Origin of the sequence: Arthrobacter mobilis (genome assembly GCF_012395835.1) — a bacterium.
In the GTDB taxonomy this organism is placed as follows: domain Bacteria; phylum Actinomycetota; class Actinomycetes; order Actinomycetales; family Micrococcaceae; genus Crystallibacter; species Crystallibacter mobilis.
Map to the genome: position 1 here is coordinate 1 of NZ_JAAZSQ010000002.1, position 91,523 is coordinate 91,523.

The 91,523-nt window shown below is 70.3% G+C and carries 88 protein-coding genes; 60 read left to right on the forward strand and 28 right to left on the reverse strand.

All coding sequences use genetic code 11. From position 1 onward, the window contains the following. Positions 1–272: acetyl-coenzyme A synthetase N-terminal domain-containing protein (locus tag HGG74_RS02365; RefSeq protein ID WP_281356049.1), on the reverse strand; the 272-nt coding region annotated here is incomplete at its 3' end. A 325-nt stretch (positions 273–597) separates the two neighbouring features. On the opposite strand from HGG74_RS02365, the gene HGG74_RS02370 reads away from it, so the two are divergent. The 4 genes from HGG74_RS02370 to HGG74_RS02385 all read left to right on the forward strand — a co-directional run bounded on the left by HGG74_RS02370 (position 598) and on the right by HGG74_RS02385 (position 4,503). After that, positions 598–2,142 carry a hypothetical protein gene (locus HGG74_RS02370; protein WP_168484759.1) on the forward strand — a complete coding sequence of 515 codons (1,545 nt, stop codon included), beginning with the start codon at positions 598–600 and terminating at the stop codon, positions 2,140–2,142. After that, positions 2,129–2,956: an endonuclease III gene (gene nth, locus HGG74_RS02375; RefSeq protein WP_168484760.1), complete on the forward strand. Its 828-nt coding sequence runs from the start codon at positions 2,129–2,131 to the stop codon at positions 2,954–2,956. Before HGG74_RS02370 ends, nth begins: the two co-directional genes overlap by 14 nt. Continuing rightward, a complete protein-coding gene (locus HGG74_RS02380; protein ID WP_168484761.1) occupies positions 2,953–3,657 on the forward strand; it encodes an NUDIX hydrolase in 705 nt (234 codons plus the stop codon). Before nth ends, HGG74_RS02380 begins: the two co-directional genes overlap by 4 nt. A 123-nt stretch (positions 3,658–3,780) precedes the next feature. Continuing rightward, positions 3,781–4,503: a hypothetical protein gene (locus HGG74_RS02385; protein WP_168484762.1), complete on the forward strand. Its 723-nt coding sequence runs from the start codon at positions 3,781–3,783 to the stop codon at positions 4,501–4,503. 711 nt (positions 4,504–5,214) lie between these two features. Here HGG74_RS02385 and HGG74_RS02390 read toward each other — a convergent pair. Then, on the reverse strand, positions 5,215–6,894 hold the full coding sequence (locus tag HGG74_RS02390) for a bifunctional 3'-5' exonuclease/DNA polymerase (protein WP_168484763.1): 1,680 nt from the start codon (positions 6,892–6,894) through the stop codon (positions 5,215–5,217). A gap of 134 nt (positions 6,895–7,028) precedes the next feature. Between HGG74_RS02390 and ssd the strand changes: the two genes are divergently transcribed. The 7 genes from ssd (at position 7,029) to HGG74_RS21870 (ending at position 12,403) form a co-directional block, all read left to right on the forward strand. After that, on the forward strand, positions 7,029–8,135 hold the full coding sequence (gene ssd / locus HGG74_RS02395; protein WP_168484764.1) for a septum site-determining protein Ssd: 1,107 nt from the start codon (positions 7,029–7,031) through the stop codon (positions 8,133–8,135). Further along, positions 8,110–9,333, forward strand: coding sequence for a TadA family conjugal transfer-associated ATPase (locus tag HGG74_RS02400; protein WP_205761239.1), 1,224 nt, complete (start codon positions 8,110–8,112; stop codon positions 9,331–9,333). Before ssd ends, HGG74_RS02400 begins: the two co-directional genes overlap by 26 nt. Continuing rightward, positions 9,330–10,136, forward strand: a complete 807-nt coding sequence (locus HGG74_RS02405) for a type II secretion system F family protein (protein WP_168484765.1) — start codon at positions 9,330–9,332, stop codon at positions 10,134–10,136. The genes HGG74_RS02400 and HGG74_RS02405 overlap by 4 nt, the downstream gene beginning before the upstream one ends. Beyond that, entirely contained in the window at positions 10,133–10,696 is a 564-nt protein-coding gene (locus tag HGG74_RS02410; RefSeq protein WP_168484766.1) for a type II secretion system F family protein, read from the forward strand. The genes HGG74_RS02405 and HGG74_RS02410 overlap by 4 nt, the downstream gene beginning before the upstream one ends. A 617-nt stretch (positions 10,697–11,313) precedes the next feature. Beyond that, on the forward strand, positions 11,314–11,448 hold the full coding sequence (locus HGG74_RS22215) for a DUF4244 domain-containing protein (RefSeq protein WP_246262598.1): 135 nt from the start codon (positions 11,314–11,316) through the stop codon (positions 11,446–11,448). 110 nt (positions 11,449–11,558) lie between these two features. Further along, complete coding sequence (locus tag HGG74_RS02420; RefSeq protein ID WP_312856713.1) at positions 11,559–11,903, forward strand: TadE family type IV pilus minor pilin; 345 nt, start codon at positions 11,559–11,561, stop codon at positions 11,901–11,903. An 83-nt stretch (positions 11,904–11,986) separates the two neighbouring features. Beyond that, positions 11,987–12,403 (forward strand): Rv3654c family TadE-like protein, encoded by a 417-nt coding sequence (locus tag HGG74_RS21870; RefSeq protein ID WP_312856742.1) that lies wholly within the window; start codon positions 11,987–11,989, stop codon positions 12,401–12,403. Positions 12,404–12,451: 48 nt separating this feature from the next. On the opposite strand, the gene HGG74_RS02430 is transcribed toward HGG74_RS21870, so the two are convergent. Together HGG74_RS02430 and HGG74_RS02435 are read right to left on the reverse strand one after the other, a co-directional pair. Beyond that, on the reverse strand, positions 12,452–14,809 hold the full coding sequence (locus HGG74_RS02430; RefSeq protein ID WP_168484770.1) for a DNA 3'-5' helicase SftH: 2,358 nt from the start codon (positions 14,807–14,809) through the stop codon (positions 12,452–12,454). Positions 14,810–14,857: 48 nt separating this feature from the next. Beyond that, complete coding sequence (locus tag HGG74_RS02435) at positions 14,858–15,535, reverse strand: GNAT family N-acetyltransferase (RefSeq protein ID WP_168484771.1); 678 nt, start codon at positions 15,533–15,535, stop codon at positions 14,858–14,860. A gap of 107 nt (positions 15,536–15,642) precedes the next feature. Here HGG74_RS02435 and trhO point away from each other — a divergent pair, with 107 nt between their 5' ends. Continuing rightward, on the forward strand, positions 15,643–16,536 hold the full coding sequence (gene trhO / locus HGG74_RS02440; protein WP_168484772.1) for an oxygen-dependent tRNA uridine(34) hydroxylase TrhO: 894 nt from the start codon (positions 15,643–15,645) through the stop codon (positions 16,534–16,536). Here the strand turns inward: trhO and HGG74_RS02445 are convergent. After that, positions 16,473–17,102: a GNAT family N-acetyltransferase gene (locus HGG74_RS02445; protein WP_168484773.1), complete on the reverse strand. Its 630-nt coding sequence runs from the start codon at positions 17,100–17,102 to the stop codon at positions 16,473–16,475. The genes trhO and HGG74_RS02445 overlap by 64 nt on opposite strands. Positions 17,103–17,214: 112 nt before the next feature. On the opposite strand from HGG74_RS02445, the gene HGG74_RS02450 reads away from it, so the two are divergent. The 6 genes from HGG74_RS02450 (at position 17,215) to proC (ending at position 25,767) form a co-directional block, all read left to right on the forward strand. Next, a complete protein-coding gene (locus HGG74_RS02450) occupies positions 17,215–18,858 on the forward strand; it encodes a DUF7059 domain-containing protein (protein WP_168484774.1) in 1,644 nt (547 codons plus the stop codon). Positions 18,859–18,903: 45 nt separating this feature from the next. Then, positions 18,904–19,554 carry an ArsR/SmtB family transcription factor gene (locus HGG74_RS02455; protein ID WP_168484775.1) on the forward strand — a complete coding sequence of 217 codons (651 nt, stop codon included), beginning with the start codon at positions 18,904–18,906 and terminating at the stop codon, positions 19,552–19,554. A gap of 145 nt (positions 19,555–19,699) precedes the next feature. Next, positions 19,700–22,408 (forward strand): type I DNA topoisomerase, encoded by a 2,709-nt coding sequence (gene topA, locus HGG74_RS02460; RefSeq protein ID WP_168484776.1) that lies wholly within the window; start codon positions 19,700–19,702, stop codon positions 22,406–22,408. Positions 22,409–22,547: 139 nt separating this feature from the next. Then, positions 22,548–23,573, forward strand: coding sequence for a Ppx/GppA phosphatase family protein (locus tag HGG74_RS02465; protein ID WP_168484777.1), 1,026 nt, complete (start codon positions 22,548–22,550; stop codon positions 23,571–23,573). Then, positions 23,570–24,412 (forward strand): sugar phosphate isomerase/epimerase family protein, encoded by an 843-nt coding sequence (locus tag HGG74_RS02470; RefSeq protein ID WP_168484778.1) that lies wholly within the window; start codon positions 23,570–23,572, stop codon positions 24,410–24,412. The genes HGG74_RS02465 and HGG74_RS02470 overlap by 4 nt, the downstream gene beginning before the upstream one ends. A 476-nt stretch (positions 24,413–24,888) precedes the next feature. Beyond that, positions 24,889–25,767, forward strand: coding sequence for a pyrroline-5-carboxylate reductase (proC, locus tag HGG74_RS02475; protein WP_168484779.1), 879 nt, complete (start codon positions 24,889–24,891; stop codon positions 25,765–25,767). A 17-nt stretch (positions 25,768–25,784) separates the two neighbouring features. On the opposite strand, the gene HGG74_RS02480 is transcribed toward proC, so the two are convergent. Then, on the reverse strand, positions 25,785–26,471 hold the full coding sequence (locus tag HGG74_RS02480; protein ID WP_168484780.1) for a potassium channel family protein: 687 nt from the start codon (positions 26,469–26,471) through the stop codon (positions 25,785–25,787). Next, entirely contained in the window at positions 26,464–27,873 is a 1,410-nt protein-coding gene (locus tag HGG74_RS02485; protein ID WP_168484781.1) for a TrkH family potassium uptake protein, read from the reverse strand. The genes HGG74_RS02480 and HGG74_RS02485 overlap by 8 nt, the downstream gene beginning before the upstream one ends. An 80-nt stretch (positions 27,874–27,953) precedes the next feature. On the opposite strand from HGG74_RS02485, the gene HGG74_RS02490 reads away from it, so the two are divergent. The 7 genes from HGG74_RS02490 to HGG74_RS02520 all read left to right on the forward strand — a co-directional run bounded on the left by HGG74_RS02490 (position 27,954) and on the right by HGG74_RS02520 (position 34,373). Then, positions 27,954–29,156, forward strand: coding sequence for an acetoin utilization protein AcuC (locus tag HGG74_RS02490; protein ID WP_246262601.1), 1,203 nt, complete (start codon positions 27,954–27,956; stop codon positions 29,154–29,156). Between the two features lie 54 nt (positions 29,157–29,210). After that, on the forward strand, positions 29,211–29,777 hold the full coding sequence (locus HGG74_RS02495) for an ArsR/SmtB family transcription factor (RefSeq protein ID WP_168484782.1): 567 nt from the start codon (positions 29,211–29,213) through the stop codon (positions 29,775–29,777). Between the two features lie 229 nt (positions 29,778–30,006). After that, complete coding sequence (gdhA, locus tag HGG74_RS02500; protein WP_168484783.1) at positions 30,007–31,347, forward strand: NADP-specific glutamate dehydrogenase; 1,341 nt, start codon at positions 30,007–30,009, stop codon at positions 31,345–31,347. Positions 31,348–31,356: 9 nt separating this feature from the next. Next, positions 31,357–32,256, forward strand: a complete 900-nt coding sequence (locus tag HGG74_RS02505; protein ID WP_168484784.1) for an N-acetylglucosamine kinase — start codon at positions 31,357–31,359, stop codon at positions 32,254–32,256. Positions 32,257–32,509: 253 nt separating this feature from the next. After that, positions 32,510–33,649 (forward strand): 3-deoxy-7-phosphoheptulonate synthase, encoded by a 1,140-nt coding sequence (locus HGG74_RS02510; protein WP_168484785.1) that lies wholly within the window; start codon positions 32,510–32,512, stop codon positions 33,647–33,649. 215 nt (positions 33,650–33,864) lie between these two features. Then, positions 33,865–34,077 (forward strand): helix-turn-helix domain-containing protein, encoded by a 213-nt coding sequence (locus tag HGG74_RS02515; RefSeq protein WP_168484786.1) that lies wholly within the window; start codon positions 33,865–33,867, stop codon positions 34,075–34,077. A gap of 197 nt (positions 34,078–34,274) precedes the next feature. Next, a complete protein-coding gene (locus tag HGG74_RS02520) occupies positions 34,275–34,373 on the forward strand; it encodes a 30S ribosomal protein bS22 (RefSeq protein ID WP_003792170.1) in 99 nt (32 codons plus the stop codon). Between the two features lie 63 nt (positions 34,374–34,436). Here the strand turns inward: HGG74_RS02520 and HGG74_RS02525 are convergent, their stop codons facing one another. Beyond that, a complete protein-coding gene (locus HGG74_RS02525; RefSeq protein WP_168484787.1) occupies positions 34,437–35,264 on the reverse strand; it encodes an HAD family hydrolase in 828 nt (275 codons plus the stop codon). Positions 35,265–35,370: 106 nt separating this feature from the next. On the opposite strand from HGG74_RS02525, the gene HGG74_RS02530 reads away from it, so the two are divergent. Both HGG74_RS02530 and HGG74_RS02535 read left to right on the forward strand, forming a co-directional pair. Beyond that, positions 35,371–35,649 carry a glutaredoxin family protein gene (locus tag HGG74_RS02530; protein ID WP_168484788.1) on the forward strand — a complete coding sequence of 93 codons (279 nt, stop codon included), beginning with the start codon at positions 35,371–35,373 and terminating at the stop codon, positions 35,647–35,649. Positions 35,650–35,735: 86 nt separating this feature from the next. Beyond that, positions 35,736–36,443, forward strand: a complete 708-nt coding sequence (locus tag HGG74_RS02535; RefSeq protein WP_168484789.1) for a redox-sensing transcriptional repressor Rex — start codon at positions 35,736–35,738, stop codon at positions 36,441–36,443. 67 nt (positions 36,444–36,510) lie between these two features. Here HGG74_RS02535 and HGG74_RS02540 read toward each other — a convergent pair whose 3' ends face one another. Then, on the reverse strand, positions 36,511–37,287 hold the full coding sequence (locus HGG74_RS02540) for a hypothetical protein (RefSeq protein WP_168484790.1): 777 nt from the start codon (positions 37,285–37,287) through the stop codon (positions 36,511–36,513). A gap of 166 nt (positions 37,288–37,453) precedes the next feature. Here HGG74_RS02540 and HGG74_RS02545 point away from each other — a divergent pair, with 166 nt between their 5' ends. From HGG74_RS02545 to ccsB, 5 genes are all read left to right on the forward strand, one after another. Further along, positions 37,454–38,116: a histidine phosphatase family protein gene (locus tag HGG74_RS02545; protein ID WP_168484791.1), complete on the forward strand. Its 663-nt coding sequence runs from the start codon at positions 37,454–37,456 to the stop codon at positions 38,114–38,116. Positions 38,117–38,166: 50 nt separating this feature from the next. Continuing rightward, positions 38,167–38,793, forward strand: coding sequence for a TlpA family protein disulfide reductase (locus HGG74_RS02550; RefSeq protein WP_312856714.1), 627 nt, complete (start codon positions 38,167–38,169; stop codon positions 38,791–38,793). A gap of 41 nt (positions 38,794–38,834) precedes the next feature. Next, the gene (locus HGG74_RS02555; RefSeq protein WP_205761280.1) at positions 38,835–39,605 is read left to right on the forward strand and encodes a cytochrome c biogenesis CcdA family protein; all 771 of its coding nucleotides are present in this window, start codon (positions 38,835–38,837) and stop codon (positions 39,603–39,605) included. Between the two features lie 149 nt (positions 39,606–39,754). Next, the gene (gene resB / locus HGG74_RS02560; protein ID WP_246262622.1) at positions 39,755–41,350 is read left to right on the forward strand and encodes a cytochrome c biogenesis protein ResB; all 1,596 of its coding nucleotides are present in this window, start codon (positions 39,755–39,757) and stop codon (positions 41,348–41,350) included. A 9-nt stretch (positions 41,351–41,359) separates the two neighbouring features. Next, entirely contained in the window at positions 41,360–42,376 is a 1,017-nt protein-coding gene (ccsB, locus tag HGG74_RS02565) for a c-type cytochrome biogenesis protein CcsB (protein WP_168484793.1), read from the forward strand. Positions 42,377–42,415: 39 nt separating this feature from the next. Here the strand turns inward: ccsB and HGG74_RS02570 are convergent, their stop codons facing one another. Next, the gene (locus HGG74_RS02570; RefSeq protein ID WP_168484794.1) at positions 42,416–42,799 is read right to left on the reverse strand and encodes a PLD nuclease N-terminal domain-containing protein; all 384 of its coding nucleotides are present in this window, start codon (positions 42,797–42,799) and stop codon (positions 42,416–42,418) included. A gap of 96 nt (positions 42,800–42,895) precedes the next feature. On the opposite strand from HGG74_RS02570, the gene HGG74_RS02575 reads away from it, so the two are divergent. Continuing rightward, positions 42,896–43,207, forward strand: a complete 312-nt coding sequence (locus HGG74_RS02575; RefSeq protein ID WP_312856715.1) for a DUF4229 domain-containing protein — start codon at positions 42,896–42,898, stop codon at positions 43,205–43,207. A gap of 30 nt (positions 43,208–43,237) precedes the next feature. On the opposite strand, the gene HGG74_RS02580 is transcribed toward HGG74_RS02575, so the two are convergent. The 4 genes from HGG74_RS02580 to HGG74_RS02595 form a co-directional block, all read right to left on the reverse strand. Beyond that, positions 43,238–44,119: a 1,4-dihydroxy-2-naphthoate polyprenyltransferase gene (locus tag HGG74_RS02580; protein ID WP_168484795.1), complete on the reverse strand. Its 882-nt coding sequence runs from the start codon at positions 44,117–44,119 to the stop codon at positions 43,238–43,240. Positions 44,120–44,227: 108 nt separating this feature from the next. Further along, positions 44,228–45,337: an AMP-binding protein gene (locus tag HGG74_RS02585; protein WP_168484796.1), complete on the reverse strand. Its 1,110-nt coding sequence runs from the start codon at positions 45,335–45,337 to the stop codon at positions 44,228–44,230. An 18-nt stretch (positions 45,338–45,355) separates the two neighbouring features. Beyond that, complete coding sequence (locus HGG74_RS02590) at positions 45,356–46,306, reverse strand: 1,4-dihydroxy-2-naphthoyl-CoA synthase (protein WP_168485168.1); 951 nt, start codon at positions 46,304–46,306, stop codon at positions 45,356–45,358. 88 nt (positions 46,307–46,394) lie between these two features. Continuing rightward, complete coding sequence (locus HGG74_RS02595) at positions 46,395–46,832, reverse strand: VOC family protein (protein WP_168484797.1); 438 nt, start codon at positions 46,830–46,832, stop codon at positions 46,395–46,397. A gap of 251 nt (positions 46,833–47,083) precedes the next feature. Between HGG74_RS02595 and HGG74_RS02600 the strand changes: the two genes are divergently transcribed. The 5 genes from HGG74_RS02600 to paaZ all read left to right on the forward strand — a co-directional run bounded on the left by HGG74_RS02600 (position 47,084) and on the right by paaZ (position 53,426). Further along, entirely contained in the window at positions 47,084–48,298 is a 1,215-nt protein-coding gene (locus HGG74_RS02600; protein WP_168484798.1) for a thiolase family protein, read from the forward strand. Next, positions 48,298–49,128 carry an enoyl-CoA hydratase/isomerase family protein gene (locus HGG74_RS02605; RefSeq protein ID WP_168484799.1) on the forward strand — a complete coding sequence of 277 codons (831 nt, stop codon included), beginning with the start codon at positions 48,298–48,300 and terminating at the stop codon, positions 49,126–49,128. The genes HGG74_RS02600 and HGG74_RS02605 overlap by 1 nt, the downstream gene beginning before the upstream one ends. Further along, positions 49,125–50,012, forward strand: coding sequence for a 3-hydroxyacyl-CoA dehydrogenase family protein (locus HGG74_RS02610; protein WP_312856716.1), 888 nt, complete (start codon positions 49,125–49,127; stop codon positions 50,010–50,012). The genes HGG74_RS02605 and HGG74_RS02610 overlap by 4 nt, the downstream gene beginning before the upstream one ends. A 177-nt stretch (positions 50,013–50,189) precedes the next feature. After that, positions 50,190–50,924, forward strand: a complete 735-nt coding sequence (locus HGG74_RS02615; RefSeq protein WP_246262602.1) for a tyrosine-protein phosphatase — start codon at positions 50,190–50,192, stop codon at positions 50,922–50,924. Positions 50,925–51,353: 429 nt separating this feature from the next. Then, a complete protein-coding gene (gene paaZ / locus HGG74_RS02620) occupies positions 51,354–53,426 on the forward strand; it encodes a phenylacetic acid degradation bifunctional protein PaaZ (RefSeq protein ID WP_168484800.1) in 2,073 nt (690 codons plus the stop codon). A 114-nt stretch (positions 53,427–53,540) separates the two neighbouring features. Here paaZ and HGG74_RS02625 read toward each other — a convergent pair whose 3' ends face one another. From HGG74_RS02625 to HGG74_RS02640, 4 genes are all read right to left on the reverse strand, one after another. Beyond that, a complete protein-coding gene (locus HGG74_RS02625) occupies positions 53,541–54,167 on the reverse strand; it encodes a TetR/AcrR family transcriptional regulator (protein WP_168484801.1) in 627 nt (208 codons plus the stop codon). 46 nt (positions 54,168–54,213) lie between these two features. Continuing rightward, on the reverse strand, positions 54,214–55,551 hold the full coding sequence (gene paaK, locus HGG74_RS02630; protein WP_168484802.1) for a phenylacetate--CoA ligase PaaK: 1,338 nt from the start codon (positions 55,549–55,551) through the stop codon (positions 54,214–54,216). Continuing rightward, entirely contained in the window at positions 55,552–56,019 is a 468-nt protein-coding gene (locus HGG74_RS02635; protein ID WP_168484803.1) for a hotdog fold thioesterase, read from the reverse strand. Between the two features lie 114 nt (positions 56,020–56,133). Next, on the reverse strand, positions 56,134–58,359 hold the full coding sequence (locus HGG74_RS02640) for a S9 family peptidase (protein ID WP_168484804.1): 2,226 nt from the start codon (positions 58,357–58,359) through the stop codon (positions 56,134–56,136). A 129-nt stretch (positions 58,360–58,488) separates the two neighbouring features. Between HGG74_RS02640 and paaA the strand changes: the two genes are divergently transcribed. The 6 genes from paaA to HGG74_RS02670 all read left to right on the forward strand — a co-directional run bounded on the left by paaA (position 58,489) and on the right by HGG74_RS02670 (position 63,374). Then, positions 58,489–59,475, forward strand: a complete 987-nt coding sequence (paaA, locus tag HGG74_RS02645) for a 1,2-phenylacetyl-CoA epoxidase subunit PaaA (protein ID WP_168484805.1) — start codon at positions 58,489–58,491, stop codon at positions 59,473–59,475. A 23-nt stretch (positions 59,476–59,498) separates the two neighbouring features. After that, positions 59,499–59,831: a 1,2-phenylacetyl-CoA epoxidase subunit PaaB gene (gene paaB, locus HGG74_RS02650; protein WP_168485171.1), complete on the forward strand. Its 333-nt coding sequence runs from the start codon at positions 59,499–59,501 to the stop codon at positions 59,829–59,831. Beyond that, entirely contained in the window at positions 59,828–60,655 is an 828-nt protein-coding gene (paaC, locus tag HGG74_RS02655) for a 1,2-phenylacetyl-CoA epoxidase subunit PaaC (protein WP_168484806.1), read from the forward strand. The genes paaB and paaC overlap by 4 nt, the downstream gene beginning before the upstream one ends. Positions 60,656–60,670: 15 nt before the next feature. After that, complete coding sequence (gene paaD / locus HGG74_RS02660; RefSeq protein WP_168484807.1) at positions 60,671–61,207, forward strand: 1,2-phenylacetyl-CoA epoxidase subunit PaaD; 537 nt, start codon at positions 60,671–60,673, stop codon at positions 61,205–61,207. Beyond that, positions 61,208–62,377, forward strand: coding sequence for a 1,2-phenylacetyl-CoA epoxidase subunit PaaE (paaE, locus tag HGG74_RS02665; protein WP_168484808.1), 1,170 nt, complete (start codon positions 61,208–61,210; stop codon positions 62,375–62,377). 211 nt (positions 62,378–62,588) lie between these two features. Beyond that, positions 62,589–63,374: an enoyl-CoA hydratase/isomerase family protein gene (locus HGG74_RS02670; protein WP_168485172.1), complete on the forward strand. Its 786-nt coding sequence runs from the start codon at positions 62,589–62,591 to the stop codon at positions 63,372–63,374. Between the two features lie 271 nt (positions 63,375–63,645). On the opposite strand, the gene HGG74_RS02675 is transcribed toward HGG74_RS02670, so the two are convergent. Further along, positions 63,646–64,098 (reverse strand): Lrp/AsnC family transcriptional regulator, encoded by a 453-nt coding sequence (locus tag HGG74_RS02675; RefSeq protein WP_168484809.1) that lies wholly within the window; start codon positions 64,096–64,098, stop codon positions 63,646–63,648. Between the two features lie 283 nt (positions 64,099–64,381). On the opposite strand from HGG74_RS02675, the gene pdhA reads away from it, so the two are divergent. From pdhA to HGG74_RS02700, 5 genes are all read left to right on the forward strand, one after another. Continuing rightward, complete coding sequence (gene pdhA / locus HGG74_RS02680) at positions 64,382–65,494, forward strand: pyruvate dehydrogenase (acetyl-transferring) E1 component subunit alpha (RefSeq protein WP_246262624.1); 1,113 nt, start codon at positions 64,382–64,384, stop codon at positions 65,492–65,494. Positions 65,495–65,519: 25 nt separating this feature from the next. Further along, the gene (locus HGG74_RS02685) at positions 65,520–66,554 is read left to right on the forward strand and encodes an alpha-ketoacid dehydrogenase subunit beta (RefSeq protein ID WP_168484811.1); all 1,035 of its coding nucleotides are present in this window, start codon (positions 65,520–65,522) and stop codon (positions 66,552–66,554) included. A 1-nt stretch (position 66,555) separates the two neighbouring features. Then, complete coding sequence (locus HGG74_RS02690) at positions 66,556–67,938, forward strand: dihydrolipoamide acetyltransferase family protein (protein ID WP_168484812.1); 1,383 nt, start codon at positions 66,556–66,558, stop codon at positions 67,936–67,938. Between the two features lie 54 nt (positions 67,939–67,992). Continuing rightward, on the forward strand, positions 67,993–68,187 hold the full coding sequence (locus tag HGG74_RS02695) for a hypothetical protein (protein WP_168484813.1): 195 nt from the start codon (positions 67,993–67,995) through the stop codon (positions 68,185–68,187). Between the two features lie 158 nt (positions 68,188–68,345). Then, the gene (locus tag HGG74_RS02700) at positions 68,346–69,209 is read left to right on the forward strand and encodes an MBL fold metallo-hydrolase (protein WP_168484814.1); all 864 of its coding nucleotides are present in this window, start codon (positions 68,346–68,348) and stop codon (positions 69,207–69,209) included. Here the strand turns inward: HGG74_RS02700 and HGG74_RS02705 are convergent. After that, positions 69,184–70,092 (reverse strand): phosphatase PAP2 family protein, encoded by a 909-nt coding sequence (locus HGG74_RS02705; protein ID WP_168484815.1) that lies wholly within the window; start codon positions 70,090–70,092, stop codon positions 69,184–69,186. The two genes, HGG74_RS02700 and HGG74_RS02705, sit on opposite strands and share 26 nt — an antisense overlap. A gap of 64 nt (positions 70,093–70,156) precedes the next feature. Between HGG74_RS02705 and HGG74_RS02710 the strand changes: the two genes are divergently transcribed. The 4 genes from HGG74_RS02710 to HGG74_RS02725 all read left to right on the forward strand — a co-directional run bounded on the left by HGG74_RS02710 (position 70,157) and on the right by HGG74_RS02725 (position 75,978). Further along, on the forward strand, positions 70,157–71,164 hold the full coding sequence (locus HGG74_RS02710; RefSeq protein ID WP_168484816.1) for an o-succinylbenzoate synthase: 1,008 nt from the start codon (positions 70,157–70,159) through the stop codon (positions 71,162–71,164). Between the two features lie 142 nt (positions 71,165–71,306). Then, positions 71,307–73,337 carry a PhoX family protein gene (locus HGG74_RS02715; protein ID WP_205761285.1) on the forward strand — a complete coding sequence of 677 codons (2,031 nt, stop codon included), beginning with the start codon at positions 71,307–71,309 and terminating at the stop codon, positions 73,335–73,337. Between the two features lie 59 nt (positions 73,338–73,396). Continuing rightward, positions 73,397–75,112 (forward strand): 2-succinyl-5-enolpyruvyl-6-hydroxy-3-cyclohexene-1-carboxylic-acid synthase, encoded by a 1,716-nt coding sequence (gene menD, locus HGG74_RS02720; RefSeq protein WP_168484818.1) that lies wholly within the window; start codon positions 73,397–73,399, stop codon positions 75,110–75,112. Further along, positions 75,109–75,978: a dioxygenase family protein gene (locus HGG74_RS02725; RefSeq protein ID WP_168484819.1), complete on the forward strand. Its 870-nt coding sequence runs from the start codon at positions 75,109–75,111 to the stop codon at positions 75,976–75,978. The genes menD and HGG74_RS02725 overlap by 4 nt, the downstream gene beginning before the upstream one ends. A 113-nt stretch (positions 75,979–76,091) precedes the next feature. Here the strand turns inward: HGG74_RS02725 and HGG74_RS02730 are convergent, their stop codons facing one another. The 4 genes from HGG74_RS02730 to HGG74_RS02745 all read right to left on the reverse strand — a co-directional run bounded on the left by HGG74_RS02730 (position 76,092) and on the right by HGG74_RS02745 (position 80,005). Further along, the gene (locus HGG74_RS02730; RefSeq protein ID WP_168484820.1) at positions 76,092–76,865 is read right to left on the reverse strand and encodes an amino acid ABC transporter ATP-binding protein; all 774 of its coding nucleotides are present in this window, start codon (positions 76,863–76,865) and stop codon (positions 76,092–76,094) included. Positions 76,866–76,874: 9 nt separating this feature from the next. Continuing rightward, positions 76,875–77,660, reverse strand: coding sequence for an amino acid ABC transporter permease (locus tag HGG74_RS02735; RefSeq protein WP_168485173.1), 786 nt, complete (start codon positions 77,658–77,660; stop codon positions 76,875–76,877). 75 nt (positions 77,661–77,735) lie between these two features. Then, on the reverse strand, positions 77,736–78,557 hold the full coding sequence (locus HGG74_RS02740; RefSeq protein ID WP_168484821.1) for a basic amino acid ABC transporter substrate-binding protein: 822 nt from the start codon (positions 78,555–78,557) through the stop codon (positions 77,736–77,738). Between the two features lie 140 nt (positions 78,558–78,697). Further along, complete coding sequence (locus HGG74_RS02745; protein WP_168485174.1) at positions 78,698–80,005, reverse strand: isochorismate synthase; 1,308 nt, start codon at positions 80,003–80,005, stop codon at positions 78,698–78,700. A gap of 198 nt (positions 80,006–80,203) precedes the next feature. On the opposite strand from HGG74_RS02745, the gene HGG74_RS02750 reads away from it, so the two are divergent. From HGG74_RS02750 to HGG74_RS02760, 3 genes are read left to right on the forward strand one after another with little or no spacing between them, the layout of a single operon-like run. Then, complete coding sequence (locus HGG74_RS02750; RefSeq protein WP_168484822.1) at positions 80,204–80,965, forward strand: demethylmenaquinone methyltransferase; 762 nt, start codon at positions 80,204–80,206, stop codon at positions 80,963–80,965. A 1-nt stretch (position 80,966) separates the two neighbouring features. Continuing rightward, positions 80,967–82,289 carry a geranylgeranyl reductase family protein gene (locus HGG74_RS02755; protein WP_168484823.1) on the forward strand — a complete coding sequence of 441 codons (1,323 nt, stop codon included), beginning with the start codon at positions 80,967–80,969 and terminating at the stop codon, positions 82,287–82,289. A 9-nt stretch (positions 82,290–82,298) separates the two neighbouring features. Further along, positions 82,299–83,399 carry a polyprenyl synthetase family protein gene (locus HGG74_RS02760; RefSeq protein WP_168484824.1) on the forward strand — a complete coding sequence of 367 codons (1,101 nt, stop codon included), beginning with the start codon at positions 82,299–82,301 and terminating at the stop codon, positions 83,397–83,399. A 190-nt stretch (positions 83,400–83,589) separates the two neighbouring features. Here HGG74_RS02760 and HGG74_RS02765 read toward each other — a convergent pair whose 3' ends face one another. The 3 genes from HGG74_RS02765 to HGG74_RS02775 all read right to left on the reverse strand — a co-directional run bounded on the left by HGG74_RS02765 (position 83,590) and on the right by HGG74_RS02775 (position 86,259). Then, complete coding sequence (locus HGG74_RS02765; protein WP_168484825.1) at positions 83,590–84,021, reverse strand: hypothetical protein; 432 nt, start codon at positions 84,019–84,021, stop codon at positions 83,590–83,592. Positions 84,022–84,105: 84 nt separating this feature from the next. Then, a complete protein-coding gene (locus tag HGG74_RS02770) occupies positions 84,106–84,747 on the reverse strand; it encodes a putative glycolipid-binding domain-containing protein (RefSeq protein ID WP_168484826.1) in 642 nt (213 codons plus the stop codon). Between the two features lie 48 nt (positions 84,748–84,795). Continuing rightward, the gene (locus HGG74_RS02775; RefSeq protein ID WP_168484827.1) at positions 84,796–86,259 is read right to left on the reverse strand and encodes a PucR family transcriptional regulator; all 1,464 of its coding nucleotides are present in this window, start codon (positions 86,257–86,259) and stop codon (positions 84,796–84,798) included. 168 nt (positions 86,260–86,427) lie between these two features. Between HGG74_RS02775 and HGG74_RS02780 the strand changes: the two genes are divergently transcribed. The 3 genes from HGG74_RS02780 (at position 86,428) to gabT (ending at position 89,743) form a co-directional block, all read left to right on the forward strand. Further along, positions 86,428–88,005 (forward strand): sodium-dependent transporter, encoded by a 1,578-nt coding sequence (locus HGG74_RS02780; protein ID WP_168484828.1) that lies wholly within the window; start codon positions 86,428–86,430, stop codon positions 88,003–88,005. Then, the gene (locus HGG74_RS02785; protein ID WP_168484829.1) at positions 88,002–88,139 is read left to right on the forward strand and encodes a methionine/alanine import family NSS transporter small subunit; all 138 of its coding nucleotides are present in this window, start codon (positions 88,002–88,004) and stop codon (positions 88,137–88,139) included. The genes HGG74_RS02780 and HGG74_RS02785 overlap by 4 nt, the downstream gene beginning before the upstream one ends. A gap of 218 nt (positions 88,140–88,357) precedes the next feature. Next, complete coding sequence (gene gabT, locus HGG74_RS02790) at positions 88,358–89,743, forward strand: 4-aminobutyrate--2-oxoglutarate transaminase (RefSeq protein ID WP_168484830.1); 1,386 nt, start codon at positions 88,358–88,360, stop codon at positions 89,741–89,743. A gap of 201 nt (positions 89,744–89,944) precedes the next feature. On the opposite strand, the gene rarD is transcribed toward gabT, so the two are convergent. Continuing rightward, positions 89,945–90,982 (reverse strand): EamA family transporter RarD, encoded by a 1,038-nt coding sequence (rarD, locus tag HGG74_RS02795; RefSeq protein WP_168484831.1) that lies wholly within the window; start codon positions 90,980–90,982, stop codon positions 89,945–89,947. 148 nt (positions 90,983–91,130) lie between these two features. Here rarD and HGG74_RS02800 point away from each other — a divergent pair. Then, positions 91,131–91,523, forward strand: a 393-nt coding sequence (locus HGG74_RS02800; protein WP_312856717.1) for an FAD-dependent oxidoreductase, incomplete at its 3' end; no start/stop codon positions are given.

Sequence of the window (91,523 nt, forward strand, 5' to 3'; positions counted from 1 at the left end):
GCGTTGAGTTCCCCGCCCACGAACCACTTCGCGAACGGGGCGTGCGTCCAGTCCAGCGCCTGCCCGAAGTCCTTCTCCCAGGACAAAAGTTCCCGCGCCTGCCTGGCCCAGAACGCCGGCCGGTCCGCGGCCGCCTCCTCGTAGACCCCCGGCCGCGCCACCGCATTGGCCGCGAATTCCGGATCCGGGGCGAACCGGCGGTTCTCGTGCAGCAGGTTCTCGAGCGCATCGCTTGTGGCAGGAGCGGGCTGGGTTCCGTTGGATTCGGACATGTGAAGTTCCCTTCATGGTGTCGCGGGCATAGCAACCCCGCCCGGGGCGGGCGCTGCCACTGGTTCTGCAAACCACCTTAGCGCCTGCCGGGGGCAATGCGTGTCCGGCATCACAATGGCGCCGCGAGCGGCCGGAATCCTGCGGTGAACGGTTGCTCCCGCACCGGATCGGCAAGGGAGGGGCTGGCCGGACCCTGGCATGGCGCCCCGGCGACACGGAAGGGCCTGCCCCACCTGCTAGTGAAGGTCCGGAACCTTTATTAGGCTAAAGACCAGCGCTAAAGCTGTGCACGGCTGACGAGGCAGCGAAGATCGGAGATGCAACATGGCAGATCAGACAGTGGCCGCCGAGGGCGGCGCCAGCACGGCCGTGGTCGGGCCGTTCACCCTCAGGGATGTCGTGGTCGCGGTTTCCGTGGCCTTGCTGTTCCTGGCCTCGGTCCTGCCGACCGCCGTGGTGGAAGGAGTCGGCCTGAACCAGTGGAACTCGGCCAGCCTGTTCCACCTGGGCCTGAGCATCCTGCTGCCGGCAGCCGTCCTGGTGCTGTTCGTCATCCGCCGCGTGGCTCCCAAGACGAAGCTGCGCATCGGCTCGCTGTCCGTGGACCAGTTTGCCTCGGTGACCGCGTCCTTTGCCACCGCGTTCTATTTCCTGATCATGGTCAACGCTTTCAGCATCGGTGCCGTGGTGGGTTTCCTGGGCAGCCTCGGGTTGCTCACGGCCACCGTCTTCGCGCCGTGGATTCCCCAACTGGCGCCGGATTTCGCCGGGCGGCATGAAATCCCCGCCCACCCGGTAGCCCGCGATGCCGTCCCCGCGCGGCCCAAGACCGTCCGGCCTGCGGCAGCCGGAACCAGGGCCGGGGAAGAAGTCTCGGAGTCGGGCAGCTACGCATCGGCCGCGCAGTACGCTGCCCCGGCCGCGGCTGCCCCGGCCGGAGCTGCAGTGCCGCAGCCCGCCGGCCCGGAAATGAAGGAAGCCCGGACCGGCGCAGGTCCGGCTGCCGCGGGGGTTAAGGCTGCGGCTTCGGCTGCCCCGGCTTCCACAGTGGCCTCCGGTTCCGCATCGGCAGCCGGTACCCGGGCACCGGCTGCCGCGAAGAAGGCGGGCGCGGCCGCCAAGAAGCCCAGTGTCCGGACAGCGCCGGCAGTTGACGCGGTGGCACCGGGCGCTGCCGACGGCGAGGCCATGGGCATTCCGGACACCGAGTACACCCTTGCCGCGGCAGCGGTGGCGGCCGAGCTCAAGGCCGGTTCCCAGGCGGGCGGCCCCGACCAGGCCCGGACAGCTGCCGGGGCCGGACAGCAGGGAACCGGTCAGCCTGGGGCGGGGAAGGCCGGACAGCCGCAGGCTCCGGTCCAGGCTGCAGTCCAGGCCGCCGGTGCGCAGCCGGCAGCAGCGGCCAGCGGCCAGGTTGCCGGGGAAGCGGACCGGCAGGTGGCAGCCAAGGAACGCGCGTCGTCGGGCCGGGAACCGGCCGCTGTCAAGGAACGGGTTTCCCAGTCCGGCCGGGAACCGGCTGCGGCCTCCGCGGGTGCGGCGCCGGCCGCCGCCCGCGCCGCAGGAGCCAACGGGGCCGCCACCGTGGCCCTCGATACCGTGTCGGCCGCACGTGCCGCCCGGGAAGAACCGATTTCCGCGACGCGGGACAACGTTCCTCAGGACGAGGAGACTGTCTACGAAGCGTTTTGGTTCGCCGTCGGACGCACCCGTCCGGTGTACGACGAGAATACCGGCGCGGCGATCTTCACCTTGGAACCGGGCGCCTGGATTTTGGCGCTGCAGGACCGCGGCGATGAGTTCCTGGTCCAGCACACGGACGGGCGCGTGGGCGTGCTCCGGGATTTGACGAACATTGAGCGCGCCTAGCGCCGGACCGGCCCGGCCGCGGAAGCGCAGGCGAGCACCGGAAACGGAGCTGGCACTCAAGCGCCGTGCACGCCGGATCCACCGGGCGCTGGCGGAGCAGTACCCCTATGCTGTGGCAGAACTGGATTTCAGGAATCCATTCGAGCTGATCGTGGCGACCGTGCTCTCGGCGCAGACCACCGACGTACGCGTCAACTCGGTCACGCCCGCGCTGTTTGCCCGGTATCCGGACGCCAAGTCGCTGGCCGAGGCGGATGAGGCGGTGCTCCAGGAACTGATCAAGCCGACCGGGTTTTACCGGGCCAAGGCGCAGAGCCTGCTGGCCCTGGCCAACCGGATCGTCGACGAGTACGACGGCGAGGTGCCGGCCAGGCAGGAGGACCTGATCACTTTGGCCGGGGTGGGCCGGAAGACTGCCAATGTGGTCCTCGGCAATGCCTTCGGCGTTCCCGGCATTTCGGTCGATACCCACTTTGCCCGGCTGGCCCGCCGCTTTGGCTGGACCGAAGCCACGGATCCGGACAAGATCGAAGCGGATGTGGCGCGGCTGTTCGAGCCAAAGGAATGGACGATGCTCTCCCACCGGGTCATCTTCCACGGCCGCCGGGTCTGCCATGCGCGCAAGCCCGCCTGCGGGGCGTGCGTCGTGGCGCAGTGGTGCCCGTCCTACGGCGAAGGGGAAGTGGACCCGGAGAAGGCCAGGAAGCTGCTTAAGTACGAGCTGGCTCCCGGGCGGGAGGACCTGCTGGCCCGGATGCTGGCCGGGCAGACCCGCGCCGAACTGCGCGCTGCCGGATTTAAGCTGGACGCATGAGCGCCAAGGCCGACCTGGAGCGCCTGGTCTCCGTCCCGCTGGGGGAGCGGCTCTCCATCCGCGAACGTGAACGGTGGCAGCTCGAGGACCTTGATCCCGCCAGTGTGAGGCATGCGGCTGTGCTGCTGCTTTTCGGGACCCTGGACGTGGTGCCGGCCCGGACCCATTCCGCTGCCGTGCCGGATGACCTGGATGTGCTGCTGATTGAGCGTGCCGGGACCCTGGCGGACCACCCGGGCCAGGTGTCCTTCCCCGGTGGGGGCATCGATCCGGAGGATGGCGGGCCCGAAGCCGCCGCGCTGCGCGAGGCCGTGGAGGAAACCGGACTTGACGCCTCCGGAGTGGACATCCTGGGCACCTTGCCGGAGGTTCCGTTGAGCGTGAGCCGGTTCATGGTGACCCCTGTGCTGGCCTGGTGGACGCTGCCCTCGCCCGTCGCGGTCATGGACTTCAACGAATCCGCCCAGGTATTCCGGGTGCCGGTCGCGGACCTGCTGCATCCGGACAACCGGTACACCGCGGTCCTCAGGCGCGCCGGGCGCATCCACCGCGGCCCCGCCTTCACCGTCAACGGCCTCGTGGTCTGGGGGTTCACCGCGGCGGTCCTGAGCCATTTGTTCGACGAGCTGGGCTGGGCCCAGGCGTGGGACCAGGCCCGGGAAATCCCCGCCCCGCTCCGGCCCGGCGCGGACCGGAGCTGAGCCGCAGCGGGTCCGGCCAGCGGATGTGCGGCGGTGTCACGGCCGGCGCCGGGCTGCGGCCGCCCGTCCCGGCCAGCCACCCGGACGGTGGCCGACCCCGCCGCGACCGGCAGCGGTTTCTGCATGTCGATCCTGCCCGTGATCCACCGGTGCGCCCCTGCGGTCTGCCGGGAGGAGGCGACGAGGGTGCCGTACGCCCGGGAGATGTGCGGCCGGGCGGCAAGTCCGACGGTCTGGGCAACGGCGGTTTCCGGGCCGGAGGCGATGGTGCCCAGGAGCCTGTCCCCGTACTTGCCGGCCAGCGTCCGGCCCGCGGAGAGCGTGCCCGGCGGCAGGACGGCCGGAAGCCGGGCCGCCACCGCGCGGATCCTCGTGGCAGCGGACCAGGCCAAGGCCCGCCCCTGGACGGCGATCACCCGGCCCTGGACCGTGGCCGTGGTTCTGGCCGCGGCAGCCATCGCCGGCACGCGGTGCAGCTGCGAGCGCCGGCCAAGGTCCGCCAGCCGGGCCGCGGTACCGCCCAGCCGTGCCTGCAGCACGGGGTGGGCCCGGGCCAATTCTCCGGCCCGGCCGCTCAGCCAGCCGGTGACGGCCTGGAAGCGTGCGGCGGCAACGGCAGCCCGGGCAGCCGCGACCCCGCCGCCTGCCAGCGCCGCCACCCCGGCGGTGACGAAGGAAGCCAGCGCCGCCGCGCCGAGGGCGGCGGCGACCGTGAGCGCGAAGTCCCGGGTCTCGGCCACCAGCTCGGCATGGGCCTGCTCGATCTCCGCCGCGAACATCCGGCAGCCGGCGGCGAGTGATTCGCAGCCTGCGGCAATATCCAGGGCGCAGGCGTGCAGGTCCTGATGATGCAGCCGCAGCAGCTCCACATCGGCTGCCACCAGGCCCACAAGGGCGGCGGCTGCCGACTGCAGGCAGCGGGCGGCGAGCCGGCGGATCCGGTCGGCAGCGTCCAGCCAGGCTGCGGCGGTCTGCCGCAGCGCCTCGGCGTCCCCGGACGGCCACATGACCCCGGCCGCATCGGCCAGGAACTGCCCGAACTCCGGCAGGAGCGGAAACCTCCCGCCCACGGCGGAGGGCGGGGCCGGGAACCCTGCCGCCGGCAGGGCCGGCCAAGGAACCTGGTGGACGCCCGGAGGCTGCCCGGCTGCCGCCGCCTCGGTCCAGCTGTACAGTCCGGCAGCGAGCCGGACCTGGTGCGCCGTGCCCGCATAGGCAGTGTGCAGGCCCTCCAGCGCCGCGCAGAGCTGCGCGGCCACGGCGTCGTACTCCCGGCCCCAGTCCATGGCCGTGCTTTCCCAGCCTGACATCCCCGCCCCGGCGGCCAGCTGCCCGGGCAGGTCGGTGCCCAGCCGCCAGACCTCGGTAGCTGCATGGTCCGCCGCGGAGGCGGCGTCGTGCAGGGCATTTGTATCGATGGTCAGCAGTGCCATCCAGGCCTCCCGCAGCGCCATGCAGGCCGGTGCGGCGCCCGGCTGCTTCCAACGTGTTCCTGCTCAGGAGGCTAGGCCGCCGCGGCACGGCGGCCAAGGGGAGGCTGCCGGCTGTGGATAAGTCCTATTTCGCGTCGGCGTAGGAGTCCACAACCGCCACCGACACCGCGAACTCCAAAGGCAGCGGCCCGAACATCAGCTGCGTGGCGGCCGCAGCCGATTCCTCGACCAGCCGGCAGGCGGTTTCCGCGTGTTCGGCGCGCACATGCAGCATCACCTCGTCGTGCAGGAAGAACACCAGCTCCCCGATGGCGGTGCCCGCGGCAGCCCGGGCACGCAGCCGCCGCCGTATTTCCGCCAGCCAGCACAGTGCCCATTCCGCCGCCGTCGACTGGACCACGAAGTTACGGGTAAAACGGCCGCGGCTGCGCGCGGCCGCATCGGCACGGCGCTGTTCCTGCGCCGTGGTGCTCCGCTGCGCCGCCGCCCAGCGCTCCGACGGCGGCGGACAGGTGCGCCCCAGGTAGCTGCTGACCACCTGGCCCGCCTCGCCGGCCCGGGCGGCGCGTTCGACGACGGCGACCGCCTGCGGGTAGGCCCGGGCCAGACGCGGCATCAGCCGCCCGGATTCCCCGGTGGTCGCCCCATACATGGCCCCGAGCATGGCTACCTTGGCCTGTGCCCGGTCGCCGCCGAACCCGGCGTCGGCGATGCCCTGGTACAGGTCCTGCCCGCGCGCGGCTGCGGCCAGGGCCGGATCCCGGCCGAGGGCGGCGAGTACCCGCGGCTCCAGCTGGGCCGCATCGGCCACCACCAGCTTCCAGCCCGGATCCGGGCGCACGGCGGCACGGACCTGCCGGGGAATCTGCAACGCGCCCCCGCCGCGCGAGGCCCAGCGGCCCGTGACCACCCCGCCGACCAGGTATTCGGGCCGGAAGCGGCCGTCCCGGACCCATGCATCCAGCCAGGCCCAGCCGTTGGCGTTATGCAGCCGGGACAGCTTCTTGTACTGCAGCAGCGTGGCGATGGCCGGATGGCGGTGCTCCTGCAGTTCCCAGGACCGGGTGGTCTTCACTTCGATCCCGGCACGGTGCAGGGCACGCAGCAGTTCCTGCGGCGAGTCGGGGTTGAACCCGGGGTTGTCCAGGTCCTCGCGCAGTTGGATGGCCAGCCGCTCAAGTTCGGGCGGGCGCCCGCCGCCGGCGGGACGCGGGCCGAGGAACCGGTCGAGGAGCTGCCGGTGGATATCCTCCCGCCAGGGCACCCCGGCGTGCTCCATCTCGGCAGCGACCAGGCAGCCGGCGGACTCGGCCGCCAGCAGCAGCCGCAGCCGCGCCGGCTGGGGTGAATCTTCCACGGCTGCCAGTTGCCGGCGCAGTTCCTCGACGAGTTCTTCCAGCGGCAGACCGGCGCGCCGTGCCTCGAACAGCACCGACTGCTCCGGCTGTCCCGGCAGTGGCAGCTCCTGCGCCGGCGGGGTATCCTGCAGCCCGAGGATGTATGGCGACTGCGGGGCGAATTCCGAGTAGGCCAGGATGGCGCGGCAGCGGGCCAGATCGTGGCACCGGCCGACCGTGGCACCGGCCCGCAGCAGTGGCAGGTAATGCTCCCGCGTCCCGTCCCAGACCCAGCGAACATGCGGCGCGTCCAGCTGCCGCACGGCGTCCGGCAGGCCGCCGGCCGGCACGACGACGGCGGGTGCGGACGGCGTTCCGTCCGCGGTGGTCTGCTGGATGTAGGCCTCCGGCTCGGTTCCGGACGACGCGGAGACCTGCCGGGCCGAGGATGCCAGCACCAGGTACATGGGTCCATTGTCACCTGCCGGCGGGCCCGGCTGCGCCGCCAGTCCTCCTCCACAGCCCGAGGCCGCCGTGCTCAGCCGCACAATGGGGGCCGGACCGCTTCCAGCGAACCCGGGCCGGAGGCCAGGCTCGCCGCATGCGGAAGGGACAACAGGGCCGGCCGGGACCGCGGCGGTGGACCCCGGCGCAGGCCCCGCCGGAGGTAGTGCTGGTCGCAGCGTCCGCGCGGCTCCAGGACGAGGTAGCCCGCATCGCGGCTGCTGCCGGCCTGGCGGTGCGGGCCGTCGAGAGGGTGCCGGAGCCCGGCGGAGCCGCCGAGGGCGCTGCGGTGCTGCTGGGCGGTGCCGCAGCCGCCGGCCTGCCGAGGGCCGCCGGAGATGTGATCGTGGTGGGCTTTCCCGAAGAATCCGCCCGGTTGTGGGAGCTGGCGGCCGCCGTCGCCGCCCAGCGGGTGGCGGTCCTGCCGGATGCTGCGGCCTGGCTGGCCGAGTACCTGGGCAGGAACCGGCACCCGGACCGGGCGGGGGTCGTTGCGGCGGTGCTCGGCAGCAGTGGGGGACTGGGGTGCACCACCCTGTCCTGCTGGCTGGCCGCACAGGCAGCGGCGGAAGGTGTCCCGACGCTGCTGGTGGACGGGGATGTACTGGGCGGTGGCCTGGACAGCCTGCTGGGCGCCGATGCGGTACCGGGGCTGCGCTGGCCGGACCTGGCCGGGGTGAAAGGCTCGATAAATCCGGGCCAGCTGCAGGCGGCGCTGCCGGTGGTCGAGGGGTTTTCGCTGCTGCCCTGGGCGCCTTCCCCGGAGCCGGGCGCGGCGGGGGCACAGGTGCCCGGTGACGTGGTCCGCGAAGTGCTCTCGGCCGCAGCGGCCGGGTTCGGCCTGGTCCTGGTCGATGCCGGCCGGGTGCAGCCCGGCCTGGACGGCTGGCTCGCCCAGGCCGGGCAGACCCTGCTCGTGACCGGTGCGGGGGAACGCGGAGTGCGCGCCGCCGCCGCAGCAGCAGCCGCACTGGATCCGGTGGTGCCGCTGGCCGTCGTCCAGGGTCCGCTTCCGGCCGGCATGGACGAAGAGCTGGTGGCGGGGCGGCTGCACCTGCCGCTGGGGACATATTTGCCGCGGGTGGGCGGCATGGCCGCCGCGGAGCTGGGCGGCCGCCTGCTGGACAAAGGCCGCACCCGGGCCGTCAGACGGCGGACCAGAACACTGCTGGGCTGCCTTGCACCCGACGGCGGGCAGCGGTGACGGACCGGGAGAATGTGCGGGACGGAGGGCGGAACAGGAAGCGGGAGCCGGCCGCCTGGGTCCGGTCCGTGCCGCAGTACTGTCCGATCCGGCACCGGTCACCGGGGCCAGGGTCGCCGAGGCGCTGCGCACCAGCGGCCGGCTGCTGGGTACCACCGGGGCCTTGGAAGCTGTCGACGCCCTCACCGCCGACCTGCGCGGCCTCGGACCGCTGCACAAGCTGGCCGCTTCGGAGCAGGTGACAGACATCCTGGTCAACGGCCCCGGCGAGGTCTGGACCGACGGCGAGGACGGACTGGTCAGAAGTCCGGTGGCTTTCGGCAGCGACGCGGAGGTGAGGGCCCTGGCTTCCCGGCTCATTGCCGCCGGCGGGCGCCGGCTGGACGAAAGCTGCCCCTGCGCGGATGTCCAGCTGGACGGATACCGCGTACATGCAGTGCTGCCGCCGGTCTCGTCCGGCGGCACCCTGCTGTCCATCCGGATCCGGCGCCCACGCGTGTTTTCGCTGGCCGAGCTGCTGGCGGATGGCCCGTGGTGGGTCGAGTACGTGGAGGCCATTGTCAGGCGTCGGCTGAATTTCCTGGTCAGCGGGGCCACGGGGTCGGGAAAGACCACACTGCTTTCGGCCATGCTCGGCCTGGCTGGAAGCCGGGAGCGGCTGGTGCTGGTCGAGGACGCGGGGGAACTGAATCCGGCACACCCGCACGTGGTGGCACTGCAGACCCGGCACAGCAACGTGGAGGGGGCCGGCACCGTCGATCTGGGCGAGCTGGTCCGGCAGGCCCTGCGGATGCGGCCCGACCGGCTGGTGGTGGGCGAATGCCGCGGCGCCGAGGTGGCGGATTTCCTGGCGGCGATGAATACCGGCCACGCCGGCGCGGGTGGCACCATCCACGCCAATTCGGCCGGGGCCGTGCCGGCACGGCTGGCGGCGATGGGAGCCTTGGCCGGCCTGAGCAGGGAGGCCGTGGTGCTGCAGGCCGGCAGTGCGCTGGACCTGGTCATCCACCTCGAACGCGGACCGGCGGGGCGCCGGGTGCAGGAGATCGCGTTGCTGCGGCCGGACGGAGCCGGAAGCTTGGAAGCGGTCACGGCACTTGTGGAGGACCGGGACGCTGTCGGCTTCGGGCCTGGCTGGCCGGCACTGGCCGCGAGGCTTTTTCCCGGCGGACCGGCGGCCCGGACCTCACGGCCATGACCGGGCTCGCGGTGTTCCTGCTGGCGGCAGCGGCCGCCGGACTGATCCTCGCCGGCAGCCGCCGGCGGCATCGGCGCCTGCGCCCGGTGGCCGGGCGCCGCCGCCGTCCTGGACCTGGGGACGCCAGCGCTGCCTGGCAACTGCCGGTTTTCGTACGGCAGCTGGCCTCGCTGCTCAAGTCGGGCCGGACGCCGGCTGCCATGTGGCAGGACATGGCCCGGGTTTACGATCCCGGACCGGTCTCCACCGGCAGGGACGATCATGCCCGCCCTGGACCGGAAAGCCACCCGGGCGCGCATCCGGAGGGCCGCAGCCTCTCCGGCAGCACGGATGCCTTGGCCGCGGCGGTCGGACCGCGGATCAGGGCAGCAGGGCGTGCGGCGGAACTGGGACTCAGCGTCGTCGACGCACTCCGGCACGATAGCGGCGGGGCGCCTGCCGGCCCGCGGTTCCAGCGTGTCTGGACGGAACTGGCGGCCTGCTGGGAAATCTCCGAACTGACCGGGGCACCCCTGGCCGTGCTGCTGGAGAACTTTGCAGACCATCTGCAGCATGAACTGGATACTGCAGCGGCCCGGCGCACGGCCCTGGCCGGGCCGCGGGCCACCTCGGTGCTGCTGACCTGGCTGCCGCTGCTCGGCCTGGGCCTGGGCATGCTCATGGGAGTGGATCCGCTGGGTATGCTGCTGGGCACTCCCGCAGGCTGGATGGTGCTGGCGGCCGGGGCCGGCCTGCTCGCCGCCGGCCGGATGTGGTCGCGGCGTCTCGTGGCCCATGCCGCAGACGGGCAGGACACCCGATGACAGCGCTGCTCACCGCGCTCTGCGTGTTCGGGGCCCTGCGGCTGCTGTTCGGCCCAGCCGCCGGAACCAGGCCTGGCCGGGTCCGGGCCCGCAAGGGGGCCGCCGGCACCGGCAGGAGCGGCTCATCGGAGGGCAGGCTGGAGACGGCCCTGATGCTGGACCTGCTCGGGGCGATGGTCCAGTCGGGAACACCGCTGCCGCACGCGGTGGCCACCTTGGCCCGGGTATGCTCCCCACCCGTGCGCGACGGGCTGGAGACGGTCGCAGGGGCACTGATGCTCGGCACCGAATGGCAGTCCGCCTGGGCGCTCGCAGGCGGCGACGGCCAGCTGCAGGAACTGCAGGAAGCGCTGCGGTTCGGCGCCGTGACCGGGGCCCCCGCGGCCGCCATCCTCTATGTGCAGGCGGAACAGATACGGCGCCGGCGCCGCCAGGAGGCCGAGCGGCGTGCGGCCGCCCTGGGCACGCGGCTGGTGCTGCCCCTCGGCCTGTGCGCCCTGCCGTCGTTCGTCTGCCTGGGCGTGGTTCCGGTGCTGGTCTCCCTGCTGCCCCGGCTCTGAAGCCTGGTTCTGCCACACCCCGGCCCCGTGTTTCGGACCCGGAGGGTGCCCGGACGCGGCTTTCCACCTTGCTGGACCCTGCTGCCCGCCGGCTGCCGGGTCACGGGCCGTCCGTGCGTCCGTACCGCATTGTTTCCCGTGCTGCTCCGGGACCGGCGTGCCGGCCCGCCGGCCGGCTGCGCGGACGGGCCGTTCCGGAGCGTGGCCTGCACGGCGGATGAGGTGTCTTTCCCTCCACACCGCCGTACGACCGCCAGTTGTCCCGTTGTCCACAGGACCCTGTTCCGGCACCGTGCGGGCACGGGCAGGCTGGGGATACCGCGAGGCAGCGGGCCGGAATACCGGCAAAGCAATCGAATGACAGACCGGAACCTGGAGGAAAAATGTTGCTGGCACTGAAGAAAGCGTGGTCCCGCAGGACGGCATCTGCGCGGGAGGAAAACCTGGAGGACAGCCCGGCTGCGGGCCGGGGCCGGGACGGCTGGCCAGTCCGGGCAGCCGGGTCCGTTCCGAACACCGGGAACGGACAGCTGGCCGAGGTGATTGAACTGCCCGGGGCATGGCAGCCGCGCCCGCGGAAGCGCAGCTGGCAAGTGCTGTCCGGCTCCGATACGGGGATGGCGACCGCAGAGTACGCCATTGCCACCCTGGCCACCGTCGGCTTCGCCGGGCTGCTGGTCCTGATCATGCGCAGCGGGGAAGTCCGTGCACTGCTCATGAACATCATCGAGCAGGCGCTGTCGGTGGTGTGACCGGGATGGAGAGCCGCGGTGCTGCCCGGAGCAAGGACCGGGCACCGGCCCGGTGCCTCACCGCCCGGTGCCCCGCCAGCGGGCCTGAACAGGGAGCAGCGACGGCCGAGGTGGCGGTCGTGCTGCCGGCACTGGTGGCCTTGCTCGGCCTGCTGCTGGCCGGCGCTACCGCCGGTGTGCTGCAGCTGCAGTTGGAAAAGGCTGCCCAAGCCGCAGTCCGGCAACTCGGCCGCGGAGAAACTGAAGGCCGTGCCGCTGCCACGGTCCGGGCGATTGCCGGGGATGCGGTACATCTGTCCGCCGGAACCGCCGGCGGCTGGGTAACCGTTCGGGTGGCCGCGCCTGTCCCCGGACCGTGGGGACTCCTGGCTGGCTGGACGCTGGCAGCCGAGGCCACCGCCCCGGCGGAACTGTCCGGTTCCGGCACTGCAATGGTGGGCGACGGCCGGCCATGACGGCCGGCCGAAACATTCGCACCGGGGAAACACCGCGGCTTCCCGGGAACCGGCGGAAGACCGCCGGACGGTCCCGGGGACGGATCCGGCCGCGCAGACCCGTCCCCGGCCGAACTGCAGTCTGTGCAGCCGGTGGCCGGCAGCAGGGTGCCGGTACCGTCCTGGCGGCCGGGCTGGCCCTGGTCCTGTGCATGATGCTGGCGGCACTGGCCGGGGTTGTCCAGGCCGGGCTTGCCTCGGCCCGGGCAGGGAAGGCGGCGGATCTGGCAGCCTTGGCAGCTGCGGATGCCGCCCGGGGCCTGGTGGAGGGGGAACCGTGCACGCTCGCAGCCCGGGTCGCCGGCGAACAGGACGCCCAGTTGCGCGGCTGCCGGCGCAGCGGTACCGGGGGCGTGGTAGTCGACGTGGACACCGCGGTGCCGCTCCCGGCAGTCTGGGGCCTGTTCACTGCCGGCCATGCCGAGGCTGCCGGCCGGGCCCGGGCAGGTCCGCCGCCGTGACCGGTGCCCGGTACCTGCCGGCCGGCGGCCGTGGCCGGACAGCCGGCGCTATCCGTCAGCGGCTTCCGGGGCCTCCCGGGCCTCCGGGGACCCGGCGTCGGCGAGCAGGGCATTAAGGAGGACGACCGCCCCGTCCTTGTCCAGCGGGTTGTTCTTGTTGCCGCATTTGGGCGACTGTACACAGGACGGGCAACCGGCCTCGCACTCGCAGGCGAGGATGGCATCCCGGGTGGCCGCCAGCCAGATGCGGGCGGCCTCGAATCCCCGCTCGGCAAAGCCTGCCCCGCCGGGGTGGCCGTCGTAGACGAAGATCGTCGGTGTGCCCGTGTCCGGGTGCAGGGCGGTGGAGACGCCGCCGATGTCCCAGCGGTCGCTGGAAGCCACCAGCGGCAGCAGCCCGATCGCCGCGTGTTCTGCTGCGTGCAGCGCACCGGGAACCCGGGCCGCGATCAGGCCGGCCCCGGCCAGCCGGCGTTCATCGATGGTGAACCATACCGCCTTGGTGAAGAGCTCGCGGGCCTCGAGTTCCAGGGGCTCCTCGCCGAGGATTTCGTTCGAGACAAAGGCCTTCCGCTGATAGGAGACGACCTTGGTGGTGACCTTGACCTCGCCGAATTCGGCCTGGGCCTGGCCCCAGTCCTCGCCGCGCAGCGGCTGCAGCACCTCGATCTGGGTGATGTCCCTGGCCTGGGTGTAGTAGTCGGGGTTGGAACGGGTGACGAGGGCGCAGCGGTCCTGCTCGTTGAGTTCCTCCACCACGTAGGTTTCGCCCTGGTGCACATACACCGCTCCGGCATGGGCCTGGTAGTGGGACTGCGGGGAGTCCATGGTGCCCAGCAGCGCGCCGGATTCGGCGTCGACGATGCTGACGGGCCCGCCGCCGCTGGCGCGCAGGTCCACCATCGCCGCGGCGCTTTCCGGATGGGTCCAGTACCAGCCGGCGGTCCTGCGCCGCAGATAGCCGCGGTCGGTCAGCTCCCGGAGCAGCCCGGCAGCGGCCGGGCCGAACAGCTCCAGCTCGTCCGGCACCAGCGGCAGCTCCTGGGCCGCCGCGCACAGATGCGGCCCGAGCACATACGGGTTCGACGGATCGAACACCGTGGCCTCGACCGGGACATCGAACACCGCCTCCGGATGGTGGACCAGGTAGGTGTCCAGCGGATCGTCGCTGGCGATGAAGGCGGCCAGGGCGTCCTGGCCGGCCCGCCCGGCCCGGCCGATCTGCTGGAACAGCGAAGCCCGGGTTCCCGGCCAGCCGGCCACCAGGACCGCGTCGAGGCCGGAAATGTCGATGCCGAGTTCGAGCGCGGAGGTGCTGGCTACCCCGAGCAGTGCCCCGGACCGCAGCCGCCTTTCCAGCTCCCGGCGTTCTTCTGGCAGGTAGCCGGACCGGTACGCGGCCACCCGGCCAGGCAGGGACGGATGGACCTCGTCCAGCAGCCGCTTGGCAATCGAGGAAATGTTCTCGGCACCGCGCCGGGACTTGATGAAGGCAATCGTGCGCACCTGGGACGCGACCAGATGGGCCATCAGGTCGGCAGTTTCGGCGATCACCGTCCTGCGCTCGCGGGCCCCGTTCTCGCCCCTGAGCTCGGTCAGCTGCGGCTCCCAGAAAGCCACGGTGGTGGAACCGTGGGGCGAGCAGTCCTCGGTGACGGCGGTCACGTCGGCGCCGATCAGACGTCCGAAAGAGGCCCCCGGCGCGGAGGAGGTGGCCGAGGCACCGATGAAGACTGGATCGGCGCCGTAGCTGGCACAGATCCGCCGGAGCCGGCGCATCAGGTTGGCCACGTGGGAGCCGAACACGCCCCGGTAGCTGTGGGCCTCGTCGACGATGACGAATTTCAGCCGTCGGAAGAAACGTGCCCACCACGGGTGGTTCGGCAGGATGCCAAAATGCAGCATGTCCGGATTGGCCAGGACGAAGTTCGCATGGTCGCGGATCCACCGCCGCGCACCGGGGTCCGTGTCGCCGTCGTAGGTTTCGGCCCGTACGGTGGGCAGCTTTAGCGCCTTGAGGGCGGCCAGCTGGTCCGCTGCCAGGGCCTTGGTCGGCGCCAGATACAGCGCGGCGGAGCCGGCAGGCTCCAGGCTGGCCGTCTGCTCGAGCCCGCTGCGGTGGATCTCGTCGAGTGCCGGCAGCTGGTAGGCCAGTGACTTGCCGGAGGCGGTGCCGGTGGCGATGATCGTGTGCCGTCCTGCATGGGCGGCGCCGGCCGCACGCACCTGGTGCCGCCAGGGCCGCTGCACGCCGAGGGCGGCATACGCGGCGACGACGTCCGGGTGGACCCAGTCCGGCCAAGGTTCATGGACCGCCGCGCGGGACGGAAGTTCGCGCACCTGCACGAGCTGCTCGGGGTCCGGGCCGGACCCGAGCAGACTGATCAGGGATTCAGCCACAGCCACCGGACAATTCTGCCATCCCGGCCGCCGCCGCAGGGGCGGCCGGCAGCGTCAGGGCGCGTCCGCCGGTTTGAGGATCAGGACGTCGCAGACGGTGTCCCAGCCCAGGTGGTTGTAGAGCATCCGTCCGTCGTGGGAGGCGATCAGCAGCCCGGTTTCCACGATGTGCTCGAACGTGGAGGCGATCAGCGCGCGCATGACGTGGGTGGCCAGTCCCCGCCGGCGGTACTTCTCGGCGGTTTCGATGTGGTCGAAGACGGCGACACTGTCCACCACGGCCACCACGCCGTGGGCTGCTTCCTCGCCCTGGTAGGTGACCCGGGCACGGTGCACATTGCCGTTGCGCACCAGTTCGGTCTTGAAGTCGGGGTCCCGGTACCAAGGGTCCTCGGCGTCCTGGTTGGACATGTCGGTGGCCATCATGGACTGGTCGCTGTGGTGCACCCGCAGCCCGTACCTGGACGCGAGTTCGCGGATCCGCGCGGGATTGCGGGTCAGCACGGTAAACATGCGTTTGGAGGACCGGACGGTCTGCGAGGCCAGATCCGCGAACTCGTCCTCTTCGGGTTCGTAGGCAAAATACTCCCAGTCACCGGTCTTGTCCGAGAGCACGATGGCCGGATGGCCGGTTTCTTCCGTGGCAGGCGTGTACCCGCGGCAGGCGGACCAGCCGGCTACCCAGGCGGGCAGCAGATTGTCGGGTACGTCGCGTGTGTAATCGATGGCCATGCTTAGACAGTACCGAACCGCTGCGGCTCTCGGCATCCCACATTCGGCAGCCGGCGCCCCGGCTGCCGGTGCGGGACGGTTTGCCCCGGCACCGTACCCTTAAATACGTGGCTTTGAACAGGATTGTGCTGTATTACGTGTTTGTTCCGCTCCCGGATCCGGAGGCGGTCCGGCTTTGGCAGCGGGCGCTGTGCGAAAAGCTCGGCCTCACCGGCAGGATCCTGATTTCCAAGGACGGCATCAACGGCACCGTGGGCGGCGAGCTCAACGCCGTCAAGCAGTACGTGAAGACCACCCGCGAATACCCGGCGTTCAGGACAATGGACGTCAAGTGGTCCGAAGGCTCGGCCGCGGACTTCCCGCGGCTGAGCGTGAAGGTCCGCGACGAGATCGTCTCCTTCGGCGCTCCCGGCGAGCTGAAGGTGGACGAAAACGGCGTCGTCGGCGGCGGCACCCACCTGCAGCCGGAGGAACTGCACGCCCTCGTGGATGCCAAGCGGCAGACGGGGCAGGAGGTGGTCTTCTTCGATGGCCGCAACGCCTTCGAGGCCCGGATCGGCAGGTTCAAGGACGCCGTCGTGCCGGAGGTGGAAACCACCCACGACTTCATCCGCGAACTGGACTCGGGCAAGTACGACGGGCTCAAGGACAAGCCTGTGGTGACCTACTGCACCGGCGGCATCCGCTGCGAGGTGCTCTCGGCGTTGATGGTCAACCGCGGCTTCCAGGAGGTCTACCAACTCGACGGCGGCATCGTCCGCTACGGCGAGACCTTCGGCGACTCCGGGCTCTGGGAAGGGTCGCTCTATGTCTTCGACCGCCGCATGCACCTGGAGTTCACCCCGGAGGCCAGGACCCTCGGCCGGTGCGAGCGCTGCGAGGCGCCTACGAGCAAGTTCGAGAACTGCTCCAATCCCAGCTGCCGCAAACTCACGCTCTACTGTGCGGACTGCGCCGCGGATCCGGAGCCAGTGCGCTGTCCGGACGGCTGCGCGGCCTGACCTTCGGGCCACAGCCCCGGCGACGCATCCTGGGGCTCGGTTTCTTCCTGCTCGGTCCTGAAGACCCGCATGCCCCGCGCCGTGTAGTTGGCCAGGGCCGCGGGCCCGTCCAGGGAACAGGTGTGCACCCAGACCCGGGACACCGGGGCGAAACCCTCCCAGCGCCGGTGCAGCTGCCAGGCCTGCCGGATGCCCTCGGTGAGCAGGCCGCCGCCCAGCCCCCGGCCGATCGTTTCGGGAAAAAGCCCGAAGTACATGATCTCCACCTCCGTGCCGGCGGCTTCGGGCCGGCCGAGCAGCTCCACATAGCCGGCAGGCGCCCCGCCGGTGTACAGCACCCAGGTTTCGGCGCCGGGAGTGCGCAGCAGCGCGTCCCACTGGTCCCGGGTCAGCCCCAGCCGGTCGGTCCAGTTCCAGCTGCTGCCCACGGAGCGGTAGAGGAATTTGCTGAACTCGGGGGTGATCGCCTCCACCTGCTCCACCCGCGCCCCGGCCGGCAGCGGGCGGGCGCCGCCGTCGAGCTGGTCCGGGAAGGTCTGTTCCAGGTACGTGGTGGTGACAAGCATGGGCCCATTCAACCACCGGCCCGCTCCTCCTGCTTAACCCCTGCCTGCTTAACCGCGGCTGCCAGCCGCCAGGGCCCGGGGACCCCGGGCCCTGCTGCTTAAACTTGGTGGCGTGACTGACTTCAACGCCGGGCAGACCCCGGACGCCCCGCAAAGCCACGACCTGCCGCTGCTGGCCGCGCTCGCGGAGGACCTGGACCGGCTCAACTACACCGTGGACGGCGTCGCGGCGCTGCTGGGGGCCGAGGCGTACGAGGCCTTGGGCCGGGACCAGCTGGTGCCGGCCCTGCTGGCGACTGCCCGCGGGCCGGCCGGCGGGCAGCCGCTGGCCGCCGCCGTGCGGCTGTGGCTGCTGGGCCGCCCGGTTGCCCCGGAGGACCTGGCGGCCGCGTTCCCCGCCACCGGCGTCGCCGGGCTGCAGGCGCTGGGCCTGGTGGGGCCGCAGGGCGGACTGCTGGCGGCCCTGGCGGACCTGCGGCCCTACGCCTCGGAGGACCTGGACCTGTGGGTGGCCAGCGACCTGGGTGCCCACCAGCGTCCGGGGGTGCTGCGGCACGACCATGTGCTCGGGATCGGCCAGGCTTCGCTGACCCTGGCCCAGCTGACCGTCCGCGCCCCGGTGGAGCGTGCCCTGGACCTGGGCACCGGCTGCGGGATCCAGATCTTCCACCTGCTCGGCCACGCCCGCCACGTCACGGCCACGGACATCTCCGTCCGGGCGCTGGCCTTCACCCGCTTCAACCTGCTGCTGAACGCCGGCCGGCTCGGCCTGGACCCCGGGCGGCTGCAGGACCGGGTGAGCCTGCGGCTGGGTTCGCTGCTGGAGCCGGTGGCGGGCGAACAGTTCGACCTGGTGGTCTCCAACCCGCCCTTCGTGATCACCCCGCGCTCGGCCGCGGACACGGAGCAGTTCACCTACCGCGACGGCGGCCTGCCGGGGGACGAGATTGTTGCCCGGCTCGTGGCCGGGCTACCGCAGGTCCTGCTGCCCGGCGGGACCGCCCAGCTGCTGGGCAACTGGGAGATCCGCCGGGACGGCAGCGGCGCCGATGAACCGTGGCAGCAGCGGATCGAGGGCTGGCTCTCCCCGGATACCGAGGCCTGGATCATCCAGCGGGAACGGCTCAGCCCGGCCCAGTATGCCGAAACCTGGCTGCGCGACGCCGCGGAGAACCGGGACGCCGGGCACTACGAACGCGCCTATGCGGCCTACCTGGAAGACTTCGCCTCCCGGCAGGTGGCAGGCATCGGCTTCGGCATGATCTGGCTGCGCCGCGCCGCGGGGAACCTGGCGCACGACGGCGGCAGCCCGGCCGGCGGGGCGGGCAGCGTTTTCCCCGGCGGGGGCCTGCTGCGCCGCTTCGAGGAAATCACCTATCCCATCGAACAGCCCATCGGCCCGCACCTGGCCGCCGCCGTCGAACGCCACGACTGGCTGCGCGCCCATGCCGCCGACTTCGGACAGCAGCACCTGCAGCCCGCCCCGGACGTGACGGAGGAGCGGCACCAGCGGCCCGGGGCCGAGCACCCCGGGGTGATCCTGCTGCGGCAGGGGGCCGGGCTGCGCCGGACCAGCCTGATGAGCTCCGAGCTGGCCGGTTTCGTCTCCGCCAGCGACGGCGAACTGGCGGTAGGCACGCTGGTGGCCGCTCTGGAAACCCTGATCGAGGAGCCCGGGGCGGATTTCGCGGCCCGGCTCACGGAGCAGGTGCGCAACCTGGTGGCGGACGGCTACCTGATCCCGGCCCCGGAATAAGCACCAGCAGGCCGCGCGGCGTGTGGCGCACTACACTTGTTGTCCATGACCATGGGAGCAGCAATGCCGGCGGATCCGTCATCCGCGGCAGCCGGACGGGCCGGTGCCGGGGACCGGGTGAACATCTCCGATGCCCGGGCCATCCGTGCCCTGGCCCATGCGGTGCGCCTGAAAGTCATCGAGGAACTGTTCGACACCCAGCAGCCGGCCACTGCCACCGAGCTGGCCCAGCGGCACGGCCTGACTCCCAGCGCCATGAGCTACCACCTGCGCGCCCTGGAGAAGTGGGGCTTCGTCAAGCGCAGCGCCAACCAGGGGGACGGCCGGGAACGCCACTGGCAGGCCGCGGCCGGCCGGCTGGACGTGACCAGCGTGGCGGACAGCCGGGCCGCCACCATGGGCGTGGTGGATGTGGAGCTGAACGACCTGCGGGCGCGCCTGGCCAAGTACGTGAAGCGGGACAAGCAGACCCCGGATCCGGACACCTGGCGCCAGGAAGGCCACCTGGCCGCGCTGAGCACCGGGCGCTTCTACCTGACGGCCGAGCAGCGCGCGGACCTGGGCCGCCGGATCGGCGAGATCCTGCTGGAGTACAGTCCCACCACGAATCCGGACAACCGCGGCGCCGGGGCGGAGAAGCTCTACTATGTCTTCTCGTTCCTGCCCGGGGACCTGGACGAGGAGGGAACCGGCTGAATCGCGGTCCCGTCGGCCGCAGGGCCCGGAGGCGGGTTTCTGCATCGGAGGGTTCTTGCGGCTAACCTTGAGCTGGTAACTGCCCTGCGCAACGGGGAGCAAGGCAGCGCAGTACCACCCCCGCCGATGTTGATGTAGGAGAAACGTGCCAGCCAAGGCCCGCGAAAAGACCGGTAAGAAGCTCGTCATCGTCGAGTCTCCGGCCAAAAGCAAGACCATTGCGGGGTACCTCGGCGAAGGGTTCGAGGTCACCGCCTCGGTCGGCCACATCCGCGACCTGCCCCAGCCCTCGGAGCTGCCGGCCGAGCTGAAGAAGACCTCGGTGGGCAAGTTCGCCGTCGACATCGAGCACGGCTTCGAGCCCTACTATGTGGTGTCGCCGGGCAAGAAGAAGACCGTGGCCGAGCTGAAGACCATGCTCAAGGACGCCGACGAGCTTTATCTGGCCACCGACGACGACCGCGAAGGCGAGGCGATCGCCTGGCACCTGCTGGAGGTGCTCAAGCCGAAGATCCCGGTGCACCGGATGACCTTCTCCGAGATCACCCCGGAGTCCCTCAAGCGCGCGCTCAGCGAGCTGCGCGACATCGACACCGACCTGGTGGATGCGCAGGAAACCCGCCGGATCGTGGACCGGCTCTTCGGCTATGAACTCTCGCCGGTGCTCTGGCGCAAGATCAAGGCCGGCCTGTCCGCAGGCCGCGTGCAGTCGGTGGCCACCCGGCTGGTGGTCGAGCGCGAACGCGAGCGGATGGCTTTCCGGTCCGCCTCCTACTGGGACCTGCTCGCCCTGGTCGAACCGCTCGAGGCGGCCAAGGGCGGCTCCTTCAAGGCCAAGCTGGTGCAGCTGGACGGCGCCCGGGTGGCCAGCGGCCGGGACTTCGATGACCGCGGTGTGCTGAAGACCTCCGGTGCGGTGCACCTGGACGAGGCCGCCGCCACAGCCCTGGCCGAGGCCCTGGGCGGCGCGGACTTCGCGGTGCGTTCGGTGGAGAACAAGCCGTACACCCGGCGCCCGGCCGCGCCGTTCACCACCTCTACGCTGCAGCAGGAGGCGGCCCGCAAGCTGGGCTTCTCGACGAAGACCACCATGCAGCTGGCCCAGCGGCTCTACGAAAACGGCTTCATCACCTATATGCGTACCGATTCGCCGGCGCTGAGCGACCAGGCGGTGGGCGCCGCCCGCCGGCAGGCCGCCGAGCTGTACGGCCCGGAGTACGTCCCCCAGGCCCCGCGCGTGTACAAGGGCAAGAACAAGAACGCGCAGGAAGCGCACGAAGCCATCCGCCCCGCCGGCGACTCGTTCCGCACCCCCGGACAGGTCCGCAGCAGGCTCAGCAACGACGAGTACCGCCTCTACGAGCTGATCTGGAAGCGCACGGTCGCTTCCCAGATGGCGGATGCGAAGGGCTCCACCTCCACCGTCCGGCTCGGCGCCACCGCCGCGGACGGACGGGACGCGGTCTTCACCGCCTCCGGCACCGTGATCACCTTCCCCGGTTTCCTGGCCGCCTACGAGGAAGGCAAGGACGCTGCCCGCAACGAGGAGGACGACGCCGAGGGCGGCCGCCTGCCGAACCTGGACGAAGGCGACCGGCTGACCCCGCAGGAGGTCACCGCCGTCGGGCACGAGACCTCCCCGCCCCCGCGCTACACTGAAGCGTCCCTGGTGGCGACCCTCGAAGAGCGCGGCATCGGCCGCCCGTCCACCTACGCGTCCACGATCTCCACGATCATGGACCGCGGTTACATCCGCAAACGCGGCTCCGCCCTGGTGCCCAGCTGGATTGCGTTTTCCGTGGTGAAGCTGCTGGAGGATCACTTCAGCGACTACGTGGACTACGACTTCACGGCCGAGCTGGAAGAGGGCCTGGACCGCATCGCCAACGGCGAGGCCCGGCGGGTGGACTGGCTGAACGACTTCTACTACGGGGACCGGAAGGAAACCGGCCTGCAGACGGTGGTCAACGACCTGGGCGAAATCGACCCGCGGGTGGTCAACTCCGTCGACATCGCCGAGGGCATCACCCTGCGGGTGGGCAAGTTCGGCCCCTACCTGGAGCGCGCCACGGGGGATGAATCCGGCGAACCGCAGCGGGCCAACGTGCCGGAGGATCTGGCCCCGGACGAGCTGACCCCGCAGAAGGCCGCGGAGCTGATGGAGTCGCAGGGACCGGGCGAGCGGGTGCTCGGCCAGGACCCGGAAACCGGGCGGACCATCGTGGCCCGGGAGGGGCGCTACGGGGCGTACGTGACCGAGATCATTCCCGAGCCCACTGCCGAGGAGCTGGCGGCGCAGCCGGTGGAGTACTACAAGAACGGCAAGCCGAAGCCGCCGAAGAAGCCTGCCAAGATCAAGCCGCGCACCGGCTCGCTGTTCAAGTCCATGTCCGTGGACACCGTGACCCTTGAGGACGCGCTGAAGCTGATGAGCCTGCCGCGCGTGCTGGGCACGGACGCCGAGGGGAACGAAATCACCGTGCAGAACGGGCGCTTCGGCCCGTACCTGAAGAAGGGCACGGATTCGCGCTCCATCGGCTCCGAGGAGGAGATCTTCACGATCACCCTCGAACAGGCGCTGGACATCTACGCGCAGCCGAAGACCCGCGGCGGGCGCACGGCTGCCGCGCCGCTGGCCGAGTTCGGGGTGGACCCGGTGTCGGAGAAGAAGATCGTGGTCAAGGAGGGCCGCTTCGGCCCCTACATTACCGACGGCGTGACGAACATTACCGTGCCCCGTTCCACCAGCATCGAGGAACTGACCCGGGAGCAGGCGATCGAGCTGCTGGCGGAAAAACGAGCCAAGGGCCCGGCCAAAAAGCCCGTCCGCCGGAAAGCCGCCGCGGCGAAATAGCCCCGGGGGACCGGCTGCGTCCGGTGCGGCCGGAGGGCCGGCGGGCACCCGCCGGCCCTCCGGTGTGTCCGGGGCGGGCCCGTTCCGGACACGCCCGGCGGTTTGCCCCCGGGCAGGCGGGTGGCCACATAATAAGAGCATGCGTCTGGGCGTTCTCGACATCGGTTCCAATACTGTCCACCTCCTGCTGGTGGATGCCCACCCTGGTGCGCGCCCGGTCCCGTTCGCCTCGCACAAGCGCCCGCTGTCGCTGGTGGCCCACCTGGACGGCGCCGGCAACATCACCGGGGAAGGCCAGCGGGAGCTGATCAGCTTCATCAACGAGGCGTGGGCCTTCGCCGGCATGCACCGGGCCGAGGACATGCTCGCCTTCTGCACCTCGGCCATCCGCGAGGCCGGCAACGGCGCCGAGGTGCTCGAGCACGTGCAGCGGGAAACCGGAGTGGAACTGGAGGAGCTGACCGGGCCGCAGGAGGCGGCCATGACCCTGGTGGCGGTGCGCCGCTGGTACGGCTGGGGCGCCGGGACCATTCTCGACCTGGACATCGGCGGGGGGTCCTTCGAAATGGCGATCGGCCATGACGAGGAGCCGGATGTGGCCACGTCCGTGCCGCTGGGCGCCGGGCGGCTGACCCGGGACTGGCTGCCGGGGGATCTGCCCAGCGCCAGGAGCGTGCGCGAGGCCCAGGACTACATCCGGGCGATGCTGGAAACCGCTGTCGCGAAGTTCGACGGCGCCGGCCGGCCGGACCTGACCGTGGGCACGTCCAAGACGTTCCGCTCCCTGGCCCGGATCACCGGTGCGGCGCCCTCGGCAGCCGGTCCGTATGTCCGCCGCGAGCTGCGCCGCCGGGACCTGTCGCTGTGGACCCAGCGGCTGGCCGCGATGCCGGTGATGGACCGGGCCAACCTGCCCGGTGTCTCCGAAATCCGGGCCCCGCAACTACTGGCCGGCGCCATGGTCGCCCATACCGCGATGGAGCTGTTCAAGGTGGAGGTCATGCAGATCTGCCCCTGGGCCCTGCGGGAGGGACTGATCCTCAAGCGCTTCGACCATCTGCTCTATGACAGCGACATCCCGGTGGGCCCGGCCGGCACCGGGCCGTTCCGGAACGCCCTGCGGCCGCCGCTGGTGCCCGAGGCCGCCGGAAGCCCGGCGCCATGACCCGGGCCGGGGACGGCGGGACGCAGGAGGATGCGGACCACCGGATCCCGGTGGCACTCTCCAGCGCGTCGGTCTACCCGCTGGCGGTCCACGATGCCTTCGCGGTGGCTGCCGACCTCGGCTACGACGGCGTCGAAGTCATGGTGACCAACAACCATGATTCGCAGAACCCGGACGCGCTGAAGACCCTGCGGGAGCGCTACCAGCAGCCGGTCGTGGCCGTCCATGCCCCGACGCTGCTGCTCACCCAGCAGGTCTGGGGCAAAGCCTGGAACAAGATCGTGATGTCGGCGGCGATGGCGGCCGAGCTGGAGGCCTCCACAGTGGTGGTCCATCCGCCGTTCCGCTGGCAGAGCGGCTATGCGGAGGACTTCGCCGCCGGCATCCGCGGGATCATGGACGATTACGGGGTCACCATCGCGGTGGAGAACATGTACCCGTGGCGGGTGCGCGGGCGGGAGGCCGCGGCCTACCTGCCGCACTGGGACCCGCGCCCGCTTGGCTACGAGCACATCGCGTGGGATTTTTCCCACGCGGCCTCGGCGGGGGTGGACTCCTACGAGGAGATCCGGCTGATCGGCGACAGGCTCCGGCACGTGCACCTCGCGGACGGCTTCGGCGGCGGCTGGGACGACCACCTGGTCCCTGGGCACGGCGGGCAGCGCTGCGCCGAATCCCTGCAGCATCTGGCCGGGGCCGGCTGGGGCGGGGTGGTGGTGGCCGAGGTGAGCACCCGCAGGGCCAAGGGCGTGGGCGAGCGCGAGGAGCTGCTGGGGGAGACGCTGGACTTCGCCCGCCGTCACCTGGGCCACAGCAATTTCGAACTCAGCGACAATTAGGGATTGGGGCGCTCCCGCAGTGTCGGCTCCGCCGCGCGTTCGCGACCTGCCCCGCACGCTTCGTGCACGGGGACCCCGGGCCGTTCCCTTGCGGGCCCCTCGCGCCCCCCTCTTTGGGCGCTCCCGCAGTGTCGGCTCCGCCGCGCGTTCGCGGCCTGCCCCGCACGCTTCGCGCACGGGGACCCCGGGCCGTTCCCTTGCGGGCCCCTCGCGCCCCACTCTTTGGGGCGCTCCCGCGGCATTGCGCTGGCGGATTAAACGAGAAAGTGCCGGCGAGCGCACGGACGGTTGGGGGGAGACATCCGCTGCTCGCCGGCACCCGGACCAGACCAGGAAGCCTGATCCGTAATCACTCGCACCTTATGAGGTACCAACCAATGTACGGACCGAGTTTGGGATAACGCCCTTAAGAACCTCAAAGAACGCTGGGAGTTCGACTCCGCGCCCGGCCGCGGCCGCGTGATTCAATGGCAGCTATGAACGAGACTCTCCCGACTGCTCCTTCCGCTGATTCTTCCCCTGCTTCGGGCCGGATTGCCTTCCTTGGCTGCGGCTCCATGAACGAGGCGATCCTGGCCGGGCTGCTGGCCGCCGGCACCCCGGCTGCCAATATGACGGCCACCGTGCGCCGGACCGAACGGGCCGGGGAACTGCGCGGCCGCTATCCGGGGCTGACGGTGCTGGCGGAGAACGAGGATCCGGAGGCCAACAGCAAGGCCGTCGCCGGTGCTTCCGTGGCCGTCCTCGGCGTCAAGCCCGCCGGCATCACCGCCCTGTGCCGGAGCATTGCGCCGGCACTGGAGGCGCAGACCGTCGTCGTCAGCGTCGCCGCGGCGGTGACCATCGCCGCCATGGAGGCGGCGCTGCCGGCCGGGCAGCCGCTGGTGCGCACTATGCCGAACACGCCGCTGCAGGTGGGCCGCGGCGCCGTCGGGCTCTCGGGCGGCAGCCACGTCTCCGAAGTCCAGCTCAAGGAGGCCTCGGCGGTCTTCGCCGGCGCCGGGACGGTGGTCATGGTTCCCGAAGAGCAGCTGGACGCGGTCGGGGCAGTGAGCGGTTCGGGACCTGCGTACGCGTTCTACCTGGCCGAGGCGATGGCCGCAGCCGGTGTCGAACTGGGACTGGAGCCGGCCGTCGCCATGACCCTGGCCCGGGAGACCGTGGCGGGGGCGGGCCTGATGCTGGCCGTGGAAGGGGCGGATCCGGCCGCCCTGCGCAAAGCCGTGACCAGCCCCAACGGCACCACCGAACGTGCGATTGCGGCCTTCGACGCGGCCGGACTGCCGGCCATCATTGCCGCCGGAGCCCGGGCGGCCAAGGAGCGGGCCGCCGAACTCTCGCGCGAGCTGGGCTGACCGCGGCTGCCGGGACTTCAGGGCCTGGCGGCGAAGCGCTCCAGCAGGTCCACGTGGCCCGAGACAATCAGCATGTCCCGGCCGGAGACCTTGGTTTCCGGCCGGGCGTAGGTGAAGTCCTCGCCCGGGGACTTCACCCCGACCACCGTGACCCCGTACTTGGACCGGACCGCGGATTCCCCGAGGGTGAAGCCCTGGGTCTCCTTCGGCGGGTACATCTTCACGATGGCGAAGCCGTCGTCGAACTCGATGAAGTCCAGCATTCGGCCGCCCACCAGGTGCGCCGCCCGGCGTCCGGCGTCCGCCTCCGGGTAGATCACGTGGTTGGCACCGATCCTGGTCAGGATCTTCCCGTGCGAGGGGGTGATGGCCTTCACCCAGAGGTGTTCGATTCCCAGGTCCACCAGGTTCACGGTGATCAGCACCGAGGACTCGATGGAGGTGCCCACCCCGACCACCGCCGAGGTGAATTCCTGCGCACCCAGCTGCTGCAGCGCGTCGATGTTCGTCGCGTCGGCCTCCACCACATGGGTCAGCACGCCGGACCACTTCTGCACCAGCCCGGGGTCCCGCTCGATCGCCAGGACTTCGCGGCCCTGCTTGACCAGCTGCTCGGCGGTGGCGGAGCCGAACCGGCCCAGGCCGATCACCAGGACCGGGGCGTTGTGGGCCGGGCGGCCGTTTAGGGCGGACTTGTCAGCCAAGGATCGGCCTTTCTTCGGGGTAGTGGAACAGCTGGCGCCGCTCCCGCAGCGCCAGGGCGGACGCAAGTGTAATGGTACCGAGGCGGCCGGCGAACATCAGCGCCGCCAGCACGTACTTGCCCTCCGGCGGGGCCTCGGCGCTGACATTGGTGCTCAGGCCCACGGTGGCGAAGGCCGAGATGACCTCGAACAGCACCCGGTCCAGGCTGGCGCCGGTCATGGCCAGCAGCAGGCCCGAACCCACCGCCACGAAGGTGGCGCCCGCGACGATCACGGAGATGGCCACCCGCATGGCCCCGGGCGGGATGGTCCGGCCGTGCACCTTAACGTCGCTGTCGCCGCGGGCCTCGGCGATGATGGCCAGGAACATGACGGCAATGGTGGTCACCTTGATGCCCCCGGCGGTGGAGGCCGAACCGCCGCCGGCGAACATGAGGGCATCGGTGAACAGCATGCTGCTGGGCTCCATGGCGTTCATGTCCACCAGGTTGAACCCGCCGGAGCGGGTCATGATGGAGGCGAACAGCGCATTGACGAGCTTTTCGGGGATGCTCATGCCGCCCAGGGTGTCGGGATTGCCCCACTCCATGGCACCCCAGCCCAGCGCGCCCACCACCACCAGGATGAGCGAGACCTCGACGGTCAGCTTGGTGTGCAGGTTCCAGTTCCGGTACCGCCAGCCCCGCTCCATCAGCACCATGACCACGGGAAAGCCCAGGCTGCCCAGGAACACGCCGACCATCAGCGGGGTCAGGATCCAGCCGTCGTTCTCGTACGGCACCAGGCCGTCGCTGTGCGGGGTGAAGCCGGCATTGTTGAAGGCCGAAATCGAATAGAAGACCCCGTGCCAGATGGCTTGCCCGAAGGGCTCGCCCAGCACAATGAACCGGGGGATCATCGCCAGGGCCAGGGCCGCTTCGATGACCACCGACGTGGTAATGACGATCCGCAGCAGCGTGCCGACTTCGCCCAGCCGGCTGGCGTTGCTCAGGGCCGACTGGGCGATGAGCTTGCCGCGCACGCCCAGCCGCTTGCTGACCGCCAGTGTCAGCAGCGACGCCAGCGTCAGCGTGCCCAGGCCGCCGATGAAGATGCCCAGCAGGATCACCGTCTGGCCGAAGCCGGTCCAGTGCTCCGCGGTGGAGACCACTGTCAGCCCGGTGACGCAGACAGCGGACACGGCGGTGAAGAAGGCATCGTGCAGCGGGGTCACCTCGCCGCTGGTCGCCGAGGCCGGCAGGGACAACAGGGCGGTGAAGACCATGACGACGCCGGCGTAGACGAACAGCGCCAGCCGGGCGGGGGAGCTGTTGGCCAGACTGTCCACGAAATTGCGCAGCGTCCCCCACAGCGACGCCCTGCCGCGCTGCTGTACCGGCCAGGCCGGCGGGTTCTTCGTCATGCGGATCAGTAAATCACTTATTACGCGCCCGGCGGACGCCGAATATATCCGGCGGCATCATATCGCGTAGCCTGAGGGGAATGTCAGCGAATGCGCACCCGGGTCCTCCCACGCAGATTGTGTGGGACGAATCGATGCTGGCTTACAACTTCGGCACGGACCATCCGATGAATCCGGCTCGGCTGGACCTGACGGCCCGGCTGGCCGGCGAGTTCGGCCTTTTCGACCGCCCGAACGTGGCGGTGGTGCCGCCCAGGACTGCCACCGATGCCGAACTGGAGACCGTGCATGAGGCCGGCTACATCGCCGCGGTGCGCCGTGTCAGCGCACAGCCGGACGTGCCCGACGAGGAGCGCGGCCTCGGCACGGAGGACGATCCGGCCTTTGCCGGCATGCACGAAGCCAGCGCCAGGCTGGCCGGTGCCAGCCTGCAGGCGGCTGAGGCCATCCTGGCGGGCACCGCCCTGCATGCGGTGAATTTCGGTGGCGGGCTGCACCATGCCGCCCGGGACCGCGCCAGCGGCTTCTGCATCTACAACGACTGCGCCCTGGCTGTCCGGCACCTGCTGGACCACGGCGTGGAGCGGGTCCTCTACCTGGACGTGGACGCCCACCATGGGGACGGGACGCAGAATATTTTCTGGGACGATCCCCGGGTGCTGACCATCTCCCTGCACGAAACCGGCAGGTACCTCTTCCCCGGGACCGGGTACGCGGACGAGACCGGGGGGCCGGGCGCGCCCGGCAGCGCGGTCAATGTTGCCCTGCCGCCGTATACCGGGGACGCGGCCTGGATGCGGGCTTTCCATGCCGTGGTTCCCCAGATCACCCGCGCCTTCAAGCCCGAAGTGATCGTCAGCCAGCACGGCTGCGACGGGCATGCCCGGGACATGCTCACCAGCCTGCGCCTGAGCGTGGACGCGCAGCGGCAGATGATGCTGGATGTGGCCGGGTTGGCGCGGGAGGTCGCCGGCGGCCGCTGGCTGGCCACCGGCGGCGGAGGCTACGACGTCTACAACGTGGTGCCGCGGTCCTGGACGCACCTTCTTGCCATCGCCTCCGGCGAGCCGATCCCGCTGACCGCCCGGGTGCCGGCTGCCTGGCTGCGCTACCTGCGCGAACGCTACGGCCAGGACGGCCCGCCGGGCATGGGTGACGGCGCGGAGCTGTGGTGGCGCTCCTGGGAGGTCGGCTACGACCCGAATGACGGCGTGGACCGGGCAGTGATGGCCACCCGCAAGGCGGTCTTCCCGCATTACGGCCTGGATCCCTGGTTCGACTGACCCGCTCTCGCTGTCCGGGATGCCTGCCGGGGTATATGCAGTTAGGGTAATGGAATGGTCGTCGATGATGTCTTTGCCGTAATTGCCGAGTCCACCCGGCGCGAGATTCTCCAATCCCTGCGCGAGAGCGACAAGGCGGTGGGCGAGCTGGTGGAGGAGCTGGAAGTCAGCCAGCCGACGGTGTCCAAGCACCTGAAGGTCCTGCGCGAGGCCGGCCTCGTCTCCATGCGCGCCCAGGGGCAAAAGCGCTTCTATTCCCTGGTGGCCGCACCCTTGGAGGATGTGGCCGAGTGGGTGTCGGCCTTCGGGCTGGGCAACGGCGCGGCGGCCGGCACTGCAGGCCGGCTGGAGGCGCCGGCCGGGTCCGTCCCGGCTGCCGAGGACGCGGTGCTGCCGGCCGCTGTGGTGCTGCCCGGTTCCGCCGCGGCGCAGACAGCGGCCGAGGCAGGACAGCTGCCGGGCGGGGACCGGCTGTCCCCGGCGGGGCGTGCCCGCACCCTCGGCCAGGCCGCCGACCGGGCGGCGAACAAGGCAGCCAATAAGGCGGCGGACTTCCTGGCGCACCTGTCGAAACCGAACCTGACCAACCTGCCGCCGCTGCGCCGGCGGAAGAAAAACTGACCATCCGGCTGCGCGATGCCGGCGGGCGGACGTGGTGCCCGCGGCCCGGCGGTGCCGGTTACGCACCGGCGTGCCGATGTTTCGTCCTTGTTTCCAACTCCTCACTAAGTGTGGTTCCCTTTTACGGGCACCAATGAAGTTGCCAGCGGCGGCAGACGGTCCGGGGGAAGTCCGGGGGGCCGCGCGTCTACCGCAATTTTCATTCGGACAACTCAGGAAGGTGCCGCACATGGATGCCCGCTTGCTCGCTATCAGGGACGAAGTGTTCCGCAGGAATCCCGGCGAAATCGAGTTCCACCAGGCCGTCAACGAGGTCTTTGAAAGCCTTGCCCCGATTACAGGCAAGCACCCTGAGTATGCCGACGCGGCCATCCTGCAGCGCATCTGCGAGCCGGAGCGCCAGATCATCTTCCGTGTCCCGTGGGTCGACGACGCCGGCAGTGTGCAGATCAACCGCGGCTTCCGCGTCGAGTTCAACTCGGCCCTCGGCCCGTACAAGGGCGGCCTGCGCTTCCACCCCTCGGTCTACCTGGGCATCATCAAGTTCCTCGGCTTCGAGCAGATCTTCAAGAACGCCCTGACGGGCATGCCCATCGGCGGCGGCAAGGGCGGTTCGGACTTCGACCCGCGCGGCAAGTCCGACGGCGAGGTCATGCGCTTTTGCCAGTCCTTCATGACCGAGCTCTACCGCCACATCGGCGAGTACACCGACGTGCCTGCCGGGGACATCGGCGTCGGCGGCCGCGAAATCGGCTACCTCTTCGGCCAGTACAAGCGGATCACCAACCGCTACGAGTCCGGCGTGCTCACGGGCAAGGGCATCGGCTGGGGCGGCTCGCTGGTCCGTCCGGAAGCCACCGGCTTCGGGGCCGTGCTGTTCGCGCAGGAAATGCTCAAGACCCGCGGACTGAGCCTCGAGGGCCAGCGCGTGGTGGTCTCCGGCTCCGGGAACGTGGCCATCAACGCGATCGCCAAGGCCCAGGCCCTCGGCGCCACCGTCGTCTCGGCCTCGGATTCCGGCGGCTACGTCGTGGACGAGGCCGGCATCGACGTCGAACTGCTGCGTCAGATCAAGGAAGTGGAGCGCGGGCGGATCTCCGAGTACGCCGAGCGCCGCGGTTCCTCGGTCAGCTATGTCGCCGGCGGCTCCGTCTGGGACGTCCATGCCACCGTGGCCCTGCCCTGCGCCACCCAGAACGAGCTGGACGACAAGCACGCCGCCAGGCTCGTCGAATCCGGCCTGATCGCTGTCGCCGAAGGCGCGAACATGCCCTGCACGGCCGAAGCCACCGCCATCCTGCAGGAAGCCGGGGTGCTCTTTGGCCCGGGCAAGGCTGCCAACGCCGGCGGCGTGGCCACCTCCGCGCTGGAAATGCAGCAGAATGCCAGCCGGGACGCCTGGAGCTTCGAGCACACCGAACAGCGCCTGACCGAAATCATGGTCGGGATCCACCACGACTGCGCGGCCACCGCCGAGGAGTACGGCATGCCCGGCAACTATGTGGCCGGCGCCAACATCAGCGGCTTCAAGAAGGTGGCGGACGCGATGCTCGCCCTGGGGGTCATCTAGAATCGCAGCATGACCAGGACCATCCTCGGGCTGGATATCGGCGGGAGCAAGACGCACGCCATCCGGCTCGAGGATGGCCTGGTTAAGGCCGAGGCCGTCACGGCCAGCGCCAACGTGCAGAACGTGTCCCGCGAAGCGGCCTCGGCGGCGCTGGCGGAGGCGGTCCGGGCGGTGGGCGCGCAGACCGTGCAGGAGGTCTATGCCGGCGCCGGCGGCATCGATACCGACGACGACGCGGCGGCGCTGCGGGCGCTGATCGCGCCGCTGGTGCCGCGGGCGTCGATCCAGGTGGTCCATGATTCCCGGCTGGTGCTGGCCGCGGGGCGGGCCCGCATGGGCATTGCCGTCATTGTCGGCACCGGTGCCGTGGCCTGGGGGACCGACGCCCGCGGCCGGCAGGCCCGCTCGGGCGGCTGGGGCTATCTGCTGGGGGACGAGGGCAGCGGCTACTGGCTGGCCCGCGAGGCCGTGCGGCACTGCCTGGGCCGCCACGACCGGGACCTGCCGCCGGACCGGCTGTCCGCGGCGCTGCTGGCCGACTGCGGTCTGGGCCGGCCGGTGGAACTCATCGCGCGGTTCCACGGCATCGGCGCCGGCAGCCGGAGCGGCCCGGACCGCGGCTACTGGTCCGCGCGGGCGGGCGTGGTAGTGGCGGCGGCCGAGGCCGGTGATCCGGCCGCACGGGCCATCCTCGACGCTGGCACGGCCGAGATCGCGGAACGCATCCTGCAGGTGGCCCGCCAGCTGGACATCACCGGCCCGGTCATCCTCGGCGGCAGCCTGGGTGCCAAGGTGCCGCTGGTCCGCGAGGGCATCCGCCAGGCACTGGCCCCGCACGGCATCACCGACGTGGCCGGCCTGGACCGGGAACCGGTCTTCGGCGTGGACGTGCTGGCAGGGCTGGCCTGAGCGGCGCCGTGGAGCCCTTTGTATCTTTCAGTCACAAAGTTGCACCCACCGGTACCGGGGCGTAGGGTCGCAGCATGACTAACCGTTGGTATGCGTATTTTGCGTTGGCTCTGGAGGGGCCTGACGTGACTGCCTGACGGCGTACGCATCCAACAAACCTTCAGAGCCAACAGGGCAGAGATTATTCTCTGCCCTTCGCCATTTCTCCGGCGGGTTCTGCTGAAGGTCCCGCCCTGACAGACGGGACCAGCCCATGACCACCATCACCCACCTGGCCGCCGGTACGCCGGACACGACCGGCGCGGAGAGCCCGCATGGCACGGACACGGCAGTGCCGCTGCCTTCCCCGGCCGCACTGCTCGAGGAGCTGCCGCTGCCGGCGGAACTGGCCGCCGCCATCGCGCGCGGCCGGGACCAGATCCGCGCGGTGCTGGCCGGCGTGGACGACCGGCTGCTGGTCATCGCCGGGCCCTGCTCCATCCACGACACGGAAGCCGGGCTGGACTACGCCCGCCGTCTGGCCGCCGTGGCGCGGCAGCACCGCGGAGACCTGCTGATCGTCATGCGCACCTACTTCGAGAAGCCCCGGACCACGGTGGGCTGGAAGGGCCTGATCAACGACCCGCACCTGGACGGCTCGCACGATATCGCCACAGGCCTGCGCACTGCCCGCCGGTTCCTGCTCGACGTCGCCCGGCTGGGCCTGCCCGTGGCCACCGAGTTCCTCGAACCGCTCACCGCCCCCTACTTGGCGGACCTGGTCGGCTGGGGGGCGATCGGTGCCCGCACCACCGAAAGCCAGGTCCACCGCCAGCTGGTCTCCGGGCTGCCGCTGCCTGCCGGCTTCAAGAACGGGACCGACGGCGGCCTGCAGGTGGCGCTCGATGCGTGCGTGGCAGCCGCTGCACCGCAGTGTTTCCTGGGCCTCGATAGCCAGGGACGGGCTAGCCTGGTGGCCACGGCCGGGAACCCGGATACGCATCTGATCCTGCGCGGCGGCAGCGCCGGGCCGAACTACGGCGCGGCCCAGGTGGCCGCGGCCGCGGAGCAGCTCGCGGCGGCGGGGCTGAACCCCCGGCTGGTGGTCGATGCCAGCCACGGCAACAGCGGCAAGAGCCATCACCGGCAGGCCGAGGTGGCGCTGGAGGTCGCCGCCCAGCTGGAAGCCGGCGGTCCCGGAGCCGAGGCGGTCGCCGGCATCATGCTGGAGAGCTTCCTGGCCGGCGGAGCGCAGAAGCTGCAGATCCCGGCCGTTCCCGCCGGGCGCCCGGCACTGGTCTACGGCAGGAGCGTCACCGACGCCTGCATGGACTGGAACGTGACCTGCGAGGTGCTCGGGCAGCTGGCCCGCAGCGTTCGTCGCATGCCCCGCACAGTTAGGACTCTTGGCTAGAGTGGGGCGCGAGGGCCCCGCCGTGGGGCGGCAGCGACCGGTCCAGGCCCGCCCGCGGCTCGCAGGCTCGCCGCGGAGCCCTTGGCCTGAACCTGGCGGGAGCACCCCAATCTTTCACATTGGTCACTTCTGGCACTAGAGTATGCAGCTAGGGCGGGTTCCCGCTCGGCAAGCCGGCACGTTGCCGGGAATGCCGTAGGTGAAGGACTGGGGAAATGGCTGATGAGGGCAATTTCTCGGATATGCGCTTTTTGACCGTGTCGGAAGTTGCCGAGGTCATGCGCGTATCCAGGATGACCGTGTACCGCCTGGTGCACGCGGGCCGCATGCCGGCCGTCCGGTTCGGGCGCTCGTTCCGGGTGCCCGAGGCCGCGGTCGAGCAGTACCTGCGCAACGCCGTCGTCGACGGCCGCACGGAGACTGCCTGACGGACCGGACGGTGCCGTCCGGTCCGGACGGTCAAAGGCAGGGGAGTTAAGGCGGTACCCTGTTAAGGAACTTCCTGCGTCGTCGCGGCGAGCTGCGGCGGTGCGGGAATTTGCGTCAGTGTAGGAATCCGACGGTCCAGGTGCGCCCGCTGCGGGCGGAGGCTGGCCGCGGGTGCAAGTAGATTTGTGAGGAACTCGTGGGTTCAGTTATCAAGAAGCGCCGCAAGCGTATGGCCAAGAAGAAGCACCGCAAGCTGCTGCGCAAGACGCGCCACCAGCGCCGCAACAAGAAGTAGGGCCGTCAGGCTCTGCCCGAGGCTTCACGGTCCGCCAGGTGCACCTGGCGGACCGTCTGCTGTTTAACGCCCGGCTGGAAAGGCACGGCGCGCCCCGCGCCAGAGGCCGTAGACGGCGCCCGCGCCGGTGGCGAGCTTCAGGCCGAGCGTGGCCGCCCGGCGGCCGCTGCGGAAATCGTAGACCGGCCAGTTGCGCTCGCGGGCATACCGGCGCAGGCGGGCATCGGGATTGATCGCCACCGGGTTGCCCACCAGGGACAGCAGCGGAACGTCGTTGAACGAGTCGCTGTAGGCCCAGCAGCCGGCCAGGTCCAGCCCTTCGCGGACCGCCAGCTCCCGCACCGCCACGGCCTTGGCGGGCCCGTGCAGGATCTCCCCGACCAGGCGCCCGGTGTAGGCGCCGTCCTCGATCTCCCCGACGGTGCCCAGCGCCCCGGTCAGGCCCAGGCGGTCGGCGATCACTGCCGCCACCTCCACCGGGGTGGCCGAGACCAGCCACACCCGGCGGCCGGCCCGCAGATGCTGGTCCGCCAGCGCCCGCGTCCCCGGCCAGATCTTGGAGGCGATGATCTCGTCGTAGACTTCCTCGCCCAGCGCCTTGATATCCGAGGCCAGCAGGCCCGTGGCCAGCGCCAGGGCCTTGTCCCGTGCGGACTGGATGTCCTTGAGGTTCTCGCCCACGAGGGTGAAGCGCAGCTGTTTGACCGCAATGCCGGCGACGTCGCGTACCCGGAAGGCGCCCCGGCGGTACATCTGGTGGGCCACATGGAACAGGCTGGCCCCGCGCATCATCGTATTGTCGATGTCGAAGAAGGCGGCCGCCGTGCCGGCGTCCCCGGAAGCTGCCGCGGCAGCGGCCCGGCTGGCTGGACCTGTGGAGGCTGTGGGCATGTAACCGAGTCTAGTGGCCGAGGGAAAGGCCGGCAGACGCTGGCTTTCCTGCTGCCGCCGGCTGCCCGGTTCCGCAGCAGGGCCGGGCCGGGGCTACTTTTAAGCCATGACGCAATCACAGGACCCGCGGCCGCCGGCACCGAAACCACGGCACGAGCTGGTGCTGCTGACGAAGCCGGGGTGCCATCTGTGTGTGGCGGCACGGGAAACCGTGGCCGCCGTCGCGGGGGAGCTGGGGCTGCCGTGGGAGGAAAAGTCCATCCTGGACGACCCTGCCCTCGAGGCCCGCTTCGCCGAGGAAATCCCGGTGGTCATGATTGACGGGGTGCAGCGGGACTTTTGGCATATCGATCCCGCCCGGCTGCGGCGGCTGCTGTCCGCCTGAGTACCCCGCCCGGCCCGGCCCAGGATCACCGGCGCACGCCGGGACGTCGAGTTGGTGGCCCGCAAGGCAGCGCATAAGGTTATGGAGTGACCACACCGGACTTTCCCGAAACCGCTTCCGGTGCGGAGGGACCCGGCCGGGAAATCCCCCCGGCGTCCCTGGCACGGCTGCCGATCTACCTCCGGGCGCTCAACGCCATGCTGGCCGATTCGGTGGAGCGTGTGTCCTCCGAGGAACTCGCCGAGGCCGCCGGGGTGAAGTCGGCCATGCTGCGCAAGGACCTTTCCTACCTGGGGTCCTTCGGCACCCGCGGGGTGGGCTACGACGTGCAGTTCGTCAGCCACAAGATCTCTGCGCTGCTGGGCCTGACCCAGGAATGGCGCGTGGCCATTGTCGGTGCCGGCAACCTCGGGCGGGCGCTGGCGCGGTACTCGGGCTTCACCACCCGCGGATTCGAGGTGGTGGCTCTTTTCGACGCCGACCAGGGCATCGTCGGCACGCAGGTCGGCTGGCTCACGGTCAGCCATGTGGACGACCTGGAAACCGAACTCAAGCGGACCGGGACGAACATGGCAGTGCTTTCGGTCCCCGCGGTGGTGGCCCAGGAACTATGCGACCGCCTGGTGGCGGCGGGCGTCACGAGCATTCTCAGCTTCGCGCCGGTGGTCCTGCAGGTGCCCGCCCATGTCCAGGTGCGCAAGGTGGACATGGGCACCGAGCTGCAGATTCTGGCCTACCACGCCCAGCGGGCGCAGGAAGCCGAGCCGGGCTCCCGCGCCCGGTCGGCACAGTAGCCCGGCAGCGAAAAGTGAGTTGCCAGGGGTCCCCGTGCGCGGAGCGTGCGGGGCAGGCAGCGAACGGTTAGCTGCCGTAATAGCCGGACCGGCGGGCGGCCGCGTCCTTGAAGTAGGCGTTGGACGCGGGCATGTACAGCAGGACGATTGCGGCCACGCCCAGCAGGATGACCACGGTGCCCAGGCCGAGCTGCGCCAGCCCGAAGAGGGAGAGCGCGGCGAATACGGTGCCCAGGATCCGTGCCCAGTTCCGCCCGGCCTTGACGTTGAAGGCCACCAGCAGATAGAGACCGAGGGTGATGAGCCCGACGATCACCAAGGTCACCGCCACGGGTCCGGAAACCATCTCCGGCGTGATGGAGCCGGGATCCTGGTCTCCGGCCGCCTGCCGGAGCTGTTCCTGGAACTGCGGGTCGTCCCACATGGCCGCGATGAACTGGCCCGCCGCCGCCGCCAGCACGAACGAGTTGATCACGTTCAAAACCGCCGCGGCGATGATCAGCCAGAAGGCGACCAGCACCTCCCTTGGGGGCGCCGGCTTCGTCGCGCCGTACGGCTGGCTGCCGGGATAGCCGTACTGGCCAGGCAGCGGCTGCTGGTAGCCGTACTGTGGCTGCGGCTGGCCGTACTGCGGAAGGTTCTGCCCGTACTGCGGCGGGTTCTGCCCGTACTGCGGCGGGTTCTGCCCGTACTGCGGGGGCTGCGGCTGGCCGTACGGCGGGTTCTGGCCGTAGGACGGCTGCTGCTGGCCATACTGGGGCGGGTTCTGTCCGTACCGAGGCTGCTCCGGTTCCCGGTGCTGTCCGTTGCCCGGTTCGCCGGGCTTGTTTTCTGGCGTGCTCATGGCCGGATCCTTCTCGTCTGCTGGAACACTCGGGTCTGAACTACGGTGCCGCAGCCAACCGGTGCAGCTGTCTCCACCCTACAACGCGGCCCTCCGGGCACCGGCCGCCGCCCTCCGCCCCGGCCGGTTTTTGGGCAATGCCCGCGGCTTTGAGACACTTAAACCCATGCTTCGTTCCACAGTCCATCTGCTCCGCCATGGAGAGGTCCATAATCCGGGCCGCGTGCTCTACGGCCGGCTGCCGAATTTCCACCTCTCGGAGCTGGGCCTGAAGATGGCAGAGCGCGCCGCGGATTATTTCGGCGACCGCGCCCGTGCCGGCGCCAGGATTGTCTACCTGGTCTCTTCCCCCCTGACCCGGGCGCAGGAAACCGCCCGGCCTACTGCCCAGGCCCTGGGCCTGGACGTGGTCACGGACGACCGGATCGTCGAGGCACTCAACCGTTTCGAGGGACTGGCCGATGTCAGGGGCCAGCTGAAGGACCCGCGGCACTGGCCCTACCTGGTCAACCCCTTCCGCCCGTCCTGGGGGGAGCCCTACAGTGCCCAGGTGCGCCGGATGATGGCCGCCGTCGGCGATGCCCGGCGCAATGCCCTGGGCATCGCCGGGGACGGCGCCGAGGCGGTCCTGGTCAGCCACCAGCTGCCCATCTGGGTGACCCGGCGCTCGGCCGAGTCCCGGGCCCTGTGGCACGATCCTCGCCGCCGCGAATGCACGCTGGCATCGGTGACGTCGCTCGAATTCGAGGGCGACCGGCTGGTGGGCGTCAGCTATGCGGAGCCCAGTGCCGACCTGCTGCCCGGGGCGGCAAACCTGCCGGGAGCGTAATAGTATTACTACGCGTTGTAGAAGCGGGCGCCCGGCCCGCGGAGAAAAGTGTGAACGTGACTGCCAAAACCTCTGAATCCCTCAAGCGCCGCTCCCTGCTCAAACTCGGTGCGGGGCTGGCCGCTGTCCTGTCGCTGACCATGCCGCTGGCCGCGTGCAGCGTCGAGGACCCGCTGGCCCGGCAGGCGAACGCAGGGGACAACAAGAACTATATTGCCGGGGACGGCTCGGTCACCGAATACGCGCCGGAGACGCGCGGGGAACCGGTGGAACTGGCCGCCGAACTGTTCGACGGCACCGCCGAGGACTCGGCCGACTGGGCCGGCAAGGTCACCGTGCTCAACTTCTGGTACGCCGCCTGCGCGCCTTGCCGGCTCGAAGCCCCGGCCCTGCAGTCCCTGAGCCGGGAATTCCAGGACCAGGCGCAGTTCTTTGGCGTCAACATCCGGGACGAAAAGCCGACAGCCCAGGCCTTCGAACGCAATTTCGGCGTCACCTACCCGAGCTTTGCCGACAAGGACGGCGACATCCTGCTGGCCATGACCCGCTACGTGCCGCCCCAGGCGGTGCCCACCACCCTGGTCCTGGACCAGCAGGGCCGGGTGGCGGCCCGGATCCTCGGCGTGGCGGACAAGGGCACCCTGAAGGCCCTGATCAAAGACGCAGTGGCCGAGTAGCCGTGGGATCCACTGCGTTCCCGACGGCGTCCGTGACGGCCATGCTTCCGCTGGGCATCGGCAGCGCCTTCGGCGACACCGTGCTCAACGGCTCCGTCCTGCTGGCCATCCCGGTGGCGATGCTCGCAGGCCTCATCTCCTTCCTGTCCCCGTGCGTGCTGCCGCTGGTGCCGGGCTACCTCGGCTATGTCACCGGCCTGACCGGCGTGGACCTTGCCCAGCAGCGGCGCGGCCGGATGCTGGCCGGGATCGGGCTGTTCGTGCTGGGCTTTTCGGCTGTCTTCGTGGCTATCGGTGCGGTCTTCGGCCAGCTCGGGGCCTGGTTGAAGGGGACCGACGCCGCCTGGGTCACCCAGCTGCTCGGCGCCGTCGTCATCCTCATGGGGATCATCTTCCTGGGCGGGCTGTCCTTCTTCCAGCGCGACCGGAAGATCCATTCCCGGCCGCCGGCCGGACTCTGGGGCGCCCCCGTGCTGGGCATGACCTTCGGCCTGGGCTGGGCCCCCTGCATCGGCCCGACCTTCTCCGCGGTGCAGGCGCTGGCCTATTCCGGTGGGGCCGACGCCGCCAAGGGCGCCTTCCTGGCCTTCGTCTACTGCCTGGGGCTCGGGCTCCCGTTCCTGCTGATCGCCCTGGGCGTGCGGCGGGGCATGGGCGCGATGGCCTTCTTCCGGCGGCACCGGCTGGCGCTGCAGCGCACCGGCGGGGCGGTTTTGGTGGTGCTGGGCGTGCTGATGGCGGCCGGGCTCTGGGGCAGCTGGGTGGCCCAACTGCAGGACTGGTTTGCGAACGAAGTGAGGCTCCCCATCTGATGAGCGAGACAGCCAAGACTTCCGGCGGCCTCGAGCAGGACCGCCCGGATGCCGACGCCGCGGCGGAGCTGGCCCGGCAGGCCGAGGCCGGCCCGGCGGGCAGGGCCGCCGCCCCGGACGTCACCCTGCCGGTGCTCGGGTTCGCGGGCATGCTGCGCTGGGCCTGGACCCAGCTGACCAGCATGCGCACGGCCCTGTTCCTGCTGCTGCTGCTGGCCGTCGCGGCGGTCCCGGGTTCGCTCTTCCCGCAGCGGCCGGCCAATCCTGCCGTCGTCACGCAGTACCTCAAGGACAACCCGGACACCGGGCCCTGGCTGGACAAGCTTCAGCTCTTCGATGTGTACTCCTCCGTCTGGTTCTCGGCGATCTACCTGCTGCTGTTCATCTCGCTGATCGGCTGCGTGCTCCCGCGGGCCGGCCACCACTGGAAGGCCATGCGGTCGCAGCCGCCGCGCACGCCCCGGCGGCTGTCCCGGCTGCCCGAATACGGCGCCCTGGCCCTGGCGGCGGATTCCCCGGTAACGGCCAGCTCGGCGGTCGAGGACGCCGCACGGCTGCTGAAACGGCGCGGCTACCGCGTCCAGGTGCGCGGCGCGGACACCGCCCTGCCCTCGGTCGGCGCCGAGCGGGGCTTTTTGAAGGAAACCGGCAACCTCATCTTCCACATCAGCCTCATCGGCGTGCTGGTCTCCGTGGCCGTCGGCGGGCTGTTCGGCTACCGCGGGCAGAAGATCATCGTCGAGGGCGATTCCTTCGTGAACACCCTCGTGGGCTATGACAATTTCTCGCCCGGGACCAACTTCTCGGAGAACCAGCTGGAGCCGTTTTCGCTGCAACTGGACAAGTTCGAGGTGGTCTTCGACCGCGAGTCCAAAACCCACTACGGCCAGCCGCTGGACTTCACCGCCGGCATGACCACCCGGGATGCGGCAGGTGCCGAGCCCAAGCAGCAGACGCTGAAGGTCAACGAGCCGCTGTCCATCGGCGGCGCCAATGTGTACCTGGTGGGCAACGGCTACGCCCCGGTGGTGACCGTCCGGGACGGCGACGGCAACATCGCCCACCAAGGGCCGGTGGTCGCGGTGCCCACCGACGGCGCGTACACCTCCACCCTGGTGCTCAAGGTGCCGGACGCCCGGCCCGAACAGCTCGGCTTCGTGGGACTGTTCCTGCCCACCGCGCTGGAGAATGAGCAGGGCGTGGCCTTCGGCAGCGACCCGGACCCGTTCAACCCGCGGCTGTACCTGAACTCCTACGCCGGGGACCTGGGCCTGGACGAGGGGGAGCCGAAGAACGTCTACGTCCTGGACACCGCCGGACTGCGGGTGCTCAACGACCGCACCCAGGAAAGCGGCGGCATCGTGCTCGGGCCCGGGGAGACCTTTACACTGCCGGACGGGCTGGGCACCATCAGCTTCGACGGCCTCAAGCGCTACGTGGCCCTGGACATCACCGCCGATCCGGGGGAGACCGGCGCCCTGGTCTTCTCCAGCCTGGCACTGGCCGGACTGTGCGCGTCCCTGTTTGTCGGCCGGCGCCGCGTCTGGGTCCGGGCCGGCACCCACCCGGACGGGCGCACCATGGTGGAGTGGGCGCTGCTGGCCCGCGGCGAGGACCACCGCCTGGCGGCCGAGGCGGCGGCCCTGCGGAAGCTGCTGGAAAAAGAATGGCTGGCCGGATCCGCCCGGCCGGCGGACAACGGCAAGAACGGCGGCGCCGGGAGCGCCGGCGCGACGAACTCCTAAGGAACCCCGATGCCCTCCATTGACGAAACCCTGGGCCAGTACAGCGAGCTGTTCATCCTGCTGGCCGCCATGACCTTCACCGTGGCGCTGATCGCCTTCTGCTGGGACCTGGCCACCGCCAGCCGGACCCTGCAGGCGGTGGAGGACCGGCTCGCCCGCCAGCAGGTCCCTGCCGAGGCGGCGGTGGGCGCGGGCCGGACCGGCGGCGGGGGCGCCGCGGAGGGCGCCGTCGAGACCGCCGACGAGTCCCTGGAGTATGCCGGGCAGCGCCGGCCGGCTGCCCGGATCGGTGTGGCGCTGAGCGCCCTGGGCACCCTCATCCTGGCCGCCGGCGTGATCTCCCGCGGCCTCGCGGCACACCGGGTGCCCTGGGGCAACATGTACGAGTTCTGCACCACCGGCGCGCTGGTGGTGGCGGCGGTCTTCCTGCTGGCCCTGACCCGGAAGGACATGCGCTTCCTGGGCTCGTTCGTGATCGGCCTCGTGGTGATCATGCTCTGCGCTGCCGCCATTGCCTTCCCGACGCCGGTGGCCCACCTGGTGCCGGCGCTGCAGAGCTACTGGCTGATCATCCACGTATCCGTGGCGGTGATTGCCTCGGCGCTGTTCACGCTGACCTTCGCGATGTCCGTGCTGCAGCTGCTGCAGGCCCGGCGCGAAGCCACGGCCATGGCCGGCCGGCCGGACCGCTTGGCCTTCCTGCGCGTGGTGCCGTCGGCGCTGACCTTGGAGAATGTCGCCTACCGGATCAACACCGTGGCCTTCGTGCTCTGGACCTTCACCGTGATGGCCGGCGCGATCTGGGCGGAGAAGGCCTGGGGCCGCTACTGGGGCTGGGACACCAAGGAAGTCTGGAGCTTCGTGATCTGGGTGGTCTACGCCGGCTACCTGCATGCCCGCGCCACCCGGGGCTGGACCGGGACCCGGGCCGCCTGGCTGTCGATTGTGGGCTACCTGTGCGTGATCTTCAACTTCACCATCGTGAACGTCTTCTTCTCCGGCCTGCACAGCTACTCCGGGCTGTAACCGCCGGGCGGTTCCCGGGGGTGCCCGGGAACCGCAGGGTCAACGGGTGCTGCCGCCGGGGTTGTCCTGGCCCTCTTCGCCCAGGCTCTGTTCCCGGTCCCGCAGTTCCTGCTCGCGCCGCTTCAGTTCCTCTTCACGCTGCTTGCTGCGCCGCTGCGCATCCAGGGCGCGCAGGAACGCGATGTCCTCGTCGGGGGCCATCGGCCGGCGGGCGGGTGCCTGCGCGGCGGCCCGGCCGGACTGCGGACGGCCGAAGAAGAACCACAGGCCGGCGCCGATCAGCGGCACCAGCAGGATGGTCAGGATCCAGCCCGGCTTGGAAATGCTCCGGACCTCGTATGGCGCCGAACGGATGCACTCGATGAGGGCATAAACAATGATTGACACTGCCAGCACAACCAGCAGGATATAGAGACGGGCCATAGTTCAATTGTAGTTGAGCGGCCGCTCCGGACCGGCGCCGCCCCGATGCTCCCTGCGGCGGCCCGGCCCGCCGCGGCCGGGGAGTAAACTTGTCTGGTGGCTTTCTGGAAATTCACTGCACTGCGGGTAGGCCTGATGGCCGCCCTGTTCGTCGTCTTCCTCTACCTGCACCTGGGCGTCATCTTCTCGGCCATCGCCGCCGCCGTTATCGCCTGGTGCATCACCTACCTGTTCTTCCGCAGCTGGCGCGACGCGGCAGCCGCCGCCGTGGCTTCGCGGTTCTCCGGCCGGGGCCGGCCGCTGCGGACCTCCACGGAAATCTCCGACGCGCTGGCCGAGGACGCCCTCACCGAGCAGGACGGTGCCCGGAGCGCGCAGCCGGACCGCCGGCAGCAGCCCGGCGCCTAGGCCGGGCCGGGGCCGCAAACAGGCGGCGCATCAGATGATCGTGCCGAGCACCAGCGCGAGCCCGTAGGCCGCGGCGAAGCCCAGATTGATCATCCCGGTCTGCTGCAGCACCGGGATCAGGCTGTTGCGCTGCTGGCCCTTGAGCATGGTCCAGCTGGGCAGCAGGCACAGCGGGACCAGCAGCAGCACCAGCAGCACCCACGGGTGCTCGTAGACCAGCACCAGCGGCAGCAGCAGGGCCACGGCCAGCATCATCACGTAGCTGACCCGGGCCGCCTCGTCCCCGATGCGCACCGCCAGCGTCAGTTTCCCCGCTTCGCGGTCCGTGGGGATGTCGCGCACATTGTTGGCCATCAGCAGGGCGGTGGCAATCAGGCCAGTGCCCACCGCGCCAATAAAGGACGGCCAGCTCACCTGCAGAGCCTGGGTGTAGGTGGTGCCCATGGTCGCCACGATCCCGAAGAACAGGAACACGAAGACCTCGCCCAGGCCCCGATAGCCGTACGGGTTGCTGCCGCCGGTATAGCCCCAGGCGGCAATCACGCAGCCGACGCCGACCAGCAGCAGCGGCCAGGTCCGGGACAGGATGATCAGCACCAGGCCGGCGAGCATCGCGAGCCCGAAGCACAGGAACGCCGCCTGCTTCACGGTCCGGGCCGGGGCCGCCCCGGATGCGGTCAGGCGCATCGGCCCCACCCGCGCATCGTCCGTGCCGCGGATGCCGTCCGAGTAGTCGTTGGCGTAGTTCACCCCGACCTGGAACAGGACGGCCACCAGGACCGCGAGCAGGGCGGGGAACGGCTTGAAGGCGCCCAGTTCGAACGCGGCCGCGCTGCCCACGGCCACCGGTGCGATCGCCATCGGCAGGGTGCGGGGACGCGCCCCGTGAATCCATTGGGCTGCTGTGGCCACGTAAGTTCCTATCCTTTGCTTCTCGTGCTTGTGCGTGCGTAGGCGGTGCGGAGTGGGGCGCGGGGCCCCGGCGTGGCGCGTCAGCGACACGGCGGGAGCGCCCAATCCCTATCCGGCGGCGTCCCGGAGCATCCTGGCCACTGCCAGCCGGTCCGGCTTGCCGTTGGCCAGCAGCGGCAGTTCCGGCAGGACCAGGATGGTCCGCGGCGCGGCGGCCGGGCCCAGCTGCGTGCGCACCGCGGCCCGGATCTGCTCCTGCGGTGCCTGGCCGACGACGGCGCAGGCCACCCGGGTGCCCCATTCCGGGTCGTCCACGCCGGCCACCAGGACGGCGTCGACACCGGGGACGGCTTCGATCGCCGCGGCCACGGCCGCGGCGGACACCTTGACGCCGCCGGTGACAAGCACGTCGTCGGCCCGTCCGGTCACCGTGAGCACGCCGGATCCGTCCAGTTCGCCCAGATCCTCGGTGCGGAACCAGGCGGTGCCGTCCGCGCCGCGGCTGAAGTGGGCGCCGGTCAGGGCGGCGTTGTCCAGGTAGCCCGAGGCCACCACCGGACCGCCGAGCACCACCCGGCCGCCGTCGAGCCGCACCTGCACGCCCTCGAGCGGCACGCCGTCGTAGACGCAGCCGCCGCAGGTTTCACTCATGCCGTAGGTGCGCACCACCTTCAGCCCGTGCCGCCGGGAGGCCTCGCGCAGCCCCCCCGGGGCCCGGGCGCCGCCGAGCAGGATCGCGTCGAAGCGGCGCAGGGCCTTGACGGTCTCCTCCGCCGGATCGGTGAGCAGCCGGTGCAGCTGCGTGGGGACCAGCGAGGCGATGCGCCTGCGGTGGGTCAGCCCGGATGCCGCCTCGGTGAAGGCTTCGGCGGTGAACCGGGCGGCCAGGTCCATCACCACCGGCACAGTGCCGGCGTGGATGGACCGGACCAGCACCTGCAGGCCGGCCACGTAGTTGGGGCTCAGTGCGAGCAGCCACTGGCCTTCGCCGCCCAGCCGGGCGGCGGTCGCCGCGGCGGAGGCGGCCAGGGCCTGCCGGCCGAGCATGGTGGCCTTGGGCGTGCCGGTGGAGCCGGAGGTGCGCACCACTGCGGCGGTCCCGGGGGCCAGTCCGGCGGAGCGGACCGGTGAGGGCACGCCATCGGGGGCGATTTCCACGGCCGGGCCGGTACCGGCCAGGGCGGCGGCGAGGGCGGTGCGGGCAGCGTCGATATCCATCGGGGCTGGCGGGGCGGGCTAGAAGTAGTAGGGGAAGCGGGACCAGTCGGGGTCGCGTTTTTCCAGGAACGCTTCCTTGCCCTCCACCGCTTCGTCGGTCATGTAGGCCAGCCGGGTCGCCTCTCCGGCGAACACCTGCTGGCCGGCGAGGCCGTCGTCGGCCAGGTTGAAGGCGAACTTGAGCATCCGGATGGCCTGCGGGGACTGCCGGGCAATGTCCGCGGCGTACTCCAGGGCCACCTCCTCGAGGCGCTCGTGGTCCACCGCCTCGTTCACCGCACCCATCCGGACCATGTCCTCGGCGGAGTATTCACGGGCGAGGAAGAAGATTTCCCGGGCGGCTTTCTGCCCCACCTGGCGGGCCAGCAGGGCCGAGCCGTAGCCGGCGTCGAAGCTGCCCACGGTGGCGTCGGTCTGCTTGAACCTGCCGTGCTGGCGGGAGGCGATGGTCAGGTCGGCGACCACGTGCAGGCTGTGCCCGCCGCCGGCGGCCCAGCCGTTGACGACGGCGATGACCACCTTGGGGCTGGTGCGGATCAGGCGCTGGACTTCGAGGATGTGCAGCCGGCCGGCGCGGGCTGGATCGATGCTCTCCTTGGTCTCGCCTTCTGTGTTTTCTACTACGTACCTGTATCCGTCCCGGCCGCGGATGCGCTGGTCCCCGCCGGAGCAGAAGGAGTGGCCGCCGTCCCTGGGGGAGGGGCCGTTGCCGGTCAGCAGCACGGTGGCCACGTCCGGCGTCATCCGCGCGTGGTCGATGGCCCGGTAAAGTTCGTCCACCGTGTTGGGACGGAACGCGTTGCGCACCTCCGGACGGTTGAACGCGATGCGTACGGCGGGCAGGTCGCGCACGATGTTGCCCCCGGCGTCCCGTTCGACCTGGCGGTGGTAGGTCAGGTCCTGGAAGTCGAAGCCCTGCACCTCGCGCCACCGGGACGGATCGAATATGTCCGAAACCTTCTCCGGCATTTTCTGCGGAGGGACGGCGGCGGGCAGCGGGGCGGATTGCTCTGAACTCACATAGCGAGTCTATCCGGCCACCGCAGCCGCCCTCCCGTTATGAGATGCAGAACTCGTTGCCTTCCGGATCGGCCATGGTGTACCAGTCAAACGGGCCCTGCGATGCGGCGTACAGGAACGTGGCACCGCGGGCCTCCAGCCGGGCCCGCACTTCGTCCTTGTCCTCGTCGCCCACATGCACGTCCCAATGCACCCTGTTCTTGACGGTCTTGCCCTCGGGAACCGGCTGGAACAGGATCCGGCGCCGGGTCCGGTCCCCGACTTCCTCCGCCGGACAGATGGCAGCTCCCGTCTTCCACACACGTTTGCCGTTGTGGATGATGGTGTCCTCCTCCCTGGCCAGGCCTTGCTCGATCAGGCCGGCGATGAAGTCCTGGTCCGTCGGCTCCACCACCCAGCCCAAGGTTTCGGCCCACCAGTCGGCCTGGGTATGGGCATCGGCGCTGTCGACCACTACCTGAATGCTGTAAGCCATGCAGCGACTCTAGGGCGGGTTCCGCCGGCGGGACAGCCCCGGCCGGCACCGGCCGCGGCGGCATGCGCGTTCCGGCTGCGGAAGTGTCATACTCGCCACAGTGCGGTTGACCCCGGCCGCCGCGGCGTGGGATTCTCAATAGAACGGTCGGTCGGTAATTGTTCCGGGCCCCCGCGGTTCCGGGGTGCCGGGCAGGTCTTGGTTCCTGCCGCCGGCGGTTCATTAATCTCATTGAGGCTGAGGAAAATCCAATGGTTGAGGCATTCCTGGTGGGCGGGGCACGCACCCCGGTTGGACGCTACGGCGGGGCACTGTCCTCGGTGCGTCCGGACGATCTGGCCGCGCTGGTGGTCAAGGAAGCAGTGGTGCGGGCCGGGGTCGACCCCGACGCCGTCGAGGAAGTCATCCTCGGCAATGCCAACGGTGCCGGCGAGGAGAACCGCAATGTGGCGCGCATGGCCTGGCTGCTGGCCGGCTACCCGGACCACGTGCCGGGCATCACCGTCAATCGGCTGTGCGCCTCCGGCCTGAGCGCCATCATTATGGCCTCCCATATGGTCAAGTCCGGCGCCGCCGACATCGTGGTGGCCGGCGGCACGGAGTCGATGAGCCGCGCCCCCTGGGTGATGGAGAAGCCGGCCAAGGCCTTCGCCAAGCCGGGCGAGGTGTTCGACACCTCGATCGGCTGGCGCTTCGTCAACCACCGTTTCACCCACGGAGACCTGGCCCGCGGCGGCAAGATGACCTACTCCATGCCCGAGACGGCCGAAGAGGTGGCGGCGGTGGACAACATCAGCCGCGAGGACGCGGATGCGTTCGCGGTCCGTTCCCACGAACGGGCGATCGCCGCCATCGAGGGCGGACGCTTCAAGGAAGAGATCGTCCCCGTCCAGGTCCACGGCCGCAAGGGGCAGACGACCATGGTGGACACGGACGAGGGCCCGCGCCCCGGCACCACGCTGGAGGTGCTGGCCGGCCTGCACCCTGTGGTCAAGCCCGGCGGCATCGTCACGGCCGGCAACTCCAGTTCGCTCAACGACGGCGCCTCCGCCATCGTGGTGGCCTCCGAGGCGGCCGTGAAGAAGTTCGGCCTGTCCCCGCGCGCCCGCGTGGTGGAGGGCGGCTCCGCCGGCGTGGCTCCCGAGGTAATGGGCATCGGCCCGGTGCCGGCCACGCAGAAGGTGCTGGCCAGGGCCGGCCTGTCGCTGGACGACATCGGCGCCGTCGAGCTCAACGAGGCCTTCGCCACCCAGTCGCTGGCCGTCATGCGCCGGCTGGGCCTGGACCAGGGCATTGTCAACAACGACGGCGGCGCGATCGCGCTCGGCCATCCGCTGGGCTCCTCCGGGGCGCGCATCGCCATCACCCTGCTGGGCCGGATGGAGCGCGAAGGCGCCCGCCACGGACTGGCCACCATGTGCGTCGGCGTCGGCCAGGGCACCTCGATGATCGTCGAGCTCGCCTGATGCTGTTCCACGACCGGGACTTCTCGACCCTGCTGATCGACGAGGCCGCGGACAAGCCGGACCGGGTCCATATACAGCTGAACCGGCCCGAGGTGCGCAACGCCATCGACCAGCAGATGGTCGACGAGCTGCACCAGGTCTGCGCGGTACTGGAGCAGACACCCCGGATCCTGATCCTTTCCGGCTCCGGCGGGGTGTTTGCCTCGGGCGCCGATATCGCCCAGTTGCGCGAACGCCGCCGCGACGACGCCCTGATGGGCATCAACTCCGGCATCTTCGTGCGCATCGCCAAGCTGCCGATGCCCGTCATCGCCGCCCTGGACGGCTACGCCCTCGGCGGCGGCGCGGAACTGGCGTACGCGGCGGACTTCCGCATCGGCACCCCGGCGTTGAAGATCGGCAACCCGGAAACCGGCCTCGGCATCCTGGCCGCCGCCGGGGCCTCCTGGCGGCTGCGCGAGCTGGTGGGCGAGCCGGTGGCCAAGGAGATCCTGCTCGCAGGCAAGGTCCTCGGCGCCGAGGAGGCCAGGGCGGTCCACCTGATCACCGGGATCCACCCCGCCGAGGAGCTGCTCGCCGCCGCCCACGGGCTGGCGGACCGGATCGGGCTGCAGGACCCGCTGGCGGTGCGCATCACCAAGAGCGTCTTCCACGCCCCGCCCGAGGCGCACCCGGTGATCGACCAGCTGGCCCAGGGCATTCTTTTCGAATCCCAGGCCAAGTTCGACCGGATGCAGGCATTTTTGGACAAGCGGGCATCGAAGCAAGCGGCGAAGGATGCCAGGAGCACCGGTGCGCAGGAGACGATGCAGCAGGAGGCAGCGAAGTGAACGCAGCAGCAACCGGACCGGAAGCGGTCCCCGGCCAGGTCCCCGGAAAAGTCGGCGTGCTCGGCGGCGGCCGGATGGGCGCGGGCATTGCCCATGCCTTCGTCCTGGCCGGAGCCGAGGTCGTCGTCGTCGAACGTGACGAGCAGGCGGCAGCCGGTGCGCGGGAGCGGGTGGAAGGCTCACTGGCGAAGTCGCTGGAGCGCGGGACCATTGAGGGCACCCTGGACTACCTGACCGGGCGCCTGGCCGTCTCCACCGATTACGCGGACTTTGCCTCCTGCGACCTGGTGGTCGAAGCCGTTCCGGAGGACTTCGAACTCAAGTCCTCCGCGCTGAAGGCGGTGGAGGAGCAGCTGGCGCCGACGGCGTGGCTGGCCACGAACACCTCCTCGCTGTCGGTGACCAAGCTGGCCGCGACCCTGCAGCGTCCGGCCCGGTTCTGCGGCCTGCACTTCTTCAACCCGGTGCCGGCGTCGCTGCTGGTCGAGGTGGTCCTGGCCGAGGAGACATCCGAGGAGCTGGCCACCGCCGCCAGGGCCTGGGTCCAGGCGCTGGGCAAGACCGCCGTCGTTGTCCACGACGCGCCCGGCTTCGCCTCCTCCCGGCTGGGCGTGGCGATCGCGCTTGAGGCCATGCGGATGGTCGAGGAAGGCGTGGCCTCGGCCGAGGATATCGACGCCGCGATGGTGCTCGGCTACAAGCACCCGGTGGGCCCGCTGAAGACCACCGACATCGTGGGCCTGGACGTGCGTTTGGGGATCGCCGAATACCTGGCCTCGACGCTGGGGGAGCGCTTCGCCCCGCCGCAGATCCTGCGCGACAAGGTGGCACGCGGCGAGCTCGGACGCAAGACCGGCAAGGGCTTCTTCGACTGGCAGCAGTAGCCCAGGCCCCGGGAACGCACCCGGGAACGGCGGCCGCGCCGAACCCTTCGCGCACGGCCGCCGTTGTCCTGCGCACCTGCCGTACCGGGGCGCGGATGCCGGAGTCCGGGGCGGCGCCGGAGGCGCCCTATGATGAGGGCATGCCCCCGTTCACCCCCGCCACGCCGGCGAAGCACCATGCGCCGCGCGGCTGAGGGCCGCGGCATGGCCGGCTTCGGCGGGGCCGTGCACTGGGAAGGTGCCGTCAATGCCCGGCTGCTGGCCGGCGACATCTACCGGATGGGCCGCTCCGAATGGCTGACGGCCACGGGCTGGCGGCAGGCCTGGGACGACGGCGTGCGCACCATCGTGGACCTGCGCAACGGCAACGAGCGGACCCGGCGGCCGACCGACCCGGTGGTGCCGCCCGAGGCCATCGCCCGCTTTACGGTCCTGCACCGGCCCACCGAGGATCCGGCACACGAGCGGTTCGGCGCGGTCTTCGGCCGCTACATGGCCCATCCCCGTTCCTACCTGGACTGCCTGCGCCTGTTCCCGGACAAGATCGCCGAGGTCTTCCGGGCGCTCGCCGGTGCCGAAGGCGCCGTCGTCATCAACTGCTCCGCCGGCCGGGACCGCACCGGCCTGGTCTCCATGCTGCTGCTGCAGCTGGCCGGAGCCAGCGCGCAGGCCAACGCGGACCACTATGAACTGGGCCTGCGCGGCATCAATGAGTGGCACCGCATCAGCCCGTATCCGCATCCGGTGGAACGGCACCTGGCGGAGGAAGAGCTGGCCGAGCGGATCGCCGAGACCCGGGCGGCCTTCCTGGCCGCGCTGGACCGGCTCGACGCCGAAGCGTACCTGCTGGCTGCGGGAGTCACTGCCGCGGAAATCCGGCGGCTGCGCCGGCGCCTGTCCGGGTCCGCCTGAGCCGGACAGGCGCGGCTGGTGGTGGCGGTAATCCCCCAACTGCCGCCACCACCAGTCCGTCCGGCACCGGCCCGGTGCACGCCCGACAGGCGCGGCTCCCGGTCCCCAAACCCCGGTACCACCCGGCCCTGGAGGCCGATATCCCAAAGGTACCCGCTGGCACCGACACTTTACAGGGGCCGGACCTCTCGACTTCGGCTCCGGCCGGGCCTATACTTCCGCTGCCCCGCGGCGTCCCGCGGCGTCCCGCGGCGACCCGCGCCGCAGCCGGTCCCGGTGGCCGCAGGCGGCAAAATCACGGCCGCGGCCGGTGTGCCCGCGGCCCCGATCATGTAGGCTGGATATGTTACCGACCGACCGTTCAGTATATTTTGACGAGACCGCGCCGGCTGCCGGCAGGATCGTACGGGGAAGGAAAGGCTGCCAACGATGACCTCTACCGCTGTGGGTGTTGAGATTGTCCCGAGCTTCGTCCAGGACGCCTGGTGGACTCCCGAGGGGGAGGTGGCCGGCACCGAGGTGCGCGATGCCAGCACCGGCGCCGTCATTGCCAAGGTCAGTACCGAGGGCCTGGACCTGGCCGCGGTCATCGAGCACGGCCGGACGGTGGGCCAGGCCGGGCTCGGGGAGCTGACGTTCCACCAGCGGGCGCTGAAGCTCAAGGAGCTCGCCCAGTACCTCAACGGCCACCGCGAGGCGCTCTACGAACTCTCGCACCGCACCGGGGCCACCAAGATCGACAACATGATCGACGTCGACGGCGGCATCGGCGTGCTCTTCACCTTCGGTTCCAAGGGCCGCCGCGAACTGCCCAATGCCCAGGTCGTCGTGGACGGCCCGGCCGAGCAGCTGTCCAAGGACGGCTCCTTCATCGGCGAGCACATCTACACCCGGATCCCCGGTGTCGCAGTACAGATCAACGCCTTCAACTTCCCCATCTGGGGCATGCTGGAGAAGTTCGCGCCGGCCTTCCTCGCCGGCGTCCCCACCATCGTGAAGCCGGCCACGCCCACCGGCTACGTGGCCGCCGCGGCAGTGAAGCTGATCATCGAATCCACCATCCTGCCCGCCGGGTCCCTGCAGCTGCTCTCCGGCTCGGCCCGCGACCTGCTGGACCACCTGGACTACCGCGACGCGGTGTCCTTCACGGGTTCGGCGCACACGGCCAATATGCTCAAGTCGCACCCGAACGTGGGCGAGGGCGGCATCCGCTTCACCTCGGAGGCGGACTCGCTTAACGCCGCGATCCTGGGACCCGACGCCGCGCCGGGCACCCCGGAGTTCGAGGCCTACGTGAAGTCCCTGGTCACCGAGATGACCGCCAAGGCGGGGCAGAAATGCACCTCCATCCGCCGGGCGATCGTGCCCAAAGCCCTGGTCGGCGACGTCGTGGACGCCGTCGGAGCGCGCATCCGGGAGCGCGTGGTCGTGGGCGACCCCCGCGCCGAGGGCGTGACCATGGGCGCGCTGGCCTCGCTGGAACAGCTGCGCGACGTCCGCGCCGTCGTGCAGTCGATGCTGGACGCCGGCGGCGAGCTGGCGTACGGCACGCTGGACTCCCCGCAGGTGAAGCAAGCCGACGGTTCCGTCGGCATCTCCGAAGAGGGCGCATTCATGGCCCCGGTCCTGCTCCGCTGGGCTGATGCCAATGCCGAGGCGGTGCACTCGCTGGAAGCATTCGGCCCGGTATCCTCCGTCATCGGCTACGAGGACCTCGACGACGCCGTCCGGCTGGCGGCCAAGGGCTCCGGCTCCCTGGTGGCCACGGTGGCGACCAACGACCCGGCCGCGGCGCAGACGCTTGTCACGGGCATCGCCGCGCACCACGGCCGCGTGCTGGTGCTCAACCGCGAGGATGCGCGCACTTCCACCGGCCATGGTTCCCCGGTGCCGCACCTGATCCACGGCGGGCCGGGCCGGGCCGGCGGCGGCGAGGAGCTGGGCGGCATCCGCTCCGTGCTGCACCACATGCAGCGCACCGCCATCCAGGGTTCGCCCAACATGCTCACCGCGGTGACCGGCGTCTGGCACACCGGCGCCGACCAGCACTTCGGCGAGGTCCACCCGTTCCGCAAGAGCCTGTCCGAGCTGAAGATCGGCGACGCCTACCGGTCCGGCCTGCGCCAGGTCACGCTGGAGGACATCACCGCCTTCGCCAACGAGACCGGGGATACCTTCTACGCCCATACCAACCAGGAGGCGGCGGCGGCGAACCCGTTCTTCCCCGGCATTGTGGCCCACGGCTACCTGCTGCTGTCCTGGGCCGCCGGACTGTTCGTGGAGCCTGCCCCGGGACCGGTGCTGGCCAACTACGGCCTCGAGAACCTGCGCTTCATCACCCCGGTGGCCGCCGGTGATTCCATCCGCGTGACGATCACCGCCAAGAAGATCACCCCGCGGGAGACGGACGAGTACGGCGAGGTGGCCTGGGACACGGTCATCACCAACCAGAACGACGAGATCGTGGCCACCTACGACGTGCTGACGCTGGTGGCCAAGTAGGCGGCGCCCCGCGGGCGGCATAAGCAGCGGTGCATAAGGAAATGGCGGTCCCGGACGGGACCGCCATTTCCTTATGTGCTTCCTGGCCGTGCTCTGCCGGCCCGCTGCAGCGCCCTAGGCGATGCGGGCCGCGGCGGGCAGATGCAGCCCGTCGAAGATCATGGTCAGCAGGTCGTCGGCGAGCTTCTCCGCGGTCAGCGTGCCGCCGGGCTTGTACCATTCGACGATCGAGTTGATCGTCCCGAAGAGCAGGCGGGTGGTGGTGCGCGGGTCGATGTCGCTGCGCAGCGATCCCTCGGAACGTGCCGCGTCCACGAGGTCGGCCACCTTCCGGTCGAAGGCGCGCCGGCGCTCCAAGGCGTTGCGTTCGACCTCGGTATTGCCGCGCAGGCGCAGCAGCAGGGTCACATAGGGAAGCTTCTCGGTCAGCACTTTCACCGTGCTGCGCAGGACGTATTCCAGCCGGGCATCGGCCCTCCCGGACGAGGCGCCGGGTTCGTCCAGAATCGCTTCCAGCGAACCCAGCGCCTCGTCCAGGGCCAGCCGCAGCAGGTCTCCCTTGGAGGGGACGTGGTGGTAGATGGCGCTCTTGGAAATGCCCAGGTTCTCCGCGAGGATGCCCATGGAGGTGGCCTCGTAGCCGTGCTTGTTGAAGACGGCCACGGCCACGCTCAGGACGGACTGCTGGTCGTATCCGGGGCGGCCGCGCCGGGCGGCCTCGGGGGTCTTCGATTTGGGCATGGTGTCCATCTTCCCACGTACTGGCGGTTGGATTCCTGCGGCTCCGTCAGGTCTGGTTGCGCAGGTCGTAGATGCGGCGGAGCTTGCCGCTGGAGCGGGCCAGCGTGCCGGGTTCGGCGATTTCGATCCGGCAGGAGGACCCGACGTGGATCTTGATCTGCGCGGCCAGTTCCTTCGCGGCCTGGGCGGCGGTTTCGGGCGTGCAGTCCTCGCGGCGCTCGATCCGCACGGTGAGCTCGTCCATCCGGGCCGGCCGGGTCAGCTCGAGCTGGAAGTGCGGGGACAGTCCCGGGATCCGCAGGGCGATCTCCTCGATCTGGGTCGGGAACAGGTTCACCCCCCGCAGGATGATCATGTCGTCGCTCCGGCCGGTGATCCGCCCGATCCGGCGCATGTTCGGCCGCCCGGTGCCCGGCAGCAGCCGGGTCAGGTCGTGGGTGCGGTAGCGGATGACCGGCATGGCCTCCTTGGTCAGGGAGGTGAAGACCAGCTCCCCGGACTCGCCGTCGGCCAGCACCGCGTTGGTGACCGGGTCCACGATCTCGGGGCGGAAGTGGTCCTCCCAGATGGTCGAGCCGTCCTTGTAGTCGATGCACTCGCCGGCCACGCCCGGGCCCATGACCTCCGAGAGCCCGTAGATGTCGCAGGCGTCGATGTCCAGCCGGCTCTCCAGCTCCCGGCGCATCTCCTCGGTCCAGGGCTCGGCCCCGAGCACCGCGACCTTCAGCGACGTCGCCGACGGGTCGATGCCGGCGTGCTCCATCGCGTCCACGATGGTCAGCAGGTAGGTCGGGGTGCACAGGATCGCGTCGGGCTCGAAGTCGGCGATCAGCTGGATCTGCTTCTCGGTCTGCCCGCCGGACATCGGGATCACCGTGCAGCCGAGCTTCTCGGCCCCGTAGTGCGCGCCCAGGCCGCCGGTGAACAGGCCGTAGCCGTACGCGTTGTGCACCTTCCAGCCGGGCTTGACCCCGGAGGCGCGCAGCGACCGGGCGAACAGATCCTCCCAGCGGCGCAGGTCCCCCTTGGTGTAGCCGACCACCGTGGGCCGGCCGGTGGTTCCCGAGGAGGCGTGGATCCGGGCCACTTCCTGCTGAGGCACGGCGAACATGCCGAACGGGTAGGCACGGCGCAGGTCCTCCTTGTCCGTGTACGGGAACTTCGCCAGGTCGGCCAGCTCCTTCAGATCCGACGGGTGGACCCCGGCCTCGTCGAACTTGCTCCGGTACATCGGCACCCGCTCGTAGGCATACGCCACCGTATGCTGCAGGCGCTGCAGCTGCAGCGCCTCCAGCTCGTCCCGGCTCATCAGCTCCTCGGGATCAAGCGTGGCGGGGTCGGCGGGGGTGGACCTGCGGGCCTTGGTACCGGCGGTGATGTTCATTCAGCTGTCCTTGCTGGTGCTACGGGGATTGGGAATGGTGCGGGAGCGGCCGCGGAATTCGGCGAGGACCTCTTCGCCGCTGCTACCTTCCTGCGTGACGCGGATGTCGTAGAGTCCGCTGCGGCCGGTCTGGTTGACCAGCCGCGCGGTGGCGGTCAGCAGCCTGCCTTCGAAGCCGGGCTTCATGAAGTTGACGTCGACGCCGGAGGCCACGGTGATGGTGCTGCCGTCGCCGTCCGGATCGTTGCAGGCTAGGGCGAAGGCCACATCGGCGAAGGCGAAGACCATCCCGCCCTGGGCCATGCCGAAGCCGTTGAGCATTTCGTGGCGGATCCTCATCTGGATGACCACGTCGCCGAACTCCGCCCGCAGGACCTCCACACCCATCCAGCGGGCGGCCTTGTCGTCCACGAAGGCGGGGTGGATCCGTGCCGGAGCGGGAGCCGTCCCGACGTCAGCGTCGCTCATGTGAGACCTCTCACTTTATTTACCGAATGTTCATTAGGTAATACCCGGGAGGGGCCTGCTGTCAAGTTGTACGGGCGGTCGAACTGCCGCCGGACCGGCCGGGCCGCTGCGGGATTACTGCGGGGGCGGGAGCAGCTCCGTTGCCCCGAGGGCATCGAGCACGAAGGCGTAGTCCCAGGCCGCGTCCTTCCAGGCCTCGTAGCGGCCGGAGGCGCCCCCGTGGCCGGCGTCCATGTCGGTCTTGAGCACTACCGGTGCGGTGCCGGTAGTGGCCGCGCGCAGCCGCGCCACCCACTTGGCCGGCTCCACGTACAGCACCCGGGTGTCATTGAAGCTGGTCACCGCCGCGATCGGCGGGTAGGGCAGCGGCCGGACGTTCTCGTACGGGCTGTAGGACTTCATGTAGGCGTACACCTCGGGGTCCTCGAGCGGGTTGCCCCACTCTTCCCACTCGAGCGCCGAGAGCGGCAGGTCCGGATCCAGCACGGAGGTGAGCGGATCCACGAACGGCACCTGCGCCAGGATCGCGGCGTATTTCTGCGGGGCGAGGTTGGCCACGGCGCCCATCAGCAGGCCGCCGGCCGAGCCGCCCATGGCCGCGATGCGCGCCGGGTCCGCCCAGCCGGAGGCGGCCAGCCAGTCCGTGGCGTCCACGAAGTCGGTGAAGGTGTTCTTCTTCTTCAGTTTCTTGCCGTCCTCGTACCACTTCCGGCCCATTTCGCCGCCGCCGCGCACGTGGGCGATGACCATCACCACGCCACGGTCCAGCACGGACAGCCGCGCCGTGCTGAAATACGGGTCCATGCTGTGCTCGTAGCTGCCGTAGGCATAGAGCAGGGCGGGGTTGGAGCCGTCCGGGCGCACCTCGGACCGGCGCAGCACGGAGAGTGGAATCCGGGTGCCGTCCCGGCTTGTGGCCCATTCGCGGCTGGCCACATAGGCGCCGCGGTCGTAGCCGGGCACCGGGGTTTCCTTGCGCAGCCACAGCCGGCCGGTGGCCGGCTCATAGTCGTAGACCCGGGGCGGGGTGAGGAACGAGGCGTAGCCGAGCCGGATGACCGGTGACTCGTAGTCCATGGCGCCGGCGCCGGCGGTGAACAGCTCCTCGTCGAAGTCCGGTTCCGCCGGGGCGGCCTGCGTGCCCGTGCCCAGCCCGGCCAGCGGGATGACCTGGACGCGCTCGATGGTGTCCTTGCGCACCGACAGCACCATGTGCGTGGCGGTGACGCCGGCGCCGTTGACGCGCACGGCGTCGTCGTGCGGCACGACGGTGGCCCACTGCTGCTCGGCCAGCGGCTTGGCGAACTCGTCCAGTCCGGCCAGCGAGACCATTGAATTGACTGCTTCCTTGTTGTGCGTCAGCAGCACCATCTCCCGCCCGGCCAGCTGGAAGGGTTCGGCGTCGTAAAGGATGCGCTCGCTGCGCGGGACCAGCGTGCGCAGGCCGGCTGCCTGGTCGGCGAAGTCCAGCAGCCGGGTCTCGCTGTATTCGGAGCAGCTGATGCTGACCACCAGGTGGCGGCGGTCCGCGGAGAGGTCGAAGCCGGTCCACATGGCCGGGTCGTCTTCCTGGTGGATGACGGTGTCCTCCTCCACGCCGGTGCCAAGGACGTGGGACCTGACCTGCCAGGGCCGCCAGGTGTCGTCCACCACGAGGTAGAACACCTGGCGGCCGTCCGGTGAAAAGGCCGGCGCGTAGAAGACGTTCTCCACCACGTCCGGCAGCAGTTCGCCGGTACGCAGGTCCTTGATCCGCAGGGTGAACCGCTCGTCCCCGGTGGTGTCGACGGCGTAGGCGAAAAGGTTGCCGTCCTTGGTCACTGCGGTGCCGCCAAGGGCGAAGAAGGGCTTGCCCTCGGCTTCGGCATTGCCGTCGAGCAGAACCTGCTCGCCCGGTATTTCGGTACCGGGCTCGACCTGCGGGGGCGTCCAGTCCGCAGCCAGGTCGCCGGTGTCCCGGGCCTGGACCCGGCACCGGACGGCATACTGCCTGCCTTCCTCCATCCGGCTGTAGTACCACCAGCCGTCCTTGCGCACCGGCACGGAGAGGTCGGTTTCCTGGGTCCGGTTCTTGATTTCCTGGAAGATCGCCTCCCGCAGCGGCTGCTGCCCGGCCGTGACCGCCTCCGTGTACTCGTTCTCGGCCCTGAGGTGGGCCACGACCTCGGGATCCTCCTTGGCGCGCAGCCACTCGTAGTCGTCCACGACGACGTCGCCGTGGTGGATCCGCTCGACTGGAACCTTCCGGGCGGCCGGCGGCTGCGGCGCCGGGGCGGTGCGGGGGACTGCGGGCGCGGCGGTGGAGGGTGCGGCGGCGCCGTCGGGTGCAGGGTGCGTCATGGCACCAATATAGATTGGGGCGCTCCCGCAGCGTCGGCTTCGGCTGCTTGACTCACCCTCGCCGGGATAATATTCTGAACGAACGGTCGGTAAATATTTCCAAGCTTCCAATACAGTGAGGTGGCCATCATGGCAACGCAGACGGATGCGCGTGAGCTGCATGCAGTCCCGTCCGAAGAGGACCAGGCCGGGCAGGCGTACTTTGACCGGATCATCGCCGAGGACTCGCGGATCGAGCCCTCGGACTGGATGCCCGAGGCATACCGGAAGACCTTGGTCCGCCAGATTTCCCAGCATGCCCACTCGGAAATCATCGGCATGCAGCCCGAGGCCAACTTCATTACCCGCGCGCCCTCGCTCAAGCGCAAGGCCATCCTGATGGCCAAAGTCCAGGACGAGGCCGGCCACGGCCTGTACCTGTACTCGGCGGCCGAGACGCTGGGCACCCCGCGCGAGGAACTCTTCGACCAGCTGCTGACCGGCAGGGCCAAGTACTCCTCGATCTTCAACTACCCGGCGCTGACCTGGGCGGACATGGGGGCCATCGGCTGGCTCGTGGACGGTGCGGCGATCGTAAACCAGGTTCCGCTGTGCCGCGCCTCCTACGGGCCCTACGGCCGGGCAATGGTCCGCATCTGCAAGGAGGAGTCCTTCCACCAGCGCCAGGGCTTCGAGATCCTGCTCGAACTGGCCAACGGCACGCCCGCGCAGAAGCAGATGGCCCAGGATGCCATCAACCGCTTCTACGCCCCTGCGCTGATGATGTTCGGGCCGAACGACGACGCGTCCCCCAATTCCCAGCAGTCCATGCGCTGGAACATTAAGCGCTTCTCCAACGACGAACTGCGCCAGCGCTTCGTCGGCATGATCCAGGAGCAGGTCAAGGTCCTGGGCCTGACCCTGCCCGATGACAAGATCCGGTTCAACGAGGAAACCGGCCAATGGGAGCACGGCGAACTCGACTGGAACGAGTTCTACGAGGTCCTCAAAGGCCGCGGACCGTGCAACGCGCAGCGGATGGAACGCCGGCGCGAGGCGCATGAGAACGGTGCGTGGGTGCGCGAGGCAGCCTCCGCCTACGCCGCAAAGCAGGCACAGAAAGCACAGGTGGCGTGATGGCAACAGGAGACCAGTCAGCAATGGCGACGGCGGCCAAGACCCCGGTCACCGAGGCCGGACAGTCCGCCAACAGGGGCTCGTGGCCGCTGTGGGAGGTTTTCGTGCGCTCGGCGCGCGGCCTCTCCCACGTGCATGCCGGATCCCTGCACGCCCCGGACGCCGAGATGGCGGTGCGCAATGCCCGCGATCTGTACACCCGGCGCAACGAAGGCGTCTCCCTCTGGGTGGTTCCGGCGTCGGCCATCGTGGCCAGCGATCCGGACGCCAAGGGGGCGTTCTTTGAATCCCCGCAGGGCAAGGACTACCGCCACGCCATGTACTACAAGAAGAGCGAAGGGGTGAAGCACCTGTGAGCGGCGAAAGCGCCACCCGGATCACCCCGGGCAATGCCCTGCGTCCGGAGGACATTGCCGAAAAGGTGGCTGCCGGCACCAGGATCAGCCAGGACGTGGCCGAGTACGCGCTGCGGCTGGGCGACGACGCCCTGATCCTGGCCCAGCGCCTGGGCTGGTGGATTTCCCGGGCGCCGGAAATCGAAGAGGACATCGCCCTGGGCAACATCGCCCTGGACCTGCTCGGCCATGCCCGCTCCTTCCTGACCTACGCCGGGTCGGCCTGGGGCAAGACGGAGGACGACCTGGCCTACTGGCGCTCGGAGCCGGAGTTCCGCTCCAGCTTCCTGGTCGAGCAGCCCAACGGCGACTTCGCCAAGACCATCGCCCGCCAGCTGGTCTTCTCCCTCTACCAGTACGAGTTGTACTCGCGGCTGGTCAATTCAGCGGACGAAACCTTGGCGGCCATCGCCGCCAAGGCGCTCAAGGAAGTGGACTACCACCGCGACCACGCGATCCAGTGGACGCTGCGGCTGGGCGACGGCACCGAGGAATCCCACCGGCGCATGAAGTCCGGCCTGGACTCCGTCTGGCCGTACGTTGACGAACTGTTCGCCGACGACGAGCTGATCGACCGCCTGGCCGGCGTGGCCGTGCGTCCCTCCGAACTGCGCGCGCCCTTCGATGCGCTGCTGGCGCAGGTCCTGGACGAGGCCACGCTGCAGGTGCCTGAGGTGCAGCCGGCCATGACCGGCAACCGCGGCAGCCAGCACAGCGAGCACCTGGGCTACATCCTCGCCGAGATGCAGGTCATTGCCCGCGAGCACCCCGGAGCCACCTGGTAGGAGACCGGCACAGCCATGTCCACAAACACTGCAGTCCGCCCCGCCGATGCCCTGGCCGCCAAGGTCTGGGACATCGCCGCGACCATCGCCGATCCGGAGATCCCGGTCCTGACCATCGAGGACCTGGGCATCCTGCGCGAGGTGGCGGTGGTGCCCGGGCAGGCCGGCGGCGGCCGGCCCGCCGTCGAGGTCACCATTACACCCACCTATTCGGGCTGCCCGGCCATGGACACCATCCGCGACGACATCGTGGCGGCGCTGGACCGGCACGGCTATGGCGACGTGCAGGTGAAGCTGGTGCTGGCCCCGGCCTGGACCACCGACTGGATGACCGAATCCGGCAAGGCCAAGCTCGAGGAGTACGGCATTGCCGCACCGACCGGCAGGGCCGGGGTGCGCACCGGGCCGGTCCGCCTGGGGCTGAGCGTGAAGTGCCCGCGCTGCAACTCGCTGAACACCCGGGAGATCACCCGCTTCGGCTCCACCTCCTGCAAGGCGCTCTACCAGTGCAATGACTGCAAGGAACCCTTCGACTACTTCAAGGTGCTCTAGATGACTACTTCCACTCCCGAGGCCTCCTCCGCGGCCGAATCCGCAGCCAAGCGCCGGGGCAGCTTCCACCCGCTGACCGTTTCGAACGTCCGGCGGCTCACCGACGAGGCCATCGAGGTGACCTTCGCGGTTCCGGAGCACCTGCAGGGACAGTACGACTACATTCCCGGCCAGTACGTGGCCCTGCGCACGCAGCTGGAGGGCAGGGAGGTCCGCCGCAGCTACTCCATCTGCGCCGAGCCCACCCCCGGGGAGATCCGCGTGGCGATCAAGCGCGACCTGGGCGGACTGTTCTCGAACTGGGCCAACGACAACCTCAAGCCCGGGGACGTCCTGGACGTGATGAGCCCTGCCGGTGCGTTCATTTCCAAGCACCAGATCACCGAGCTCAACCGCCCCGAGGACATCGACACCGAGAACGAGACCGTCTTCGCCGCGTTCGCGGCCGGCTCCGGGATCACCCCGGTGATCGCCATCGCCCGGCACGTGCTGGCCGCCAACGACCGGGTGCGCTTTGACCTGGTCTACGCGAACAAGGCCGCCATGGACGTGATGTTCGTGGAGGAACTGGCGGACCTGAAGGACAAGTACCCGGCCCGCTTCGCCGTGCACCACGTGCTCTCCCGCGAACAGCGGATCTCCCCGCTGCTGTCCGGCCGGATCGACACCGACAAGCTCAACGCCCTGTTCGACGACGTGCTGCGCACCGACGAGGTGGACGAGTGGTTCCTGTGCGGGCCGTTCGAGTTGGTCCAGATGGTCCGCGACGTCCTGGCCGAGCGCGGAATCCCCAGCGAGAAGATCCGCTACGAGCTGTTCACCACCGGCGAGCCGACCAAGCCCCAGGGCAGCATTGGCAGGCCGGTGGAGGTGGACCCGGATGCGGACAATTACGAGATCAACTTCCGGCTGGACGGGCTCTCCGGCAAGGTGCCCAGCCCCAAGCACGCCCGCGAGTCCATCCTCAATGCCGCCCTGCGGGTGCGTCCCGACGTTCCCTTCGCCTGCGCCGGCGGCGTGTGCGGCACCTGCCGGGCCAAGGTAGTCTCGGGCACGTTCGAGATGGAGGAGAACTACGCGCTGGAGCCGGAGGAGATCGAGCGCGGCTACGTGCTGACCTGCCAGACGCGCCCGACCAGCGACGAAATCACCGTCGACTACGACGCGTAGTATGTCGCCGGGGAGGCCTCCGGCCGGCGGCAACGAACGGAACCCTGCCTCCCAAGCTCGGCCCGGGGCCCTCGGCAGGATTCCCTACCAGCCCGGGAGCTGAACGTTCAAGCCGCCCTTCCCGGAGGCCTGCCCGGCTTTGTGTTCCTTCCGTCCATGCTGTTCCCTCCCTCCAGCCCGTCCGCATAGTCCAAAGGAGAACTTCGTGAGCATGATCGAGCTGAGCATTGCCGGCAATATTGCGGAAGTGGTGCTGAACGCGCCGCAGAAGATGAACGCGCTGGACGAGCAGGCGCTGGCGGACCTGGGCGCTGCGTACGACGACGCCGCGGCGGCAGCCGCCGCCGGCACGGTGCGGGCGCTGCTGCTGCGCGGAGCGGGCCGCGGCTTCTGCGCCGGCCGGGATATTTCCGGGGTCGTGCCGGAGACCGACGACGCCTACCACTACCTGGGCGACCTGGTCACGCCGCTGCTGAAGAAGATGGCGGCCTTCCCGGCGCCGACCTTCGCGGCCGCACAGGGGGCAGCGCTCGGTGTCGGGCTCGGGCTGCTGATTGCCACCGACGTGGTGTACGTGGCGGAGGATGCCAAGATCGGCTCGCCGTTTGCCAACCTCGGGGCCACGCTGGATTCGGGCGGGCACTGGCTGTTCACCGAGCGCCTCGGGGCACACCGGACCCTGGACCTGGTCTACACCGCCGAACTGATGAGCGGCAGCGAGGCGGTGGCCTCCGGCCTGTTCAGCCGCGCCATGCCGGCCGGGGAACTGCTGGACAGCACCCGGGCCATCGTGGCCCGGGTGGCCGAGGGGGCCACCGGGGCCTTCCGGGCATCGAAGGAACTCGTGGCCCATATCCGGGACCAGCGGCTGGGGCTGTGGGCAGCCACCGAGGAGGAGAACGTGGCCCAGGGACAGCTGTGCAGCAGCGCCGACTACGCTGAGGGCTTCAAGGCCTTCCAGGAGAAGCGCCGGCCGGTCTTCAAAGGTCTGCCCTGATATCAATCCTTTAATCCCCGGCGCGGATTCCGCCCGCAGCCCTTGACGGCAGTTGCCGGCCGGAGGAGGATGCTGCCACTGAGCTGCCCCGCCGGAAGGCAGGTTTCCGGCGGCGCAGCCTGGTGGGCCTGCGGGTGCCGGAAGAGCGCCGTATGGGGGTGGGCGGCCGTGCATGCGGCCGCCAGCAGTCACGGCAGGCGCGGGCCCGGCAGAAAGCCACCCGTCCCGGAGAAACCCGGGACGGGTGGCTTTCTGCTGCCTGCCGCCAGGCTCAGCGGGTGTCCATGTCCTCGAAGACCAGGAAGGTCTGGGTGTCGATGATCCCGGGCATGGACTGGATCTGGTCGAAAATCACCCGGCGCAGATCCACGTTGTCCACCGCCCGGACGAGCAGGATGACGTCGAAGTTCCCGCCCACCAGGGCAATGTGGTGCACCTCGGGGATGGCCTTGAGGGCATCCTTCAGCGCCCGCCAGGAGTGCTGGCGCAGCTTCAGCGTCACGTAGGCGGAAGCCCGCAGGCCGGCCTTGATCGGATCCACAAGGGCGGTGAACTTGGTCAGCACGCCGGATTCGGTCAGCCGGGCGATCCGCGAATAGGCGTGGGCACGCGAAATGTGAACGTTTTCCGCCACCGCCGTCACGGACAGCCGGCCGTCCCGCGTCAGTTCGGCCAGGATCTTCCGGTCGATGTCATCCAGTTTGACGGAAGGGGCGTCGGTCAATCGTCCACACCTCGGTTGGTAATCCAGCTCACGTTTGCAATTCGTCTTCAAGAATACGCTCTAGGGATGGAAAGTTCCACCGTTCTTCCAAAATATGGATACGAATAGTAGCCGGATCGCATACTAATCAAACAAATCAAACACGGAAACTTTCATCCGAATCCGTCCGGCCAGCCCGGCGGCCACCGCGCAGGCGGCAGCGCCGGCAGGATCAGCAGGAGACGCAATGACCACCTCCACCGGAAAGAACCGCAAGGGCTCCACGGGCAATCCCCTGGACCACATGCCCCGCACCGCGCCGGACAGCAGCCGGGCCGCCGAGTCCTTCATGCTGCCGCAGACGGCACCGGTCCAGCTGGTCGACCCGGACGGCCGGCACGTCCACAACGACATGTATCCGCTGCCGGACGGCCGTCAGCTGCTCACCGCCTACCGGCAGCTGGTCATCGGCCGCCGGGTGAACGACCAGGCCAACGCGCTGGTCCGCCAGGGCCGGATGGCCGTCTACCCGTCCTCGCATGGCCAGGAGGCGTGCCAGGTCGCTGCGGCCCTGACCCTGGGGGACGGAGACTGGCTGTTCCCGACCTACCGGGACACCGTGGCGGTCATGGCCCGCGGGGTGGACCCGATCCAGACGCTCACCCTGCTGCGCGGGGACTGGCACGGCGGCTACGACCCGTACGAGCACAAGGTCTCGATCCAGGCCACCCCGCTGGCCACCCAGCTGCTGCACGCCGTCGGCGTTGCCCACGCGGCCAAGCTCAAGGGCGAGAACACCGTGGTGATGGCCATGTGCGGGGATGGCGCCACCAGCGAAGGGGACTTCCACGAGGCCCTGAACTTTGCGGCCGTGTTCCACCTGCCGGTGGTGTTCTTCGTGCAGAACAACCAGTACGCCATTTCCGTACCGCTCAAGCACCAGTCCGTGGCGCCGTCGCTGGCCCACAAGGCCATCGGCTACGGCATGCCCGGCGAACGGGTGGACGGCAACGACCTGGCCGCCCTCCTGGGCGTGCTGGGCAAGGGCGTGGACCGGGCGCGCGCCGGCGGCGGACCGGTCCTGGTGGAGGCCCACACCTACCGCATGCAGTCCCATACCAATGCCGACGACGCCACCCGCTACCGCACCGACGAGGAAGTCCAGGCCTGGCTGCCGAAGGACCCGATCATCCGGATGCGCAGCTACCTGTCCGGGCTGCACCTGCTCACCGAGGAGCTGGAGCAGGAGTTCGCCGGCGACGCCGAACAGGTGGCCGCCCGGATGCGCGACGGGCTGAATGCCGAGGTGCAGGTGGATCCGGAGGACCTGTTCCGCTTCGTCTACACCAATCCGACCCCCCAGCTGCGCGAGCAGGCGGCGAAGCTGCGCGACGAGCTCTCCCGCGAATCCCTGTAAGACGGCCCCGGAGAGGAAGCCTGCGATGACTGCAACCACAACCAGCACCACGCTGACGTTCGCCAAGGCGCTGAACACTGCCCTGGCCGATGAAATGGAAGCCGACCCCACCGTCGTCGTCTTCGGCGAAGACGTCGGGCCCCTGGGCGGAGTCTTCCGGATCACCGACGGGCTGACCAAGCGCTTTGGCGAGGAACGCTGCTTCGACACCCCGCTGGCCGAGTCCGGGATCATGGGCATGGCCGTGGGCATGGCCATGAACGGGCTGCGCCCGGTGGTGGAGATGCAGTTCGATGCCTTCGCCTACCCGGCCTTCGAACAGGTGGTCTCGCATGTGGCGAAGATGCCCAACCGGACCCGCGGCAAGGTGAAGCTGCCGATGGTCATCCGGATCCCCTATGCCGGCGGCATCGGCGGCGTGGAGCACCACTGCGACTCCTCGGAGTCCTACTATGCCCACACCCCCGGCCTGACGGTAGTGGCGCCGGCAACCGTCCAGGACGCGTACACCATGCTGCGCGAGTCGATCCGGCACCCGGATCCGGTGGTGTTCCTGGAGCCGAAGAAGCTCTACTGGTCCAAGGACGAAGTCGACCTCCCGGCGCTGCAGGCCCGCTGGGGTGCCGGCGGCGCCGCCGCGGCAGGACCGCGGATCGGCCGCGCCGTCGTCGCCCGCGAGGGCAGCGACGCGACCTTGATCACCTACGGGCCGAGCGTGCCGACGGCGCTGCAGGCGGCCGAGGCCGCGGCCGCCGAAGGCCGGTCGCTGGAGGTCATCGACGTGCGTTCGCTCGTTCCGTTCGACGACGAGACGGTCACCGCCTCGGTGCGCAAGACCGGCCGCGCCGTCGTCATCGCCGAGGCCCCCGGATTCGCCTCCGTGGCCTCCGAGATCGTGGCCCGGGTGCAGGAGCGCTGCTTCCACTCGCTCGCCGCGCCGGTGCTGCGGGTGACCGGTTTCGACATTCCGTATCCGGCGCCGAAGCTGGAGCAGTACTACCTGCCCAGCGTGGACCGGATCCTGGACACCGTGGACGAACTGCAGTGGGAGGAGGCATAGCATGCCGCGACAGGTATTCATGCTGCCGGACCTGGGCGAGGGGCTGACCGAGGCCGAACTGGTGAACTGGCTGGTCAAGGTGGGGGACCAGGTCCGGGTGGACCAGCCCGTCGCCGAGGTGGAGACCGCCAAATCCCTGGTGGAGGTGCCCAGCCCCTACGCCGGCACCGTGGCCGTGCTGCACGGGGCCGCAGGAGAGACCATCGACGTCGGCAAACCGCTGATCTCTGTGGATGCCGAGGGCGCGCCGGCTGCCGAGACCTACCGCACCGAGGAGCGTGCCGGGGCCAAGCCGCCGGCCGTCGAGGTGGGGGAGGCCGCGGACTCGGGCTCGGGCAATGTGCTGATCGGCTACGGCACGTCCGGCGGGCACGGCGCCGGCCGGCGCACGCGCAAGCCCAGGCGGGCCTCCGCCGGCCCGCAGGTGCGTACCACCGCGGAACCGGCCCCGGCGGGGCCGCGCCGGGCCCCGCTCGTGGTCTCGCCCCTGGTACGCAAGCTGGCCCGCGATGGCGGCCTGCGGATCGAGCAGATCCAGGGCAGCGGCCGGGACGGGCTGGTGCTGCGCCGGGACGTGGAAGCCGCGCTCGCCGGTTCCGCCGCCCCGGAGGCCGCGCCTGCAGCCGAAACGGCGTCCGCCCGGCCGGCCGCGGCCGCCGGGGCCGCGGGGGAGACGGATCCGCGCAGCGGGCTGCGCATTGCCTCCCGGACCCCGATGCGCGGGGTGCGCAAGGCCGTGGCCGAGGCCATGTCCCGCAGCCGCACCGAAATCCCCGAGGCCACCGTGTGGGTGGACGTAGATGCGACCGCCCTGCTGGAACTGCGCGCGCAGCTGAAGCAGCGGGACCCGGACAACACCCCCGGGCTGCTGGCGTTCATCGCCCGCTTCGTGCTGGCCGGCCTGGCCCGGTACCCGGAACTGAACTCGCGGATCGAGGACGGGGAAATTGTCGCCTTCGACGGCGTGAACCTCGGCTTCGCCGCGCAGACCGAGCGCGGGCTGCTGGTGCCCAGCATCCGCGGCGCGGACCGGCTGAGCGCCCGGCAGCTGGACGCCGAGATCCGCCGGCTGGCCGCCGTCGCCCGCGACGGCAAGGCGAGCCCGGCCGAACTGACCAGCGGGACCTTCACGCTGAACAACTATGGTGTGTTCGGCGTCGACGGCAGCGCGGCAATCATCAACTATCCGGAGGCGGCGATTCTCGGGGTGGGGCGGATCATCGACAGGCCCTGGGTGGTCGGCGGCGAACTGGCCGTCCGCAAGGTGACCGAACTGGTCCTGGCCTTCGACCACCGGATCTGCGACGGAGGCACCGCCGGCGGGTTCCTGCGCTACGTCGCGGATGCGATCGAGAACCCCGGCTCGGTACTGGCCGACCTGTGAGCGAAGCGCGGCGCACCTCTGGCTGCATCGGGGGTGCGCCGCTACCCTAGCAGCATGATCCAACTGCCGGAGTCATACCAGCGCTACCTGGACCAGCTCGCCAGCGCCCACGCCGAGGCACTGCGCCCGGTCTTCCTGCAGTCCGCGGCCGAACGCGAGCACGGCGTGCTCGTCCGCGGGGCAGGCACCCACTACGTTCAGGCGCTTGTGGACGACGCGATTCCCTACGGGGAAATCCGCGAAGAATAGCGGGGTGCGCCGTCACCGGCACGCCGGGACCGGGTGCCGGCGTGCAACCATGCCCGGCGCCGGGGTACCTTAGCTAGCGGGCGGGGCAGCACCCGCCCGCGTGCCAACGGCGGCACCGGGCCGCCGCACAGTGACCGCAATGGAGGGGACCGGCCCGCATGAGCGCTGCCGCAGAAGCCGAACACAACGGGGACGAAACTGGCGACAAGGCTGCGTATGTGCAGGTGGCGCCCGGAAACTACGTGATCAGGACCAGCACCTACCGGCTCAACAGCGGCCTGGTGATCGGCCGCGACAAAGCCATGGTCATCGATACCGGTGCCGGACCGCGCCAGGCCCGCCAGATCTATACGGCCGTCCGGGAACTGACCAAGCTGCCCCTGGTGGTGGTGAACACGCACTCGCATTACGCCCACGTCTTCGGCAACGAGTTCTTCGCCCAGAACGGCGTGCACGAGTTCTACGCGCACCGCAACTGCGGCCACGACATGGCCGAAAACGGCGCGCTGCAGCGCGAACTCGTGGCCGCCACCGAACCGGAGATGGCCGCCGCCACCGGCCGGCACACTGGCATCCGGGTGCCCACGCGGCTGGTGGACGCCGCGCCGGTCACGGTGGAGCTGGGCAATATGCCGGTCAAGCTTTTCCATCTGGGCCGCGGCCACACCGACGGGGACCTGCTGGTGGGGACGCCCTCGACCCTGTTCGCCGGGGACCTGGTGGAACAGGGCTCCTACCCGCAGTTCGAGGATTCCTACCCGCGGGACTGGGTGGACACCCTGCGCCGGATCTCGGCGCTGCGGCATGAGTACGAGGTGCTCGTGCCCGGCCACGGGCAGACGGTCAGCTACGCCTTCGTGAAGAGCATGTGGGAAACCATGGCGCTGGCGGTGCGGATGGCCAGTACCGCCAGCCGGGAGACCCCGGCCGATTCCACCAAGGCGATCCCCATCCTGCCCTACGGGCCGGTGCAGTCCCGCATCCTGCTCGAGCGCCTCACGCGCGCCCGGACTGGAGGCTGAACAGCCAGGTCAGCAGCGCGCCGAGCAGCATGCCGGTGGCGGTGATCAGCGCGGCCCCGGCCCAGAAGAACAGCGGCAGCGCCCCGGCGCCCGGATCCGTCCGCGCAATGAACCAGTAGATTCCGGCGGCCGCGGCCGCGCCCAGCAGCGACAGCAGCCAGCACAGCCGCGGCCACCAGCGCGAGGACGCCCAGGAGCTGCCGTAGCCGCCGAACACGTTCCAGCCCTCGCCGGCGCGCAGCACCAGCGGCCCGGCCAGCAGCGTCCAGAAGCCGGCCACCAGGAACGCCGCCACCACGTCCGAGGGCCGGTGCCAGCCGTTGACCAGCGTGGCCGCGCCGGTCAGCACGGCATACAGCCCGCCGGCGGCGGCGCTGAACGGCCGCCACCGGGGGGAGACCACCAGGAAGACGGCCAGGGCCGCCGCGGCCGCGAGGGTGGTGTGTCCGGAGGGCAGCGAATTGTGCGCCAGCGTGGGAATGCCCAGATCCGGCCGGTCCGGCAGCAGGTTCTTCAGCAGCCAGCTCGAGGCCGCGGACGCGGCGACGACGCCCACGGCGGCGGCGGCCGCATGCCGGCGCCGGCGGGCCAGGGCCACCCAGAGCAGCACCACCGCGGCCAGCGCGGCTGAGAGGTTCGGGATCAGGTTCAGGAACCCCAGGAACAGCCGGCGCGCCGGCCGCCAGACCGAGCCGGCCGCGGCCAGGGCGGATTCGTCGACGAACTGGCCGGTGGCGGTGCGGACGAACACGTAGTAGGTGCAGGCGAAGGCGGCTGCGCACAGCACCGCCCCGAGCCAGAAGAGCACGGGGGCGCGGCCGGCGCGCTTGCGGCCGCCGGCACGTCCGGCGCGGACACCGGGCTGCGGGCGCGGGTTCCTCATGGGTTAACAGGGTGCCACAGCCTCCGGCCCATGGAGCCTGCCGTGCGCGGCGTACAGTGGAGCGGTGAGCGACGATATCCCGGATCTTGATGACCTGCTGGCCACCGCGCGGGTGGTGAGCCTGCCGATGAAGGTCAGGTTCCGCGGCGTGCTGCAGCGCGAAATCCTGCTGTTCCGCGGACCCGCAGGCTGGGCCGAGTTTTCCCCGTTCCCCGAGTACAACGACGGCGAATCCGCCGCCTGGCTGCGGGCGGCCATCGAGGCCGGCTGGCAGGGGTTCCCCGCGCCGCTGCGGGATGCCGTGCCGGTGAACGCGACGGTGCCGGCGGTGCCGCCCGCGGACGTGCCCGCGGTGCTGGCCAGGTACGACGGCACGCAGACGGTCAAGGTCAAGGTGGCCGAGCGCGGCCAGGGGGTGGACGAGGACGTGGCCCGGGTCGCCGCGGTCCGGGCCGCGCTGCCGCAGGCCCAGCTGCGGGTGGACGCCAACGGCGGCTGGGACGTGCCCACGGCGGTGGCCGCCCTGGGCCGGCTGGCCGACTACCGGCTGCAGTACGCCGAGCAGCCGGTGCCGGACATTGCCGGGCTGCGCAGCGTGCGCCTTCAGCTGCGGCGGGCCGGCATCGACGTGCCGGTGGCTGCCGATGAAAGCGTGCGCAAGGAGGAGGACCCGCTGCGGGTGGCGCGGGAGGACGCCGCGGACCTGATCGTGGTGAAGGTCCAGCCCTTGGGCGGGGTGCGCCGGGCGCTGCGGATCGTCGCCGAGGCAGGGCTACCGGCAGTGGTCAGTTCGGCCTTGGATTCCTCGGTGGGGATCCGGGCCGGCGTGGCGCTGGCTGCCGCCCTGCCCGAGCTGCCGTACGCCTGCGGGCTCGGCACGGTCTCCCTGATGGCCGGCGACGTTGCCGCCGGTCCGCTGGTGCCCGCGGGCGGGCAGCTGCGGGTGGGGGACGTGGCCGTGGACGAGGACCTGCTGGACCGTTTTGCGGCCGCACCGGAGCGCCGCCGGTGGTGGCTGGACCGGCTGCGCCGCTGCCACGCCCGGCTGGCCGGTGAAACGCTGGAAGTTTGACCACAGTTCACCTCCGGTCAGGCTTCCGGACGAATTGCGCTGGGACGCTGGGCTTGACCGGGACCGGGCAACGCCCGGCCCACCACTCGCAAATTCGGGAAGGCCTCTCGTCGTGACTAAAACCCCCAAGCGCCTGCTGCCGATGGCAGGCCATACCGCCGGCAAGCGCAGCGCCGTGACCTGCGCGCTCAAGTGTGACAGTGCCTGCGCCAAAGGAGTGTGCAATACCTCGTCCAACAGCTACTTCCGCGACATCGTCTCCGCGGAATACTCCCGCCGTTCCCTGCTCGGGGTGGGCAGCGCCGGTGCGCTGGCCCTGATGTTCGGCGGCAGCGGCGCCGCGCCCGCGGTGGCCGGCGGGACCGGCGGACTGGCCCCGGCGGTGAAGGCCCAGGCCAACAAGAGCAAGCTGAAGTTCGCCGGCATCGACGGTGTGCCCAACACCGTCGACGACGTCGTGGTGCCCAAGGGCTACAACTGGCAGCCGGTCATCCGCTGGGGCGACCCGCTGTTCGACGATTCCGCCGAGTTCGACCCCCGGAACCAGACGCCCGAGTCCCAGGCCGGCCAGTTCGGCTACAACTGCGACTACGTGGACATTCTGGAAATCCCCGGCAGCAAGGGCAAGCGCGCCGTGCTGTTCTCCAATCACGAGTACACCAACGAGAACCTCATGTTCCCGCCGGACATGGACATCAGCCAGGTCCGCAGGACCGCCATGGCCGCCCACGGCCTGTCCGTGGTCGAACTTGAGCGCAAGGGCACGGGCCAGCCGTGGAAGTACGTCCGCGGCGCCAAGCTGAACCGGCGCTTCCTGATGGACACCAAGTACGAGCTGACCGGCCCCGCCGCCGGCTCGCCCCTGCTCAAGACCCAGGCGGACCCGAGCGGCCGCATTGTGCTCGGCACCCAGAACAACTGCGCCGGCGGCACCACCCCGTGGGGCACCATCCTCTCCGGTGAAGAGAACTTCAACCAGTACTTCAAGGTCACCAATCCCAGCGGGGAGCAGCGCCGCTACGGGCTGACCAGCAGGAACCCGTCCCGCGGCTGGCACCTCGAGGAAACCCGGTTCGACCTCGACCTGCCCGAGGGCAGGAACGAGGACAACCGGTTCGGCTGGATCGTCGAGGTCGATCCGTTCGATCCGGACTCCACCCCGCGCAAGCACACCGCCCTGGGCCGCTTCAAGCACGAAGGCGCCAACGTCACCATTGCCGCCTCCGGCCACGCCGTCGCCTACTCCGGTGACGACGAGCGCTTCGACTACCTGTACAAGTTCGTTTCCAAGGGCAGGTACATCGAAGGCGACAAGAAGCACAACATGACCCTGCTGACCGAGGGCGACCTCTACGTGGCCAGCTTCAGCGGCAACTCCCCGCAGAACCAGATCGACGGCTCCGGGGTGCTGCCCTCGGACGGCGCCTTCGACGGCACCGGGCGCTGGATCCAGCTGACCCGGGACGGCAAGTCCCTGGTTCCGGACATGGAGATCGACCAGGTCCTGGTCTACACCCGCCTGGCCGCGGACAAGATGGGCGCCACCAAGATGGACCGCCCGGAGGACGTCGAGGTCAGCCCGCACACCGGTAAGGTGTACGTGGCCTGCACCAACAACACCGCGCGCTCGGCGGCACAAGCGGACGAAGCCAACCCGCGTGCCAACAACCGCCACGGCCACGTGGTCGAACTGACCGAGAACGGCGACCAGGCCGCTACGGAGTTCACCTGGAAGCTGGTGCTGGTGGCCGGCGACCCGGCAGCCGACGAAAGCGTCTACTTCAGCGGCTATCCCGCAGACCAGGTACAGCCGGTTTCCTGCCCGGACAACCTGGCCTTCGACTCGGCGGGGAACCTGTGGATCTCCACCGACGGCCAGCCGGGAACCATCCAGCGCAACGACGCCCTCTACCGCGTCACCATGGAAGGCCCGGAGTACGGCAGGGTCGAGCAGTTCATGGCGGTCCCGATCGACGCCGAAACCTGCGGGCCGCTGATCCACGACGAGGACGGGCTGGTCTTCGTGGCCGTCCAGCATCCCGGCGAGGACGGCAGCTGGGACGCCCCGCGGTCCCTGTTCCCCGATTACGTTACGCCGGGATCGACCCCGCGCAAGGGTGACGCCGCCCTGCCGCGTCCTTCCGTGATCCAGATGTACAGGGGCCGCCGGTAACGGCAGCGGGCAGGCTGTTCCCGGGCCGCCGGCCCGGAGTGCCCGTCTAGGATAGGAAGGTGACCGCCCAGCTCAGTTCCATGGAAGCCGCGCGCTCGGCCGTTGCCGTCCTGGTCCGCGGCGGAGTCCGGGATGTGGTCGTCGCCCCCGGGTCGCGCAGCGCCCCGCTGGCCTACGCCCTGGCCGAAGCCGAGGCCCGCGGCGAGGTGCGGCTGCATGTGCGCATCGACGAACGCGTGGCCGGGTTCACCGCGCTGGGCCTGTCCCTGGGCTCGCTCCGGCCGGTGCCCGTGGTGACCACCTCGGGCACCGCCGTCGGGGAACTGCTGCCGGCGGTGATGGAAGCGAACCACGCCGCGGTCCAGCTGGTGGTCATCTCCGCGGACCGGCCCGGGGAACTGCGCGGGACCGGGGCCAACCAGACCACCGAGCAGCCCGGCCTGTTCGGCAGCCACGTCCGGTACGCCGCCGACATCCCCGCCGGCGAGGACCCCGCCGGGACCCTCGCCGGCGGACTGCTCGCGGCCCGCGGCCTCGCGGCGCCCGACCACCAGGGCGCTGCGGGCCCGGTGCATATCAATCTGGCCTTCCGCGACCCGCTCTTTCCGGCCGCGGACGACGACGGCGGAACCGCGGCTGTCCCGGCGGTCACCGCAGCGGCCGGCAGCCGCGAGATGGCCGTCCCGGCACCGGTACCCGGACCCGGGCCGGAACCCTCGGCTGCCGCGGGCGGCAGCGGCCGCACCGTCGTCGTCGCCGGCCACGGGGCCGGAGCGTACGCCGAAGCCTTCGCCCGCTCGCAGGCGCTGCCACTGCTGGCCGAACCGTCCTCGAATGCCCGCTTCGGCCCCAACGCCGTCGGACCCTACCGGCTGCTGCTTGACCCGCTCGGGGCCGGCATCGAACGGGTGGTCGTCTTTGGGCGGCCCACGCTGTCCCGGCCGGTGGCCGCCCTGCTGGCGCGCCCGGACGTGCAGACCGCGCTGTACCTGCCCGGACCGGTGGCCTGGTTCCGGCGCGGGAAGCGGCGTGAACGGATCATCACCGGGCCCGCGGAACTCGCCCTGTTCGCTGGCCAGGGCCCGGCGGGCTGGCTGCAGGGCTGGCAGCGCGCGGACCGGGCCGCCGACGCGGCGCTGCAGGCGGTCCTGGCCGGAACCCCGGAGCTGACCGGGTTCGAGGCCGCCGCGGCGGTCTGGGCACACACCCGGGGCCGGCTGGTGCTGGGCTCCTCGAATACCATCCGGGACGTGGATTTGGCCGGCCGGCCGCAGCCGGACCCGCAGTGCACGGTGTACGCCAACCGCGGGCTGGCCGGCATCGACGGCACCACCGCCACGGCCACCGGGATCGCCCTGGGCACCGGCGGGCGCACGCGGGCGCTGGTGGGCGACCTGACCTTCCTGCACGACGCCGGCGGGCTGCTGCTGGGAGCAGGGGAGGCCGAGCCGGCGCTGCAGCTGGTGGTGCTCAACGACGCCGGCGGCGGGATCTTCTCGCTGCTCGAGCACGGAGAGGTGGGCACCCGGCCGCGCTATGCCGCCGCCGTCGAACGGCTCTTCGGCACCCCGCACCAGGCGGGGATCGCGCAGCTGGCCGCCGCCTATGGCCTTGGCTACCGGCTGGTGGAGGACCGGGCGCAGCTGGAGCCGGTGCTGAAGGAAGAGTTCACCGGCCGCGGAATTGTGGAGATCCGCACGGACCGCAGCGGGCTGCGCCGGCTGCACGCGCGGGTCCGCGAGGCCATTTGGAGCGCCGCCGGAGGGCAGCCGTGACGTCCGTACCTCATCCCGACCACGACCGCGGCCTCGGATTCGATCTGTCCACGCTGCTCAGCAGGCGGCGCACCCTCGGCCTCTTCCTGGGCGCCGGTGCCGCGGCGGCATTGTCCGCCTGCACCCCCGGCACAACAGGCACCGGCGGCAGCACCGGCCCGGCCACCGGCGGTACCGGGGGCCAGGCTCCGGGGACGGCCGGCCCCACCCCGGCGGTGACCCGGGCACTGGCCGATTGCGGCGTCGAAATTCCGGATGAAACCGCAGGCCCCTTCCCGGGCGACGGCTCGAACGGCCCGGACGTGCTCGAGGCCTCCGGCGTGGTGCGGCGGGACATCACCTCAAGCTTCGGGGCCTCGTCCACCGTCGCCGGCGGCGTGCCGCTGGCATTCACGCTGACCCTGCTGGACAACTCGAAGGGCTGCAGGCCGCTGGCCGGGGCCGCCGTCTACGCCTGGCACTGCGACCGGGACGGGCGGTACTCGCTCTATGACCCGGGGCTGGAAAACGAGAACTTCCTGCGCGGCGTGCAGGAGGCGGACGGGAACGGCCACGTGAGCTTCGCCACGATGTTCCCGGGCGCCTACAACGGCCGCTGGCCGCACATCCACTTCGAAGTGTTCGGGTCGCTGAAGCACGCGGCCGCTGCCGGTCGCGTGCTGAAGGTCTCGCAGCTTGCCCTGGCCGAGGCTGCCTGCCGCGAGGTGTATGCCACCGCAGGCTACGAAACCAGCCGGAGGAACTTTCCCAGGACCGCCCTGGCGCAGGACAACGTCTTCGGGGACGACGGCGGGATCCACCAGCTGGCGACCATGTCCGGGTCCGCGGCCAAGGGCTACACGGCCTCGCTCAACGTCACCATCTGAGCCTTTCGCCCGGGCCGCAGGTGCCGGGAACGCGAAATCCCCCGTTCCGGGATTCTGCTGCCGGTTTGAATCAGGAGCAGAATCCCGGAACGGGGGAAATACGGGGGAGGGGCCTAGAGCACCTTGGAGAGGAACGCCTGGGTCCGCTCGTGCTGCGGGTTGCCCAGGACCTCGCGGGGGTCGCCCTGCTCGACCACGACGCCGCCGTCCATGAAGACCAGCCGGTCCCCGACCTCGCGGGCGAAGCCCATCTCGTGCGTGACCACCATCATGGTCATGCCCTCGTCGGCCAGCTGGCGCATGACCTCAAGCACGTCGCCGACGAGCTCGGGGTCCAGGGCGCTGGTGGGCTCGTCGAAGAGCATCATGTCGGGGTTCATGGACAGCGCCCGGGCAATGGCCACGCGCTGCTGCTGGCCGCCGGAGAGCTGGGCCGGGAAGGCGTCCTCCTTGTGCGCCAGGCCCACCTTGGCCAGGTTCTTCCGGGCGATCTCCACGGCTTCGGCCTTGCCGCGCTTCTTGGCCCGCTGCTGGGCCAGGGTGAGGTTGCGCAGCACGCTCAGGTGCGGGAACAGGTTGAACTGCTGGAACACCATGCCGATCCGGGTGCGCACCAGGTCCAGGTCCGTTTCCGGATCGGTGATGTCCACGCCCTCCACCAGCACGGTGCCGCTGGTAGGTTCCTCCAGCCGGTTCACGCAGCGCAGCAGCGTGGACTTGCCCGAGCCCGACGGGCCGATGACGCAGACCACTTCGCCCTGGTCCACGTGGAAGTCGATGCCCTTGAGGACCTCGACCTCGCCGAAGGACTTGTGCAGGTTCCGGACCTCGATGGCCGGCGGGCCGGCGGTGGAGGCTGCCGGCGCCTGGTGGGCAGGGTTGTGCATGGCCATGGCCTACCGGCCTCTCTTGTTGTGCCGCTCGAGCCAGGCGACCAACCGGGTCAGCGGGAGCGTGATGATCAGGTACATGAGCGCGGCCACCACCAGCGGGGTGGCATTGGCCTGCTGGGAGACCGCATCCCGGGCGAAGGTGGTCAGCTCCCGGTCGCCCAGGGCCATGCCGGCAATGAACAGCAGCGAGGTGTCCTTGATCAGGATGACCAGTTCGTTGGTCAGCGGCGGGGTCACGATGCGGAACGCCTGCGGCAGCACCACCGAGACCATGGTCCACGCCGGGGTCATGCCCAGCGAGCGCGCGGCCTCGACCTGCCCCGGAGGCACCGCCTGGATACCGGCGCGGATGGTTTCGGCAATGTAGGCCGCCGACACGATGATCAGCGCGATCAGCCCGGCCCCGGCGCTGCCGCCCGGCGGACGCCAGTTGAAGGCGATCGGCACCGCGAAGGCGAAGCCGAAGATCACCAGCAGCGCCGGCAGGCCGCGGAACAGCTCGATGTAGGCGGTGGCCACCCAGCGGTAGGGGCCCACGGGGGAGAGCTTCATCAGGGCCAGGATCAGGCCCAGGGCAAGCCCGCCGATGAAGGCGATGACCGTGTAGATGACCGTGTTCTTCACCGCCGTGACGACGATCTCCGGGAACATCTCCCGGGCCACGTCCAGGTCGAGGAAGTTCGTCCGGATCGCCTGCCAGTCCGCCAGGAACCCCACCAGGAGCACGGCCAGGACGAACACCGCGTACAGCACGCCGCGGAACAGGCGCCTGCGGGTCGAAGCCTTCATCCTGGGCCGGCCGGCAGGTCCCGGCATTGTGGCGGGCGCGGTGCCGGGGACGGTGCCGCTGTCGGTACGCATGCCTTACTCCGTGAAGTACTTGTCGTAGATTTCCTGGTACTTGCCGCTCTCGCGCAGCTCGGCCAGTTCGGCGTTGACCGCTTTCAGGAGCGCCTCGCTGCCCTCTTCCTTGACCGCGAACCCGTACTGCTCGTCCGTCTCGTACTTCTCCACCACCGTGTACGCCCCGTCCTGGGTGTGCCCCAGGTTCACCGGCAGGTCCTGCAGCACGGCGTCGACGCCGCCGGACTGCAGGGCCGGGAACAGTTCGGCGTCGGAGGGGTAGGCCAGGATCTCGGTGTCCTTGGGCAGGTGCTCGCGGGCGTAGGCCTCGCCGGTGGTGCCCTGCTGGACGCCGACCCGCTTGCCGGCCAGGTCCGCCAGCGCCTTGATCTCGGAGTCCTTGGGCACCAGCAGCGACTGCAGCGAGTCGTAGTACGGCTCGGAGAAGTCGATGTTCTTTTCCCGGGCCTCGGTGATGGTCATGGCGCTGGCACCAATGTCGCACTGGCCGGCCGCCAGCGAGGCGCCGGACTGCAGGCCGTCGAAGCCAACATCCTTGATGACCACGTCGAGGCCGAGGCCGCCGGCCACTTCCCGGATGATGTCCATGTCGAAGCCGGTGTACTCGCCGCCCTCTTCGAATTCGAACGGCGGGTAGGGGATGTCCGAGCAGACGGTCAGCGTCCCCGGAGTGATCAGCGCCAGGTCGCTGCCGCCCCCCGGGCTGACTTCGGGGCTGGCACCGGCACCGGTGGATCCGCCGTCTCCGCAGGCGCTCAGGGCCAGGGCTCCGGCGGCCAGGACGGCCAGTGTCTTGGCGGTGCGGGCTGCGCGTACTCGCATAGGTTGCTACCTCTTCTCGCGGGTGAAAATCAGGCTTAAGTGTAGCTGTAACATTTGGTCACAGGAGATATGCATCACAGGCTACAGGAATTGCATATTTGACAACAAGGGGAGCGCCGGACAGCCGGAACACAGCAGGCTTAGCCCCGCAGGCCGAGTGCCTCCAGCATCGGGCGGAACTTCGCCCAGGTTTCGGCCAGTTCCGCCTCCGGCGTCGATGCCTCGACGATGCCGCAGCCGGCATACAGGCGCACCCGGGTGGGGGATTCAACCACCGCCCCGCGCAGTGCGATGCCCCACTCGCCGTTGCCTGCGCCGTCGGTCCAGCCCACCGGCCCGGCGTAGGGGCCGCGGTCCATGCCTTCGAGTTCGCGGATCAGCGCACCAGCCAACTCGGTGGGGGAGCCGCAGACAGCGGCGGTCGGATGCACCGCCTCGGCCAGCTCCAGCGATGACGGAACCGGCCCGCCGCCGCGCCCGAGCTCTGCGGTGACGTCCGAGGCCAGATGCCAGACGTTGGGCAGCTGGAGCACGAAGGGCTCGCTGTGCGAGGTCATGGCCGAGGTATAGGGCTCAAGTTTGGCCGTCAGCGAGTCGATGGCGATCTCATGCTCGTGCTGCTGCTTTTCCGAGCCGGCCAGCACACGCTGGGCGTAGTCGGCATCGGACTCGCCGTCCCGCTTGCGGATATTGGCCCGGTCCAGCGTGCCGGCCAGCACCCGGGCGCGCGCCACATTGTTGTCCACCTTGATCAGCATTTCCGGGGTCGAGCCGACCAGCCCGTCCACCGCGTAGGTCCAGCAATCCTGGTAGCGCACGGCGAGTTCCCGCAGCACCTGGGCGGTGGCGACCGGCGAGGCGAGCTCCGCGACCACATCGCGGGCCAGCACCAGCTTGCTCAGCTCGCCGCGGGCAATGCGTTCGACGCCGGCGGTGACGGCGGCGCGGTAGTCCTCCTCGGAGACCTGGCCGGGAACCAGCCGGTCGCCGTCGTCTGCCGCCCGCCCGGCCGCCACGCCCTCCAGCCAGCCGGCCAGCGCCGCCTCGGCCGCCGCGGCACTGACCTCGGCGTCCGGATCGCAGGTCAGGTAGGTCAGCCAGCCGCGGCCGCCGTCCAGTCCCACGAGCACCGAGGGGATAATCAGCCGCGAGGCGTGCCGCGACGTCCAGGAGAACGCGAAGGAGCCGAAGGCCACGGCGCCGGTGCCGGGGCCGCCCACGTGGTTCTCGATCCGGGCGCCGGTGGCGACCGTCCGCCACCAGGCCGAGGCGGCCCGGAAACGCTCCGGGCCGGTGGCGGTGAAGCGGGCGGCCTCGCCGAAACCGGCCAGCCCCCCGTCCCGGCGCACCCAGCACAGCACGTCGTCGCGGACCAGGTACTCCAGCAGCCCTGCGGTGTCCGGCAGCGCGGCCCAGGGGATGGTGATGCCGCGCAGGGTGTCCGGCAGCTGCGCAGGAACGTCCCGGGCAGGGGAGCCCTGGGTGCCGGCCGCCGGGGTTCCGGGCAGGCCGGAGGGAGCGGACATCGGGGAGGTCATGGTTCTTAAGCCTACTCGGGTCCGGGCGGGCCCGGGGTGCGGGCAGGTGCACCCGGGGCCCGGCCGGCCCCGGCAAATGGCGGGGCAAATTTTTGAGAGAATGGTCCGGTGAAACGTGCATCGCTGGACAAACGCCCGGATGAAGTAGCCGCCATGTTCGACCATGTCGCACCGAAGTACGACCTGGTCAACGATGTCCTCTCGATGGGCCAGACCCGGCGGTGGCGCCGCGTCGTTGTCGAGGCCGTCGATGCCCGGCCGGGCCAGAAGGTGCTGGACCTGGCCGCCGGCACCGGCACCTCCAGCGAACCGTATGCGGACGCCGGCGTGCATGTGGTGGCGTGCGACTTTTCCCTGGGCATGCTGCGGGTGGGCAAGCGCCGCCGGCCCGATATCGACTTCGTTGCCGGGGACGCGACCGCGCTGCCCTTCGCGGACAACTCCTTCGATGCGGTGACCATCTCCTTCGGCCTGCGCAATGTCCAGGATCCGCAGCAGGCGCTGGCCGAGATGCTGCGGGTGGCCAAGCCGGGCGGGCGCCTGGTGGTCGCCGAATTCTCCACCCCGGTGCTGCCGGTCTGGCGCACCGTGTACACCGAGTACCTGATGCGCGCCCTGCCGGCGATCGCCGGCAGGATCTCCTCGAACCCGGATTCGTACGTCTACCTGGCCGAATCCATCCGGGCCTGGCCCAACCAGGACCAGCTCGCCGCCCGGATCGCCGCCGCGGGCTGGCAGGAGGTGGCCTACCGCAACCTCAGCGGCGGCATCGTCGCCGTCCACCGGGCGCGCAAGCCGGTCTCCGGCGGGGTGGCGGACACCGCCGCCCCCGCGGAGCCGCGCCGCCGCGGCAGCGGGGCAGCGCGCTGACGTGGAGGTGCTCATTGTCGGTGCCGGGCCCGCCGGGTCAACGGCCGCGTACTACCTGGCCAAGGCCGGAATCAAAACCACGGTGCTGGAAAAGACGGCGTTCCCGCGCGAGAAGGTCTGCGGCGACGGGCTGACCCCGCGCGCGGTGCGCGAGATCCAGCTGCTGGGACTGCCGCACACCGAAGCCGCCGGCTGGCGGCGGAACAAGGGCCTGCGGCTGATCGCCGGCGGCCGGAGCCTGGAGCTGCCGTGGCCGGAGCTGTCGGATTTTCCCGGCTACGGGCTGATCCGCACCCGGCTGGGCTTCGACGAGGCGCTCGCCCGGCATGCCGCGGCCGCCGGGGCCACGGTGCTCGAGCACCACTCGGTTGCCTCCGCGCTGCGCAACGACGCCGGCCGGGTGACCGGCGTGCGCGCCCACGTGCTCGACGGCGCCGGCCGCAAGACCGGCGAAAGCCGGGACTTCCACGCCGACGTCGTCCTGGCCGCCGACGGCAACTCGACCCGCACCGCGCTGAGCCTGGGCATCGAAAAGCGCGACGACCGGCCGTTGGGCGTGGCCGTGCGCACGTACTTCGCCAGTCAGCGGCACGAGGACGACTGGATGGAAGGCTGGCTGGAGCTGCCGGACAAGGCCGGGAACCCGCTGCCCGGCTACGGCTGGGTCTTCGGCGTCGGGGACGGCACCTCCAACGTCGGCCTGGGGATCCTGAACTCCTCCAGTTCCTTCGGCAAGCTGGACTACAAGCAGGTGCTGCGGGACTGGACCGCCGGAATGCCGGCCGAATGGGGCTTCACCGAGGAGAACCAGGTCGGGCAGATCCGCGGGGCGGCCCTGCCGATGGGCTTCAACCGCACCCCGCACTACAGCCCGGGGCTGCTGCTGCTCGGTGATGCCGGGGGCATGGTCAGCCCGTTCAACGGCGAAGGCATCTCCTACGCGATGGAGTCGGCCCGCTATGCCGCCGAGGTCATTGCCGGCGCCCGCCGGGAAGCGGGCGCCGGGCCGGCTGCCTTCGATAACACCCTGGCCGGCTATGCCGGGATCATCCGGGCCAAATGGGGCAGCCATTTCACCCTCGGCCGCGTCTTTGCGCAGCTGATCGGCAAGCCCGCGGTGATGAAGCTGGCACTGCGCACCGGCATGCCGGTGCCGGTGCTGATGCGCTTCGTGGTCAGGATGCTGGCCAACCTGACCGACGAAGGCGGCCGCGGATTTGAGGATAGAGTTATCCACCTGCTGGAACGGCTCGCCCCGCCCGCAGCCAACCAGACCGGCAGCGTGGCTGCCGCCGGCAAACCATCTGCCCCGACGATTAGTTAGTGTTGAACCGTGACTGACGCTAAACCGAGCTGGACTCCTGCCGGAGCACGCCTGCCGGAGACCGTGGACCTGGAGGCCGCCACGGCCGCCATCGCCACGAACCTGAACCTGCCCGCGGGCTTTGCGCCGGTGGCGCAGGACCCGGACCTCGGCCCGGCGGTCTCCACGGCACTGGCCAGGGTCGAGAAGCAGCTGCGGGCGGCCATCGCCCACTCGGACCCGCTGGCCGATGCCACCAGCCGCCACCTGATGGAGGCCGGCGGCAAACGCGTCCGTCCGCTGCTGACCATCCTGGCCTCCCACCTGGGGGACCCCTCGCGGTCCGAGGTCATCCAGGCCGCGGTGGTGGTGGAACTGACCCACCTGGCCACGCTCTACCACGACGACGTGATGGACTCCGCGCCGTACCGGCGCGGCGCGCCCACCGCACACCAGGTCTGGGGCAACCAGGTGGCCATCCTGGCCGGAGACCTGATTTTCGCCCGGGCCTCGCTGCTGTGCGCCATGCTGGGGCCGGAGGCCGTGGGGATCCAGGCGCGCACCTTCGAGCGGCTCTGCCTGGGCCAGCTGCACGAGACGGTGGGCCCGCGCGAGGACGAGGACCCGGTGGAGCACTACCTGTCCGTCATCGCTGACAAGACCGGCTCGCTGATCGCCACCTCCGGCCAGCTTGGCGCAATGTTCGCCAACGCCCCGGAGGACGTCGTGCGGATCATGCTCGAATACGGGGAGAAGGTGGGCGTGGCCTTCCAGCTGGCCGACGACGTGATCGACGTTGCCGGCCTGAAGGTCAAGTCCGGCAAGACCCCCGGCACCGACCTGCGCGAAGGCGTTCCCACGCTGCCGGTCCTGCTGCTGCGCCAGGCCGCGGCCGGCGGCGACGCCTCGGCCGCGCGCGTGCTGGAGCTGGTGGACGCGGACCTGAGCTCGGACGAGGCCCTGGCCCGGGCAGTGGAGGCGCTGCGCGCACACCCGGCCACCGGCCAGGCCTGGGAGGTCGCGCGCAAGTGGGCCGAGGAGGCCAAGGCGGTGCTCGGGCCGCTGCCGGAGAGCACCGTGAAACTGGCCCTGTCCGCCTTCGCCGACGCCGTCGTCGACCGCGAGGTCTAAGATTGGGGCGCTCCCGCAGTGTCGGCTTCGCCGCCACGGCGGGACCCTCGCGCCCCACTCTTTGGGGCGCTCCCGCAGTGTCGGCTTCCGTTCACGGCCGCCCCGCACGCTTCGCGCACGGGGACCCATGGCCGTTCCCTTAGGCGGGACCCTCGCGCCCCACTCCTGGAGCGCCCGCCGGCACTGAACGTTAGTCGTCGTCGGCGCCGCCGTCGAAGACCCAGTCGAACATATCGAACACGAACTCGCTGAAGGTCGCGTCCTCGCTTTGCCAGCGCGGCTGCGGCTTGTTCGTGCGGATCCACACGATCGGGTCGGGGACGGCCAGGTGCTCGCTGCGGATGCCCCAGTTGGCTTCCTCGTCCATTTCGTCCAGGAACAGCAGGAAGCCGTCCTCGATCGCCAGCTCGTCGGGGTCCCAGAAGAAGTCATGGGCCTCCATCAGGTCCTCGCAGCCGCCGAGGGCATGGTAGAACTCCACGAGGGCCTGCGGGATTTGGAACTTGTGCGTACCGAGCAGCTCCTCGAGCTCCTCGTAGGAAATACCGTCTTCTTCGGTCCACTGGCGGTCCAGGTACTTCGGGACGAGGGCGCGGAACTTATCGACGAACATTTCCGGCATGGTGTTTCCTTGGCTCGCATTCCTGCTGGGGTTCCCGCCGGCGGTCCCGGCGGGCTGCGGACGGGCCGCACCCTCCATCCTAGGTCAGCTGCGGCGCCGTACGGCCAGCCCCGGGTAGTCGAGCACAATGCCGTCCGCATCGACCGTCAGGTCGGTACTGAAGTCCCCGGAACTGTAGGAGACCACGGCCGCTCCCGTGTCCTCGTCGTAGGCCCGGTTGCCCGCATACAGCTGCTGCGAGGGCACCACTTCCAGGCTCGGCATCCTGACCCAGGCCATGGTGAACTCGGCGGCGGCCTCGGCATCATGGACCAGGCCCAGGCGCAGGATGGGCATGGAATTGGTGGCAGGGCAGAACTCGATGTCGCAGTCCAGTGCCTGGTCCAGGGCATGGACGTCCGCAATGCCCGGCTCGGGCAGGCCCGTTCCGCCGAACGCCGTGGTGTCACCGGACTTCGTTGCCTTGACCGTCCAGCTGCCGTTCGGTGCCCGGAGCATGTCCAGATGCCGGCTCCATCCGTGGCCGTGCACGGAGATCGTCAGGTGCTCGGTGATCCAGTTCGCGGTGGTGGTCAGGGACCAGCTCGCCGCGTAGTCGGGGGCGCGCGAGGCTCCGTGCGCGGTCAGCCGCTCGGGTTCGAGGTTGATGGTCGCGGTGTCCGCCCGGCGCGGATCGTCTTCGCCGAGCCAGGTGCAGATGCGGCTTTCATGCGTTTCGTGTCCCATGCAGTTAGCCTTGTGCCTTCGGCTCCCGCGCGCAATACCGGGACCTGGTCAGGAGCCGGCCGCCGAACCCATGCGCCGGACCGCCAGCGCCAGCCACAGGTGCACGCGGTCGGCGGTGACGGCGGGGTCGTATCCGGTGAGCTCCACGATCTGCGCCAGCCGGTAGCGTACCGAGTTGCGGTGCAGGTCCATGGCGGAGGCAACCGCCGCCACTGAACCGTTCAGGTCCAGGTACGCCTCCAGCGTCGGCAGCAGCTGGGCCCCGTGGGCGGCGTCGAAGGCCTCCAGCGGTTGCAGCGCCTCGGCCGCCAGATCCGCCAGCGGCACATCCTCGGAGGCCAGCAGCAGCGAGGTCAGCGAGAGCCGTTCCGGCAGGTTCAGCCGGCCGCCGCGGGTGAGCGCCTCCTTGGCCTCGAAGTAGCTCCAGCGCAGCCCGTTGGGCTGGGCGTAGCTGCCGCCGACGCCGACGGTGGCGCTCAGGCCGGCGTCGCGCAGGTAGCTGCTGAGCTCCTGGCCGAGCCGCTCGGCCGACCCGCCGGTCTCCGGATCCTGCACCACGATCACCAGACGCTCGTCCAGCACCCCGCTGGCACCGCCGTCGAACGCCGCCGGCAGCGGCAGGGACGGTAGCGCGCGGCGCTGGCCGCCGGGTGTCTGCACCAGCAGCACCCGCTGGCGCCGGCCGGGGTCGATGCCGGCATTGGTCAGGCGCAGGACGGCGTCCGGCCCCTGCAAGGTGCCGCGGATGACATCCTGCAGCAGTTGGCCGACGGCGCGCCGCTCGCCGGCCCGGCGCTGCGCCTGGTTGCTCAGTTCCACCGAGATCAGGCTCTGCGCATAGTCCACGATCGCGTTGTGCTCGTAGGGCTCGGCCAAGGCCAGGGTGCAGCGGTCCTTCAGCCCGGTGGCGATGGGCAGCTGCTTCCACCCTCCGCCGGTGCCGTCGCCTTCGGCACTGCCGCTGTCGCCGCGCGTGCTGAAGATCCGGGCACCGTACTGGAACAGCGCGACGTTGGTGCCTACCATTGCCGCCAGCGAGCGCAGCAGTGCCGGCAGGCCGCCGCCGCCGAGGAGGGCCCCGGCCAGGGCCTGGTGGTCGCGCAGCAGCCGCTCCAGCTTGCCGTAGTGGTCCGCCGAGATCGCGTCGGCCACCATCCGGCTGATCGCCACGAACGGGGTTTCGTAGGGCACCTCGAAGACGGGCAGGTCCAGGGCGTCGGCTTCGGCCAGGAACGCCGGCGGCACCCGCTGGTGGGTCAGCCCCAGCGCAAAGCCGATGGCCACGGCCCCGGCCTCGTGGACGCGGTGGACAAAGCGGCGCTGGGCCGCGGCCGTCTTCTGGCGCAGCCCGGTGGTGAGCACGACCTCGCCGCCGCTGAGGAAGGGCAGCGGGTCCTCCAGTTCGGTCGAGGCGACCCAGGTGATCGGATCGTCCGGATGCCCGGTGGCCGTGCCGGCCAGCTGCAGGCGCAGGGACGGGGTGGCCAGCAGATTGGCAAGAGTGACAGCCATGCCTCCACTCTACGGCCGAAGGTTGTGCAAGTGCACCATGGACGCCGGGGTGGCCGGCACGCCTGCCGGCCGGGGCCAGGTTTCTCGCATTGCGGATCCGGGGCTACCATGAAGCACGTCCGGACCTGCACGTTTGGCAAGGCCGCACCGACATTGGAGGTTTCTGCCATGAAGAACGCGGAGCACCCTCACGGTTTCGCGGACTCGGTTCCGCCACGCGAGGTCTGGTCCACCCGCAAGGTCTTCATCCTGTCCGCCATCGGCTCGGCCGTCGGCCTGGGCAATATCTGGCGTTTCCCCTACGTGGCCTACGAGAACGGCGGCGGCGCGTTCATCATCCCGTACCTGGTGGCGCTGCTGACGGCCGGCATCCCGCTGCTGTTCCTGGACTACGCCGTCGGGCACCGGTTCCGCGGTTCGGCCCCGCTGGCCTTCCGGCGGCTGACGCCGAGGGCCGAAGGGCTGGGCTGGTGGCAGGTGGCCATCTGCTTTGTCATCGCCATCTACTACGCGGTCATTATCGCCTGGGCGGCGATGTACATGATCTTCTCCTTCACCCGCCGCTGGGGCGAGGACCCGGCCGGATTCTTCCTGGGCGAGTTCCTCCAGGTCAGCGACCAGGTGACCATCGGCTTCAACTACGTTCCGGGCGTGCTGATCCCGCTGGTGCTGGTCTGGGCCTTCACGCTGTTCGTGCTCGCCGCCGGGGTCATGAAGGGTGTGGCCCGGGCCAATGTGATCTTCCTGCCCCTGCTGCTGGTCATGTTCCTGGTCCTGGTCGTGCAAGCCCTGTTCCTGCCCGGAGCCGCCGGTGGCCTGGACGCGCTGTTCACCCCCAACTGGGCGGCACTGCTGGACACCGGCGTGTGGGCGGCCGCCTACGGGCAGATCTTCTTCTCGCTCTCGGTGGCCTTCGGCATCATGGTCACCTACGCGTCCTACCTCAAGCGCCGGACGGACCTGACCGGCTCCGGCCTGGTCGTGGCCTTCTCCAACTGCGGCTTCGAGGTCCTGGCCGGCATCGGCGTGTTCGCCGCCCTGGGGTTCATGGCCTTCAGCGCCGGAACCGGCGTGGGGGACGTGGCTGCCGGCGGCATCGGCCTGGCCTTCATCGCCTTCCCGACCATCATTTCCGAAGCGCCGGCCGGCTCCCTGCTCGGGGTGCTGTTCTTCGGCTCGCTGGTCTTCGCCGGCTTTACCTCGCTGATCAGCATCATTGAAGTGATCATCGCCGCCGTCCAGGACAAGCTGGGCCTGGCCCGGGTCAAGGCCACCTGGGCCGTCGGGATCCCGCTGGCGCTGCTGTCGATCCTCCTGTTCCCGACCACCACCGGACTGAACCTGCTCGACGTGACCGATGCCTTCGTCAATACCTTCGGCATCATGGCCGTGGCCTTCGTCGCGGTGCTGCTGCTGACCTACGGCTTCCGCGTGCTGCCGATGCTGGGCAGCCACGTGAACGAGACCTCCACCGTCAAGCTGGGCCGTCTCTGGCGCATCATGGTGGGCGTCGTGGCGCCGGTGGTGCTCGGCTACATCCTGATCAGCGAACTCATTGCCCGGATCCAGACCGGCTACGGGGAGATGCCGGCCTGGTTCGTCGGGGTCTTCGGCTGGGGCATGGCCGCGGCCCTCGTGGTCGTCGCGCTGGTGCTGTCGTTCATCCCGTGGGGGAGCCGGTCCGCAGCCAACCATCCGGTGCTGGACGCGCCGGGAACCACCCCGCCGAAGGAGGCAGCGCCGTGAGTACCGCCGCCATCATCATGCTCATCATTGCCATCGCGACCCTCTGGGGAGGCCTGGCGCTCGCCCTGCTGAACCTGCGGCGCCATCCCGAGGACGAGGGCATGCTGCCCGAGGAGCACGCGCCGGAGCTGTAGCCGGCGGCTGGGCAACTGCACCAACCGTGCGCAGGTCCCCTGTACGCCCGGCCATAGGCAGCCGGGTCCGCCCGGCGTAATCTCGGCTGTAGCGCGGCATGGCATGCCGCAGGCCACACCAGCATCCTGGCGCCCGCCCTGCACGGGTGCGCCGCGGCGCGATCCCCGAAGAGCACGGTAGCCGGCGTCCGGACAGCTCCCAGAATGAAAGGCAACCCATGACCACCCAGGCAACCCAGCCGCAGTACCGCCTCGAGCAGAAGCGCAACATCCGCGGCGAATTCCCCGGCCCCAAGTCGGCCGAACTCGCTGCCCGCCGCGCCAAGGTGGTGGCCGGCGGCGTCGCCTCCGGCGTTCCGGTCTATGTGGCGGACGCCGACGGCGGCGTGATCGTCGACGTGGACGGCAATTCCTTCATCGACCTGGGGTCCGGCATTGCCGTGACCAGCGTCGGGGCCTCCGACCCGGCAGTGGTGGACGCCGTCAAGGCGCAGGTGGAGCACTTCACCCACACCTGCTTCATGGTCAGCCCCTACGAAGGCTACGTCGCTGTCGCGGAGAAGCTGGCCGAGCTGACCCCGGGCGACCACGAGAAGCGCTCGGTGCTGTTCAACTCCGGCGCCGAGGCAGTGGAGAACGCCGTGAAGGTGGCCCGCATCGCCACCGGCCGCACCGCCGTCGTCGCCTTCGACCACGCCTACCACGGCCGCACCAACCTCACCATGGGACTGACCGCCAAGGCCAACCCCTACAAGTCCAGCCCCGCCGGTTCCTTCGGCCCGTTCGCCCCGGAGATCTACCGGGTGCCGATGAGCTACCCCTTCCGCGAGGAAGCCGAAATCACCGGCGCCCAGGCGGCCCAGCGCGCGATCACCATGATCGAGAAGCAGATCGGCGGCGAAAACGTCGCCGCCATCATCATCGAGCCGATCCAGGGCGAGGGCGGCTTCATCGTCCCGGCCGAGGGCTTCCTGCCGGCGCTGGCCGACTGGGCCAAGGAGAAGGGCGTTGTCTTCATTGCGGACGAGGTCCAGGCCGGCTTCTGCCGCACCGGCGCCTGGTTCGCCTCGGAGCACGAGGGTGTCATCCCGGACATCATCACCATGGCCAAGGGCATCGCCGGCGGCATGCCGCTGTCGGCGATCACCGGCCGCGCCGAACTGATGGACGCCGTGCACGCCGGCGGCCTGGGCGGTACCTACGGAGGCAACCCGGTGGCCTGCGCCGCCGCGCTGGGCGCCATCCAAACCATGGAAGAGCTGGACCTGAACGCCCGCGCGAAGGCCATCGAGGCCCAGGTCACCGAGCGGCTGTCCAAGCTGGCCGGGGAGCTGGGGGAGACCGGTATCATCGGCGAGGTCCGCGGCCGCGGCGCCATGCTGGCCCTGGAGTTCGTCAAGCCGGGCACGGCCGCCACGACCAAGGAACCCAACGCGGAAGCCACCAAGGCCATCGCCGCACAGTGCCTGAAGGAAGGCGTCATCATCCTCACCTGCGGCACCTACGGCAACGTGGTCCGCCTGCTGCCGCCGCTGGTGATCAGCGACGAGCTGCTGGCCGACGCCCTCGACGTGCTCGAGGCCGCCATCCGCGCCGCCAGCTAGCAGCCGGGGGGCCCGCAGCGAGCGAAGCGAGCTGGGGAGGCTGCGACGCGCTAGCCGTTCGCAGCCTCCCCGCACGTTTCGTGCACGGGGATCCCTGAGGGGCAGTCCGCACCGTTTCCGCAAGCAGCGGGACGGTGCCGGGCTGCCCCTCGCTGCGTGTCCGGCGCCTGCGGGCCTTCAGGTCCGCAGGCGCCGGGGGTCTCAGGCCGCGGCCGCGCGGTCGAGCGCCCGTTCCGCCGCTTCGGCCCGCCGCCCCACCCGGTAGGAGCGGATCATGTCCGCGGTCAGGATGATCAGGGAGAGCCAGACCAGGGCGAAGCCGGCCCAGCGTTCGGCGGGCATGGGCTCGTGGAAGACCGCCAGGGCCAGGATGAACTGCGTCAGCGGCGCAAGGTACTGGAGCATGCCCACGGTACTCAGCGGCAGGCGGCGGGCCGCGGCGCCGAAGAACAGCAGCGGCAGCGCGGTGATCAGGCCGCCGGCAGCCATCAGCCAGAAGTGCCCGGGACCGTGCCCGAGCAGGGTGGCGGAGCCGGCGGACGCCAGCACCGCCATGACGGCGAGGGAAGCCGGGACCAGGACCAGGGTTTCCACGCTCAGGCTGGTCACGGCGTCGACCTTTGTCCCCACGTTCTTCTTCACCAGGCCGTAGAAGCCGAAGGACAGCGCCAGGGCGAGGGCCAGCCACGGGACGCCGCCGTAGGCAACGCTGAGCACCAGCACGGCCAGCAGCGCAATGCCCAGGGCCACCCACTGGACCGCCCGCAGCCGCTCCTTGAGCAGGAGCACGCCCAGCAGGACGGACACCAGGGGATTGATGAAGTAGCCGAGCGAGGCCTGGATGGTCTCGGCATTGAGCACGGCCAGGGTGTAGACGAGCCAGTTGGCGGCGATGAGCACCGCCGCCAGCGACAAGGTGCCCAGCACCCGGGGGCTGGCCAGCGCCGCCCTGAAGGAGGCCCAGCCCCGGATGGCGGTGATCAGCAGCAGGCAGAACGCCAGCGACCAGACGACCCGGTTGGCCACGATTTCCAGCGGCCCGGCCGGGGCCAGCACGGCAAAGTACAGCGGCAGCACGCCCCAGAGGCCGTAGGCGGCGAGGCCGTAGGCCATGCCGGCACCGGCACCGCGCGGCCTGCGGCCCCCGCCGGGACCCGCGGCCTCCGGGGACGGGCCTGCGGCAGTGGCCGGGGCAGCGGACGGGTTCGGGGGAACGGCGTTGGTGGGCACAGTGGCCATAACACCACCGGCCGCCGGACAATTCCAAGCCGCGCGGCCGGGTCCCTGAGACTGCCGCCACATCTTTAGGCGCAGGCGCGCAGGCGATTTAGAATAGTACATTGTGCGCTTATTGCGCAGGAGTTTTTCCCCGGAAGAAGGACTATTCGTGTCGAACCCAGCCGCGGAGCAGCAGCGACCCTTGCGAGTGGCCATTATCGGCGCCGGCCCGGCCGGCGTGTACGCCGCCGACATCCTCACCAAGGCCGAGCGGGACTTCGAGGTCAGCATCGACCTGTTCGACCAGTACCCGGCCCCGTACGGGCTGATCCGCTACGGGGTGGCCCCGGACCACCCGCGGATCAAGGGCATCGTGACCGCCCTGCACAAGGTGCTCGACCGCGGCGACATCCGCTTCCTGGGCAACGTCAACTACGGCCGCGACCTGACGCTGAAGGATATCCGCGACCTCTATGACGCGGTCATCTTCGCCACCGGCGCGATCAAGGACGCGGACCTGGACATCCCCGGGATCGGGCTGGAGGGCTCCTTCGGGGCCGCC

What these genes read in the sequence shown, in the direction of transcription:
- HGG74_RS02370 (WP_168484759.1), top strand. Translation starts at nt 598, where the DNA reads ATGGCAGATCAGACAGTGGCCGCCGAGGGCGGCGCCAGCACGGCCGTG.
- HGG74_RS02380 (WP_168484761.1), top strand. Translation starts at nt 2,953, where the DNA reads ATGAGCGCCAAGGCCGACCTGGAGCGCCTGGTCTCCGTCCCGCTGGGG.
- HGG74_RS02385 (WP_168484762.1), top strand. Translation starts at nt 3,781, where the DNA reads ATGTCGATCCTGCCCGTGATCCACCGGTGCGCCCCTGCGGTCTGCCGG.
- HGG74_RS02390 (WP_168484763.1), bottom strand. Translation starts at nt 6,894, where the DNA reads ATGTACCTGGTGCTGGCATCCTCGGCCCGGCAGGTCTCCGCGTCGTCC.
- ssd (WP_168484764.1), top strand. Translation starts at nt 7,029, where the DNA reads ATGCGGAAGGGACAACAGGGCCGGCCGGGACCGCGGCGGTGGACCCCG.
- HGG74_RS02405 (WP_168484765.1), top strand. Translation starts at nt 9,330, where the DNA reads ATGACCGGGCTCGCGGTGTTCCTGCTGGCGGCAGCGGCCGCCGGACTG.
- HGG74_RS02410 (WP_168484766.1), top strand. Translation starts at nt 10,133, where the DNA reads ATGACAGCGCTGCTCACCGCGCTCTGCGTGTTCGGGGCCCTGCGGCTG.
- HGG74_RS22215 (WP_246262598.1), top strand. Translation starts at nt 11,314, where the DNA reads ATGGCGACCGCAGAGTACGCCATTGCCACCCTGGCCACCGTCGGCTTC.
- HGG74_RS02435 (WP_168484771.1), bottom strand. Translation starts at nt 15,535, where the DNA reads ATGGCCATCGATTACACACGCGACGTACCCGACAATCTGCTGCCCGCC.
- HGG74_RS02445 (WP_168484773.1), bottom strand. Translation starts at nt 17,102, where the DNA reads ATGCTTGTCACCACCACGTACCTGGAACAGACCTTCCCGGACCAGCTC.
- HGG74_RS02455 (WP_168484775.1), top strand. Translation starts at nt 18,904, where the DNA reads ATGACCATGGGAGCAGCAATGCCGGCGGATCCGTCATCCGCGGCAGCC.
- HGG74_RS02465 (WP_168484777.1), top strand. Translation starts at nt 22,548, where the DNA reads ATGCGTCTGGGCGTTCTCGACATCGGTTCCAATACTGTCCACCTCCTG.
- HGG74_RS02470 (WP_168484778.1), top strand. Translation starts at nt 23,570, where the DNA reads ATGACCCGGGCCGGGGACGGCGGGACGCAGGAGGATGCGGACCACCGG.
- proC (WP_168484779.1), top strand. Translation starts at nt 24,889, where the DNA reads ATGAACGAGACTCTCCCGACTGCTCCTTCCGCTGATTCTTCCCCTGCT.
- HGG74_RS02485 (WP_168484781.1), bottom strand. Translation starts at nt 27,873, where the DNA reads ATGACGAAGAACCCGCCGGCCTGGCCGGTACAGCAGCGCGGCAGGGCG.
- HGG74_RS02490 (WP_246262601.1), top strand. Translation starts at nt 27,954, where the DNA reads ATGTCAGCGAATGCGCACCCGGGTCCTCCCACGCAGATTGTGTGGGAC.
- HGG74_RS02495 (WP_168484782.1), top strand. Translation starts at nt 29,211, where the DNA reads ATGGTCGTCGATGATGTCTTTGCCGTAATTGCCGAGTCCACCCGGCGC.
- gdhA (WP_168484783.1), top strand. Translation starts at nt 30,007, where the DNA reads ATGGATGCCCGCTTGCTCGCTATCAGGGACGAAGTGTTCCGCAGGAAT.
- HGG74_RS02505 (WP_168484784.1), top strand. Translation starts at nt 31,357, where the DNA reads ATGACCAGGACCATCCTCGGGCTGGATATCGGCGGGAGCAAGACGCAC.
- HGG74_RS02510 (WP_168484785.1), top strand. Translation starts at nt 32,510, where the DNA reads ATGACCACCATCACCCACCTGGCCGCCGGTACGCCGGACACGACCGGC.
- HGG74_RS02515 (WP_168484786.1), top strand. Translation starts at nt 33,865, where the DNA reads ATGGCTGATGAGGGCAATTTCTCGGATATGCGCTTTTTGACCGTGTCG.
- HGG74_RS02525 (WP_168484787.1), bottom strand. Translation starts at nt 35,264, where the DNA reads ATGCCCACAGCCTCCACAGGTCCAGCCAGCCGGGCCGCTGCCGCGGCA.
- HGG74_RS02530 (WP_168484788.1), top strand. Translation starts at nt 35,371, where the DNA reads ATGACGCAATCACAGGACCCGCGGCCGCCGGCACCGAAACCACGGCAC.
- HGG74_RS02540 (WP_168484790.1), bottom strand. Translation starts at nt 37,287, where the DNA reads ATGAGCACGCCAGAAAACAAGCCCGGCGAACCGGGCAACGGACAGCAC.
- HGG74_RS02545 (WP_168484791.1), top strand. Translation starts at nt 37,454, where the DNA reads ATGCTTCGTTCCACAGTCCATCTGCTCCGCCATGGAGAGGTCCATAAT.
- HGG74_RS02555 (WP_205761280.1), top strand. Translation starts at nt 38,835, where the DNA reads ATGCTTCCGCTGGGCATCGGCAGCGCCTTCGGCGACACCGTGCTCAAC.
- resB (WP_246262622.1), top strand. Translation starts at nt 39,755, where the DNA reads ATGCTGCGCTGGGCCTGGACCCAGCTGACCAGCATGCGCACGGCCCTG.
- ccsB (WP_168484793.1), top strand. Translation starts at nt 41,360, where the DNA reads ATGCCCTCCATTGACGAAACCCTGGGCCAGTACAGCGAGCTGTTCATC.
- HGG74_RS02570 (WP_168484794.1), bottom strand. Translation starts at nt 42,799, where the DNA reads ATGGCCCGTCTCTATATCCTGCTGGTTGTGCTGGCAGTGTCAATCATT.
- HGG74_RS02585 (WP_168484796.1), bottom strand. Translation starts at nt 45,337, where the DNA reads ATGGATATCGACGCTGCCCGCACCGCCCTCGCCGCCGCCCTGGCCGGT.
- HGG74_RS02590 (WP_168485168.1), bottom strand. Translation starts at nt 46,306, where the DNA reads ATGCCGGAGAAGGTTTCGGACATATTCGATCCGTCCCGGTGGCGCGAG.
- HGG74_RS02595 (WP_168484797.1), bottom strand. Translation starts at nt 46,832, where the DNA reads ATGGCTTACAGCATTCAGGTAGTGGTCGACAGCGCCGATGCCCATACC.
- HGG74_RS02600 (WP_168484798.1), top strand. Translation starts at nt 47,084, where the DNA reads ATGGTTGAGGCATTCCTGGTGGGCGGGGCACGCACCCCGGTTGGACGC.
- HGG74_RS02605 (WP_168484799.1), top strand. Translation starts at nt 48,298, where the DNA reads ATGCTGTTCCACGACCGGGACTTCTCGACCCTGCTGATCGACGAGGCC.
- HGG74_RS02615 (WP_246262602.1), top strand. Translation starts at nt 50,190, where the DNA reads ATGCGCCGCGCGGCTGAGGGCCGCGGCATGGCCGGCTTCGGCGGGGCC.
- paaZ (WP_168484800.1), top strand. Translation starts at nt 51,354, where the DNA reads ATGACCTCTACCGCTGTGGGTGTTGAGATTGTCCCGAGCTTCGTCCAG.
- HGG74_RS02625 (WP_168484801.1), bottom strand. Translation starts at nt 54,167, where the DNA reads ATGCCCAAATCGAAGACCCCCGAGGCCGCCCGGCGCGGCCGCCCCGGA.
- paaK (WP_168484802.1), bottom strand. Translation starts at nt 55,551, where the DNA reads ATGAACATCACCGCCGGTACCAAGGCCCGCAGGTCCACCCCCGCCGAC.
- HGG74_RS02635 (WP_168484803.1), bottom strand. Translation starts at nt 56,019, where the DNA reads ATGAGCGACGCTGACGTCGGGACGGCTCCCGCTCCGGCACGGATCCAC.
- HGG74_RS02640 (WP_168484804.1), bottom strand. Translation starts at nt 58,359, where the DNA reads ATGACGCACCCTGCACCCGACGGCGCCGCCGCACCCTCCACCGCCGCG.
- paaA (WP_168484805.1), top strand. Translation starts at nt 58,489, where the DNA reads ATGGCAACGCAGACGGATGCGCGTGAGCTGCATGCAGTCCCGTCCGAA.
- paaB (WP_168485171.1), top strand. Translation starts at nt 59,499, where the DNA reads ATGGCGACGGCGGCCAAGACCCCGGTCACCGAGGCCGGACAGTCCGCC.
- paaD (WP_168484807.1), top strand. Translation starts at nt 60,671, where the DNA reads ATGTCCACAAACACTGCAGTCCGCCCCGCCGATGCCCTGGCCGCCAAG.
- paaE (WP_168484808.1), top strand. Translation starts at nt 61,208, where the DNA reads ATGACTACTTCCACTCCCGAGGCCTCCTCCGCGGCCGAATCCGCAGCC.
- HGG74_RS02670 (WP_168485172.1), top strand. Translation starts at nt 62,589, where the DNA reads ATGATCGAGCTGAGCATTGCCGGCAATATTGCGGAAGTGGTGCTGAAC.
- pdhA (WP_246262624.1), top strand. Translation starts at nt 64,382, where the DNA reads ATGCCCCGCACCGCGCCGGACAGCAGCCGGGCCGCCGAGTCCTTCATG.
- HGG74_RS02685 (WP_168484811.1), top strand. Translation starts at nt 65,520, where the DNA reads ATGACTGCAACCACAACCAGCACCACGCTGACGTTCGCCAAGGCGCTG.
- HGG74_RS02690 (WP_168484812.1), top strand. Translation starts at nt 66,556, where the DNA reads ATGCCGCGACAGGTATTCATGCTGCCGGACCTGGGCGAGGGGCTGACC.
- HGG74_RS02695 (WP_168484813.1), top strand. Translation starts at nt 67,993, where the DNA reads ATGATCCAACTGCCGGAGTCATACCAGCGCTACCTGGACCAGCTCGCC.
- HGG74_RS02700 (WP_168484814.1), top strand. Translation starts at nt 68,346, where the DNA reads ATGAGCGCTGCCGCAGAAGCCGAACACAACGGGGACGAAACTGGCGAC.
- HGG74_RS02705 (WP_168484815.1), bottom strand. Translation starts at nt 70,092, where the DNA reads ATGAGGAACCCGCGCCCGCAGCCCGGTGTCCGCGCCGGACGTGCCGGC.
- HGG74_RS02715 (WP_205761285.1), top strand. Translation starts at nt 71,307, where the DNA reads ATGGCAGGCCATACCGCCGGCAAGCGCAGCGCCGTGACCTGCGCGCTC.
- HGG74_RS02730 (WP_168484820.1), bottom strand. Translation starts at nt 76,865, where the DNA reads ATGCACAACCCTGCCCACCAGGCGCCGGCAGCCTCCACCGCCGGCCCG.
- HGG74_RS02735 (WP_168485173.1), bottom strand. Translation starts at nt 77,660, where the DNA reads ATGAAGGCTTCGACCCGCAGGCGCCTGTTCCGCGGCGTGCTGTACGCG.
- HGG74_RS02740 (WP_168484821.1), bottom strand. Translation starts at nt 78,557, where the DNA reads ATGCGAGTACGCGCAGCCCGCACCGCCAAGACACTGGCCGTCCTGGCC.
- HGG74_RS02765 (WP_168484825.1), bottom strand. Translation starts at nt 84,021, where the DNA reads ATGCCGGAAATGTTCGTCGATAAGTTCCGCGCCCTCGTCCCGAAGTAC.
- HGG74_RS02770 (WP_168484826.1), bottom strand. Translation starts at nt 84,747, where the DNA reads ATGGGACACGAAACGCATGAAAGCCGCATCTGCACCTGGCTCGGCGAA.
- HGG74_RS02775 (WP_168484827.1), bottom strand. Translation starts at nt 86,259, where the DNA reads ATGGCTGTCACTCTTGCCAATCTGCTGGCCACCCCGTCCCTGCGCCTG.
- HGG74_RS02780 (WP_168484828.1), top strand. Translation starts at nt 86,428, where the DNA reads ATGAAGAACGCGGAGCACCCTCACGGTTTCGCGGACTCGGTTCCGCCA.
- gabT (WP_168484830.1), top strand. Translation starts at nt 88,358, where the DNA reads ATGACCACCCAGGCAACCCAGCCGCAGTACCGCCTCGAGCAGAAGCGC.
- rarD (WP_168484831.1), bottom strand. Translation starts at nt 90,982, where the DNA reads ATGGCCACTGTGCCCACCAACGCCGTTCCCCCGAACCCGTCCGCTGCC.